96 protein-coding genes, 1 tRNA gene and 2 pseudogenes (1 of these 99 cut by a window edge) are annotated in these 115,343 nt (G+C 65.3%); 45 read left to right on the top strand and 54 right to left on the bottom strand.

Annotation, left to right across the window (positions count from 1 at the left end):
* From RDV55_RS02020 to RDV55_RS02010, 3 genes are all read right to left on the bottom strand, one after another.
* Window positions 1-262: the beginning of a glycosyltransferase family 2 protein gene (locus RDV55_RS02020; protein ID WP_111822778.1), read on the bottom strand. 785 nt of this gene lie to the left of the window's left edge; 262 of the gene's 1,047 nt are visible here — the first part of the coding sequence; its start codon is at window positions 260-262; its stop codon lies beyond the left edge, outside the window.
* Complete coding sequence (locus tag RDV55_RS02015; RefSeq protein ID WP_111822779.1) at window positions 259-1,809, bottom strand: DUF2142 domain-containing protein; 1,551 nt, start codon at window positions 1,807-1,809, stop codon at window positions 259-261. Before RDV55_RS02015 ends, RDV55_RS02020 begins: the two co-directional genes overlap by 4 nt.
* Window positions 1,810-1,895: 86 nt before the next feature.
* Entirely contained in the window at window positions 1,896-2,489 is a 594-nt protein-coding gene (locus RDV55_RS02010) for a hypothetical protein (RefSeq protein WP_111822780.1), read from the bottom strand.
* 207 nt (window positions 2,490-2,696) lie between these two features.
* Between RDV55_RS02010 and rfbB the strand changes: the two genes are divergently transcribed.
* Together rfbB and RDV55_RS02000 are read left to right on the top strand one after the other, a co-directional pair.
* Window positions 2,697-3,704 carry a dTDP-glucose 4,6-dehydratase gene (rfbB, locus tag RDV55_RS02005; RefSeq protein WP_111822781.1) on the top strand — a complete coding sequence of 336 codons (1,008 nt, stop codon included), beginning with the start codon at window positions 2,697-2,699 and terminating at the stop codon, window positions 3,702-3,704.
* Between the two features lie 4 nt (window positions 3,705-3,708).
* Window positions 3,709-4,683 carry a glycosyltransferase gene (locus RDV55_RS02000; protein WP_111822782.1) on the top strand — a complete coding sequence of 325 codons (975 nt, stop codon included), beginning with the start codon at window positions 3,709-3,711 and terminating at the stop codon, window positions 4,681-4,683.
* A 3-nt stretch (window positions 4,684-4,686) separates the two neighbouring features.
* Here the strand turns inward: RDV55_RS02000 and RDV55_RS01995 are convergent, their stop codons facing one another.
* On the bottom strand, window positions 4,687-5,298 hold the full coding sequence (locus tag RDV55_RS01995) for a hypothetical protein (RefSeq protein WP_111823113.1): 612 nt from the start codon (window positions 5,296-5,298) through the stop codon (window positions 4,687-4,689).
* Window positions 5,299-5,609: 311 nt separating this feature from the next.
* Between RDV55_RS01995 and RDV55_RS01990 the strand changes: the two genes are divergently transcribed.
* From RDV55_RS01990 to RDV55_RS01980, 3 genes are read left to right on the top strand one after another with little or no spacing between them, the layout of a single operon-like run.
* On the top strand, window positions 5,610-5,906 hold the full coding sequence (locus RDV55_RS01990) for a WhiB family transcriptional regulator (protein ID WP_009054857.1): 297 nt from the start codon (window positions 5,610-5,612) through the stop codon (window positions 5,904-5,906).
* Window positions 5,903-9,067 carry a glycosyltransferase family 2 protein gene (locus RDV55_RS01985; protein ID WP_111822783.1) on the top strand — a complete coding sequence of 1,055 codons (3,165 nt, stop codon included), beginning with the start codon at window positions 5,903-5,905 and terminating at the stop codon, window positions 9,065-9,067. The genes RDV55_RS01990 and RDV55_RS01985 overlap by 4 nt, the downstream gene beginning before the upstream one ends.
* Window positions 9,064-10,593, top strand: a complete 1,530-nt coding sequence (locus RDV55_RS01980; RefSeq protein WP_111822784.1) for a DUF5719 family protein — start codon at window positions 9,064-9,066, stop codon at window positions 10,591-10,593. The genes RDV55_RS01985 and RDV55_RS01980 overlap by 4 nt, the downstream gene beginning before the upstream one ends.
* Before the next feature lie 8 nt (window positions 10,594-10,601).
* On the opposite strand, the gene RDV55_RS01975 is transcribed toward RDV55_RS01980, so the two are convergent.
* A complete protein-coding gene (locus RDV55_RS01975) occupies window positions 10,602-10,907 on the bottom strand; it encodes a metallopeptidase family protein (RefSeq protein ID WP_111822785.1) in 306 nt (101 codons plus the stop codon).
* 186 nt (window positions 10,908-11,093) lie between these two features.
* Here RDV55_RS01975 and RDV55_RS01970 point away from each other — a divergent pair, with 186 nt between their 5' ends.
* Window positions 11,094-11,546 (top strand): DUF3499 domain-containing protein, encoded by a 453-nt coding sequence (locus tag RDV55_RS01970; RefSeq protein WP_111822786.1) that lies wholly within the window; start codon window positions 11,094-11,096, stop codon window positions 11,544-11,546.
* Window positions 11,547-11,549: 3 nt separating this feature from the next.
* Here RDV55_RS01970 and RDV55_RS01965 read toward each other — a convergent pair whose 3' ends face one another.
* A complete protein-coding gene (locus tag RDV55_RS01965) occupies window positions 11,550-12,383 on the bottom strand; it encodes an RDD family protein (protein WP_165835820.1) in 834 nt (277 codons plus the stop codon).
* An 18-nt stretch (window positions 12,384-12,401) separates the two neighbouring features.
* On the opposite strand from RDV55_RS01965, the gene RDV55_RS01960 reads away from it, so the two are divergent.
* Complete coding sequence (locus RDV55_RS01960; RefSeq protein WP_111822788.1) at window positions 12,402-13,394, top strand: stage II sporulation protein M; 993 nt, start codon at window positions 12,402-12,404, stop codon at window positions 13,392-13,394.
* A gap of 10 nt (window positions 13,395-13,404) precedes the next feature.
* Here RDV55_RS01960 and RDV55_RS01955 read toward each other — a convergent pair whose 3' ends face one another.
* From RDV55_RS01955 to RDV55_RS01935, 5 genes are read right to left on the bottom strand one after another with little or no spacing between them, the layout of a single operon-like run.
* Entirely contained in the window at window positions 13,405-14,736 is a 1,332-nt protein-coding gene (locus RDV55_RS01955; protein ID WP_111822789.1) for a DUF58 domain-containing protein, read from the bottom strand.
* Window positions 14,737-14,744: 8 nt separating this feature from the next.
* Window positions 14,745-15,980: an AAA family ATPase gene (locus RDV55_RS01950; protein ID WP_111822790.1), complete on the bottom strand. Its 1,236-nt coding sequence runs from the start codon at window positions 15,978-15,980 to the stop codon at window positions 14,745-14,747.
* A complete protein-coding gene (locus tag RDV55_RS01945; RefSeq protein ID WP_111822791.1) occupies window positions 15,977-17,122 on the bottom strand; it encodes a DUF4350 domain-containing protein in 1,146 nt (381 codons plus the stop codon). Before RDV55_RS01945 ends, RDV55_RS01950 begins: the two co-directional genes overlap by 4 nt.
* Window positions 17,119-17,742 carry a DUF4129 domain-containing protein gene (locus RDV55_RS01940; RefSeq protein ID WP_111822792.1) on the bottom strand — a complete coding sequence of 208 codons (624 nt, stop codon included), beginning with the start codon at window positions 17,740-17,742 and terminating at the stop codon, window positions 17,119-17,121. Before RDV55_RS01940 ends, RDV55_RS01945 begins: the two co-directional genes overlap by 4 nt.
* Before the next feature lie 5 nt (window positions 17,743-17,747).
* The gene (locus tag RDV55_RS01935; RefSeq protein ID WP_245907607.1) at window positions 17,748-19,040 is read right to left on the bottom strand and encodes a DUF7847 domain-containing protein; all 1,293 of its coding nucleotides are present in this window, start codon (window positions 19,038-19,040) and stop codon (window positions 17,748-17,750) included.
* A 108-nt stretch (window positions 19,041-19,148) separates the two neighbouring features.
* Here RDV55_RS01935 and mtrA point away from each other — a divergent pair, with 108 nt between their 5' ends.
* The 6 genes from mtrA to secA all read left to right on the top strand — a co-directional run bounded on the left by mtrA (window position 19,149) and on the right by secA (window position 27,693).
* Window positions 19,149-19,844, top strand: a complete 696-nt coding sequence (mtrA, locus tag RDV55_RS01930) for an MtrAB system response regulator MtrA (RefSeq protein ID WP_111822794.1) — start codon at window positions 19,149-19,151, stop codon at window positions 19,842-19,844.
* The gene (gene mtrB / locus RDV55_RS01925) at window positions 19,813-21,444 is read left to right on the top strand and encodes an MtrAB system histidine kinase MtrB (protein WP_111822795.1); all 1,632 of its coding nucleotides are present in this window, start codon (window positions 19,813-19,815) and stop codon (window positions 21,442-21,444) included. Before mtrA ends, mtrB begins: the two co-directional genes overlap by 32 nt.
* Window positions 21,441-23,087 carry an LpqB family beta-propeller domain-containing protein gene (locus tag RDV55_RS01920; RefSeq protein ID WP_111822796.1) on the top strand — a complete coding sequence of 549 codons (1,647 nt, stop codon included), beginning with the start codon at window positions 21,441-21,443 and terminating at the stop codon, window positions 23,085-23,087. Before mtrB ends, RDV55_RS01920 begins: the two co-directional genes overlap by 4 nt.
* Before the next feature lie 5 nt (window positions 23,088-23,092).
* Window positions 23,093-23,839, top strand: a complete 747-nt coding sequence (locus tag RDV55_RS01915) for a competence protein ComF (RefSeq protein ID WP_111823114.1) — start codon at window positions 23,093-23,095, stop codon at window positions 23,837-23,839.
* Window positions 23,840-24,013: 174 nt separating this feature from the next.
* The gene (gene hpf / locus RDV55_RS01910) at window positions 24,014-24,658 is read left to right on the top strand and encodes a ribosome hibernation-promoting factor, HPF/YfiA family (protein ID WP_111822797.1); all 645 of its coding nucleotides are present in this window, start codon (window positions 24,014-24,016) and stop codon (window positions 24,656-24,658) included.
* A gap of 179 nt (window positions 24,659-24,837) precedes the next feature.
* Window positions 24,838-27,693: a preprotein translocase subunit SecA gene (gene secA, locus RDV55_RS01905; RefSeq protein WP_111822798.1), complete on the top strand. Its 2,856-nt coding sequence runs from the start codon at window positions 24,838-24,840 to the stop codon at window positions 27,691-27,693.
* Between the two features lie 80 nt (window positions 27,694-27,773).
* Here the strand turns inward: secA and RDV55_RS01900 are convergent, their stop codons facing one another.
* Both RDV55_RS01900 and RDV55_RS01895 read right to left on the bottom strand, forming a co-directional pair.
* Window positions 27,774-28,211: an Rv3235 family protein gene (locus RDV55_RS01900; protein WP_245907608.1), complete on the bottom strand. Its 438-nt coding sequence runs from the start codon at window positions 28,209-28,211 to the stop codon at window positions 27,774-27,776.
* Window positions 28,212-28,264: 53 nt separating this feature from the next.
* Window positions 28,265-28,987, bottom strand: coding sequence for a LysM peptidoglycan-binding domain-containing protein (locus RDV55_RS01895; RefSeq protein ID WP_111822799.1), 723 nt, complete (start codon window positions 28,985-28,987; stop codon window positions 28,265-28,267).
* Between the two features lie 138 nt (window positions 28,988-29,125).
* On the opposite strand from RDV55_RS01895, the gene RDV55_RS01890 reads away from it, so the two are divergent.
* Window positions 29,126-29,692, top strand: coding sequence for a hypothetical protein (locus RDV55_RS01890; RefSeq protein WP_111822800.1), 567 nt, complete (start codon window positions 29,126-29,128; stop codon window positions 29,690-29,692).
* On the opposite strand, the gene RDV55_RS01885 is transcribed toward RDV55_RS01890, so the two are convergent.
* On the bottom strand, window positions 29,686-29,898 hold the full coding sequence (locus tag RDV55_RS01885) for a helix-turn-helix domain-containing protein (RefSeq protein ID WP_111822801.1): 213 nt from the start codon (window positions 29,896-29,898) through the stop codon (window positions 29,686-29,688). The genes RDV55_RS01890 and RDV55_RS01885 overlap by 7 nt on opposite strands.
* A gap of 145 nt (window positions 29,899-30,043) precedes the next feature.
* Here RDV55_RS01885 and RDV55_RS01880 point away from each other — a divergent pair, with 145 nt between their 5' ends.
* From RDV55_RS01880 to RDV55_RS01870, 3 genes are read left to right on the top strand one after another with little or no spacing between them, the layout of a single operon-like run.
* Window positions 30,044-30,682 (top strand): SAF domain-containing protein, encoded by a 639-nt coding sequence (locus RDV55_RS01880; protein ID WP_428985088.1) that lies wholly within the window; start codon window positions 30,044-30,046, stop codon window positions 30,680-30,682.
* Window positions 30,679-31,866, top strand: a complete 1,188-nt coding sequence (locus tag RDV55_RS01875; RefSeq protein ID WP_111822802.1) for a CpaE/TadZ family protein — start codon at window positions 30,679-30,681, stop codon at window positions 31,864-31,866. The genes RDV55_RS01880 and RDV55_RS01875 overlap by 4 nt, the downstream gene beginning before the upstream one ends.
* A 2-nt stretch (window positions 31,867-31,868) precedes the next feature.
* A complete protein-coding gene (locus RDV55_RS01870; protein ID WP_111823117.1) occupies window positions 31,869-32,339 on the top strand; it encodes a DUF6912 family protein in 471 nt (156 codons plus the stop codon).
* A gap of 112 nt (window positions 32,340-32,451) precedes the next feature.
* Here the strand turns inward: RDV55_RS01870 and RDV55_RS01865 are convergent, their stop codons facing one another.
* On the bottom strand, window positions 32,452-35,523 hold the full coding sequence (locus tag RDV55_RS01865; RefSeq protein ID WP_111822803.1) for an AAA family ATPase: 3,072 nt from the start codon (window positions 35,521-35,523) through the stop codon (window positions 32,452-32,454).
* Complete coding sequence (locus RDV55_RS01860) at window positions 35,520-36,725, bottom strand: exonuclease SbcCD subunit D (protein WP_165835822.1); 1,206 nt, start codon at window positions 36,723-36,725, stop codon at window positions 35,520-35,522. The genes RDV55_RS01865 and RDV55_RS01860 overlap by 4 nt, the downstream gene beginning before the upstream one ends.
* Window positions 36,726-36,826: 101 nt before the next feature.
* Between RDV55_RS01860 and RDV55_RS01855 the strand changes: the two genes are divergently transcribed.
* Window positions 36,827-37,555, top strand: coding sequence for a glutamine amidotransferase-related protein (locus tag RDV55_RS01855; RefSeq protein ID WP_111822804.1), 729 nt, complete (start codon window positions 36,827-36,829; stop codon window positions 37,553-37,555).
* Window positions 37,556-37,624: 69 nt separating this feature from the next.
* Here the strand turns inward: RDV55_RS01855 and RDV55_RS01850 are convergent, their stop codons facing one another.
* The 5 genes from RDV55_RS01850 to RDV55_RS01830 all read right to left on the bottom strand — a co-directional run bounded on the left by RDV55_RS01850 (window position 37,625) and on the right by RDV55_RS01830 (window position 41,641).
* Window positions 37,625-38,035 carry a hypothetical protein gene (locus tag RDV55_RS01850; RefSeq protein WP_245907609.1) on the bottom strand — a complete coding sequence of 137 codons (411 nt, stop codon included), beginning with the start codon at window positions 38,033-38,035 and terminating at the stop codon, window positions 37,625-37,627.
* Window positions 38,036-38,128: 93 nt separating this feature from the next.
* Window positions 38,129-38,581 (bottom strand): hypothetical protein, encoded by a 453-nt coding sequence (locus tag RDV55_RS01845; protein WP_111823120.1) that lies wholly within the window; start codon window positions 38,579-38,581, stop codon window positions 38,129-38,131.
* 98 nt (window positions 38,582-38,679) lie between these two features.
* Window positions 38,680-39,765, bottom strand: coding sequence for a ribosome small subunit-dependent GTPase A (gene rsgA / locus RDV55_RS01840; protein ID WP_111822805.1), 1,086 nt, complete (start codon window positions 39,763-39,765; stop codon window positions 38,680-38,682).
* Window positions 39,765-41,117, bottom strand: coding sequence for a 3-phosphoshikimate 1-carboxyvinyltransferase (gene aroA / locus RDV55_RS01835; protein WP_111822806.1), 1,353 nt, complete (start codon window positions 41,115-41,117; stop codon window positions 39,765-39,767). Before aroA ends, rsgA begins: the two co-directional genes overlap by 1 nt.
* Entirely contained in the window at window positions 41,114-41,641 is a 528-nt protein-coding gene (locus RDV55_RS01830; RefSeq protein ID WP_111822807.1) for a DoxX family membrane protein, read from the bottom strand. Before RDV55_RS01830 ends, aroA begins: the two co-directional genes overlap by 4 nt.
* A 197-nt stretch (window positions 41,642-41,838) precedes the next feature.
* Here RDV55_RS01830 and RDV55_RS01825 point away from each other — a divergent pair, with 197 nt between their 5' ends.
* From RDV55_RS01825 to RDV55_RS10505, 3 genes are all read left to right on the top strand, one after another.
* On the top strand, window positions 41,839-42,471 hold the full coding sequence (locus RDV55_RS01825) for a sigma-70 family RNA polymerase sigma factor (RefSeq protein WP_111822808.1): 633 nt from the start codon (window positions 41,839-41,841) through the stop codon (window positions 42,469-42,471).
* On the top strand, window positions 42,468-42,767 hold the full coding sequence (locus RDV55_RS01820) for an anti-sigma factor (protein WP_111822809.1): 300 nt from the start codon (window positions 42,468-42,470) through the stop codon (window positions 42,765-42,767). Before RDV55_RS01825 ends, RDV55_RS01820 begins: the two co-directional genes overlap by 4 nt.
* Before the next feature lie 168 nt (window positions 42,768-42,935).
* Window positions 42,936-43,010 (top strand): 50S ribosomal protein bL37, encoded by a 75-nt coding sequence (locus RDV55_RS10505; protein ID WP_370465157.1) that lies wholly within the window; start codon window positions 42,936-42,938, stop codon window positions 43,008-43,010.
* Window positions 43,011-43,341: 331 nt separating this feature from the next.
* On the opposite strand, the gene RDV55_RS01815 is transcribed toward RDV55_RS10505, so the two are convergent.
* Window positions 43,342-43,947, bottom strand: a complete 606-nt coding sequence (locus RDV55_RS01815; protein ID WP_245907610.1) for a putative endonuclease domain-containing protein — start codon at window positions 43,945-43,947, stop codon at window positions 43,342-43,344.
* A gap of 1,238 nt (window positions 43,948-45,185) precedes the next feature.
* Between RDV55_RS01815 and RDV55_RS01810 the strand changes: the two genes are divergently transcribed.
* Window positions 45,186-46,070 (top strand): alpha/beta hydrolase fold domain-containing protein, encoded by an 885-nt coding sequence (locus RDV55_RS01810; RefSeq protein ID WP_111822811.1) that lies wholly within the window; start codon window positions 45,186-45,188, stop codon window positions 46,068-46,070.
* Between the two features lie 569 nt (window positions 46,071-46,639).
* Here RDV55_RS01810 and RDV55_RS01805 read toward each other — a convergent pair.
* From RDV55_RS01805 to RDV55_RS01780, 6 genes are all read right to left on the bottom strand, one after another.
* The gene (locus RDV55_RS01805) at window positions 46,640-47,350 is read right to left on the bottom strand and encodes a hypothetical protein (protein ID WP_111822812.1); all 711 of its coding nucleotides are present in this window, start codon (window positions 47,348-47,350) and stop codon (window positions 46,640-46,642) included.
* A gap of 7 nt (window positions 47,351-47,357) precedes the next feature.
* Window positions 47,358-47,969 (bottom strand): hypothetical protein, encoded by a 612-nt coding sequence (locus RDV55_RS01800; RefSeq protein ID WP_111822813.1) that lies wholly within the window; start codon window positions 47,967-47,969, stop codon window positions 47,358-47,360.
* A 278-nt stretch (window positions 47,970-48,247) separates the two neighbouring features.
* Window positions 48,248-48,610, bottom strand: a complete 363-nt coding sequence (locus RDV55_RS01795) for a hypothetical protein (RefSeq protein ID WP_111822814.1) — start codon at window positions 48,608-48,610, stop codon at window positions 48,248-48,250.
* A 7-nt stretch (window positions 48,611-48,617) separates the two neighbouring features.
* On the bottom strand, window positions 48,618-49,331 hold the full coding sequence (locus RDV55_RS01790; protein WP_245907611.1) for a CD20-like domain-containing protein: 714 nt from the start codon (window positions 49,329-49,331) through the stop codon (window positions 48,618-48,620).
* Window positions 49,332-49,610: 279 nt separating this feature from the next.
* Window positions 49,611-50,213 carry a GDSL-type esterase/lipase family protein gene (locus RDV55_RS01785; RefSeq protein WP_111822816.1) on the bottom strand — a complete coding sequence of 201 codons (603 nt, stop codon included), beginning with the start codon at window positions 50,211-50,213 and terminating at the stop codon, window positions 49,611-49,613.
* Window positions 50,214-50,264: 51 nt separating this feature from the next.
* Complete coding sequence (locus tag RDV55_RS01780; RefSeq protein ID WP_111822817.1) at window positions 50,265-54,113, bottom strand: multifunctional oxoglutarate decarboxylase/oxoglutarate dehydrogenase thiamine pyrophosphate-binding subunit/dihydrolipoyllysine-residue succinyltransferase subunit; 3,849 nt, start codon at window positions 54,111-54,113, stop codon at window positions 50,265-50,267.
* 320 nt (window positions 54,114-54,433) lie between these two features.
* Between RDV55_RS01780 and RDV55_RS01775 the strand changes: the two genes are divergently transcribed.
* Window positions 54,434-55,759 (top strand): hemolysin family protein, encoded by a 1,326-nt coding sequence (locus RDV55_RS01775; RefSeq protein ID WP_111822818.1) that lies wholly within the window; start codon window positions 54,434-54,436, stop codon window positions 55,757-55,759.
* Here the strand turns inward: RDV55_RS01775 and RDV55_RS10500 are convergent.
* A pseudogene (locus RDV55_RS10500) lies at window positions 55,741-55,812 on the bottom strand (hypothetical protein); the annotation flags it as partial. The gene RDV55_RS01775 and the pseudogene RDV55_RS10500 sit on opposite strands and share 19 nt — an antisense overlap.
* On the opposite strand from RDV55_RS10500, the gene RDV55_RS01770 reads away from it, so the two are divergent.
* From RDV55_RS01770 to RDV55_RS01760, 3 genes are all read left to right on the top strand, one after another.
* Window positions 55,780-56,790: a hemolysin family protein gene (locus tag RDV55_RS01770; RefSeq protein ID WP_373462909.1), complete on the top strand. Its 1,011-nt coding sequence runs from the start codon at window positions 55,780-55,782 to the stop codon at window positions 56,788-56,790. The pseudogene RDV55_RS10500 and the gene RDV55_RS01770 overlap by 33 nt on opposite strands.
* A 72-nt stretch (window positions 56,791-56,862) precedes the next feature.
* Window positions 56,863-57,918 carry a M23 family metallopeptidase gene (locus RDV55_RS01765; RefSeq protein ID WP_111822820.1) on the top strand — a complete coding sequence of 352 codons (1,056 nt, stop codon included), beginning with the start codon at window positions 56,863-56,865 and terminating at the stop codon, window positions 57,916-57,918.
* Window positions 57,915-58,742: a glycerophosphodiester phosphodiesterase family protein gene (locus RDV55_RS01760; RefSeq protein ID WP_111822821.1), complete on the top strand. Its 828-nt coding sequence runs from the start codon at window positions 57,915-57,917 to the stop codon at window positions 58,740-58,742. Before RDV55_RS01765 ends, RDV55_RS01760 begins: the two co-directional genes overlap by 4 nt.
* A gap of 133 nt (window positions 58,743-58,875) precedes the next feature.
* On the opposite strand, the gene RDV55_RS01755 is transcribed toward RDV55_RS01760, so the two are convergent.
* From RDV55_RS01755 to RDV55_RS01725, 7 genes are all read right to left on the bottom strand, one after another.
* Window positions 58,876-59,640 (bottom strand): XRE family transcriptional regulator, encoded by a 765-nt coding sequence (locus RDV55_RS01755; RefSeq protein ID WP_111822822.1) that lies wholly within the window; start codon window positions 59,638-59,640, stop codon window positions 58,876-58,878.
* Complete coding sequence (locus RDV55_RS01750; protein ID WP_245907612.1) at window positions 59,637-60,128, bottom strand: hypothetical protein; 492 nt, start codon at window positions 60,126-60,128, stop codon at window positions 59,637-59,639. The genes RDV55_RS01755 and RDV55_RS01750 overlap by 4 nt, the downstream gene beginning before the upstream one ends.
* The gene (locus RDV55_RS01745) at window positions 60,125-60,550 is read right to left on the bottom strand and encodes a hypothetical protein (protein ID WP_245907613.1); all 426 of its coding nucleotides are present in this window, start codon (window positions 60,548-60,550) and stop codon (window positions 60,125-60,127) included. The genes RDV55_RS01750 and RDV55_RS01745 overlap by 4 nt, the downstream gene beginning before the upstream one ends.
* Before the next feature lie 144 nt (window positions 60,551-60,694).
* Entirely contained in the window at window positions 60,695-61,123 is a 429-nt protein-coding gene (locus RDV55_RS01740) for a hypothetical protein (RefSeq protein ID WP_111823123.1), read from the bottom strand.
* 296 nt (window positions 61,124-61,419) lie between these two features.
* On the bottom strand, window positions 61,420-62,262 hold the full coding sequence (locus RDV55_RS01735) for a hypothetical protein (protein WP_245907614.1): 843 nt from the start codon (window positions 62,260-62,262) through the stop codon (window positions 61,420-61,422).
* Window positions 62,263-62,739: 477 nt separating this feature from the next.
* Window positions 62,740-64,158: a sodium:proton antiporter gene (locus RDV55_RS01730; RefSeq protein ID WP_111822824.1), complete on the bottom strand. Its 1,419-nt coding sequence runs from the start codon at window positions 64,156-64,158 to the stop codon at window positions 62,740-62,742.
* Between the two features lie 168 nt (window positions 64,159-64,326).
* A tRNA-Arg gene (locus tag RDV55_RS01725) sits at window positions 64,327-64,402 on the bottom strand.
* Window positions 64,403-64,502: 100 nt separating this feature from the next.
* On the opposite strand from RDV55_RS01725, the gene RDV55_RS01720 reads away from it, so the two are divergent.
* On the top strand, window positions 64,503-64,958 hold the full coding sequence (locus RDV55_RS01720) for a ribose-5-phosphate isomerase (RefSeq protein WP_003794677.1): 456 nt from the start codon (window positions 64,503-64,505) through the stop codon (window positions 64,956-64,958).
* 1,825 nt (window positions 64,959-66,783) lie between these two features.
* Here RDV55_RS01720 and RDV55_RS01715 read toward each other — a convergent pair.
* Entirely contained in the window at window positions 66,784-68,043 is a 1,260-nt protein-coding gene (locus RDV55_RS01715; RefSeq protein ID WP_111822825.1) for an Nramp family divalent metal transporter, read from the bottom strand.
* 170 nt (window positions 68,044-68,213) lie between these two features.
* Between RDV55_RS01715 and argS the strand changes: the two genes are divergently transcribed.
* From argS to RDV55_RS10575, 7 genes and pseudogenes are all read left to right on the top strand, one after another.
* Entirely contained in the window at window positions 68,214-69,893 is a 1,680-nt protein-coding gene (argS, locus tag RDV55_RS01710) for an arginine--tRNA ligase (protein ID WP_111822826.1), read from the top strand.
* A 4-nt stretch (window positions 69,894-69,897) separates the two neighbouring features.
* Window positions 69,898-71,304, top strand: coding sequence for a diaminopimelate decarboxylase (gene lysA / locus RDV55_RS01705; RefSeq protein WP_111822827.1), 1,407 nt, complete (start codon window positions 69,898-69,900; stop codon window positions 71,302-71,304).
* 353 nt (window positions 71,305-71,657) lie between these two features.
* The gene (locus tag RDV55_RS01700) at window positions 71,658-73,685 is read left to right on the top strand and encodes a S8 family peptidase (protein ID WP_111822828.1); all 2,028 of its coding nucleotides are present in this window, start codon (window positions 71,658-71,660) and stop codon (window positions 73,683-73,685) included.
* A gap of 234 nt (window positions 73,686-73,919) precedes the next feature.
* Window positions 73,920-78,245, top strand: a complete 4,326-nt coding sequence (locus tag RDV55_RS01695; protein WP_111822829.1) for a S8 family serine peptidase — start codon at window positions 73,920-73,922, stop codon at window positions 78,243-78,245.
* Between the two features lie 160 nt (window positions 78,246-78,405).
* Complete coding sequence (locus RDV55_RS01690) at window positions 78,406-78,675, top strand: ribbon-helix-helix protein, CopG family (RefSeq protein ID WP_111822830.1); 270 nt, start codon at window positions 78,406-78,408, stop codon at window positions 78,673-78,675.
* A gap of 993 nt (window positions 78,676-79,668) precedes the next feature.
* Window positions 79,669-79,938 carry a ribbon-helix-helix domain-containing protein gene (locus RDV55_RS01680; RefSeq protein ID WP_111822832.1) on the top strand — a complete coding sequence of 90 codons (270 nt, stop codon included), beginning with the start codon at window positions 79,669-79,671 and terminating at the stop codon, window positions 79,936-79,938.
* Between the two features lie 119 nt (window positions 79,939-80,057).
* Window positions 80,058-80,725 (top strand): annotated as a pseudogene (locus RDV55_RS10575) (transposase); the annotation flags it as partial.
* A gap of 146 nt (window positions 80,726-80,871) precedes the next feature.
* Here RDV55_RS10575 and RDV55_RS01660 read toward each other — a convergent pair.
* Window positions 80,872-82,626, bottom strand: a complete 1,755-nt coding sequence (locus RDV55_RS01660; protein ID WP_111822833.1) for an ATP-dependent nuclease — start codon at window positions 82,624-82,626, stop codon at window positions 80,872-80,874.
* 594 nt (window positions 82,627-83,220) lie between these two features.
* On the opposite strand from RDV55_RS01660, the gene RDV55_RS01655 reads away from it, so the two are divergent.
* A complete protein-coding gene (locus tag RDV55_RS01655) occupies window positions 83,221-85,656 on the top strand; it encodes a S8 family serine peptidase (RefSeq protein WP_111822834.1) in 2,436 nt (811 codons plus the stop codon).
* A 191-nt stretch (window positions 85,657-85,847) separates the two neighbouring features.
* On the opposite strand, the gene RDV55_RS01650 is transcribed toward RDV55_RS01655, so the two are convergent.
* Window positions 85,848-87,245 carry a dihydrolipoyl dehydrogenase family protein gene (locus RDV55_RS01650; RefSeq protein WP_111822835.1) on the bottom strand — a complete coding sequence of 466 codons (1,398 nt, stop codon included), beginning with the start codon at window positions 87,243-87,245 and terminating at the stop codon, window positions 85,848-85,850.
* A 199-nt stretch (window positions 87,246-87,444) separates the two neighbouring features.
* Between RDV55_RS01650 and RDV55_RS01645 the strand changes: the two genes are divergently transcribed.
* On the top strand, window positions 87,445-87,699 hold the full coding sequence (locus RDV55_RS01645) for a type II toxin-antitoxin system Phd/YefM family antitoxin (protein WP_111822836.1): 255 nt from the start codon (window positions 87,445-87,447) through the stop codon (window positions 87,697-87,699).
* Window positions 87,700-87,724: 25 nt separating this feature from the next.
* Here the strand turns inward: RDV55_RS01645 and hrpB are convergent, their stop codons facing one another.
* Window positions 87,725-90,325, bottom strand: a complete 2,601-nt coding sequence (hrpB, locus tag RDV55_RS01640; protein ID WP_111822837.1) for an ATP-dependent helicase HrpB — start codon at window positions 90,323-90,325, stop codon at window positions 87,725-87,727.
* A 136-nt stretch (window positions 90,326-90,461) separates the two neighbouring features.
* Here hrpB and RDV55_RS01635 point away from each other — a divergent pair, with 136 nt between their 5' ends.
* The 5 genes from RDV55_RS01635 to RDV55_RS01615 are packed head-to-tail and all read left to right on the top strand — an operon-like array spanning window position 90,462 to window position 97,004.
* Window positions 90,462-91,514 (top strand): PhoH family protein, encoded by a 1,053-nt coding sequence (locus RDV55_RS01635; RefSeq protein WP_111822838.1) that lies wholly within the window; start codon window positions 90,462-90,464, stop codon window positions 91,512-91,514.
* Window positions 91,511-91,960 (top strand): rRNA maturation RNase YbeY, encoded by a 450-nt coding sequence (gene ybeY / locus RDV55_RS01630; protein ID WP_111822839.1) that lies wholly within the window; start codon window positions 91,511-91,513, stop codon window positions 91,958-91,960. Before RDV55_RS01635 ends, ybeY begins: the two co-directional genes overlap by 4 nt.
* The gene (locus RDV55_RS01625; RefSeq protein ID WP_111822840.1) at window positions 91,957-93,309 is read left to right on the top strand and encodes a hemolysin family protein; all 1,353 of its coding nucleotides are present in this window, start codon (window positions 91,957-91,959) and stop codon (window positions 93,307-93,309) included. The genes ybeY and RDV55_RS01625 overlap by 4 nt, the downstream gene beginning before the upstream one ends.
* A 1-nt stretch (window position 93,310) precedes the next feature.
* Window positions 93,311-94,537 carry a GTPase Era gene (era, locus tag RDV55_RS01620; RefSeq protein ID WP_111822841.1) on the top strand — a complete coding sequence of 409 codons (1,227 nt, stop codon included), beginning with the start codon at window positions 93,311-93,313 and terminating at the stop codon, window positions 94,535-94,537.
* Window position 94,538: 1 nt separating this feature from the next.
* Complete coding sequence (locus RDV55_RS01615) at window positions 94,539-97,004, top strand: excinuclease ABC subunit UvrA (RefSeq protein ID WP_111822842.1); 2,466 nt, start codon at window positions 94,539-94,541, stop codon at window positions 97,002-97,004.
* A 97-nt stretch (window positions 97,005-97,101) separates the two neighbouring features.
* Here RDV55_RS01615 and RDV55_RS01610 read toward each other — a convergent pair whose 3' ends face one another.
* From RDV55_RS01610 to RDV55_RS01585, 6 genes are all read right to left on the bottom strand, one after another.
* The gene (locus RDV55_RS01610; RefSeq protein WP_111822843.1) at window positions 97,102-97,776 is read right to left on the bottom strand and encodes a LutC/YkgG family protein; all 675 of its coding nucleotides are present in this window, start codon (window positions 97,774-97,776) and stop codon (window positions 97,102-97,104) included.
* A gap of 1 nt (window position 97,777) precedes the next feature.
* Window positions 97,778-99,382, bottom strand: coding sequence for a LutB/LldF family L-lactate oxidation iron-sulfur protein (locus RDV55_RS01605; RefSeq protein WP_111822844.1), 1,605 nt, complete (start codon window positions 99,380-99,382; stop codon window positions 97,778-97,780).
* Window position 99,383: 1 nt separating this feature from the next.
* Window positions 99,384-100,181 carry a (Fe-S)-binding protein gene (locus RDV55_RS01600; RefSeq protein ID WP_111822845.1) on the bottom strand — a complete coding sequence of 266 codons (798 nt, stop codon included), beginning with the start codon at window positions 100,179-100,181 and terminating at the stop codon, window positions 99,384-99,386.
* Between the two features lie 397 nt (window positions 100,182-100,578).
* Window positions 100,579-101,139, bottom strand: coding sequence for a hypothetical protein (locus tag RDV55_RS01595; RefSeq protein WP_111822846.1), 561 nt, complete (start codon window positions 101,137-101,139; stop codon window positions 100,579-100,581).
* A 74-nt stretch (window positions 101,140-101,213) separates the two neighbouring features.
* Window positions 101,214-101,774 (bottom strand): hypothetical protein, encoded by a 561-nt coding sequence (locus RDV55_RS01590; RefSeq protein ID WP_111822847.1) that lies wholly within the window; start codon window positions 101,772-101,774, stop codon window positions 101,214-101,216.
* A 310-nt stretch (window positions 101,775-102,084) separates the two neighbouring features.
* Complete coding sequence (locus RDV55_RS01585; protein ID WP_111822848.1) at window positions 102,085-103,746, bottom strand: L-lactate permease; 1,662 nt, start codon at window positions 103,744-103,746, stop codon at window positions 102,085-102,087.
* A gap of 182 nt (window positions 103,747-103,928) precedes the next feature.
* Here RDV55_RS01585 and leuA point away from each other — a divergent pair, with 182 nt between their 5' ends.
* A complete protein-coding gene (leuA, locus tag RDV55_RS01580; RefSeq protein WP_111822849.1) occupies window positions 103,929-105,683 on the top strand; it encodes a 2-isopropylmalate synthase in 1,755 nt (584 codons plus the stop codon).
* 73 nt (window positions 105,684-105,756) lie between these two features.
* Here the strand turns inward: leuA and RDV55_RS01575 are convergent, their stop codons facing one another.
* Window positions 105,757-106,338 carry a TetR-like C-terminal domain-containing protein gene (locus RDV55_RS01575; RefSeq protein WP_111822850.1) on the bottom strand — a complete coding sequence of 194 codons (582 nt, stop codon included), beginning with the start codon at window positions 106,336-106,338 and terminating at the stop codon, window positions 105,757-105,759.
* A 251-nt stretch (window positions 106,339-106,589) separates the two neighbouring features.
* Complete coding sequence (locus tag RDV55_RS01570; RefSeq protein WP_111822851.1) at window positions 106,590-107,129, bottom strand: TetR/AcrR family transcriptional regulator; 540 nt, start codon at window positions 107,127-107,129, stop codon at window positions 106,590-106,592.
* A 241-nt stretch (window positions 107,130-107,370) separates the two neighbouring features.
* Here RDV55_RS01570 and recO point away from each other — a divergent pair, with 241 nt between their 5' ends.
* On the top strand, window positions 107,371-108,108 hold the full coding sequence (gene recO / locus RDV55_RS01565; RefSeq protein WP_111822852.1) for a DNA repair protein RecO: 738 nt from the start codon (window positions 107,371-107,373) through the stop codon (window positions 108,106-108,108).
* A complete protein-coding gene (locus tag RDV55_RS01560) occupies window positions 108,105-108,929 on the top strand; it encodes an isoprenyl transferase (RefSeq protein WP_111822853.1) in 825 nt (274 codons plus the stop codon). The genes recO and RDV55_RS01560 overlap by 4 nt, the downstream gene beginning before the upstream one ends.
* Here the strand turns inward: RDV55_RS01560 and RDV55_RS01555 are convergent.
* The 6 genes from RDV55_RS01555 to RDV55_RS01530 all read right to left on the bottom strand — a co-directional run bounded on the left by RDV55_RS01555 (window position 108,926) and on the right by RDV55_RS01530 (window position 113,870).
* Window positions 108,926-109,468, bottom strand: a complete 543-nt coding sequence (locus RDV55_RS01555; RefSeq protein ID WP_111822854.1) for an SNARE-associated domain-containing protein — start codon at window positions 109,466-109,468, stop codon at window positions 108,926-108,928. The genes RDV55_RS01560 and RDV55_RS01555 overlap by 4 nt on opposite strands.
* 112 nt (window positions 109,469-109,580) lie before the next feature.
* Window positions 109,581-109,970 (bottom strand): Fur family transcriptional regulator, encoded by a 390-nt coding sequence (locus tag RDV55_RS01550; protein ID WP_111822855.1) that lies wholly within the window; start codon window positions 109,968-109,970, stop codon window positions 109,581-109,583.
* 16 nt (window positions 109,971-109,986) lie between these two features.
* Window positions 109,987-110,913, bottom strand: coding sequence for a metal ABC transporter permease (locus RDV55_RS01545; RefSeq protein ID WP_111822856.1), 927 nt, complete (start codon window positions 110,911-110,913; stop codon window positions 109,987-109,989).
* Window positions 110,906-111,751: a metal ABC transporter ATP-binding protein gene (locus RDV55_RS01540; RefSeq protein ID WP_111822857.1), complete on the bottom strand. Its 846-nt coding sequence runs from the start codon at window positions 111,749-111,751 to the stop codon at window positions 110,906-110,908. Before RDV55_RS01540 ends, RDV55_RS01545 begins: the two co-directional genes overlap by 8 nt.
* The gene (locus tag RDV55_RS01535; protein WP_111822858.1) at window positions 111,748-112,788 is read right to left on the bottom strand and encodes a metal ABC transporter substrate-binding protein; all 1,041 of its coding nucleotides are present in this window, start codon (window positions 112,786-112,788) and stop codon (window positions 111,748-111,750) included. The genes RDV55_RS01540 and RDV55_RS01535 overlap by 4 nt, the downstream gene beginning before the upstream one ends.
* 65 nt (window positions 112,789-112,853) lie before the next feature.
* On the bottom strand, window positions 112,854-113,870 hold the full coding sequence (locus RDV55_RS01530; RefSeq protein WP_111822859.1) for a LacI family DNA-binding transcriptional regulator: 1,017 nt from the start codon (window positions 113,868-113,870) through the stop codon (window positions 112,854-112,856).
* Window positions 113,871-114,034: 164 nt separating this feature from the next.
* Between RDV55_RS01530 and RDV55_RS01525 the strand changes: the two genes are divergently transcribed.
* Window positions 114,035-115,258, top strand: a complete 1,224-nt coding sequence (locus RDV55_RS01525; protein ID WP_111822860.1) for a sugar ABC transporter substrate-binding protein — start codon at window positions 114,035-114,037, stop codon at window positions 115,256-115,258.
* Window positions 115,259-115,343: the final 85 nt, after the last annotated feature.

Below are 115,343 nucleotides of genomic sequence, written 5' to 3'. Positions count from 1 at the left end.
AGGGATTGTGCGACGCCGCGAGACCCGACTCGAGCGCAGCCTCGCGGCCACTCGAGACCTCGTTTGTGACGACCGTGATCTTCGAGCGAACGGCGCTGTTCTGCTTGTCGACGACGGAACGGACCTGGTCCTCGTCCCCCGCATCGTTGACGATGACGACTTCGTAGTCGTCGAAGCTCTGAGACGCGATCGACGCCAGGGCGCGGGTGAGCATCGCCGGGCGGTTACGAGTGCGTACGACGACGGTGACTTGAGCGCTCATTCAGTACCTTCCTTAGTGGTCGAAATGGTCAGTTCGGATGCGTCCTGGAGGCGCGGGCGCAGCAGGTAGATCGCGCACGTCAGAGCACATGCGTACCCCAGTGACGCGATGATCCACAGGCCCATCGGGCTGAGCGGCATGTCAGCCCACCACCACTGGATGTCACCGTTCAGGTTACCCGGTGCGATCCATCCCAAGTGGCGGATCGGCAGTAGGCCGCGAACGTAGCGCGCGATCGTCGTGTGCATGGCGACCGCGTCGACGACGCTGAGGAAGAACACGACCATGACGACCTGGCCTCGGGCCAGCGAGGACTTCTTGATCGCGCAGGACAGCCAGATGAGCAGCCACGTGCCCAACAGCGGCAGGGCGTAGCGGGAGTGATAACCGCCGAGGTTTGGGAAAGTCGTCGGGGTCGCGATCAACAGGGGGATGCCTGCCATCGCGCCGAAGACCATGAAGGCGGCCAGGGCCTTGCGCAGGCTGATAGTGCGGGCACCGTAGAACAGGACGGCACCGAGGACGAGGAGCCCCAGGACCGTCGTGTAGCCCGGCAGGGGAGTATCACGCCAGCCCGGGCCGGAGTACAGGCCAACGAAGCCTGCGAAGTACTCGGGCAGGTAGCGGATGTTCATGATCGCGACCTCGATGCGCTCGTGCAGGGTCACCGAGGCATCGGACTGGGCGATTTGGCTGGACTGACCGGAGCCGAGCATGCACCACACGCCGATCGCGCTCAGGAGCGACGCGATGCCGATCTCGGGCAGGTGGCGGCGGCGCGCCGCCAGAATCAGGATGCCGAGCGACACCACGAACACGTAGAAGGCGGCGTCACCGCGCGACCCGAAGCACAGGAGGGACGCGAAGGCTGCGACGCCTAGGAGCGACCAGCGTCGCCACCCCTGGGCGTTCAGTGCACCGTAGAGTGCCGCGCCGTAGGAGAAGACGCCTGTGATCGCCCACGAGGAGGGGTTGTTCGAGGCGATGAAGTACAGGCCCATCGGCGTCCACGCGACGAGGGCTGCCAGCGCCGTTGAGCGGCGGACCTCTCGGCTGGACAGTGAGCAGACAGCTCCGATCAGGAGGGTCGCGATCGCAACGTTGATGGAACGCATGATCCATACGGAACGCTCAACGTTGTGCCGCGAGAACAGGTGATGGAATTGGTAGAAGCCGTAGGGGTACTGCCCGTCGTTGTACCGGTATGACGGGACTATCTTGTCGTCGGAATACTCTGTGATACACGCGTGCGATCGATTGGGGTTGAAGGCCTCGCACTGAGCGTGCGACGTGGATATGGGGACCATCACGTACAGGTCGCCGTCGATCGTGGTCGTCTCGCACGAGGACTCCACCGGCCTGGGACACCACGTCGACACGAGATGGTAGTCGTCGTCCGGGGAGGATCCGGGGGGAGAGGCGAAGACCCAGCCCGCGGCGACGGCGAGGACGCCCAGGACCAGGAGAATCAGCGCGAGAGGGCGCGCTGCGGAGGAAACGAAACGGGCGCGCAGGGGTGCCAGCTGATTCACAAGCGCACGTGCCATGGAGAAACCAATCTTTCCGGGACAAGTACGTCTAATCTACACGAGTCCCTCAGTGTCTTGATTCGGAGAGGAGAGGCCTTGATCGATCAGAAGACGATGGGCCAGTGAGGCATGCAGGTCGTCAGGGTGGAGTGGGCGTTGGTGGCCTCGGCCAGGGCCTGGGTGTAGGCGGGATTCACCTCGGGTTTCTCGCCGCGCTTGAGGGCGGCCTCGGCGGCCTCCTGATCGGCGAATTCGGGGATAGTGCCGGAGTCAAGGGCGGCGTTACGCTCAACGTAGACCGCGAGGGCGGCAAGGGCTTGCTTGGAGGTCTCGTCGGTTGCGGCCTGCAGGAGGCGTTCGGAGTAGTCGTTCTTGAAAGCGGCCGCGAAGGCCTCCCACGCGCGGTGGCGCTCCTCAGCAGTGGTCTCCTCGGAGCCCTTGGTAGCGACGTCCCTGTAGACCTGTCCCGTCTCGGAGCCGTTGAGGGCCTCGGTGAAAATCTCGTCCATTGCGGCGCATCCGGGAGAGGCTGCGTGCAGGGTCGGCATGGTCGAGCTCGATGGCTGGCCCGGGTCTCCTGGGGAAACGGAGACTGCGGGGGTTGACTGAGCGCTCTGCGTCTCATCGGTCGGGGAGCACGAGGCCGTGGCAAGCGCGCAGATAGCGACCAGGCCGAGGGCGGGGAGGAGACGAGTCACGAGGGGTCCGTTTCTGTTGGGGGATATCTCCAATCTATCAGCGAGATGCGGTGCCTCAGCGGACCTTCAGCCTGGTGAATAGTGACGTATCCGACGGGTAAGTGAAAGACACTGGCAGGGAATGCGTGAGAACTACGGCATAATAGGGGCAGGAATCGGGTGAGTAGCACCCTCGGACGCCCACGGGCGCGCAAAGGAGAAGACCTCATGAAGATCGTTGTGACCGGCGGAGCCGGCTTCATCGGCGCGAATTTCGTCCACACGCTGCTGGAGGACCACCCGGACGTCGACGTCGTCGTCCTGGACAAGTTTACCTACGCGGGCAACCGCGCTTCCCTGACCGACGTGCCCTCCGAGCTCGCCGCGCGCCTGACCGTCGTCGAGGGCGACATCGCCGACGCTGACCTCGTTGACGGCGTCGTTGCCGGCGCGGATGCGGTTGTGCACTTCGCTGCCGAGTCGCACAATGACAACTCCCTCCTCGACCCCTCGCCCTTCATCCAGACCAACCTGGTGGGCACCTTCACCCTTTTGGAGGCTGTGCGCCGCCACAAGGTCCGCTTCCACCACATCTCCACGGATGAGGTCTACGGCGACCTCGAGCTGGACGATCCCGCGAAGTTCACCCCTACTACGCCCTACAATCCCTCCTCGCCCTACTCCTCGTCCAAGGCGGGCTCGGACCTCCTGGTGCGCGCATGGGTGCGTTCCTTCGGCGTCGAGGCCACGATCTCGAACTGCTCGAACAATTACGGCCCCTACCAGCACATCGAGAAGTTCATCCCCCGCATGATCACGAACCGCCTGCGCGGCGTGCGCCCCCGCCTGTACGGCGATGGCTTGAACGTGCGCGACTGGATCCACGTGCGCGACCACAACACGGCCGTGTGGGACATCCTTATGAAGGGTCGCATCGGCGAGACCTACCTGATTGGCGCGGACGGCGAGACGAACAACCGCGACGTCGTCGCGATTCTCAACGAGCTGATGGGCTACGCGCCCGACGACTTCGATCACGTGACCGACCGTCCGGGCCACGACCTGCGATATGCGATCGACAACTCCAAGCTGGTCACCGAGCTCGGCTGGGAGCCCCAGTTCACGAACTTCCGTGACGGCCTGGCCGACACGATCGCCTGGTACACCGAGAACGAGGCGTGGTGGGCCCCCCTGAAGGAAGCCGTCGAGGCGAAGTACGCCGCCGAAGGGCACTGAATCCTTGGGCAACGTGACCCGAGACCAAGCACTCCCTCGTCCCCGCGTCACCGTTCTCATGGCCACCTATAACGGGATGGCCGAGGGCGGGGCGTGGCTCGACGCTCAGGTGGACTCCGTGCTCGCTCAGACGGGCGTGGAGGTCCACCTCGTCGTGTCCGACGACGCGTCGAGTGATGGCACGCGTGCGCACCTGGAGGCGCGCGCCGCTGGTGACCCTCGGATCACCGTTTTGCCCCAGCGTGACGGCACGCCCGGTGTGACGGGCAACTTCCTGCATCTGTTCACGACGCACACCCCCGACGGTTCCTTCGTTGCGTTCACCGACCAGGACGACGTGTGGCACGAGGATAAGCTGAGTTCTCAGCTGTCCCTCATGCAGGACGTGGGGGCCGATGTCGTGTCCTCGAACGTCACCTCCTTCCAGTCGCTACCCGGAGGGCGCGTGGGGGAGCGCCGGCTGATTCGCAAGTCGCAGCCGCAGCGGGCCTGGGACTTCCTCTTCGAGGCCGCGGGTCCCGGCTCCACCTATGTCTTTAGCCCGAAGGCCCACGAGGCGCTGGCGCGCGTGCTCCGTGACCTCGATTACAGCCACATCGGCGTACACGACTGGTACGTGTACGCGCTCGCTCGTTCGATCGGCCTGACGTGGGCGATCGGCGAAGAGCCGACCCTGGAGTACCGTCAGCACGGTGGCAACGTGCAGGGCGCGAACTCCGGTTCCGGCGCGCGCGATGCCCGCATGGCGAAGTTGCGCAATGGTTTCTACCGCAAGCAGTTCATTCTGATGTCCCGCACTGCTGCGCAGGTCGGAACTTTCGACGAGCGTCGTGCGCGCCAGCTGAAAGCCATTGTGCGCGAGCTTGAGGGACAGGGCCTCGCCTCGAGGCTTCGTTTCGCCCTGCGTTGGACGCAGATTCGCCGCGACCGTATGGAGGGTCTCAAACTCGCGGCTGCCCGCGTCCTGGGCGTGTGGTGAGCCCTACCGCCGATAGGTGAGAAGGCCCCCGTCTGCATCCTCCGTCGTGAGAATCTGCTCGAGCTCGTTTGGGGAGACGGCGTGTGGGTCGATGATGACCACCGAGCGTCCCTGCATCCACTGATCCAGTACCTGTCCCGCGCCCGTGCGGGGATCCCACACAAGCGCGACGCGCCGCCCCTGCGCCGGAGCGGAGGGGCGTGAGCCTGCCAGGGCCTCGTCGCGGGCTGCAGTCAGCAGCGGGGGCGTGTCGACGATGAGGGCATCCGGCTGCGTCGAGATTTCTGCGAGCCCGTCCATCGCTCCGTCCAGTGGCCCGTCCCACGCGAAGGATAGGTACTGCGCGGGCTGGGCGAGCACGTGCGCGCCTGACTCCAGTGCGTCGGATGCTTCGGCCCCGAGGTTGTTCGTCACGAAGAGGTCTCCGGGCAGGGGGCGTCGCGTGTCGAGTACTTCCCACCCCGTTGCCCGGGCTGCGATGTGCCAGAGGACGTCCTGCCAGGGCTGAAGAGTCGTGTAGATGCGAGTCGGTGTTGGTTCACCCGTGCCGAACAGATCGGTGGCGAGCTCGTTTGTCAGGTAGTTCGCGATCTTCGCTAGCCACCGGCTGACCACGGGTCCTCCCAGTTCAACTCGCTCCTGGCCGTACTGGGTGAGAGCTGGTCCTGACCAATCGTTAACCGCCGTGATAAAGTGGGTGAGCCTGGTCATATTTTCTGAGGACTTATTGTTCATGGTTTCAAGTATATCGAAGGTCACAGATCTTCCAAATACTTAGTAACTGTGAAGTCCTTGGAAGAGGGCACTGTTTTACCGCCGGGTCAAGTGCTACGGGAAAGGTCTCATTATCGCGAAACGGCTTGACTTTGGGCAATGACACGCGTGTAATTCTCGTATTGATCGATTCGTTATAAGGAGCTCCCGCAATGTGGAACATCTTCGGTGACGGACCCCTCGAGTGGTCCGAGGATGCCGACGCGGCGCAGTACGCCCGCATTGACGGCCCCCTTGCGTGGCAGCAGCACGCCCTGTGTGCGCAGACGGATCCCGAGGCGTTCTTCCCTGAAAAGGGTGGCTCCACACGCGAGGCCAAGGCTGTTTGTCAGGCCTGCCAGGTTCGCGAGGACTGCCTCGAATACGCGCTGGCTAACGACGAGCGCTTTGGTATCTGGGGCGGTATGTCCGAGCGCGAGAGGCGGCGCCTGCGCCGTATGGCCGGTTGAGCCCGACACAGCGCTCCGTCGGCGCGGTCCTCGTCACAAGGGGAGAAACGCCGCTCACCCAGTCCGTTTTGCGGGCCATCGAAGAACAATCGGTGGCCCCGCATTCGTTGACCATCATCGACGTCGCAGGACGTCACGTCACTCCCTTCCCGGCCGATCGAGTTCCCCGGGGCGCCGAACTCGTGCGCGTCGGTCGCGCTCGTAACCTGGGCGACGCCATCAAACGCGCACGTGCCCAGGAAGCCGCTTTCTCCTCGGAGCAGTGGTGGTGGATCCTGCACGATGACAGCGCCCCCGAGCCCGAGTGTCTCGGCGAACTGATCCGGGCCGCCACCGTCGGAAAGACCGTCGGTGCCGTCGGTGTCAAGCAGATCAGCTGGGATGGAACGCGCCTCCTCGAACTGGGTATCTTCGCAACGGCGAGCGCCCGACGCCTCGAGCGCGTCGGTGACGACGATATCGACCAGGGGCAGTACGACGGCACGAGTGACGTTCTCGGCGTCGGAACCGCGGGCCTGTTCATCAGCGCCGAGGCCTATGAGGCCGTCGGAGGATTCGACACCGCACTCGGCCCCTTCGGAGACGGACTTGATCTGGGGCGCAGGCTTCACTTGGCAGGGTACCGAGTCATCGTGGCGCCCAAGGCCCGCGTGCGTCATGCGCGCGTCTCCCTGTACTCCGGCCTTGCGGCTGCTGACGACACCGAGCACTATGAGCCGACGGGTGACGTCTCGGACGGCCTTGCCGACGGCGACGCTGCGACCGACGGATCTTTCCGTAAGCGGCGCTACGCCCAGATGTACAACTGGTGCAAGGCCGCTCCATCCGTCCTTCTTCCCCTCCTGGCCCTGTGGCTCCTCGTGTGGAGCCCCGCCCGCGCCCTGGGACGTGTCCTCACGGGACGGACATCGTTGGCGATTCCCGAGCTCGGCGCACTCCTCTCTCTCATCGGCGCAACCCCACGCCTCCTCGCCGGTCGTGCCCGAGCCGCGCGGTCCCGGACCGTTCCTCGCTCCGCTCTGCGTGCCCTCGAGACGGCTCCCGCCTCGCTGCGCAAGGAGCCGGCGAGGGTTGACGAAGACGAGCACGGGGAACGCATTGACCCCCTCATCGTTGCCTCGATGCGGCGCTACCGTCTCCGTTCCGCCTCGGTCGGCCTCGTCCTCGCCCTCGTGACGTCGCTGATCGCCGCGGCTCAGTGGTGGGGGACCTCCGCCGGCCTCGTTGGTGGAGCGTGGGTGTCGATGCCCGCTACCTGGACCGAGCTGTGGACTGCGGCGTGGTCCGCATGGGTGCCCGGCGGTGACGGATATGCGGGTGGTGCCGACCCCCTGGCGATTCTGCTGGCGCTCCTGAGTGCACCGTTCGCACCCTTGGGAATCACCCCCGGAGCGTGTGCCACCTTCCTGCTGGTGGCTTCCAGCCCGCTTGCAGCCATGGCCGCGTGGATCCCGAGCCGTGCCCTCAGCGCCTCGCTGCGCCTGCGTTTCCTCGTATCGCTCGCGTGGGCCTTCGCGCCCGCACTTGCGCTCAGTGGGACGCACGGTGTCCTCGCGGGGACCCTCGCCCATATCGCGTTGCCCGTCTTCGCCGCATTCTGCGCGGGAGCTCCCCGACCTCTGCTCGTCGCAGGCGCTTCCGGCATCGAGTCTGCGCCCCTGCAGCCCCGAGGCGTCAACGCGGGATGCGCCGCGCTCGCGCTCGTTGTCTTGTCGTGCTGCGCCCCGTGGACGATGCCCGTCGGTGGCATCGCTCTTGCGCGGCGCTCCCGCCGCCGGCTCATCGTCGCCCTGCCGGCGCTGACGCTCCTCCTGCCCACCTACGGCTCCATCGTTGCCCACCCCGCCGCATGGCCCGCGCTGGCTTCTACGAGCGGCGGCGTTCACGCCTACACCCGTGCGCCCTCGTGGATGGCGTTGCTCGGCATGCCTGCCGCCCCCTCGAGCACCCTCGAGGCCATCGCTCTCGGCGTCGTTGGTGGCGGTGCCCTCGTCCTGGCGACCGTTGCTCTCCTCCGCTCGCGTTCGCATCCCGTTATCGTTGCCTATGCCTGCGCCCTCATCGTCTCCGCGATTGCGTGGGGTGCTTCGCACATCGGTGTCGGCATCGCCGGTGCCCAGGTGGCCTCCGCGTGGGCGTCACCAGCCCTGTCCCTTGCCTTCGGGCTCCTGGTCATCCTCTCGACGCGCGTGAACGCCGTGGCAACTTCCAGGGCAGACGACGACCTCCTGGCATGGGACGCCTCCAGGTCCTTCGTGTTGCGAGCCTCGGGTGGCCTCGTCGCCGTTGCGCTCCTCGGGGCCGCGTCCACCGTCAGCGTCTCCGCCTTCGCCTCTCGCTCCGACGCCGACGAGGTCCCGACCTTCACGATGTCGCAGCGCGAGACGGTGTCTGCTCTCTCGTCGCCCATTGCTTCCGCCGTCGCCTCCCAAGCGCAGCGCTCGCCTCGCGCCGGTCGTATCCTCGTTCTCGAAGGAGATCCCGTCAACGACACCGTCAACGCGTTGCTGTGGCGAGGCAACGGCCCCTCGCTGACGACTTCGGCCCCCGCCATTCACGCCCTCAACCTCGCCCAGGCGCGCTCCGGTGCCGCCACGGGCACCCTGGAAGACCCGGCCACTGCCTCGCTCGCGCAGGCCGCCTATACCCTTGTCGTCTACCCCGACGACGGGACCGTACAGACGCTCGCCGCGCACGACGTCGACACGATCCTCGTACCCCTCGGTGCGAGCGGTTCCGCGGCCCTCACATCCGGACTCGACCGTGCCGACGGGCTCGAAAAGGTCGGCGACACGAACTCCGGTACCGTCTGGCGCGTGCGCCCCGGCGGCCTCCCGCCGGCACGCGTTCGCGTCGAATCCCCCAACGGCATCGCGACCCCGGTTGGATCGTCTCAGCTGCGCGTCGACGGGGACGTGCAGGCCTCCGGCACCCTCGTCCTTGCCGAGCGCGCAGACTCCGGATGGCATGCGTGGGTTGACGGGGTCGCACTGACTCCCGTTGCTTCCGGCGACGGCTGGTCCCAGGCCTTTGACATGCCCACCTCGGGGCACCTGACCGTCACCTACGACGCGTGGTGGGTCATTCCGTGGCGGATCGCCGCGGGCGCATGTCTGATCGTTGCCTGTGCCAGCGCACTATCCGCGTGGAGGAAGAGATGACAAAGCCTCGCATCAGTCCCCTGACGACGCTTGCGGGCGCGGGGATCGCCGTGGCTGTTATGGCTGGCGGATCCATGTGGCTTGGCGCGTCGCCAAGCACGGTTGACGGGACGGCGCAGAGTGCCCACCCGTCGCAGGTGCGCCTCGCATGCCCCGCGGGAATCATCGACCCCTTCGAGACGACCAACGTTGCGCCCGGAACTGCCTGGACCTCGCTGACATCGGCCCCGACCAGCCCGGCACCCGCATCCGTAACGGGCAACGGCGGCACCATCCCCACTGCCCTGACCCTCGTCGGCCAGGGGGGAGGCGAACTCGCCGGTCTCAGCGCCGTCGGATGCGCGGTGCCGCGCACCTCCCAGTGGATCGCGACCGGAGCGACGATCTCCGGTGCCGACATGGCCCTCATGCTGTCCAACCCCGGCCCCACGGCCTCGGTTGTGAGCATCGACGGCTACGGCGCTTCCGGGCCCCTCAACGCCGCATCGCGCCAGGTCACAGTCCCCGCGACCTCCTCCGTGTCGGTTCTTCTTGCGGGATGGTTCCCCGACGAGAACGCCCTCGCAGTGCATGTGCGCGCTGACGGGGGAGGGGTTGCCGCCTGGGTGCAAGCCTCGCTCATGAACGGCGAGGTGCCCCAGGGCGCTACGCTCGCCTCCGCGGTCGTGCCCGCCACCTCGCAGACGATCCTCGGTATCGACCCCAAGGGCACCTCTCTCCTGCGTATGGTCTCTCCCTCGGGCGAGGCACACGTGAGTGTATCTGTCGCCGACTCGACCGGCGTGCACCCGCTCCCCGGCGGCCAGGCGACCGTCGCCGAGGGAACCACCCTCGACATGCCTCTGGACGGCGCATCGAGCGACTCCTTGCCAATCGCGCTGATCGTCACCTCCGATCGGGAGGTCGTCGCCCAGACGACAACGATCACGCTGGGGGCTCCGTGGGTTCAGCGTGCCAGCGCGTGGATCATGCGGTCCAACGCAAGCCCGGCGACGGCCCTCACCGACGCCACGATCCCGGGGGCCAGCCAGCTGAGCGCGATGACCACCTCCGTGCTCTCGTCGACCCCCATTCGAGCGACATCGCTCGCCACCGACTCCGGGGTGAACGCCGCGTCGGCGAGCCTCCTGCTGTATGCGCCCGCTGATGCTGCCGCGGCCGCAGGTCAGGAGGACGCTGCTCAATCGGCTCAGCCTGGGCCAACCGCGACCCCCGACATCTGGGCCTCGCCCTCGCCCGGTACCTCCCAGTCCGGTACCTCCCAAGAAGGGCAGTCGAGCGGAACCTTAGCCTCGACCCCGGGCGCCGTCGCTGTGCGCGTGGGCGGGCGAACGATCTACGTCGCCCCGGGCGTCCCGACCCTGGTGAGCCTCCCCGATTCCGCGAGCCAGATCAGCGCAGACACTCCCATTCAGGCTGCCCTGGTCATCTCGGCCGACACGGCGGTGGGGCGCATGAGCACCACCTGGAACGTCGGCACCGAAGGCATCAGTGCCGTCACCGGCTCCATCCGCACGGTCAACTAACGGCTGATTCAGCGCATCGCGTCGTCGATCTCGTCCGGCGGGAGTGCCAGGACATGACTGATCCTCTCGACGAGGACCCTTCGCGTCATCAGCGCGACCTCCTCGGGTGCGCACCGCAGGGTGATCGGCAGTCGGTACACCACGATTCGATCCCGTAGCCCTCTGCGCCGATCGGCGGGGAAAATGCGTGCGACAACGACGCTGTGTGACTCCCACGGAGCCGGATCGGAGGGCGGAACGTCCTCGACGGCAAACTCGATCGTGGACACCTGAGACCACTGGCGAATGAGCTCGGAGACGAGCTCACTCACCATCAGATCGAAGTCCTCTCGTCGTGTCCTCCAAGCCGGCGTTCCCGGGAAAAAGAGGGGACCACGAGGACCGCGACCGTGGCGGTTGCGGCTCGAGATGTGGCGGCGCGTGGGAAACACCTCCTCAGGGTAGGCGCATGATGCGCTGGAGTGGGCCATACGGGCACAGAGTGTCGTACTCTTAGGGACGTGATTGCCCAACGCCACTGCTCGAAGCCCGGCTGTTCGACGGCCGCCGTCGCCACCCTGACCTACGACTACCGCGACTCGACGGTCGTCGTCGGCCCCCTTGCGACCGTTGCCGACCCTAATTCGTACGACCTGTGTGAGGAACACGCACAGAATCTGACTGCGCCGCTGGGATGGCAGGTCGTTCGTCTGGCGACAAATTTTGAGCCGGCACCACCCTCCGGTGACGACCTGGCGGCTCTCGTTGATGCCGTCCGCCGTGTCGCCCAGGAAGCGCAGGGCGAGCCAGCTCCGGCACCCGCATCGCGTCGGCCCCAGGTGGGGCCTTTCGGTGCCGCTCGCTCCGTTGGAACCCCCGATACCTCCAGCCCCTTGGACCCGTCGAGCCCGTACGCGCGCAGGCGCGCGCAATTCACGGTGGTTGACGGTTCTGAGAAGAGCGACGAGGACTAGAAACTACAGCCCGAAGCGCGCCTGAGTCGCCTCGTGGAACCTCGCCTTGCCGCGTTCTCGGCGCTCACGTTCACGCTCCCACTCGCGATCACGGCGAGCGACGAGAATGGCCGCAATCACGATCTCCGGGTGCAGTCCCGGCGGCAGGGGCGTCTGAACGCGCTTGATGAGTCGATCGGCGAGAGATAGGGCGACCTCCCCGCGTAGCTTTGGAGCAATGGAGCGGTTCGCTCCCAGGAAGGCTCGTGCCTCGGCGGCGAGGGAGTCGTCGAGGGGCAGAATCGTCGCCGTGCGTCCCCACTCTTCGAGCCCCGGGGGCATCACCAGGGGAGGATAGAAGACAGAAGCCCCCTGCGAACACACCATCGTGCCCGCCGCGAGATCGCCCAGGCGCTTGCCCTTCTTGTTGACGAGTTCGGTGATAAATGCGAGTCCGCCCGACACCATCCAGTTCTCCAGGATTCCCACGCCGACGCGTACAGCGCTGTGCCTGGCGGTGATTGCGCCTCCGTCGTCGCGCACGACTCGCAGGTTCATGGCCCATTTGCCCAGGGATCGACCTCCTGTGGACACCTCGACGATGAAGGGGATGAAGAACATGATTGATGAGATGAGGCCGACGGTGAATACGCGCATGAGCGACTCAGAAGTAACCGACAACGTGCGTGAGGCAGAGAGAATAATGAGGAAGCCTGCCCCGAGGTAGGTGATCCCATCCATGATTGCGGCGGCGAAACGTTCGGGAGGGGAGGCCGGAGACATGTCGAGGGAGACGGCCTCACCCGTACGGACGTAGTCGTCTTGAATGACGCGTGATTGACTGCGTTGCGCGCTCATGTATGACACGCTAGTCCAATGGACATCGATGTGCTGCGGGTGAGCGGAAAAACGGAGTGGAAACGCCTCGAGGAGTTGACGCGTGCCCGCTCTCTGACGGGTGAGCAGATCGACGAGCTCGATCGCCTCTACCGCTCAGCCGCAACGGACATGGCCCGTGTTCGGACGAATAGCCCCGACCCCGATGTCATCGCGGAGCTCTCGCGTATCCTGTCCGCGGCTCGTGGGCGTCTGGCGGGGACTGGAGGGATCAGCGGGGCCGTCATCGCGCGCTTCTTCAAGGTGTCACTGCCGTACTCTCTCTATCAGATCCGATGGGTGACGGTCGGCGTTATGCTCGTGTTCATCGTCATTGGTGTTCTTGAGGCCCACTACCTGATCACCACCCCGGATGCGATGAATCAGCTGGGGACCCCCGAGCAGCTGCGTCGATACGCCCAGAGCGACTTCGTCGAGTACTACCACCAAGACACCAACGCGGAGTTCGGCCTGTCCGTGTGGGCGAACAACGCGTGGATTGCTCTTCAGGGAGTCCTCACGGGCATCACCGGTGTGTATCCGCTGAGGATCCTGTGGGGTAACGCAACGAGCGTTGGCATGGCTGGCGCTATCGTCTTCGTCTATGCCGGTCCCTGGCACTTCTTCCGTTTCATCCTGCCGCACGGTCTGCCCGAACTGACAGCTATCTTCATCTCGGTCGCGGCAGGATTGAGGGTCTTCTGGGCGCTCCTCGTGCCCGGCCCATCGACGCGCTTCCAGGCGGTGGGTGTGGCTGCGCGCAGCTCCGTGACGGTGGCCGTGGGCTGCGCGATCCTGCTCGCGGGATCCGGTGTCCTGGAAGGTTTCGTGACTCCCTCCGAGCTGCCCGACGCCGTCAAGATCACGTTGGGGATCGTCATGACATCAGCCGTGTGGGCGTACACGCTCATCCTTGGCCGCAGGGCACACCTCGCGGGTAGCAACGCCGACGTCGGTATCGACGCGGGCTACTATCAGCCCGTCGCGGGCTAACTCCCCGGCGCTACAGGCGTCCGCTCTTCTTCAATTCGATGTAGCGATCGGCCGTACGTGCGGGCAGCAGCCCGGCCGAGGCTTGCAGGGTCAGGGCACCGGCGAGGCGCACGTCGGCAGCGCCGGCAGCGTCGGAACGTTCGGCGAGAGCGGCCGAGGCCGCGAGGAACACCGATTCCGCGTCCTCGCGTCCGTTGCGGGCGCGAATCTCGTCGGGGTCGGTCGCCGAGGCCACGAGCACCGTGTGACGATGAGTGAGTCGTGCCAGCGCATCGGTGAATTCAGTTTCCAGTCCGGCGGGCGGAATCTTCGTGGCGACGACGACGAATGCCGAGTGACGCACGGTCTCCTCGACCGCGTCCGCTGCCCGCGACCAGTCGGTGACATCCAGGCGCGGGTTCAAGTCCATGAAAGCCTGCGCGAGCGTCTCGATGATCTTGGCACCGCGTATACCGGAGACGCGAGCTCGCACGCGTGAATCGACGGCCACGACGTGAACCTTGTCGCCCGCACGGTCGGCCAGCGCCGCCAGGAGCAGGGTGGTTTCGATGGAGGAATCCAAGCGGGGGGCGCGGCCCAGTGCGATCGAGTCGACCTCCTCGTGTTCGGGGGCTCCGAGCAGCGCGGAGGAGGCGCGACCGCAGTCCACGACGATGACAACGTGACGGTCCCGTTCGGGGCGCCACTGGCGCACCATCAACTCGGTCGAACGAGCGGAGGCGCGCCAGTCGATATCGCGAGGGTCATCACCCACGACGTAGGTTCGCAGCGAGTCAAACTCGGTGCCAGCTCCGCGCAGCGTTGTCGGCGTCGTCCCTTCAAGCTCATGCAGGCGAGCCAGACGCGAGGGTAAGAGGACCCGCGCCTTAAACTCCGGCAGCACCGACAGGCTCAGCGGTGCGGAAAGCGACACCTGACGGGCCCCCAGGTGCAGGGGGCCCCAGGACCGGATCGTCACGACGTCCGCGTGGCGGGTCCCTCGCCGGTTGGGGGACAGGAGCGTCGTGATCTTCACGGCGGATCGTGGACGCACTCGCACGCGCTGGCGGGGCGGCGATGGGCTCAGTGAAGGCGGCCAGGCGTCGCGCACATCCAGGACCATCTGGCGCGCCGTCGTGTTCGTCAGGCGTAGGGACGCCTCGGCGGTTTGATCAGCGCGGATCGGGCCGCTCACCTCGCGGCTCATGCGCAGGGTGCGCGGCGAGGGTGCGGCCACAGTATCCAGCAGACACACGAGCACGATGATGCCGAACCACATCCATGCGAAACCGCGAGACGGGGCGAAGACGAGCGGGAAGAGGCCCACCAGGACGAGGAGCGCGCTGCGCGCGGAAAATGCCACGGGTAGCCTCAGCGGGGGACGGGAGTGGCAGCGAGGACCCCCGTGATGACATCGGTCGTACTGACGCCCTCCAGGTTGGCCTCGGCGCGCAGGCCCAGTCGGTGCGCGAGGGTCACGGGGGCCATCGTCTTGACGTCGTCGGGGGTGACGAAGCCGCGCCCCTGCAGGAACGCCCACACGCGCGAGGTGCGCAGCAGAGCGGTGGCGCCACGCGGTGACACCCCCAGGCGCACGGCTGCGGACGTACGCGTGGCACGGCACAGGTCCACGAGGTATGCCATGACGGCGGGGGCGACCTCGATGCGGGATGCTGCCTCGTGAGCGGCCTGGATGTCGGCGGCACCCGCCACGGGTTGGATGCCAGCCTCGGCCAGAGACATCGGGTTGAATCCTGCCTGGTGGCGGGCGATGATGTCGATCTCGGCCTCTCGCGACGGCAGGGGCAGCTCGAGCTTGAGGAGGAAACGATCCAGCTGCGCCTCGGGAAGGGGGTAGGTGCCCTCATACTCGACCGGGTTCTGGGTAGCGATCACCATGAAGGGATTCGGCAGTGCGCGCGTTGCTCCGTCGATTGAGACGGTGTGTTCCTCCATCGACTCCAGCAGTGCGGACTGGGTCTTGGGTGGCGTGCGGTTGATTTCGTCGGCGAGCAGCAGGTTCGTGAACACCGGGCCCTCACGGAACACGAACTCGGAGTGTCCAGCGTCCCAGACCATAGAGCCCGTGATGTCCGCGGGCATGAGGTCGGGCGTGAACTGGATACGTGCCATGTCGATGTCGAGCGCGCGCGCCAGGGTGCGCACGAGCAGCGTCTTGGCCACGCCCGGGACGCCCTCTAGCAGGGCGTGACCGCCGGCGACGAGGGCGACGATCAGGCCGGTAATCGCGCCTTCCTGGCCGACGACTGCTTTGCCGATCTCCGCCTTGAGTGCCAGGAGAGACTCCTGCGTGCGTCGTTCATCTTCGCTCAGCGAGCGGCCGGTCCATCCTTCGCCTGTGGGGGCCGAGTAGGAGGAGGACTGCTGCGGCACTGCCTGGGGTGCCCCTTCCTGAGGCGGCGCGGCCTGCAACGGGGGTGTGTTCGGTGCGTACGAGGCCGGGGCACCCTGCGTCGGCGCCTCTGGCTGAGGCGCGTAACCGCCCGGGGCGGCCGTGGGTGCCGGGACTGGCTGGGGCGCGCCCTGGGGCGAGGACCCGGGCTGTGGCACGCCGTCGGACGAGGGACCGGGAATCGGGCTAGTCATTGGCGGATCTCCTTTTCGAGAGCGTCGAGGTCATGGGCGAGGCGGACGAGTTCCTTCTCGGAGGCGGGGGGAGGCCCCCACAAGAGAGCGGACGAGCGCGAGGTGAACAGGCCTCGTTGCTCAATCGCGCGGGTGAGAGTCTCCCGGTCGGCGGTGTGAGCGATGCCGAGTGCGGTCGCGATGCGTGAGGCGCTCGCGCTGCGCAGCGCTGTGGCGGCGTGCTCGTACGCCCGCTGAGAACGCATGAGGCGTGCTTTACCGATGATCGTCTCGGAGGCGGGAACCTCAATCGGGAGGTTCTCCGGCGTCAGGGGACCCAGGCGTTTACCTCGAGCGAAGGCGGCGATGAGGCACGCGCCGATCGACAGGAGGAAAGCGGGTGCGAGGTAGGGGGCCTCAGTGTCGACTTCTTTCCCAGCGCCGAGGGAATCGCTCTTTGTTGGCGAATACCATGCGACCTTCGGGGTACGTCCGATGGCATTAATGGCGAGGGCGGCGTTTCCTTCCTCAGTGATCGCGCGGTTTCGCAGGCGAAGAGAATCGGGGATGATCGCACGGAAACGCCCCGCTTCGGACTTCTCCGCGTATCCGTAATAGGCACCACCTTCAGAGAAACACAACTCCCAGCCATCGCCGCTTCCGGTGATCACGTAGGCGGAGGAGGTGAGCGAGCGGGCGCGAGTCGCCGCTTCGGATTGACACCCCGCCGCGACGACGCGCGGATCACGCCAGTTGCGTTGCGCGCGCAGTCCACCCAAGTATGGGGCGGATGAGTCGTAATCCTCTTCGAGGCCGACGTAGACGACGTTTGTGCGGGTCTCGATCGCCTTGGCGACGGAGTCCTTCATCCGCGAGGGAAAGATGACGACAAGGGTCGTGTCGTCGCCTACCTCGGCTGCTTGTGTGGCCGTCACCTCGCGCACGGAGATACCGTGGTCGCCGAGGACTTGGGCGAGGGCGCGGGCGCCGTCGCCTTGCTTGTTACGAATGCCAACGGGCGCGTCGTTGTATCCCATCTGACTGAGGAATGCCGCGCCCAGCAGGGCGATCAGCGTGATGGCGACGAGAAGCAGCATCGGACGCGACGCCGAGAAACGCTCGCGAGCCGTGGGGGTGACGACTGCTACCTGCCGGGACTTCATGACGGATCCTCTGCGTGGCTACACACTTCGAGCAGGACCGGTGTGAAGGCGCGCAGTGCGTCCACATTTTCGCGCGTGACCGTGCTGTGGCCGTAGCGAACCCTATCGAAAGACTCCGCGTAAGCGGAGAGCTGTGGGGCGAGGTCGGGGGCGGCTCGGGTCGCAGCATCGGCAGCCTCGCGGGCGGTCAAACCCGGGGTCGAGGAGACGATGTCGTGGTCGTCGAGGCCAAGGACCATCAGGCGATAGGCCCACACGAACGCAAGATTCCAATCGTGGGAGGCCACGGCCTCGTCGAACGAGGCCTGAACCTGGGGAGCGGTGGTCTCTTCCTCGAACACGGATCCGGACCGGTGCTTGGCCAGGCGAATCGGGTGGAGGATGAGCACGATGACCAGGGCAGCGATAGTGATAATCGCCAGGATTGTCAGGATCAGGGAGATGGGTGGGGTGCCGTTGCCTCTCCACGACAAGAGGTTAAAGAAATCCTCGATCAGATCCGCGACGAAGCTGACGATAGGACCCGAAATCTCACCGTATTCCCCTTTGGAAAGCTCCTTCAGGAGCCAATCGCGAGCCTCGCCCTGGTCAGGCGTCAGCGGAACTTCGCATCCGAGCATGGGACTCACTGAGGCTGGGCGCTCGCCTGGAGGAGGACCGCCGCGAAGTTTTCCTTACGGATACGCAGGTCCGCGTACATGAGCGTCTCGTAAGTCGCGGTCAACGGCATGACGACGCCGCTGGCAAGGGTGGTCAGACCAGCCATGACCGCAGCGACGATCATCGAACCCGTGTCGTTGTCGGCCGTGGAGAACAGCGCGATCCCCCCGAAAACACCGATGAATCCGCCGATGAAACCGGCGATAAAACCGGCGACGAGTGAGACGAGGATGATGCGGCCGAGAGTCGACCAGAAGTAGTCCTTGATGAGACTCCACGAGCGCTTCAAGGCGGCGACAGGTCCGATCTCTTCCAGAACCGTCACGACCGAGGCAAATGTGAACTTGATGGAGAGGAAGTATGAGCCGACAAAACCAGGGATAAGGATGAGGAAACAGAGCAGGGCCAGCCACTGGGACGACTCAGAGGTGAGGGCAAAATAGAAGGCGACGAGGAAGAGAACGAGCGAGATGAGGAACGGGATCGACGAGACGATACCGAGGAGAAGGACCGTGCCGATGAGAGCGCCCAGTCGCGGCTGGGTCATGGCCCAAGCCTGCGAGAGCGTCACCTTGTTCCCGATCATCATCTGAGAGACGGCGCTCGCCAGGATGCCCATAATGATCGTGGTGCCTGCGACCGTCGTCAGCATCTGTACACCCTGCGATGCCAAATTGGTCAGCAGCAGGACTGCCAAGTCCTCCGTACCCGACAGTGAGGCCTGGGGGTCCCTCGAGCTGGTGACCGACCCGAGGGCGGTCGGGAGGAAAGCCGTCACCATGGTGATGAGCGCCATGACCGCCATGACCGCCATGGTGAAGCCGAAAAGAATCTTCGGGTTCTGGCGGATCGCGGCGAAGGAACCGCTCATCAGGTCACCGATCGTCAGCGGGCGCAGCGGAATGATGCCGGGCTTGGACTCCCAACCCCACTGGTTGGAGTTCACGCTGTAGCCGGAAGCGCCGGGTTGCGACGCATAACCCTGCTGGCCTGCGCCTCCGGGTTGTGCCCCGTAGCCGGGTTGCGCCCCGTAGCCGGGCTGGGCACCGTAGCCGGGCTGCGCCCCGTATCCGGGTTGCGCCCCGTAGCCGGGTTGCGCCCCGTAGCCGGGTTGCGCCCCGTAGCCGGGCTGGGCACCAAACGCCTGGTCACCTGACGTGCCTGGCTGTGACGGGGTGGCCTGATACGGGGTCGGCGAGTCGGGAGCGGTCCACGGGGAGCTCATGCGTGCCTCCATGTTGATAGTCTCTGCTGTCATCAATCCTGCCATACGCTACGGTCACGTGAAACCTTGTCCAGGCGATAAATTGGGTCATTGATGCGCGAGTCTTCTGCGTTCGTGACGATTTCGTGACACTATCGTGACATGAGTTCGCGCATCCTGGTCGTCGACGACGACGTCGCCCTGGCCGAGATGATCGGCATTGTCCTCCAGAACGAGGGCTTCGACGTCGTCTTTTGTGCCGATGGATCGCAAGCGTTGGCCCACTTCCAGGAACACCATCCGGACCTGGTTCTGCTCGACGTAATGCTGCCCGGAATGGATGGCTTCGACGTGTGCCGAGCGATTCGACGCGTGTCGGATGCCCCGATCGTTATGTTGACCGCCCGTTCTGACACATCTGACGTGGTGATGGGCCTGGAAGCCGGAGCGGACGACTACGTGCCCAAGCCTTTCAAGCCTAAAGAGCTGGTGGCCCGCGTGCGTGCCCGCCTGCGCGGGCGTGAGGATGCGCAGGCGGAAGAGGGCCTCGCCCTGCAGGACCTGTCCATCGACGTGGCCGGGCATATCGTCAAGCGTCAGGGGCGCGTCATCGCCCTGACACCTCTTGAATTCGATCTGTTGGTGACGCTGGCGCGTGCGCCGTGGAAGGTTTTCTCGCGCGAGGAACTCCTCGAACAGGTGTGGGGCTATCGTCACGCGGCCGACACGAGGCTCGTGAACGTCCACGTGCAGCGTCTGCGTTCGAAGATCGAACGTGACCCCGAGCGCCCCGAGCTCGTTGTCACCGTCCGCGGGGTTGGGTACCGTGCAGGCGCAGGCGCAGGCGCAGGGGCGTAGGGACGCGCTGAGGCACCTGCTGCGCGCCATCACAACCTCGAGGCCATGGGTCTTCCTCGCCTCGTCGCACCTCGCTAGCCGCATCCGCCACTCCCTGTCGGCCAGAATAGCCCTCGCGATCACGGTTGCCACTCTCGTCATCGTTGTCGTATTCGGCGTGATCATTGCCTCCCAGTTGCGCACATCCATGTTCGAGACGCGCAAGGACGCGATCCTGGCGGACGCTTCCTTGCGATTCTCTTCCGCTCAGTCCGTTTTCTCATCCTCGACAGCCTCGTCCCCGGCTCAGGTGCAGGAGTCTGCGCGCGGCGCGTTGGCCTCGCTCAAGGCATCGGCGGCCGGCGCGGGCGCGACGAACGTGGCGCTGCTGCGCTCGGAAGGTACCACGGCCTCGCTGCGTATCAACCAGATCGAGGATGAGCAGATGCACGCCCTCGTAACCGGCGAGATGCGCGCCGCGGTCGCCGGGGGAGGAGCGCAATGGCAGTCGGTCGCTATCCGTTCTGCTGACGGCAACAAGGAAGAACCGGGGATCCTGGTTGGTACTCAGGTTCAGCTGCCCCGCGCGGGCACACACGAGCTGTACATCCTCTATTCACTGTCGGCCGATCAGGCGCAGGTTGACGTTGTCCTACGGGTTCTCTTCCTGTCGGCCCTGCCCATCATCGTCGCGCTGCCGATCGGCGTGTTCGCCCTCCTGCACCGCCTGCTCCTGCCTGTGCGCGTCACTGCCCAAGCTGCCGCGAGGGCCTCGGAGGGCGACCTGGATGTGCGCGTCGACGTCCGCGGCGACGACGAGATGGCGGATCTGGGACGTGCCTTCAACGCGATGACGTCCTCGCTACAAGACACCATTTCGCGATACGACGAGCTTGCCAAACTGCAGCAACGCTTCGTATCCGACGTGTCCCACGAGCTGCGCACGCCGTTGACGACGATTCGCATGGCCGAGGATATTGTCTGGGATAACCGCGACGATCTACCCGCCCACGCACGCCGCTCCGCCGAGCTGCTGCACGATCAGACCGAGCGCATGGAACAGATGCTCGCAGACCTGCTCGAGATCTCTCGCTACGACGCTGCGAGCGCGCTGCTCGATGCAGAGGACCGCGACCTGAGACCCATCGTCAGCCGCGTCGTCGAGGGGTGTCGGGATCTCGCAGAGCGCCAGGGAGTCAGCGTCGAAATAATCGCCCCCGTACGCGTGGCCGCCGAGGTCGACGAACGCCGCATCGAGCGCGTCATCCGCAACCTTGTCGTCAATGCGATCGAACATGCTGACGGCACCACCGTCACGATTACACTCGCGACGACCGGGAGCGACGTTGCCTGCCGAGTACGCGATCGCGGAGTGGGAATGACCCAGGAGGTCGCAGACCACGTGTTCGACCGCTTCTTCCGGGCGGATACTGCGCGCGCACGCACGACCGGCGGCACCGGCCTCGGCCTCGCGATCGCGACCGAAGACGTGGCCATCCACGGCGGGTGCCTGCAGGCGTACGGCCAGCCCGGACGCGGAGCCTCCTTCCTGATGACCCTGCCGAAGAAGGCGGGCGAGGACATTAACAGCCGACCCCTGGCACTGTGGGAGGACGAATGAGACGCCGAGTGATGTTCCTTGCCCTCGCGACCTGCCTTGCCCTCGCCGGATGCACCTCGCTTCCGACCTCATCGTCCCCTGCACCCTTCGACGTGTCTGCCAGGGACGGTAGCGGCATCCAGTTTTCCGCGGAAGGACCCACCGACGGGGCCGACGCCGCGACCCTGGTTAATGACTTCCTGCTCGCCTGCGCCGCAGGCCCTCAGGATGACTACACGACCGCGCGCCTGTTCCTGACCGCAGCATCGGCGCGCTCCTGGCAGCCGGAGACGGAGATCCTTGTGTACGACACGGATACGGCGCCGTCGGTGAGTTCCGGATCGGAGAACGCTTCCGAGGTGGATGTGACGGTCTCTGTTCTCGGTGTCGCCAGCATCGACGCGAGCGGTGTGCTGACCCGAGTGGCTGCTTCGACCGTGTCGCGCACGTTCACCCTCCTACGCGAGGACGGCCAGTGGCGGATCAACAGCCCCGAGAACATGGTGTTGATGAGTCGCGCCGCCTTCACGGCCTCGTTTTCCCTCGCGAACCTCTATTTCCCGACGAACGAAGGGGGTGACCTGGTCGCTGATCCGCGCTGGTACCCCTCACGGCGACTCGCCTCGCACCTGCTTGCGGGACTCGTCGAAGGACCCCGCCAGTCCCTGGAGTCCGTGACGCTCAACGCGATTCCTGCGGGCACGACCGTGCCCTCCCAGGGCCTTGACGTCACCGATGGGGTGGCACGCGTCGAGCTCAACGCCGTGATGCCCGGCGGCGAGGGCGCGCGGACGAGCCTCGCGTGGGAACTCGTTCGCACCCTTACCCAGGTGGCGGACGTGTCGCAGGTACACGTGTCATTGTCCGGTGAAGTGCTGGATATGCAGGCAGTTCCGGCACCGCCGAACTACTCCCTGGATACCCTCGTGGGCGCCGGCTCAGGTGGGGTCGGGCTCGTCTCATCCTCGGCCGTGACGGAGCTGAACTCAGTCTCCGACGCTTCTAATCCGACCGTCTCCCCCGTGGATTCGTCTCTGGTTGCCTGGAGCGGGAGCGACGGGGTGTACGCGCAGCGCGGCGGGACGGCGGTTGCCTTCCTGCCCGGTCGGGTGCCTCTGGGTCCGTCGGTCGATCGTTTCGGTTGGGTGTGGGGTTCGGCCACGGCCTCGTCAGTCAGTGTCGGTGGGGGAGTGGACGGTGCGTTCAGCGTGAGCGTGGAGTCCGAGAGCGATGGGCAGATTCACGCGGTGCGCATTTCCCCCGACGGCACGCGCGCCCTCGTCCTGCGAGGCAGCGACGCGACCGCCTGGGTCGGCGTCGTCGAAAGAGAAGCGAGCGGTCGTCCGGTGGCCATTCGATCACTCGAACAGATTCCCGTCGAACACGGATCGGTTGTGGACGTCTCGTGGACGACATCGACTGGACTCGTCCTTGCCGTGCGCGAGTCGGGCGAGGAAGATCAGCTGGTCACGATGCCCCTCGGCGGCCTGCCCTCGAACGTCTCCCTCCCAATCCGCGTGGCGTCGATGAGTGCCGGAGGATCCTCATCCTTAGTCGTCATCACCGGCACCGATGCCGCAGGCAAAGAACAGGTTCTGATCCGCTCGGGTGCCCTGTGGCAAAACGTCCCCGACGGGCTGACCTCCGCGCGCTACGCGGGGTGAGAGACATGGCGGCAGCATGCGGTCTGAGTGCCCTCGCGAGGGGCCTCGTTGGCGCGCTCCTGCCCGCGCAATGCGCCGGCTGCCGCGCGTGGGACGAGGTCCTGTGTCAGTCCTGTCGATGTTTGGTGGGTGGCCCCGCTCGTCTCACATCCCTGGACGGTGCGCGAGGCCCGATTCCCCTCGCTGCCGTGGGGGACTACTCCGGGCCGCTGCGGCGTATCGTCTTGACCGCGAAACATTCCTCGCGCACCGACGTGACCGACGTTCTTCACGAGGCCGGGGCAGTCCTCGGCACCGCACTGGCGCAGGTGCTGGGCGTGGCGGCCTCGCCCGCCGCCGCGTTGGGTTCCCCTGGAGGGAGGGCGTCGTCGGAGGGGCGCGCGGTGGACGTGTGGGTTGTGCCCGCGCCCTCCTCGTGGAAGAGGCGCCTGCGCGGCCGACAGGTGGCTCTGCCGCTGGCGAGAGCCGCCGCCCGAGCGCTGGCGGCGAGCGCGCGGCCGGGCGTGCGCGTGCGCGTGGTGGATGCGGTGCGTCTGCGCGTGGGTGCGTCCTCGCAGTCGGGCAAGGTCGGGGCGCAGCGCACGGTGGGGCGCATAGGGTCGATGCGCGCGCTCGCGGTCCCGGGGCATGGAGCCCTCGTTGTTGCGGTGGATGACGTGGTGACGACGGGCGCGACGATCCGGGAGATGGAGCGTGTGTTGGGCAGGATCGACGCTGTCGCGGCGATCTGCCGACCCGGGCTTATCGCATGACGCAGGTCACCGCCTGGGGTATGATGTTGCCACAGACTTTCGATAGCGTGAGCAGTAGGGACGCTCCTCATGTCAGTGCGGGAGGTGATAGCTCAGACCACGGTTCGGGCAGTGAGCACCGAACAATCCCCACCTGCGGGCAACGATGCCCGCCGCACACCATGGAGGAAACACATGGACATCACCGTCGTCGCACGTAATGCCGAGATTCACCCGAATTTCAGGGACTACGTGGAGGAGAAGGTTTCGAAGATCACTCAGTTCTACCCGCGTGCTCAGCGCGTCGATGTGGAGCTGACTCATGAACGTAACCCCCGCCAGGCCGACACCGCCGAGCGTATCGAGCTGACCGTCTACGGTAAGGGCCCGATCATCCGTGCTGAGGCCAAGTCCGCCGATCGCTACGCGGCCGTCGATATTGCCGCCGGCAAGCTCTACGAGCGCCTGCGCCGCCTGCGCGATCGCGTCAAGGACCACCGCCGCCGGTACCCGCGCGACCTGGCCGAAGCCGAAATCCTCGAAGCTCCCGTCGTCGAAGAGGTGGCCGCAGCAGAACCCGAGGCCCCCAAGCCGCTGCGCAGCGCTGAGGACCTGAAGGTCGGAGAGGCCCGCGAGGAGCAGTGGGGTGACACCCCGATCATCGTCCGTCAGAAGGTGCACGAGGCCCCGCCCATGAGCGTGGATGAGGCCCTCGATCAGATGATGATGGTTGGACACCCCTTCTTCCTCTTCGTCGACAAGGACACGAACCAGCCGTGCGTCGTCTACCACCGCCACGGGTGGACGTACGGCGTGCTTCGCTTGAACACGACAGTCTGACGGTTGAAGAACCGCGGCGCCCCGGGCACCTAGTCCGGGGCGCCCCCTTGTGCTCTGAGCGTTAATTGCGTCCATGTTTGCGCGGGCGTTTCCACTTTGGGCAGTTAGTTCGTAAACTAATGGGTGGATTTGACTGTCTGCTCTACAAGGGAGCGGGCTATAGACATCAGGAGCTATTCGTGTCGATTATTGACAAGATCCTTCGCGCAGGCGAAGGGCGTATGCTGCGCAAGCTGGACCGGCTTGCGTCGCAGGTTGATGCCATGCAGGAGGACTTCGAGGCTCTGACTGACGAGGAGCTGCAGGCAAAGACTCAGGAGTTCAAGGACCGCCTCGAAGAGGGCGAGACACTGGACGACATCCTGGTCGAGGCGTTCGCGACGGTCCGCGAGGCCTCGTGGCGCATCCTGCGCATGCGTCCCTTCCACGTTCAGGTCATGGGCGGCATCGCGCTGCACCAGGGCAAGATTGCGGAAATGAAGACCGGTGAAGGTAAGACCCTGGTCGCCACGATGCCCTCCTACCTGCGAGCTCTCACCGGCAAGGGCGTTCACGTCGTGACGGTCAACGACTACCTGGCGCAGTACCAGTCGGACATCATGAGCCGCGTCTACAACTTCCTGGGCCTGACATGCGGCTGCATCCTCGTGGGCCAGACGCCAGCCGAGCGTCGCGAGATGTACGCTTGCGACATCACCTACGGCACGAACAACGAGTTCGGCTTCGACTACCTGCGCGACAACATGGCGCAGGTGCCCGAGGATATGGTCCAGCGCGGCCACGCCTTCGTCATCGTCGATGAGGTTGACTCGATTCTGATTGACGAGGCCCGTACCCCCCTCATCATTTCGGGCCCCGCGGACGGCGACCTGAACCGCTGGTACATGGAATTCGCTCGCATTTCTCGCCTTCTCACGCGCGACGAGGACTACGAGGTCGACGAGAAGAAGAAGACCGTCGGCATCCTGGAACCGGGCATCGACAAGGTCGAGGACCAGCTGGGTGTGGAGAACCTCTACGAGGCCGCGAACACGCCGCTGATCGGCTTCCTCAACAACGCGATCCGCGCCAAGGAGCTGTTCTTCAAGGACCGCGACTACATCGTGGATGACGGTGAGGTCCTCATCGTTGACGAGCACACGGGTCGCGTGCTGCCGGGGCGCCGTTACAACGACGGTATGCACCAGGCGATTGAGGCCAAGGAAAACGTGGAGATCAAGGCCGAGAACCAGACTCTCGCCACGATCACACTGCAGAATTACTTCCGTCTGTATCCCGAGGGCTCGCGCTCCGGTATGACCGGTACGGCTGAGACCGAGGCCGCGGAGTTCGCGTCGACCTACAAGATCGACGTCATCCCGATCCCCACGAACAAGCCGATGATCCGCAAGGACCAGTCCGACCTCGTTTACCCGACGGAGCAGGGCAAGCTGAATGCGATCATCGAGGACGTCATGGAGCGTCACGAGGCCGGTCAGCCGGTCCTCATCGGTACCGCCTCGGTCGAAAAGTCCGAGCTGCTGAGCCAGATGCTCAAGAAGAAGCGCATTCCGCACGAGGTGCTCAACGCCAAGCAGCATGCCCGCGAGGCCGCCATCGTCGCGATGGCCGGTCGCAAGGGGGCCGTCACGGTGGCGACGAATATGGCCGGTCGTGGCACGGACATCATGCTGGGCGGTAACTCGGAGGTTATCGCTCAGAAGAACCTGGCCGCCGAAGGGATCGACCCGAAGGAGAATCCGGAGGAGTACCGCGAGGCGTGGCCTAAGGCCCTTGCAGCCGCGGAGGAAGCCGTCGAGGCCGAGCGCGAGGAGGTGCGTGAGCTGGGCGGCCTGTACGTGCTCGGTTCGGAGCGCCACGAGTCGCGTCGTATCGACAATCAGCTGCGTGGTCGAAGCGGCCGTCAGGGTGACCCGGGCGAGTCACGCTTCTACCTGTCGATGGAAGACGACCTGATGCGCCTGTTTAACTCGGGGATGGCCCAGCGCATCATGGCCTCGGGTGCCTACCCGGAGGACATGCCCCTGGAGAACCGCATGGTGTCGCGGTCGATCGCGTCGGCCCAGCACCAGGTGGAGGCGCGCAACTTCGAGATCCGCAAGAACGTCCTGAAGTACGACGACGTCATGACGGGGCAGCGCGAGACCATCTACCGCGAGCGTCGCAAGGTGCTCGAGGGCGAGGACATGGGGCCGCAGATGCGCGCCTTCATGGAATCTCTCGTGACCGGCCTGGTTGATGAGGCTATCGCCGACAAGTCCGTGGACGAGTGGGATCTTCCTTCCCTGTGGGAGAACCTGCGAGGCTACTACCCGCCGTCGGTCACGATTGGCGAGGTCGAGGAGGAACACGGGGGTGCAGCGTCCCTCGTGCGCGATGACCTGGTGAATGAGCTGGTCGGTGACATTCACGCGGTCTACGCGGACACCGAGGATCGCCTCAATGCCAATCCGCTGGCCCAGGCGCAGCTGGGCGAGGAGCCTACGCGCACTCTCGAACGTCGCGTCGTCATCTCCGTGGTGGACCGCCTGTGGCGCGAGCACCTCTACGAGATGGACTACCTGAAGGAAGGCATCGGCCTGCGCGCGATGGGTCAGCGTGACCCGCTCGTCGAGTACAAGGACGAGGGTGCGCAGATGTTCCAGGCGATGGTTGAGCGCATCCGCGAGGAGTCCGTCCAGCAGGTGTTCTCTTACGCCAAGCAGTTCGAGCGCGCGCTTGCCGCGGCCGAGGAGGAAGCCGGTGGCTCGATCGCGTCCGCGACCGTTGCTCCCGAGCCGGCCCCCGCCTCGTCTCAGACCACCGAGACCACCGAGCCCTCCGTAGAAGAGGTTGCCGCCGCCGAGTCCGCCTCCTCCGAGGCTGCGCGCGAGGCCGTGGCTCACGCTCGCTCGGTCATGGGTAACGTGGGTCGCGCGAAGGCTCCGAGCCGCGTGAGCTACACCTCCGCCGAGGGCACCGAGGCGGCCGGGTCGTCGTCTGGCGGCAATCGTGCGGAGCGTCGAGCGGCCGCCAAGAAGCGCCGCCGTCGCTGAGCGGCACATCAAACGGGTGAGGGGTTCCTGCGGGAGCCCCTCACCCGTTTTGGGTTCGTGGGTGTGACCCATCGACAGGGTCAGGCGAGCTCGAGAGCCGTCATCATCCAGCGTCCGCGGTATGCCTCGAGGCGCAGGGCGAGCGCGTACGTGCGGGCAGCGGTCGAGACGATGACTGCGGCCTCGGTGGTCGCTGCATCGATCGAGCATGTGCGAACGTGGACTGGCCGTGTTCCGCGCGCGCAGGGTGAGAGGTGGACGGCGGTGAGAGCGCCGTAGAGCTCGGGAAGGAGCCAGCGTCGCAGCTGCGGGGCCTGTCGCGCCCCGGTGACCACCTCAACGATCGCGCGCGCGAGTGTGGCTGCCCACTGCTCGGCGTCGGGCAGCCCGAGCGAGACGCCAGCGCGTGTGGGCTGAGGAATGCGAGAGGGCGAGTCGACGTGGGGGAGCGTCTCGTTGCGGCTCCAGCGGAAGGGTGCGGGCTGGATTGGGTGAGCGGGTCGTGACCCTGTTGGCACCGCTCGCCTCATTCGTGGTTCGTCAATGCGAGATCTGGGTGCGATTCGGGTGCTCATGGCAGGTCCTGGGGGAGAGTGAGTCGCTGTCCGGGGTGGATGAGGTCCGGGTCGGAGATAGTGTCCGCGTTGGCCTCGTAAATTGCGCGCCACGTCGCGTCGATGTCCGCGTCGTCGGCTCCTGGGCGGAGGGATGCGGCGATCGACCACAGTGAATCGCCGACCGACACCGTGGCCGAATCGGGATCATCCGATGCAGGTGGTGGGGATGAGTCCTTTGGAGGACCGGCCTGAGTTGCCGGCGACGTCTGTGGTGGCTCTTGCGTGGCGTCCACGGCATGTGGGCTATCCGCCCACGTCAGCGACACGCCCGCCGATGGGTTCTCCTGGGGCGTCGCGATCGACGCGGCGACGGGAGCGACGGTCACCAGCGCGGAGCCGATGAGCGCGCTGGCGCCCGCCCGGGCGAGCAACGAGCGCGAGAGCTTCGTTCCGCAGCGCAGGACAAGTGCGTGTGCGACTCGGCGCAGCACGGGTGGGGCACCCCGCAGGAGGGCGAGGTGGGCGCATGCCGAGCTGAGGAGGCTCCAGGACAGCAGGAGGAAGGCGAGCACGCCAAGTATCCGCAGGATGAGAGTCTCCGGACGCTCAGGCTCAATGGGGGGTGCGAGTCTGGACAGGTACAGGCCATCAAGGATGGTCAGTGGGGCGCCGACCAGCCAGAGAAATGCGTCGGACAGGTGTGCCTGCCCCGGGGGAGTACGTGAATCATCAGTCATGGTGAACTCTTCGTTGAGTGAGACGGATTCGATGCAGCTAACTATGCGCTTCGTATCAGTATATGTCAATACGTTGGGAATATTGATATAAAAATGTGATGTGCGGCGCTTCTTCCTGGGGTGTGGCATCGTATGGATATGGATATGTCAGCATTCATTGCCGAGCTGGAATCGCGCTTTGAAGAGCAGCGCGTGCGCGACCTGGAGGAGCTCATCGATGAGCTCACGGATGCTGAGCGTGCGTCTGTCACTCTGTCGGCACGGCTCGCTGGCGTCGTGGGTGGTGTCAGCCTCGCGTTGCGCGGCGGGCAGGTCGTGTCGGGTCAGGTCCTTGATTCGACTCGAACCTGGGTGCTCATGCGCGGTGAGGGCGGCGACAGCCTCGTCATGCTGTCCGCCGTCGTTGGTGCCTGGCCTCTGGGGCGCAGCGTCGCCCGGGAGTCATCGATCAGGGGTGGTGTCGGTGTTGGGCACGTGCTGCGTGAGCTGAGTGCTCGCAGGGTCGGCGTCGCCATCGAATCTGACGGTGGTGACCACAGAGGCGTCATCGACGCGGTCTATGCGGACCACGTCGATGTCGCTCTCAGCGGTGCGGCCATCAGCTATGACGGGCGCGATGAACAGGAAGGGATGACCGTTTCGCTGGCGCTTGCGGGGCTTCGTCGTCTCCGCGTTGTCGGCCAGCGATGGTCAGCCGATTACTGATTGTTGTCCGCCTTCTGACGCTCGCGCGTCGCGACGTATTGGTCCTGAATGAACTGCTCCAGGACCGATTCTTCGATCCTCCACACGTGCTTGCCGCCGACCTGGATGGCCGGGAGTTCGCCGGAGGAAACGAGGGCGCGGGTGGCTGACATTGTGAGATTCAGGGTCTCGGCGACATCAGCGAGAGTGAGGAATCGTGTTGCCATGACAACATGCTATCAGTTGTGATTGCTTCGTTTGATTGGTTTGAGTCGGCAATTTTTTGTCTGTCATCTGGCCGATGGGGTCTGTTGATTCTGATGGATAGCCGACAACCTACCGTTTTTTCGGTTGACGGTGCATTATAGAGGAGTGAAACGCGTCTCAGCTTCAGTGTCGATTCCGACGCGCACCCCAGGCAAGGTGGACCGCCGATTCATCATCGGAGTGGTCCTCGTCATCGCGTCCGTCATCGCCTTCAGTGTCCTGAGCGGGCTCCTGAGGGGAGGAACCCGCGTCTACACCGTGACGAGCACTATCGCGCCCGGCGACGTCATCACCGCCGACAACGTGCGCGAAGTCGTCCTGCGTGTGGATGACTCCGTTTATGCCCCAACATCCGAGGCGCCGATGGGATCCGTCGCGACCCGTCAGCTCGCGCCCGGCCAGATTCTCATGCGTTCCGATATCGCGCAGGGGGCACCCGAAAACACGGGGGATACGGTGCGTCTCGCTGTGACCGTGACGACCGGCCTGCCGGATGGGGTAGCGGATGGGACCAAGATTCGACTGTGGACCGTTCCCACGCGCACGCAGGCACAAGGAACCGCACCGGCGCGTGAGATCGAGGGGTCTTTCACGTTCGTACGCACGATCGATGCCCCGTCATCGTCCCAGACGAGGAGGGGACAGCGCATCGAGATCCTCGCTAACTCCCAGTCGCTGCCCGTCCTCCTGGCCGCGCAAAGCTCGTCAGACGGCCTCGCTGCCGTCCCGGTCGGTGCGTCATGACATCCGTCCACGGGGTCGTCATCCTCGCCGATCAGCGATACGAGGCACCTCTCATTCAGGCGATACAAGAGCACTCCGAGACCCTGGCTATCGTCCGGCGTTGCGCCGACCTCGCCGAGGTTGTCGCTGCGGCCCGTGCGGGCGTCGCAGACCTGGCCGTTATCGACGGCAGTGACCCGGACATGACGGTCGAGACCGTCGAAGCGCTGCGCGCGTGCGGCATGTCGGTCGTGGCTCTCGCGCCGCACTCGGAGCGGGCCAGGCTCGCCTCCCTCGGTGTCGCCTCGGTCGCGGCCCCAGGCAGTCCCGAACAGGTCGTCAATTCACTGATCGCCGCTACGCGCAGCCTCCGAGTCCACGACGTCCAGGCCGACGAACGACCCGAGCCGCCGCCTCCGCCCTCGTCTCCGGGCGCCGTCATCGCCGTGTGGGGAACGAGCGGAGCCCCCGGACGCACTACCCTGGCAAGCGGCATCGCGACGATCCTCGCGCGCAGTGCGCCGACGCTTCTCGTCGATGCCGACACCGCTAACCCGACGGTTGCTCACCTTCTCGGATTGCCGGTCCAGGCCTCGGGCCTGTCGCTGTTGGCGCGCACAGCCTCTCGCGGTCCCCTCACGCCCCAGGACATCGATGCGGCCAGTGTTCAACGCTGCGAGGGACTGCGTGTCATCACTGGACTCGTCACTCCACACCGCTGGCGCGAAGTGAGCCGTCCGAGCATGGAATCGATCGTCGGAGCGCTGCGCCTGAGTGCTCGCCACTGCGTCGTCGATGTCGCCGCCACATCCCTCGAAAAAACTGCTCGAGGGGCCAGCCGCGACGATGCCGCCCTCGGAGTACTCGAACGTGCCGACCGGCTCGTGATCGTGGCACGTGGGGACATCGTAGGCATCAATAGACTCTCCTTCCTGGCGCGTTGGTGGGAGGAGCACGGGCGCGACATGCCCGTCGACATCATCGTTAACCGCGTGAGCACGCACGCCATTGGCCCGCACCCGGTTCCATCCCTACAGGGCGCGATCGGCGCGTTCATGCCCGACCACCATTTCCACGTCGTCTATGAGGACCCGGGCGTCGGGCGGGCCGCCCTACGAGGCAAAGCGCTCGGGGAGAAAGGCACTCGTTGCGACGCCTCAGACGCGTTGGAGGCGATTGTCGCGCAGTGGATGCCTACACTGTGACCATGCGCGTCTACGTTCCCGCCGTCCTGTCCGACCTGTCCGTCCCGCTGCCCCCCGTGCGCAGTGGCGTCCTGTGCATGCCCGAAGCAGGCATGAACGGTGAGGACATCGAGGTCCTCGAGGACGACGCCATCACCGAGGCGGCACTGTCCTCCCTCGAGCTGGCCCGGGAGACGGAGGGGGCGGGCACGGCCCGAGTGGTCCTGGCCGTCGACACCCCGACCTCGACGACTCTGACTCCCGGCGAGCAGATCGAGCCCCGCATCTTCGAGGCCGCCGCCTTCGAATACACCTGGTCGGACGTGGCTGCGATCCTGGCGGACCTGCCCGATGCCGGTCCCGCCGTGCAGGCCGTCCTGAGTGCCGACACCCAGGAGGACGCCGACGAGGCCGTGGCCGCCCTGTGGGAGTCCTCCCTGGCGTGGTTCGACCGCTCCGAGCGGCCCGCCGTCCTGGCCCTGCACAAGGGCTGACGCAGCCAGAGTGCAGCGCCGCCGCGTGCGGCCGGCAAACCCGTTCGGGCACGCCAAGCACCCGTGGGGGCGGACCGGGAAGCCGCACCCCGATGCCCGTCTCTGTCGATTCCTAGGCCCGCACGCGCAGGGTTGATCCGCCCTCCGGCAGCGGCCGTACCTGGATCTGATCCGCGATCTGTGTCGCCATCTCTTCGACGTGCGAAATCACGCCGACCGTGCGTCCCGCGCAGCGAAGGGCTTGGAGCTGCGCCATCACGAGGCCGAGGGTGTGCGAGTCGAGCGAGCCGAATCCCTCGTCGATAAACATCGTGCGCAGCTCGACGCCTCCCGCCTCGGCGGAAACGACGTCCGCGAGGCCGAGTGCCAGGGCGAGGGATGTGTAGAAGGTTTCCCCGCCCGACAGCGTGCGCGGGCTGCGAAGAGCGTCCGTGTCGTGATCGATGATTGCCAGGCCCAGGCCAGACTTGCGCGAGGCCGTGCCATCGTCGGGGACGGCCGTGAGCTCGTAACGCCCCGACGAGATTGCCGCGAGGCGCGGATTCGCGGCCGCCAGCACCTCCTCCAGGCGTGCGATGAGTACCCATGCCGATAGGGGAGTGGACGCGAGGTTCTCCGGGCCGGAGGCGGCGGCGATGTCCGCGAGGCGACGGATGGGGCCCGCCTGCTCCCGGGAGCGCGCGAGCGCATCCAACGCCCGCTCCAGCGAGATGCGGGCGGCGTCGAGCTGCGCGCAGTGCTGCTCGAGAATGCCCGATGCCCGGGCGGCCAGCGCGCTCTCCTCATCGCCCTGTCGGGAGGCCTCGGCGAGGGCCTTGAGGTCCGGCGCGGGTGCCGACGCCGCACGGGTGAGGCGCTCCGACGCGAGTGCTTCGCGTGCCGCGAAGAGCGCCTTCTCGTGAGCGGACACGCGCGCCTCGAGAGCCTCGACCTGGGGGAGCGGGAGCATGAGGGAGCGCCAGGAGTCGAGTTGAAGGTCCTGTTCCGTTAATGCCTCCGCGAGAGATCGCTGTGCCTGCTCGTGGGCGAGGCGAGCGCTGTCCCAATCCGCGCAGGCTGCGGCCAGCGAAGAGGCCCGGTGGGCGCACTCATCCAGGTGTGCCGCGCGCTCGTCCAGGGAATCGAAGCCTGCGCGCTCGGACTCGAGGCGAGCGAGGGCGCGGGTCAACGTGGATTCACGTTCCTGCAGGGTGGATGCGAGGGAGGCGGCGCTCTCACGGGCGCTGGCGAGAGCATCGGTGAGGCCGTCGAGGCGCGTGCGCTCCTGCGCGAGGGCAGCCTCAACCTGGGAGATCTGCGGGGTGAGGTCCTCCAGCGTCGCGACGAGCTCGGCTGCTCGATCCCGCTCAGTCTCGAGCGACGGTGTGGGAGCTCCAGCCACCTCGTTGAGCTGGGCGATGCGACGAACAAGATCCTGATGACGCCCCTGGGCCTCACGCAGCGCGCTCTCCGCGCGGTCGCGCGCCCGGTCCAGCTCGGCGACCTGTTCGCGAGTGATCTCCCCGTCCGACGCAGGAGCCGGGTCTGGGTGAACGGTGGAGCCGCACACGGGACAGGGCGCGTCCTCCTCGAGCTCGCGTGCGAGCGCCGAGGCGCTCTGGGCGATCCACAGGTCGTGGCCGTCGGCTGCCGCCGCGTTCGCGAGCTTGGCCGTGACCGTGGCCGCGCGCAGCTCCTCCGATGCGCCCACGAGGGCCGAGCGCAGCAGATCGGCCTGCATCGAGGCATCCAGGCGCTCGTTGATGGCGCGCAGCGCGGACGCGGCCTCGGGGAGGGTGTCCGCATCCGCCCGCATGAGGCGCAGGGCCGCGGTGGCCTGCTCGATCGCGAGGGGCAATTCCTCGCGCTCAGCCTCGATGGATCTCACCCGCGCCAGGGCCTGTTCGTGTCCGGAGCGAGTCGACTCGATCTGCGCGCGCAGGTCGGGCAGGGATCGCTCGACGCCCAGGGCTTCCTCAAGCGAGCCGCGCGTGCGCGTCGCCTCGTCCCGCCCGGCCTGAGCCCGATCGCCCAGATGGGCCACGGTCTCTGGCGTGAGCGATGCCGGATCGATGGCATCCTCGCCCCCGAGAGCCGGGGACAGGGCCACGACCTGGTCTCCTGCGGCCTCCAGACGAGCGCGCGCCGAGACCTCGGCTGCATCGACGGGTGCCACTGCCAGCGCCCGGCGTGCCCGACGGGCACGCTCGCGGTCGGACGCGATTGCGTCCTGCGAGGCGCTGAGCTCGACGAGCGTCGCGCTCACGCGTGCGTGCTCTGCCTGGGCCTCGGCCAGGGCGCGGCCCTCGGCCAGCGCGCGGGAAGCCTCCCGTGCAGTTGCGGCAGCCGCCTGGGCAACACGCAGGGTCTGCTCGTACGCCTCGTGTGCTCGCTCGCACGCGCCCTGCGCCCACTGAGTCACGGCGCTGGGATCCTCCGCTCCGGCGTCCAGCTGCTCCGCATCAGCGGCGGCGGCTGCCCGATTGCCGGTGAGAACGTCCGTGTGCGCGTCCTCGCTGAGGGCACCGTCCAGGGAACGCACGCGCTCGAAGGCCCCGATCGCGGCGACGCGTCGTTCTTCGATGTCGCGCTTGGAGGACTTGGCGGCCTCCTCCAGAGCCTTCGTGAAATCAACGTAAATCTGCGTGTCAAAGATGTCGCGCAGGATCTGCTCGCGAGCATCCGACGTAGCATTGAGGAACTGGGAGAACTTGCCCTGTGGAAGAACGATCGTCTGCAGGAACTGCTCCTTGTCCAGGCCCACGATGCGTGGAATCTCGTATCCCACGTCGCGCGGACCCGAGGCGACCGACTCAACCGTGCGCCACCCGTCCGGCGCGTCCGGATCCTCCACGACGCGGGTCAGCGTCGATTTCGAATTGCGCTGCGATCTCTTGCCTGCTGGCGTGTACGCGGGGGTACGACTCACCCGGTAGATGCCCGTCGCCACCTCGAAGACCAGCTCCGCCTCCGAGGGATCCGCGTCCGAAATGTGGTTGGAACGTAGGCGGTCCTTCGACGCGTCCTTCGTGCGCGCCACATCCCCGTACAGTGCGAAGGTGATCGCGTCGATGAGCGTCGACTTGCCCGCACCTGTGGGACCATCCAGCAGGAACAGGCCGGACTCCTCGAAGGAGGAAAAGTCGACCGTGTGCTCGCCCGCGAACGGGCCGATGCCGTGAATGCGCAGCCACCGAATCTTCACTGCACGTCCTTTCCTCGAAGGGCCGCCCACACGTCCAGTGCGAGCTCGCGCTCCCGCGGGTTCAGGGCGCGCCCGCCCACGGCCTCGTAGAACTCTTCCGTTACCTCGCGTGGGTCCAAGGAGGCGCGCACGCTCATCGTGGGAGCCAACGAGGGGGCTTGGGAGGGGCGGTGCATGACGACGAGGGCGTGCGGGTAGACCTCGCGGATGCGCGGCACCATGCGCTCGGGGCGCGCGTCATCCGTGACCGTGATCGAGACGTACGAGGCGGTGGTGGCCTCGTCGGGATCGGTGAGCAGTTCGTCCATGGTCCCCTCGAGCACCGCGATGGCGCGCAGCGTAGGGATGGGCACCACCTCGATGTCGGTCACCGAGGTGGCATCCGTGGTGACCAGCGTGACCGACTTCGCCGCCCCGGCCTCGGAGAAGGAATATGCGATGGGGGAGCCCGCGTAGCGGATCGGGACCGAGGCCCCCGAGATATTCTGCGGGCGGTGCAAGTGCCCGGCGGCAACGTAGTCCAGGCCGTGGGGCAGGGGCTCTGGGCCTCCGAGAGTGTCGAAAAGATCGGCGGACACGGAGGGGACGCCGCCCACCTGGATGTCGCGCTCGGAGTCCGAGGCCTGGGCGCCGGTCACGAAGGCGTGCGGCATCGCGATGGCCGGGCGCTCGTCGCCGCAGCCCCTGCGGGCCTCCAGGTCCGCGCGCACCCGTCGCAGCGCGGCCCCCAGGACCGCCTGATGGGAACGGGGAAGGGGAGCGGGCAAGGCGGCCTCAGCATGCACAGGCAGGTCCGACAGCAGCTGGCGCACGAGATCGGGCTCCAGGTAGGGCATCGGGTAGATCAGCGCGCCGGCGGCCTCGATGGGACTACCGATCGCCTCGGGGTCGGTCACCACGTGCAGCGAGGTGGTCAGCATGTCCGCGAAAAGCCCCAGGCGGGCGGCCCCGTCGTGGTTTCCGGATGTCAGGATGACCGTCGTTTGCGCCGTCAGCTCGCGCAGGGCGCGCCGCATCCGCGCGAGAGCGTCCACTGGCGGAACCGCCCGATCGAAGACGTCGCCCGAGATGAGCACGGCATCCACGCCCCGCTCGCGCACCAGGGCAACCAACCAGTCGATGAACGCGTCTGCGCTCTCGCCCAGGGACGCTCCGTGCAACGTGCGCCCCAGGTGCCAGTCAGAGGTGTGCAGAATCAACATGGCTCCAGTGTGGCAGAGCCCGCCCACATCTGCGTCCGTCACACACGCTTGGAGAGCGGACACGAGCTGCACGCGCGCGCCCAGCCGATAGCATTGTGGGCATGACCAAGCCCTTCCTCATGCTGACCTCGCGCGACGACGGCCCTGTCCTGGCCTCGGAGAGCGCCGACCTGCCGCGATTCTCGGGACTGACCCCCGACCAGGTGCGCCAGGTTCGCATCGAGAGGGAACTGCCCGACCTTGATCTCTCGGAGTACTCGGGTGCTTTCGTGTGCGGATCCCCCTGGGACGCCAACGCCGACGACCACCTGAAGGAAGACCGCCAGGTGCGCGCCGAGGCGTGGCTGCGCTCCTTCTACGACCGCGCGCTCGGAGAGTCCTTCCCGCTCCTGGGCCTGTGCTACGGGCTGGGAACCCTCACCCTGCACCTGGGCGGCGTCGTCGACACCCATCACGGAGAGGACATCAGCGGCATCGCGTTGACGAAGACCGACGCGGGCCGTGACGACCCGCTCCTGGAGGGCACGCCGGACCTCTTCCACTCCTACGTCGGCCACCACGAGGCCGTGCGTGAGCTCGCCCCCGGCATGCAGGTCCTCCTGGCAGGGGATGACACGCCGATCCAGATGGTGCGCGTCGGCGAGGCAGCGTGGGCGACCCAGTTCCATCCCGAGATGGACCTAGAAGGCGTGAACGTGCGCATCGACCAGTACGCTGGCCGCTACTACCCGGTGGAGAAAGCCGAGGCGATCCGCGCCCAGGTCGCGACCGTTGACACGGATCCCTCACGCCTGATCCTTCGCAACTTCGTCAGCCGCTTCCAGCGCTGAATCCGGCGTGACGGGCAGAGATAGATCCGGCGTAACAGGATAGGCAGTACGCGAACGCGCAACACCTGGTTAACGGGCACCGCGTTTCATCCGCAGCAGCAAGAAGCACGTCATGGTAACGAAGGTCAAGACGCAGGTCGTCAGCATCGAGTGGCGGTAGGCCGTCATCTCACCCGTGAGCGGCGCGAACGCGCTCACCATCGCGGTAACGACGCATAGGCCTGCGCAGACGAGGCCGATACGCTCGACGACGAAATAACCCGGAGTTGCCGCAAAGATGCGGCGTGCCGCTCCCGGCAGCTGCATGCCAAAGGTGGTTGAGCAGACGCCCAAGGTGAACGAAGAGGTCCTCAAACGGCCAAGTTCGGTCATTGAGTACACCATGAGGAACAGGACGGCGATGAAAGCAACAATGAAGACAACGCGGATCATTCGCTCGCTGTCGAGGCGCTCCGGGGAGGAGTTTTCGGGATTCGACATGCCAACCACTCTAGCGGGACGCGGCGCGACGCGGCCACGTCTCAAACAGGGGTGAGATGTGGTCGCTGTCGGCGACGATGTGAAGGTGTGAGGCTATCCGGATGGGTGGATCGGTCCGCGCCTGCGAGCGCGTTCCTTTGCGATGAAGAGCACCACGTAGAAACAGAGGGCAACGAACACGGCCCCTATCGCAACGTTCGATGGTGTGTTGTAGGGTTCGGGGTCGCCGCCCCCGTCCGTGACATCACCGATGATGACAGCGGCGGTGCATACGAGGGAACAGCCCATCACCGCCCACTCGCAGGCCCGAAGGACAGGATGAATGCCGGGAATCGCGCGCGAATATCCTGGCATCTGAGAAGCGAGGAGCGCCAAGGCAATGACGAGCCCGTAGTCATTCAGGCGGTTGGCCCTCCCAAAGAAGGTGCCGCCAATCGAATAGACGACCGTGCCGATCAACAGCGCGAAGAAGAAGTAGCGGAGGACCTTGTCGACCCGCGAAAGCCCTGCGGTGTTGCCGATAAGGTTTTGCTCGATAGTGGACATAGCGATCACGACCTTGTGAACCAGAGATAGCGACCATCGCTATATCCTCATTGTCCACACAGGGGGGGGCGCTGTCAAGCACTTTCGGCGCACACTTTTTAGCGGGCAGCCTTGCTGGTAGCCTCTGCCATCGCCACGGCCTCCAGGAGCCTGCGCACTGACGCCAGGCGGGAGGCGCGCTCGCGGCGCACCTGATCCGCGTCCTCATCCCCGGCCTCGTCGATCGCGAAAGGACCGGTGGCGCGCGCGTAACTGTCAAGCGCGCACGAGGGCTCCTCCTCGTTGTGCGAGCACATAGGCAGGCACCAGGACGCTGCGTCCGCGACCTCCGGGAAGACCCCCAGCACGTCGGCGACGCTCACGTGTCCCAGGCCGAAGGACCGCACGCCCGGCGTGTCGACGATCCAGCCGCCCTCCGCCAACTCGAAGGCCTCCGAGGACGTGGACGTGTGACGCCCGCGCCCCGTGACCTCGTTGACGTGGCCCGTCGCGCGACCCGCGCCCGGCACCAGGAGGTTGATGAGCGTGGACTTACCGACCCCCGAATGCCCGACCAGTACCGACCAATGGGAGGCCAGGAGGGCGCGCAGCTCGGCGACGCCCGGGTCGGCCTCCCCGACCTCTGCGCTCGTGAGAACGACCCGCAGGTTAAAGTCCTCGTAGGCGGCGAGCAGCTCGTCCGGGCTCGCCAGATCCGCCTTCGTCAGAACCAGGACGGGGTCGAGGCCCGCCTCGAAAGCGGCGACCAGGCAGCGGTCGATCATGCCCGTGCGCGGCGGCGGATCTGCCAGTGCCACGACGATGCACATCGTGTCCGCGTTCGCGACGATCGCTTTCTCTCCTCGCTGATCGGGTGCGTCCTCCAAGGAGCGGCGCAGCACGGAGGAACGCTCCTCGACGGCGACGATGCGCGCGAGCGTGTCGGGGCGGCCCGACAGGTCGCCAGTGAGGCGCACGCGGTCGCCCATGATGACGGAGCCACGCCCCAGCTCGCGGGCACGCACGGCCACCACGCGCGTGCTGTCCGCTTCCACGGACACGTGGTAGCGGCCGCGGTCGATTCCGATGACGCGGCCCAGGGGCTTGGAGGACCAGTCGGGTCGGTCCTTCGTGCGTGGGCGTGATCCCTTGCCGGCGCGCACGCGCACGCGCGGGTCGTCGGTTCCGGTGTCGCGGCGCGCCATCACTCCTCCTCCCGTGCGGACGAGACCGGGGCTTCCGGGGCGAACCCCTGGCCGTCAGCACTCACGAGGGAGGCCCACAAGGCCTCGAAGGTGGGAAGCGTCTTGGAGGTGCAGGCGATGTCGTCGACCGTGATACCGGGCGTTACGAGACCAAGAATCGCGCCGAACGTCGCCATCCGGTGGTCCGCGTAGGAACGAATCTGTGCCCCGTGCAGGGGCAGCGGCGTGATGACGAGGCCGTCCTCCGTCTCCTCGGCTTGCCCGCCCGCGCGGTTAATCTCTGCGGCCAGGGCCGCCAGGCGATCCGTCTCGTGTCCGCGCAGGTGCGCGATGCCACTCAGGTGCGAGGGCGTGGAGGCGTAGGCGCAGATCGCGGCCAGGGTGGGGGTGAGCTCTCCGACCTCGGCCATCGTGGCTTTGATGCCCGGATAGTTGCCGGCGCCCGGACCCCTCAGGGTCAGGCCCCCTTCATCCAGGGTGATGTCCGCGCCCATGTGACCCAGCAGCGCGCGCCAGGCGTCACCCGCCTGCGTCGTCGCCGCCGGCCACGCCGGGATCCGCACGCGCCCGCCCGTCACCATCGCGGCAGCCAGGAAGGGGCCGGCGTTGGACAGGTCCGGCTCGACCGTGATCTCGCCGCCGTGAGGACGCGATGGGAAGATGTGCCAGGTCGCGAGGTCGGCGCGGCCCTCGTCCACGACCTCTAGGTCGATGCCGACGCCTGCCAGGGACGCCAGCGTCATCTCCACGTGCGGCATCGAGGGGACGACTCCCGGAGCCGATACGAAGAGGGGATCGCCAACTAGGGGCGAGACGAGCAGCAACGCGGAGAGAAACTGCGAGGAGGAGGAGGAATCGACCCAGGCCTGCGCGCCCAGCGGCGTGTGGATCGGGCCCTGGATCGTAAACGGCAGGTGCCCGCGCTCACCGTGGTAGGTGACGGTGGCACCCATGCGCACCAGCGCGTCCAGGAGCGGACCGAGCGGGCGCGCGTAGACCTGCTCGTCCCCATCGAACAGTGTTTCCTCGGGGGAGAGGGCCGCCAGGGGAGGCAGGAAGCGCATGACGGTGCCCGCCAGGCCGCACTCGATGCGTCCGCCGCGGGGCGGGAGTGTCATCGGCGCGACGCGCAGGGTTCCCGCACCCGCGTCCTCGACGCGCGCGCCCATCACCTCCAGGGCGTCCGCGAATAGGCGCGTGTCGCGCGCGTCCAGCGCACCGTGGATGACGGAAGGGGAATCGGCGACGGCGGCCAGGTAGAGGGCGCGCGCCGTGATCGACTTTGAACCCGGCACCTCGACCGTGGCATCCACAGGGGAGGCGGCCAGGGGAGCGAGCCAGGGGGCGCTCACGAAGCGGTGCCGGTCAGGCGTTCCACGACGGCGGCCTCGGCCGCGGCGATCGCGCGGCGCTGATCGCGGCGCATCGCGTGTGCCACGAGCGCCGAGGGCTGGCCGACACGGTCCGTCGAAGCGATCAGGACGCCGCCAACCAGGCCCAGCTTGCCCAGTGCGCGTGAGCGCAGGTACTTGCCGTGGCCCGTGGGCATATCGCGCGTAGCCCCGGGCATCGGAGCATGCACGAGTGCCATGGGTGCGCCGATCGCGGCCAACGTCAGGGCTGCCACGCGGGGCTTGCGGCCCAGCGCGAAACGCAGACCCGCAACGACCGACAAAGCGCCCGTCACGCGGGTAGCCACGGCCAGCTGTTGATCAGTCAGCGGCTCCAGGCCGACCGCATCGGTCGCCTTATCGATGAGGGGGCGCACCCCCGAGGCCTGATCCACATGATCGTGCGGATGCATTAGGGCATCAACCCCATCGGCGATGAAGGGGGCAGCGAGCAGGGGACGGGCAACAATGCGCAGCAGATTCATAACCCTATTCTTCGACACCTTTGCTCCCGGGGGAAGCCGAATGGCCCAGCCTCTCCCAAACAACGGGATGAAAGTGGCGTAATGCACAATTGTTTGGGCTTGGGGAATATTGGCCGCAGAGAGGCGTTGCCCTCAGTATGCCCTTCCAGACGACGCCCACAGTCGCACCCCCGACTGCGCGACTAAACTGGGAGTCGATGGATACGACAACCCCCTCACCGACGCAGCTCATGCCCGATCCTGCCCCGGCCTCGTCCATGGAGGACGACGCGGTGCTCCAGGCGCGCTTCATGGACGAAGCGATGCCCCTCATGGATCAACTTTTCGGAGCGGCGCTGGGCATGACCCGCAACCGAGCCGACGCGGAGGACCTGGTCCAGGAGACCTATCTCAAGGCCTACCAGAAGTTTCACCAGTACAAGCCCGGCACCAACATCAAGGCCTGGCTGTACCGGATCCTCACCAACACCTATATCACCGGCTACCGCAAGGCCCAGCGCGCGCCCAAGCGGGCCTCCAGTGACACCGTCGAGGACTGGCAGCTGGCCGAGGCCGCCTCGCACTCTGAGGTCGGTCTCAAGTCCGCCGAGGTACAAGCCCTCGAAGCGCTGCCGTCGATCCAGCTGCGCGATGCCCTCGATTCGCTTTCGGAGGAACATCGGATGGTTGTCCTCATGGCTGACGTTGAGGGAATGAGCTACAAGGAAATCGCCGAAGAACTAGGAGTACCCATGGGGACAGTCATGAGCCGTCTGAACCGGGCGCGCAAGAACCTGCGCTCCTTGCTGGCCGACGTCGCCGCGGAATACGGGATCGGAGGAGCCAAGTGAACACCCACGTGACCTGCCAGGACGTTCTCGACGCCCTGTACGCCCTCGTTGACTGCGAGGAGTGCGACCGCCGATCCAACCTGATCGACGACGGCTCCGTGCCCGGACCCGACGCCCGCGCCCGTGCCCTCATGATCCAGCACGTTGCCTCCTGCCCGCACTGCGCCGACACCCTGGATGCCGAACGCCACGTGCGCGCCCTCATGCGCGGCTGCTACGAGTCCGAGCAGGCCCCTCCCGCGTTGCGAGCCCGCATCGTCGCCTCCATTTCGAGCGTGTCCGTTACCTGGCGCTGATCGCGGTGCGGCAACGCGCGACCGCGTGGCGTTGTGCCGGCTGACGAGGCCGGGGCTGCCGCCTATTTTTCGGTGACCTTCATCGCCGCGAACGGCCTGCGCCTTGGTGGTTTGGGTCAATGTGTGCAAAAATGCTTCAGTCTAGACAACAAACCCAAGGAGAATGACATGTCGAAGCGGGGTCGTAAGCGTCGCGATCGTCGTAAGAACGGCGCGAACCACGGCAAGCGTCCTAACGCCTGAGCCGAATACGTTGCGCGCCCGGACCTGTTGGTCCGGGCGCGTTTTTGTGTGCCCGCCCTCGTGTGCGTGCCTGTGCGCCCCTGGCGTGCTGCTGGCGGCAGAAACTCGCCGAGCTCGCTCTACGCCCGACTACTGGGAGCGTGTGTCACGGAGTTGCTGATGTGGTGACGGGGTGACGTGATGGTGGGCTGACGTGATGATAGGGGCGAGAAGTTGGCATAGGAACCCCCGGTCCGTAGTTAATTGCGGACAATTCCTTCTCACGCGGATAGGTTGGGCGTGTACGGATAGGTTATTCGCCTGCGGATAGGTTAATAAGCTATCCGCATCGTCATAACCTATCCGAGTGCTCATAACCTATCCGCGTCGTGCGACTGTAGAACCGTCGCGAGGGACCGTCACACCGCTTTGAGGGGAGCTTCCAGAGCGAACGATTTTCGGGGGCTGGCTTCATCGGCCCCAGGGTTCGTATGAGCCTAATTCGAAGTCCCTCCCAGTCGTTGTAGTCCGTCCAATTCACACGAACGACTTGCCATCCGGCATCACGAAGGTTCTGCTCACGCACCACCCAGTCCCGTTTAGCTCGTTCGAGTTCTCCTCGGGTCTCTCCGAGCTTTGCGATCCCGTCGAACTCGATAATGATGCGTAAATCCTCGATCAGGATGTCAACGTAGTAGTGATAGCCTCGCACGCCGATGTGGACCTGAGTCGCGGCATCGAACGGGCAGATACAACGGACAAGCCACAGAAGAGCGGCTTCCGCAGGATTTGCGCATCCAGGATCGATGGCCCGCAAGATTGAACGTGCGCGTCGGTACCCTTTCACGCGTCCTGCTTTGTCGAGTCGCCTCAGGAGATCGACGCGAACTTCCTCCGCGTGCTGGCGGCACGCATCCTGGTGAAACATCGAGAACTGGCTCCATGCGTTGAGTGCCATGCACCCCAATACGAACGCTTCCAGTGGATCCTCGTGAAGCGCGCATCTGACGAGTACGTCGTATGGGTGTTCCGTAGTCAGGCCATCGATAGTGGAACGCTCGCTCGACAGCGGCGGGAATGGGGAACATGAGACTGACGTCGCGGGGACAGTCATCGAAGCGACAACGCAGGATGGTAGCTTGGAAGTGCTCCGTCGGCTGCCCCGAAAAATCGTGATAGGTGGATTCTGGGACCAGCCGCGTATTCCCATGAGCCGCAGGCAGCTCTGCCCGACAAAGACCGGTGTTTGCTGATGAGAAACATTGACTGCGTGCATGCGTGCGCGTGCGATCGCCTCCCATGTATCCCAGGGGCCAGCGCTCGTGGGATCAATATCAAGCAGAGCACTCACCCCCCCGCATGATTCGTGTCGGCACGTGAGTATGTTGCTGATCGGGCGCATCCGAGTGAGGTGCGACAAGGATTGATGTCTGTTCCATACAGGCAGTGTCGTTGCTTGTGGTAGTAACACGAAAGTGCTGGGCGACATGCTGTGGAAACAGGCCGTTGGGCATGAGCCCCTGTGGATAACGTTACGGAGGGGATTGGAGCGGAAGTAGTCTAGGTTCTAGCGGTGGTTGCAACGGATCTTGGTGAAGGAGTTCGTTGTGGCCGGTATTGTCGTGTTTTTCAGGGGGTCGAGTACCCCTCCCGTTGGGAAGCGTGTCAGGCTCGGCATCGGGAGTATGTCCGGGCTCTTTCTGCCGATCGCGGCCCCTCGAGCAAATCGTTCTTGTCCTGACGAGAGGCTCAGGAGTGTACCTGCTGCCGATTGCGGTCGAGGATAACGGACACCGCGTTCTCACGCGGATAGGTTGGGCGTGTACGGATAGGCTATTCGCATGCGGATAGGTAAATAAGCTATCCGCATCGTCATAACCTATCCGCGTGCTCATAACCTATCCGCGTGGATTATGGCTCGTGTCCCCGACGCCCGGTCCGGCGAATGTGGGAACTACTGCGGGCATCAAGGAGGTTTCGACTGCGACGTGCGCACTGTCGACCGCGTGCCCAAAGGGTGTTGCGGAGCCACAGAGACAGGTGGGAATACTCCCTCGCAGGGTATCCTTGTACCCGTTGGTGCGCGGGTGCGTCGGGCGCGCTGATCGCCGGTATCTACGCAGGCAACTTGTACCCGTTGGCGCGCGGGTGCGTCCCGGTGCGGCCAGACTGATTTGCCGATACGAAAGAGGCTCCATGTCCCTCCAGATGCGTCTTGTTCACGCCCGAAAGGGCCTCACGCCTCCCGCGCTGCACACCGAGGAAGCCGCGCGTGAGATGGCGGCGGGTGCCCCGCAGCAGCATCCGATGCCTCAACGCATGCGAGCCCGCTTTACCGCGACGTGCGAAAAAGGCGTGACGCGCGTGTTCCCGAAGCAGGGACTGCGCTCGGGCGGAGCCCTCATGTTCCTGCACGGCGGCGCCTACCTGTTCCCGCTTGTCGACGGCCAGTGGGGCATCGTTGAGGGCCTCATTGACCGCACGGGCCTGCCCGTGATCATTCCGGACTACCCGCTTGCCCCCGAGCACACCGCGACCGACGCGTTCGACTTCGTCCAGCCCATCATCGACGAGGTCCAGGCTGAGTTTGGCCGCGTCGTCATCTTTGGCGACTCGGCGGGTGGCGGTCTGGCGCTGTCCCTCGCCATGCAGCGACGCGACGAGGGAAGGCGCCAGGTGGATGGCCTTGTCCTGTACGCGCCGTGGGTGGACGTGACCATGACGAACCCCGAGATCGACGATGTACAGCCCCGCGACAAGATTCTGCGCGCGCCCGGACTGGAGTGGGCGGGACGCGCGTGGGCGGGCGACCTGGACCCGGCCGACTGGCGCGTCAGCCCCCTGTACGGCGATCCGTCGGGCCTGCCGCCGATGCGCATCTTCCAGGGCGACGCGGACATCCTGGGGCCCGACGCGATCGAGTTCGCCTGCAAGGCGGCTCGCGTGGGCGTCGACGTGCGCCTGCGCGTGGAGCCGGACGGCTTCCACGTCTACGTGCTCTCAGTCCCCGTTATTCCCGAGGCTGAGGCCGCCCTCGACCACAGCGCGCGCTTCATCTCGGGGATCCTCACCCAGGCGTGAGGCGACCCGTTTCACGCCCCGTTTCACGGCCTCGCAGATGGGGAGAATCAGGTCGCGGGGGATGCGTGTGGCTGGGGAACGGGCAGGACTCGTTAATCCAGCCGCGCTGCGTCGATGGTCCAGGAACAGTGGTAGACATGGAGAGTCAGTGGGGTCGTCTCAGGATTCTCGATACAGGCCTCATCCAGGGGCGCTCGATCGTACCGGCATGCCCAAACGTGCGGATGCGAAGACTGTCTGGCAAGTCGTCCGTCGGGAAGGGGCATCGTCAAGTAGAGGAAGAACGTGGGGGCACCTCGATGATTTCCCACATGATCGACAGTGGGGTCGAGGTCTCGAGCGGAAGAACGTGGGGTTGCCTCGATAGTCTCCCACTGTCAACCTGCGCGTGCGCGCCTCGTGGCTGCAGGAGGACACAGTGAGGGTTCTCGGCCCGGTGGCGAGGTCCGTGGCCGCGGCTGTGCTGGGGCCTAGCGTGGCCTCGGGCGTAGGGGCTGATGGGTGGAGAAGGTGGCTTCGTTGGGCGCAGGAACCCTCGTCAGCCGGGGTGCATGGTGGGGAGGCTGGGGCTAGGCGGGTGCGCCTGCCGCGGCGGGCATGTCTGCGGTGAGCGTCCAGGTACTGATCTCCTCGTCGGTCTCTACGGTACCGTTCAGGGCGTCGACGAGGGCCCGGATCTCGCCCATGCGTCGCTCTGCCAGGACGTGGGATTTAGCCGTGAGCGCGCTGATGGTGAGCGTGAGAGCCCCGTCGATCGCGGATCCGGAGATGGTGATAGAAGCGTTCTTGTCGATCTCGGCGATGTGGGAGAGGACGAGGTAGATGATCTCCGCGCCCACGGCGTCGCGGTACTCGCTCAGCGGCGTGTGCTCGGTGAACAGGTTGATGATGGAGAAACCGGATTGCTGCGCGTAGCTAATGGCCCCGTCGATGCTGGCGAAGTCGGTTGGCGGCTTAGGAGCGGATGGGCGCTCGGGGACGCCGGCCTGCCCGTCCGCGTGCGTCGTGGAAGGGGTGGCGAGGCCCGCCTGTAAAACGACAGAGGAGTCGCCGACTCGGTGACGAGGAGGGGTCTTCCAGTCCCTGTAGAGGACTCGAATGCCGGCACCAGCCGCGACCACGCTGGAGACAACCAGATACGAGGCCGCTGCGGTGGCGATGGCCGGTGACCATGAGCCAGGCGAGAGGAAGTATCCCAAGACGATAGTGAGGGACATGAATGCGCCGGTTATCCCGAAGACGAGGAGCTTGTCGTGCGTGGTGGTTTCCTGCTGAGGCACGTGACCCTCATTCCACCCGTGCGTCGACGATGATCCAGCTGTGGGGATAGACCTCAAGTGTCAGAGACGAGGGCCCCTTCTTGTCAGCACATGCAGTGTAGAGGGTGTTGTAGACGCCGGCCGTGTCGTAGGCGCTGCTCAAGCGAGTTGTGTGCTTCGAGCCGTCGGTGAGGGTGAGATCGAACCTGTAGGACGTAGAGCTGCCTCCCCGTCGCGAGCGCATTCTGAGCTCACTGTAGGAGCACGACTTGACGGTGACGGTCTTTGTTCCTTCGATCGTGTCCGCAACCGACTGCACGGAACCAATGACCGCCATCGTTCCGACGACGAGGACGGGGATGGAGAGAACCACGAGCCAGACGATGGGCTTACGCATGTTCGTCCTGTCGCCAGCGCGCTTCGCTCGGTTCATGCGGAGAGCCGTCACGACAATGATGACCGCACAGATGAGCATACTGATGGTGCCCACGGCGCTCGCGATGCTTTGCCACGTGAGTTTGATGTCGCCCACGTCGTAGAAATTGCTCAGCACAAAATAGGCAACGACACCGCTGAACGTGAGGAACTTCAGAACGTTAAGCACCATCGCGTAGTTCGTGTTCATGACCGAACGACCCATGTTAGTGCCTCCATGCGGCGCAGCGGGCCCCTGACCCGGGAAGGGCTGCTGGGGGTACATGCCGCCCATGTATTGACCGGGTGCCGGCTGGGTCGGGGTTTGACCGATGTATTGGCCGGGTGCGGGTTGCGTTGGGGCTTGGCCCATGTATTGACCGGGTGCCGGCTGGGTCGGGGCGTGGCCCGGGAAGGGGTGCTGCGGAGGATAACCGTGGGGGTACTGGTTGCTCATGGTGTCTCGCTGGTCAGTGGGGTTGTGTCCTCGTGCAGAGGCTAGATCTATGTTAGGAGTGTACCGACAATACTATGGGTGCGCGGATACCCGTCGAGGCCGGGGTTCAGGTGCATCCGCAGTGCCGCGTGCGTCGTGGAAGGGACGGCAAGGCCCGCCTGTAAAACGACAGCGGAGTCGCCGACTCGGTGACGAGGAGGGGTCTTCCAGTCCCTGTAGAGGACTCGAATGCCGGCACCAGCCGCGACCACGATGGAGACAACCAGATACGAGGCCGCTGCGGTGGTGATGGCCGGTGACCATGAGCCCGGTGAGAGGAAGTATCCCAAGACGATAGTGAGGGACATGAATGCGCCGGTTATCCCGAAGACGAGGAGCTTGTCGTGCGTGGTGGTTTCCTGCTGAGCCACGTGACCCTCATTCCACCCGTGCGTCGACGATGATCCAGCTGTGACTATAGACGTCGACGGTTAGGGACGTCGCGCCTGAACGCGCCCGGCACGTCTCGTAGATGGTTGATGAGACGCTGCCGCGTTCGGCGAGGTCGTCGGAGTCGCTGGTCCGGAGCGTTATCGTTCGCGTCGTCCCGTCCTCCAGGGTCATGGTGACGTGGTTGTCGTAGTAATCGATGGTGGTGCCGTAATCGTCCGACGGCTTGTAGTGTGCCGTCTGGGCGAGCTGACACGAGGTGACTGTCATCGTGTGCGGCCCCTCCACGAAGTCCCGGGCTACTGCAATCCCGTAAACGCCCGACATGGCGGCGATCACAGTTCCAGCAACGCCCGCCGCAATCGAGGCAATGGCGAAGAGCGTACCCGACGACGTTCTCCCCTCGGCCTCGGCCCTGCTCTTGCGCCCGCGCAGCACAACAACAAGGACAGCGCACGCGATCGCTGCTACGAGGCCGATGACGCAATAGGCGCCAATCCATACGAGTCGCCAGTATCCGAAGTGCACGTACCGGCCGAGCGACGCGAAAGCGTAGGCGATGGTGCCGAAGACGGCGATAACGACAAGCGCGAGCAGATTTGCGCGCGTTGAGAGTCCCTGTAGTGCGCGCCCGACAAGTGACGATTCCTGGCTGCCGCCCGGGGAACCGCTCGGGGGAAAGGTGGGGTGCTGGTTACTCATGGTCTCACTGATGTGCTCGGAATTCATGATGCCGGGGTGCGTTCCCGTCACGTCTCGCGGCTGGCCGTCATGATCTGGCTGTGCGGCTTCCAATCGACGCCGATAGACGATGTGACAGGGGGACGACCCTGGTTTGGTAGAGGGCCTAGGAGGGGCTTGTTGGCATCGCGAACGTGTTGTGCGCGCGTCGCGATGTCGAAGTGATGCGACCTTCCGACGTCGCAATCAACAGAGAGTACGCTGCGGTAACATCTGCTGGCGCGTTGCTCTCGCTCGGTCTCAGGCGTCCGCCGGTGTCGCTCCCGTCCACTCGTACCAGCCCTGGTGCTGGACGATCCACGCCATGAGGGCGTAGCCGGCCTGGCCGGGCAGGGTTTGGCCGTCCCCGCCGCGGGCGAGGGAGGCCGCCATGTCCTCGAACCACTGGTCGTGCGCGACGAGCGGCGTGTAGCAGTCGGCGAAGGGAATGCCTCGGCGCGCGCACACCTCGGAGCACGAGGCGGACAACGCTTTGAGGGACCCGGAGTCCACGCCTGCGAGCGGCGGGGGGCCCACGACGAAGCTGGGGATGCCCAGAGCGGTCGCCCGGTCGGTGATATTGGCCAGGTTCAGGCGCGAGCGTGCCGTCGAGATGCCCGCCGCGACGTCGCCCGGGCCCACCCCGATGACGAGGCCGTGGGGCTCCCCCTCGGCCAGGCGCGGCAGGACCTCGGCCTCCCAGCGTGCGGCCATCTGCTTTGTCGTCTCGGAGGGAACGGCGAGGGTCAGGAACGTGGCGGGCAGATCGAATGTCGAGTGCGCGTTGACGCGACCGACCCAGCCCAGGCCTCGTGGGTCGCCGACGCCCGCGACGAGCTCGTCTCCGATGAAGCAGATCCGCATGGTGTTCCTTTCCGGTGCCTCCCGCGCCCCCGGTGGGAGCGCGGGCCCTCGTTAGCCTTCGAAGGCCTGCGCAATAAGGGTAGCTGCTTGCTCCTTGTGAAGCGAGGCACGTCCCGCGGCGGTCGTCGCGGACTCGGGGCGCGAGACCACGCGGACCGGTCGTCCCAAGGATGGGAAGAGGTTGAGCGCCAGGTGGGGCCACGCACCCTGGTTGCGCGGCTCGTCCTGCGCCCACGTCACCGAGGCGTTCGGGTACTGGTCCAGGGCCTCGGCCACCTCGGCCTCGGGCAGCGGGTAGAGCTGCTCCAGGCGAATGATTGCCGTCGAAAAGTCGCCGCGGTGCTCGCGCTCCTTGACGAGGTCGTAGAACAGGCGGCCCGAGCACAGGATCACGCGCGTCACCGATGCCGGATTGGTGACGGAGGCATCGCCGATGACGGGCTGGAAGGCACCCAAGGTGAACTCGTCGATGTGCGAGGATGCGGCCGACAGGCGCAGCAGCTGCTTGGGCGTGAAGGCGATGAGCGGCTTACGCGGGCGCTTGTAGGCCTGCGTGCGCAGCATGTGGAAGTAGTTCGCCGGCGTGGAGGGCTGGACGATCCACATGTTGTCCTGGGCGGCCAGCTGCAGGTAACGCTCGATGCGCGCGCTCGAGTGGTCGGGTCCCTGACCCTCGTAGCCGTGGGGGAGGAGCATGACGAGAGAGCAGCGCTGGCCCCACTTCTGCTCGGCCGAGCAGACGAACTCGTCGATGACCGTCTGTGCGCCGTTGGCGAAGTCTCCGAACTGGGCCTCCCAGATCGTGAGTGTCTCGGGGCTCTCCAGCGAGTAGCCGTAGTCGAAGGCCAGGACGCCGTACTCGCTCAGCGGGGAGTTCCACACGTCGAAGCGCGCCTGACTCTCGGTGAGGAAACGCAGCGGCGTGAACTCGCGCCCGTCGTTCGCGTCGTGCAGGATCGCGTGACGCTGGACGAAGGTCGCGCGACCCACGTCCTCGCCGGACAGGCGCACGCCGGTGCCCTCCATGAGGAGCGTGCCGAAGGCGAGGAGCTCCGCGAAGCCCCAGTCGATTGGCTTGTTTCCGAGCGCCATCTCCAGGCGGCGCTCGCACAGCTGGCGCAGCTTGGGGTGAGGCTCGAAGCCCTCCGGGAAGCGCGTGTGAGCGCGGCCGATGCGGCGCAGCGCCTTGGCGGGGGCCGCGGACGTCCAGCCGATCATCATGCCGATGCCGGGCATCTGGGACTCCGGCATGGTCCATTCCTCATCGCGGGACTCCCCGGCCTCGCCCACTCCGGCGGTGAGGGCAGGGTCGTGCGTGCGGCTGCCCGGGTTGATTTCGGACACCGACGAAGCGCCGCCCGCGCGGGTCTCCTCGAGGATGCGTCCGAGTTCCGCCTCGTACTGGGCGATCGACTGGCGGGCCTCGTCCTCGGTGAGCTGGCCGCGACCCACGAGGCCGCGGATGTACACGGCTCGAGTAGAGGGGATGCGGTCGATGAGGGAGTACATGACGGGCTGGGTCATCGACGGGTCGTCGCCCTCGTTGTGACCGCGACGGCGGTAACACACCATGTCGATGATGACGTCCTTGTGGAAGGCGTTGCGGTACTCAAACGCCAGGTGTGCGCAGCGGATGACGGCCTCGGGATCGTCGGCGTTCACGTGCAGGATCGGGACCTGCATGCCCTTGGCGAGGTCGGTCGCGTAGCCGGTGGAACGGCCCTGCGTCGGGCCCGTCGTGAAGCCGATCTGGTTGTTGACGATGATGTGGATCGTGCCGCCGGTCTTGTATCCCTCGAGCTGGGAGAGGTTGAAGGTCTCCTGGACGACTCCCTGGCCGATAAAGGCCGCGTCGCCGTGGATGAGGATCGGGATGATCGGCAGGTCCGGGTCGCCCAGGTGCTCCTGCTTGGCGCGCACGATGCCCTCCAGGACGCCGTCGGCGGCCTCCAGGTGCGAGGGGTTGGCGGCCATGTAGACCTTGGTGGCCAGGCCGTCGTCGAGGGAGTACACGCCCCAGGTGCCCAGGTGGTACTTGACGTCGCCGGATCCCTGGACCGAGTTGGGGATGTAGTTGCCCTCGAACTCGTCGAAGATCTGCGCGTAGGACTTGCCCGCGATGTTGGCCAGCACGTTGAGGCGGCCGCGGTGCGCCATGCCGATGGCGACCTCGTGGATGCCGGTGCGCGCTGAGTCGGCCAGGATGTGGTCGAGCAGCGGGATCAGGGATTCGCCGCCCTCGAGCGAGAAGCGCTTCTGGCCCATGAACTTCGTCTGCAGGAACTCTTCGAAGGCCTCGGCGCGGATGAGGGTGCCCAGGATGTGGCGCTGGGCCTCGGGGGAGGGGGCCTCGTAGGGGCGCTCGATGCGCTGTTGAACCCACGCGCGCTGCTCGGGGTCTTGGATGTGCATGTATTCGATGCCGACCGTGCGCGTGTACGTGTCGTGCAGGCGTGTGAGGATGTCGCGCAGCAGCATCTGGTCCGAGCCGCCGAAACCGCCTGTGGGGAAGGGACGGTCGAGGTCCCACACGCTCAGGCCGTAGGAGGAGATGTCCAGGTCGGGGTGGCGACGCACGCGGTAGGCCAGCGGGTCCGTGTCGGCGGCGAGGTGGCCGCGCGAACGGTAGGCGTGGATGATCTCGGCGATGCGGGCGGGCTTGCCCTTTTCGCGGTTCGGGTCGTACTCGTAGTCGGCTTCCCACGAGTAGGGGCGCGCGGGAACGTGCATCGATGTGAAGACGCGCTCGTAGAAGCCGTCGCGACCCGAGAGCTTCGCGTCGACGAGGCCGAGGAGGCGCCCCGACGCCGCACCCTGGATGATGCGGTGGTCGTAGGTGGAGGAGAAGTACATCGTCTTGCCGATGCCCAGGGAAGCCAGGCGTTTGGGGGAGACGCCGCGGAACTCCGCCGGGTAGTCGGTGGCGCCCACGCCGATGATGAGGCCCTGGCCGACCATGAGGCGCGGCACGGAGGTGGTGGTGCCCAGCGTGCCCGGGTTCGTCAGGGTCACGGAGGCACCCTGGAAGTCGGCGGTCGTCAGCGTCGCCGTGCGGGCGCGCGCCACCAGGTCCTGGTAGGCGTTGACGAACTCGGCGAAGGTCAGAGTGTCGGCGTCGTGGATGACGGGGACCTTCAGGGAGTGGTTGCCCTGCGCGTCGGCCACGTCAATGGCCAGGCCGAAGCCGATGTGGGCGAGCTGTTCGACGGCGGGCTTGCCTCCCTCAAGCGTGTAGCGCACGTTGAGGTTGGGCATCTCGCACAGCGCCTCCACCAGGGCGTAGCCGATGAGATGCGTGAAGGAGACCTTGCCGCCGACGGTGCGCGCCAGGTGCGCGTTGATGAGGGCTCGGTTTTCGATGAGGAGCTTGGCGGGGATCTGGCGCTGGGAGGTCGCGGTGGGGATGGAGAGCGAGGCCTCCATGTGCTTGGCCGTGGCGCGCGCGGCGGACTTGAGGATGTGGAGCTCGTCGTGTGCGGGAGCGCCGTGGAAGAGCGTGAAGGCCGCGCGGCCGTGCTGCTGACGCGTGTAGGGGCTGGTGGCCTCGGCGACCGCGGCGGGAGGCGCGGGCGGCAGGTCGGAACGCGTCACGGAGATGACGTGGGGCTGCTGCGGTGCGGCCACGGGTGCGTCGTCTTCAATGTCGAGGGTGGGCGGGGTGACCGACACGGGGGCGACGGGGTCGACGGGGGCCGGCGTGCCGATCGGCGAGGCCGGGGATGCTTCGGGCGCAGCATCGGGGATGTCGGGGCGCTTGGTGCGCAGTTGCGGGGGAGCGGACTCGGTGGAGAAATAGGCGCGCCAGGAGGGGTCCAGGAGCTGGGGATCGCGCTCGTAGAGGTCTCGCATCTTCGCGATGTACCACTGAGGATCGGGCTGGGAAGCGGTGGGAGTGGGCACGTATTCCTCCGTAAGTGTCGTGCCGCGCGATCAGGCCATTTCCCGCGCGGCCATACTCGAGTAATCCTACCGCCGCGTGATGGTCTTCACGAAACCTGGTACACCTTTGGCGTGTACTTCAAGGGCCTTTGGTCCGTTGAAGAATGATTGTTGGCACATGCCTTGCGGTGTGTGGAAATGCGCGACGGGGGAGAGGGCGTGGGCCGCTAGACTGTAACCATCATGGACTGCGACACTGCCGGCTTTTTCGCCGCTCTTTCTCACCACCTGCCCGCGCCTACGACAAAGGCCCGCCCCGGCCTCGTCGAAGGGGGCGCGCGATGACGACTGCCCTCATGCTTGTGCTCGGTATCGTCCTCACAGCCGGCACCTTCGTCTTCGTGTCCGCGGAGTTCTCCCTCGTCGCCGTCGACCAGGCCGTCCTCGACAAGAAGGCCGAGGAGGGGGACCGTGGCGCCGCCTCCGTCCTGCGCGCCACCCGCACCCTGTCCACCCAGCTGTCGGGCGCCCAGGTGGGCATAACGCTGACCACGATCCTGCTCGGCTACACGACGCAGAGCGCGCTGGCTGACCTCCTTGAGGATCTGCTCGGATCGGTAGGCCTCGCGTGGGGCCTGGCAACCGGTATCGCGGCCTTTGCCGCCGCGACCTGTATCAATGTCTTTTCGATGCTCTTCGGCGAACTCGTTCCCAAGAATCTCGCCCTTGCCCACCCCCTGGCCATGGCCGTGCGCGTCGTCCCCTTCCAGATGGCCTTCACAGCCGTCGCCCGCCCCGTGATCTGGGTGCTGGGCGGAACCGCGAACTGGGTGCTTGCCCGCATGGGCATCGAGCCGCAGGAGGAGATCTCCTCGGCGCGCTCCGCCTCCGAGCTGACCGCCCTCGTGGAGCATTCCGTCGAAGAAGGCACCTTCGACACGTCCACCGCCGACCTCTTCGTCAACACGATCCGCATGTCCACCCTGAGCGCCGCCGACGTCATGACCGACCGCGGCCGCCTCCACACCCTCAGCGAGGGCGACAGCGCCCAGGACGTGCTCGACCTGGCGCGCGAAACCGGACACTCGCGATTCCCGGTCATCGGCGACGACTCCGACGACATACTCGGCCTGGTCTCCCTGCGCCGAGCGGTCGCCGTGCCCGCCGAGCGCCGAGCCGAGGTCCCCGTCATTTCTTCCTCTCTCATGACCGATGCGCCCTCGGTTCCCGAGACCGTCCCGATCGGCCCCCTCATGGTTCAGCTGCGCGACGAGGGCCTGCAGATGGCCGTCGTCGTCGACGAATACGGCGGAGTCTCCGGCATCGTGACCCTCGAGGACGTCGTCGAAGAGATCGTTGGCGAAGTCTCCGACGAGCACGACCAGCGGCGCCTGGGCATTCGGCCGCGCCCCGACGGCACCCTCCTCGTGCCCGGCACGCTGCGCCCCGACGAACTCGCGCGCCGAACGGACATCAACCTGCCCGAGGACGGCCCCTACGACACCATCGGCGGCCTCGTCATGAACGAGCTCGGTGAGATCCCCGTCGTCGGATCGCGCGTGATCGTCGACGGCGTCGGCATCGAGGTCGCTCAGATGCAGGGACGACGCGTCGCCCAGGTGGCCATCACGCCCGCGTCCGGCGACGATCAGGAGGAGGAGCAGTGAGCGTCGGAGTGGGTCTGGCCATCACCGTGGCGCTGCTGGCCGTCAACGCATTCTTCGTCGCCGGCGAGTTCGCCGTCACCTCGACGCGCCGCTCGCAGGTCGAGCCGCTCGCCGACGAGGGGGCGCGCGGCGCTGCCGACGCCCTATACGCCCTGAGGCACGTGTCGCTGATGCTGGCGATCTGCCAGCTCGGCGTGACGGTCGCGTCCACGACGCTGGGCGTCGTCGCCGAGCCAGCTATCGCGCACCTCGTCGAGTCGCCGCTTGAGCGCCTTGGTGCTCTCGAGGCGACCAGCCACGTCGTCGGATTCGCTGCCGCCCTCGTCATCGTGCTCTTCTGCCACGTCGTCTTTGGCGAAATGGTCCCGAAGAACATCTCGATCGCCGCGCCCGTGCGCATGCTCCTGATCCTGGCCCCCGTCCTCGTGCGCCTGGGTCGGGTCCTGCGCCCCATCATCGAGGCCATGGATCGTTTCGCGAACTGGTTCGTGCGCCTGGCCGGCTACGAGCCGCGCTCGGAAATCTCGTCGACCTACACCGTCGAGGAGGTCGCATCCATCGTCGTGGCCTCCCAGGCCGAGGGCGTTCTCACCGACGAACTGGGTCTGCTCAGCGGTACCCTGGAATTCTCCGAGGAGACGGCCGGAACCGCCATGGTTCCCCTCGACACGCTCGTGGTCTTGCCCGAGGGTGCCACCCCCGCCGACGTGGAGGAACAGGTTGCCCACACGGGCTACTCGCGCTTCCCGATCGTCCGAGAGGACGGCGACATCATCGGCTACGTGCACCTCAAGGACGTCCTGTACGCCACCGGCGAGGAGCGCGAACAACCGATCACCCCGTGGCGCATCCGCCGCCTCGAGGCTGTGTCTTCCGACGACCAGGTTGAGGACGCCTTGCGTCACATGCAGCGAACCGGCGTTCACTGTGCGCTCGTCCGCGACGCGGGAAGCGTCGTCGGCATCCTCTTCCTGGAAGACATCCTCGAGTTGCTGGTCGGCGAAGTGCGCGACGTTCTCCAGCGCCCGTGACGAGGCGCGATCAGCAAGGTACATTAGGTTGAGGTCAACAAGCCGTGACGAGAACAGACGAGGGGGGAGAGCGTGAGCGACACTGAATGCCCGCTGCCGAAGCGGTCGCAGCTGCGCGCAGCGCGCTCCGAGAACCGGGACGAGTCCCGGGACAACCCGATTACCGCCGAGATTCCGCTCGGTGACGAACCCGTCGCCCCTCCACCGCCCCCGGCCGCGAAGAAAGCAGTGGAGGAACCCCCGTCCCTGCCCGCCTCGTCGCCCGACGACGAGCCCGACCCCGACGAGGAGGCCACTGCCTCGTCCGCCCCGTCTGGAGAGACTGAGGGCGAACCCGAGGAAGAGTCCTCGCCCGGGGGTTCGCGACGCGCAAATGTCCACCCCGTCGGATACGCGTTGCGCGCCCTCCTCGTGATGGGCCTGGCGGGTACGACGATCGCCGTTCCCATGACGGGACGCGTCGGCTCCGACTCCTCTCTGACCGTGCCCGCGCGCGCCTTCGGCATCTCGGTGGGCGGCCCGAGCTGGGCCGTCTCGACGACCCTGCCCCAGGCCACCGCCCTGGACGGCACCCTCACCGCGAACTCGCGCGCCAAGGCCAATGCCCCCGTCTCCATCACCGGATGCGCCTCGGGCGCCGGCGCGGATGGAAACCGCAACGTGCGCGTCGTCGCCGACACGATCTACTGGCCGCTCGCCCAGGGCACATACACCGTGACCTCGCCCTTCACGATGCGTATTTCGCCCGTGTCAGGTCAGCTCCTCGCCCATGAGGGGATTGACATGGCAGCCCCGCTCGACACGCCCATCACCTCCGTGTACGGCGGCGTCGTCGAGGAGGTTTCGGAGAACTCTCGCTCGGGTGCTTACGTGCAGATCAAGCACACGAAGTCCGACGGCACCGTCTTCTACTCAGCCTACCTTCACCAGTACATGAACAAGATTACGGTGAAGGTCGGCGACACCGTCACCGCCGGGCAGGTCATCGGCGCGGTCGGAAATAACGGCTGGTCGACGGGCCCGCACCTGCACTTCGAGATTCACGACTCCTCGAACACCCCGGTGGACCCCGAGGCGTGGATGCAGACAAACAAAGCTCTTTATCTCGGACAGGAGTCTTGCTCATGATGCCCGTCACCATGCGTCAGGGACCCATCGTCTTCGCCCACCGCGGCGGCAGCGAGGAGGCCCCCGAGAACACGATGAGCGCTTTCACTCACGTGTACGAGGCTGGGATCCGTCACGTGGAGACCGACGCCCACGTGACCGCCGACGGCAAGGTTGTCGTCTGCCACGACGAGACCGTGGACCGCTGCTACGACGGAAGCGGTGCGATCGCGCAGCTGACGTGGCGCGAGCTGTCCAAGCTGCGCCATCGTGAATCCGGGGAGCAGATGCCGCTGCTCGCCCAGGTGCTCGAGGCCTTCCCGGACATGTACTTCAACATCGACGCGAAGGAGGCGGGCGTGGAAGGCCCGCTTCTGGACGTCATCGCCGACCACGGCGCGGCCGATCGCGTGCTCGTGGCCTCCTTCTCCGAGCCGCGCCTGCGCGCCGTGCGTGACATCGCGGCTTCGGATCCGGCCCGTGCGGTTTCGACGTCGCTGGGCACCGAGGCCGTCGTACGCCTCGTGGGTGCTGCAAAGAGCGCCACGAACCCCGCCTGGTGGCATGTGCCCGGCCCGTGCCGGGGAGCAATGGCCGCTCAGGTCCCCATGCACCAGGGCCCCATCCGCGTCGTCGATGAGCGCTTCGTAGCCACCGCCCACACCCTCGGCCTGGCTGTACACGTGTGGACCATCAACACGGTGGCCGACGTGCTGCGCCTCCTCGAGGTCGGCGTCGACGGCATCATCACCGACCGACCCGTCTTCCTGCGCGACTTCCTGGACCAGCGGGGCCTGTGGACGCAGCCCCCGGCTCCCGGTTCTGTTTCGGGCCCCAGGGACTGAGGTCAGGACGCCTCGAGAGGCGAGGAGCCGCATGGCTCTGCCCTCTCGGCGCTTGTGTCAGGACGGCTGGCTCACTCGTTGTCGCTGATGTCGGCCACGGCCTCGTCCAGGCCCGCGCCCGCTCGGGGGAAAACTAGGGGGCGAGCATTCCCATCATCATCGCCCATATCGCTGCGCGTGGCGGTGCGTCCAGTGTTGGATCGGCTGACAGGCGGGCGAGAGCTTCCTCGTCAAGTGGCGCGTGGATTTGTGCGTGCAGATGGTCTGTCACGAAACAGTCATAGTGTAAGCCGGTTTGCCACTTGCGACGGTATGTCTCCTCGCGCACGCATGTTACGACGCTCCAGTGTCCCGAGACGCAGTCCTGGGCGAAGTGTGACTCAGCGGGACCATATGTCACGAGATCGTTCAGTACATCCTGAGCGCGCTGTACATCCAGGGCACGAATCGCAGCGACGAAATCCGCGGGAATGTAAGGAGGCCCATCGTGGATGGTGGGGCCTGCGTGCAGCAGGGAGGCGAAGGCCAAGATATGGGGGACCTCGCAGTAATCGACCTGGCTGAAGTGCACGCCGTCCACGTCGGAACGCATGACGACGGAGCGAGGCATTGTTGGCCAGATCCTCCAGTCGCGTATGACCCCGCGCATGCTAGGGGATACGACGCGGATCGCAATTTGGGTGTGAGCTGCTCGCACTGGCTCGAGGATGCGTGCGGAATCGCCGGACAACCCGTTGGCGCCGGCCAGTCCGAGCGACACCAGTCCGCTGGAGAGAGCGGCGCTTGAAATACGCCCGGCATTCTCGTCACTGGCAATCATCTCGAGTAGGGCATCTGCCTGCTCGACGGTGACGATGATCTGATCCGAGGAGTCGCTTTCGATTGGATGGTCGCTCATGGTGTCACCTCCAGGGTTTGAGCCATCGTGATGAAATCATCGATGATCATTGGGAATAGGACGCTGGGGCGCGTACACGTCGCGGTCCACAGGAAACGCTGCGGTGGTTGCTGCGTCGTGGGCGCAGTGCGTGTGATCCACGTGAGCTGGCTGAGTGTCAGAGAGACATTTTCAAGAATGTACACGCCAGTGCGCCAGCGGGCGCCCTCGGGGAGCATCGGCCACGCGAAGTCATCAATAAGGTGGAACCCAGGCAACGCTTCCTCCACCTGCCTGACGCTGTCCGCGTAGACGTCGTCGTCGCTCACGTCGGTGCTGAGCGCCCCGCCGGTCACCACGAAGGTTGGAACGTTTCCCTCATCTTTCGTCTTAGCGATGGCGACGAGACGGACGCTGGGATCATCTGCCAGGGGGCCGAGCTGTGCGTATTCCTCAGGGGTCAGGAATCTCCATCCCGAGGAAAGGGTCATTGTTACCTGTTCGTTCACCAGAATCCCTTCCCTCTCGCGTGCTTCTTGTACGCCTCCTGATCAATGTTTCCGTTCTCATCCAGGAGCCCGTGCCGCTTGGCGTACTGCCAATCGGCGTACAGCCAGCGAGGAAACCTAATTGGAAGAAGAGCAATGAGTGTGCAAGCAGCAGCGAATAACGCTACTGCTGCGATGCTTGTAAGCCAAAGTCTAGGAAGGCTGTAATATCTGACAATTCCAGATATACCGGCAACAAAGAAAATGATAACCAACGCAGGTGCGCCAATAGCAGCGTAGTTTCTGCTAATCTGCCCTTTTCCATTCATTCGGCGCCACAGGTTCGCAGCCTTTGAGTCTGTGAACATCTCGGCGTACCACACCGCTGCTCCAAACAGCCCTAATCCGATACCAATAATAGCGATGTTCAAATTATCTTTCATGTGCTCAAGCTCCATTTAAGGGGTCAACGATGCCCTCATTGGCTGCATCTCCAACAGTTTCTCCTAAGTAGTGGCCAGCCACTCCTCCGATGACGCCGCCGACAAGGCCAATAACACCTGCCTGAGGGTTATCGTGGCCGTTCATCACCATAGATCCCTTTTGTTGGCGTGGTGACGGGCCCACGCTTCCCGATCGATGTTGCCATCGTCGTCTAAGAGCCCATGGCGCTTGGCGTACTGCCAATCGGCGTAGACCCACCGGGGAAACTTGATGGGCAGAAGGCCAATGAGGAAGAAAGATAGAAATACTAGGATTGAAATGGCGGCAATGCGCGACAAAATCCCCGGTAGTTGAAAATAATTGATCAATCCTAGGATGCCGCCGAGAAGAAAAATGCATGCAAATGCGGGTGCTCCGATAGCAGCATAATTTCTACTGATTCTTCCTTTGCCGTTCATTCGGCGCCACAGGTTCGCAGCCTTTGAGTCTGTGAACATCTCGGCGTACCACACCGCTGCTCCAAACAGCCCTAATCCGATACCAATAATAGCGATGTTCAAATTATCTTTCATGTGCTCAAGCTCCATTTAAGGGGTCAACGATGCCCTCATTGGCTGCATCTCCAACCGTTTCTCCTAAGTAGTGGCCAGCCACTCCTCCGATGACGCCGCCGACAACGCCGCCAACAACGGCACCAATGGGGGCGAAAGGCCCCGAGACTGCAGCGCCGATGGCGGCACCGCCTTTGGCTCCTAACCAGGCACCTCCCCATGTGCCAAGACCTGTGAAGGTCCCCTTCACGCCTGCCCGCGCAACCTTGTGGCCCTCGCTCCATTCGGGGTGCTGCTCGGTATCGGTTTGGTAGGTGTCATAGGCGGTGATACCTCCGTCGACGACCGCCCCCGCTACGCCGGCAACCTTTCCAGCTTTCGAGGCTATCGGAGCTATCGTTCGTGTGCCAGCCGGTTCTATGACTTGTGTCCCCGTGGGACGGAATGTCCAAGCTTGCAGGTCGCCGTTGGCGAAGTATCCCGCGGGGGGGCGTATAACCTCCCCTGTAGCGCATCATCGTGGTTGCGGCTACAGAATTACCACCAAGGTCAATTAAACCCATCGTGTAGGGGAGAGCGTTAGCGTCAGGGTGCTCATCGTCCAAAACGAACTGGCTTTTGAGTCCGTTGAAAACGGGCTCAATCCATTGCTCATAGGCGTCCACTTTGAGACTGTCTAACGCAAGTGAAAACACGTGCTCGGCGCGTTCATAATTCAACCGCTGGACCTCAGCTTGCGCTTGCAGCTCATTAAAACTATGGACAAGGTCATCGTCCGACTCATCGAATAGGGTCACTGTGTCGCCTTCGACGATCAGACCACAGTCTTGGGCTTTCTGCGCGATTCCCTTGTACTCCTCACGTACTGACTTCATCGACCAGGCGAGTTCGGATACAGCGTTCGTGAGTGCTTTCAGATCGTTGGAGATTTCTTCACACACGTCCGATACGATTTGTAAATCGTGCTGACATGGGTCGACAAGAAGTGCCTCCTGCTGGCCGACAATGGAGGAAGCGCGCACTGTATCTCCGTCTGCGGTATGCAATGCGCCGGAAGCTTGTTCGCATTGATCCTTGAACGTGAAGAGATTGTCGACGTTAATCGGGAAAGGCATGGAAAACCATGCTCCGTGTTGGCGTGTATCTTCATCGGTACTCATCGTGGCCCCCTGGCGCGCAGATACTCTCCTGTTGACTGAAGACTGGCAGCTTCCTGATTATCGGTGGTTGCAAAATTCTCGGATGCTGCGGTCAGTCCGCGAGCGATAGAAAAAGAACAAAAAGATGCCTTCTGTATGACACGATTGATCCTCTCGATCTTCGCTGTCAGATCCGCCTCATTACTCCCAGCGCCACTAGGTGCTTCGAGAGTCTCAGAGGCGACTCTCTCGCTCGAGTACTCCAGGATGTTGATGGCACGTGACACTGCGGTCGCGTCCCATACGATTCCACCGGACAACTGTCTCCCCTTACGACTCGGTCAGCAGTAACAGATCAGGATAGCCCTCCGTCAAAGTGATCGTCAAGTCCTCATTAAAGAGATTAGGTTCCTCTAGAACCTTAAAATTTCAGCAAAAAACGGGGGGGCGGAGCCGCTTGGCTCCGCCCCCCCCGATACCGTTGTCAGGACCGCTGGCTCACTCGTCGCCGCTGAAGTCGGCCACAGCCTCGTCCAGGCCCGCGCGACGGATACGCACGAGCGAGAGGAACGCCAGGCCGGCGGCCAGAGCGATGCCCAGGCCTCGAACCAGCCAGGACTCGCCCACGAAGATCATCGCCATGGCGGCCAGGGTCGGCACCAGGAGCGTGAACGCGTAGCCGATGTATCGGCCGAAGGACGGCATGGGCACACCGTCGGACTCGGCGACCGACTTGACCATGAAGTTCGGGCCATTGCCGATGTAGGTGATCGCGCCACAGAACACGGCACCCAACGAAATCGGGATCAGGTAGTACTCGGGCACGCCCGCGACCAGGGTGCCCTCGCCGCCGGACGCCTTCGCCATCTCGAAGAACGTCATGTACGTCGGGGCGTTATCCAGGATCGAGGACAGGCCACCCGTGAACACGAAGTACGTCATGCGCGTCAGCGGCAGCGACGGCGCGATCTGCTCCAGGTAGCGCAGCGCCGGCGCCATCGTCGCAAAGATGCCGATGAAGAGGGTCGCGACCTCCATGATCGGGGCCCACGTGAAGGCGTTCTCCTCGAAGCGCACCTTCTTATCCGAAAGCTTGTAGGACAGGCCCGCGACCGTGAGCATGATGATCTCGCGCCACGGAACCAGCTCGGTCCAGGAATGCACGTGCCCCTCGGCCAGGGCCTCGCCGTCCCACGAGGGAGCGAAAGCGACCGAGAGGATGATGACCGCGAAGAACAGGAGGTTGATTGTGCCGTGCAGCCTCAAGGGCTTGATCTCGCGGTCGTCGGCCTCGATCGAGGACGTGTCCTCGGACGCGTAACGCACGCGGTCGATCGAGTAGTACGACAGGAGCAGCAGCGCCAGAACGAACAGCCACTCCTTCCACAGCGCGAAGGTCCACGCGAAGGGGACGCCGTGCAGATAGCCGAGGAACAGCGGCGGATCGCCGAGCGGAGTCAGTATGCCACCACAGTTCGCCACAATGAAGATCGTGAACAGGACCGTGTGCACGCGGTGCTTACGTTCCTTGTTGGTTTCCAGGAGCGGGCGGATCAGCAGCATGGCCGCGCCCGTCGTCCCGATGAACGAGGCCAGCAGGCCGCCGATCGCCAGGAAGATCGTGTTGTTGCGCGGGGTCGCCTTGATGTCGCCGGCCAGGTGAATGCCGCCGGACACCACGAACAGCGCGAAGAGCAGCGAAATGAACTGCACGTACTCCACGCCCGTGGCGATCAGCGGTCCGGTGCCCGCCTTCATGAACATCCAGATCGTCGTCGGCACGCCCAGCAGGAGCGCGACGGACAGCTGGGAGGATTCCTTTTCCCACCAGTGCGCGGTCTTGGGGATGATTGGCAAGACGGCGATGCATCCGAGCATCGCGACGAAGGGGAGCAGGCTCCACCAGGGATAGGTCATCGGCCAGTCCTTGATTGACGATAGATACGCCCCCTATTTTATGTGGTGGGGGAGCGGGGTGCGGAGCGTTCCAGGGGGTGGGAGTGGCCTCATCGACGAGGCGGGGGCGCGTTTGCGCGCGGGTTTCCCTCCGCCGTTGGCGGGCACTGCGAGCGTTGCGGATATGAGTGGCACCCCGAACAGGACTCGAACCTGCGACCTCTTGCACCGGAGGCAAGCGCTCTATCCGCTGAGCTATCGGGGCAGCTCGGCCAGTTTAGCAGGGTTTCATACGACCATGCGTGACGGTGATGTGTGCCATACTAGGGGGCGTTGCTTGTTAGAGAACTCTTCAGGAGGACACCATGCGCGTTCACATCGGCACCGATCACGCCGGTTTCGAACTCAAGGAAAAGGTCGTCGCCCACCTGCGCGAGGCCGGTCACGACGTCGTCGACCACGGAGCTCATACCTACGATGCGCTCGACGACTACCCGCCGTTCTGCATCGAGGCCGCACAGGCCGTCGTCGATGAGCCGGGTAGCCTCGGCATCGTCATCGGCGGCTCCGGTAACGGCGAGCAGATGGCCGCCAACTGTGTGGAAGGCGTGCGCGCCGCCCTCGTGTGGTCGGATGCGACCGCGCGTTTGGCCCGCGAGCACAACGACGCGAACGTCGTGGCCGTCGGTGCCCGCCAGCACAGCGAGGAAGAAGCTCTCGCCCTCATCGACGCGTTCCTGGAGACGCCCTTCAGTGGCGACGAGCGTCACCAGCGCCGCATCGACCTGATGAAGGACTACGAGCGCTCCGTGCGCGCCTGAGCGACCTGATGGCTGTGGGCTTCCTGAGCGTGCAGCTCTGCGCGTCCATGCGTTCGCTGTTGCTTGGAACTCACAGTTGAGCGCATGAGGTGCGCGCTCCTGGCGTGATGTACACGGGGCGGGGCCGGTGGATCACCACCGGCCCCGTTTCGTGTGCCCGGGCTTGTTCGCGGCGACCGTTGAAATCCCCTCGGCGGGCTTTCATGGGCGTCGGCGGACTTATATGGCTAGTGGCGGGCTTTCATGGTTGTTAGCGGGATTACGTTGCTGTTGGAGGACTTTCGCTGCGGGTGGAGGGCATTCATGGTCTTGGTTGAGCTTTCATCGTCGTTGTTGGCCGAGCGAGTGACCGTTCTCGGGCGGTGCATCGACCACTTGTCGTGCAGGTGCAGACGAGGCTTCTAAGTACGGGTGAGCTCCCGGTCTGTCTGCTTCGTGGATAGGTTCTGAGCTAGCGGATAGCTGACGAACATGCGGATAGGTCATTTGCCTATCCGCAAAGGGCTAACCTATTCGTCTGGCCCTAACCTATCCGTCTGGCCCTAACCTATCCGTCTGGCCCTAACCTATCCGCGAGGGGCTAACCTATTCGTCTGGCCGTAACTTATCCGCGAGTGCGCGGGTATTCATGTCGACTGCGAGTCCGGTGTCATTGTTCTGCCGTTCATGGCCTCGGCGGTATCGCCCGACCAGTCCCTGAGCCCGTTATCCTGAAACCGGTGGCACCACTGTCGGTGATTGAGTGGGCCCGAGTGAAACCGGTGGCACCACTGTCGGTGATTGAGTGGGCCCGAGTGAAACCGGTGGCACCTTTGTTGGCCGATAGTGCCCGCTTTTTGGCTGTTTTCGTGTGTCAGTGGTGGCGGCGGTTTCATGCGCCCGTACAGAACCCGCGTCAGTGGTGTTGATGGTTTCGCGCGGGGGTGTGGGGCGTGCGTCAGTGGTGGTGGTGGTTTCAGTGTGCGGGGAATTTGGTTGTGTGGTTGAAACTGGTGGCACCACTGTCGGTGTTAACCTCAGCTTGTGTGAAACCGGTGGCTCCACTGTTGGTGATTGAGTGGGCACGTGTGTAACTGGTGGCACCTTTGTTGGCCGATAGTGCCCGCTTTTTGGCTGTTTTCGTGCGTCAGTGGTGTTGGTGGTTTCGCGCGCCAGCATAGAAGTCGCGTCAGTGGTGTCCGTGGTTTCGTGCACCCGTACAGAAGTCACGGCAGTGGTGCCGGTGGTTTCACGCGGGGGCGTGGGGCGTGCGTCAGTGGTGTTGGTGGTTTCATGCGCCCGAATAGAAGTCACGGCAGTGGTGTCGGTGGTTTCAGTGTGTGGGGTATTTGGTTGTGTGGTTGAAACTGGTGGCACCAGTGTCGGTGATTGAGGGGGCACGGGTGTAACTGGTGGCTCCACTGTTGGTGATTGAGTGGGCACGTGTGTAACCGGTGGCGCCTTTGTTGGCCCATGATGCCTGGTTTTTGGCTGTTTTCGTGCGTCAGTGGTGTTGGTGGTTTCGTGCGCCCGCACAGAAGTCATGGCAGTGGTGTCGGTGGTTTCAGTGTGTGGGGTGTTTGGTTGTGTGGTTGAAACTGGTCGCACCACTGTCGGTGATTGAGTGGGCACGTGTGAAACTGGTGGCACCGTTGTTGACCCATGATGCCCGGTTTTTGGCTGTTTTCGTACGTCAGTGGTGCCGGTGGTTTCATGCGGCACCTCGCGCGACGGTGCGGGTGCGCCCGCCCGCCCCGGCCGCGCTTTGTGCCCCCGCCCGCCCGCCCGCCCCGGCCCCCCGCCCGGCCCCGCCCGCCCCCGGCCGCGCTTTGCATGCCCCGGGCATCTAGCCCTGGCCGGTGAGCGTCAGGTAAACGAGGAACAGGTTGAGCGCGACGATGACAGCCGCAATGAGGAAACCCACCAAACGCAGGGGGCGAGTGTTCGCGTAGTTGCCCATGACCTCGGGCGAGGCGGTCAGGCGCATGAGCGGAATGATCGCGAAGGGGATGCCGAAGGACAGGGCGACCTGCGAGACGACGAGCGCCCACGTGGGTTCGGCACCCGCCCCCAGGATGATGAGCGCCGGGATCAGCGAGACGAGGCGGCGCACCATGATGGGCACGCGGATGTGGAGCAGACCGTTCATGATCTCGCTGCCCGCGTAGGCGCCCACCGACGTGGAGGCCAGGCCGGAGGCGAGTAGGCCTACCGCGAAGACCGTGCCGACGATGGGGCCGAGCGTTGAGGAGATCGCGGCGTGCGCGCCTTCGATCGTGTCGGTGCCGCTCTGACCGGACAGTGCCGCGGCCGCCAGGAGCAGCAGGCCGATGTTGACCAGGCCCGCGATGCTCAGCGCCCAGTAGATGTCGATGCGGGTGGCGCGCAGGAGGCGCGAGAGGTGCCCCGAGGAATGCCGGGAGTCGCTGGTGGATGGGCCGAGTTCGTCGGCCTCGTGGTCGTTGACCAACGACGAGTGCAGGTAGACCGCGTGCGGCATGACCGTCGCTCCCAGCATGGACGCGGCGACGAGGACCGAGTCGGTGCCCTGGAAGCGGGGGAGGAGGCCGCCGAGCACGCCCGAGGGGCTGGGAGGCGCGACGAAGAGTCCAGCGAGGAAACCCAACGTGATGACGATCAGTAGTCCGACGATGATCGTTTCGAACTGGCGCTGACGCCCGCCGCCTTGAACGAGCAGCAAAGCCATCGAGACGACGCCGACGATGATGCCTCCCCACAGGAGGGGGACGCCAAACAGGAGATGGAGGGCGAGCGCGCCGCCGATGACCTCAGCGAGGTCGGTCGCCGCGGCCACGATCTCCGCTTGCAGCCAGAATGCGATGCGTCCAGGCTTGTGCATCCGTGCCCCCAGGAGGGTGGGCAGGGACTGGCCGGTGACCAGCCCGAGCTTGGCGGAGAGGTACTGGATGACCATCGCGAAGACGTTCGAGGCCACGAGAACCCACACGAGCAGGTACCCGTAGCGCGCACCCGCCGTGATGTTGGCGGCGACGTTTCCGGGGTCGACGTAGGCCACGGCCGCGACGAATGCGGGGCCGAGGAGTGGGATGAGCTTGTGGCGCCGCTCGGCGTCCGTGGTGGTCATGGGTGTTCCTCACTGCTGGCAGAAAATGTTCGGTTACCCGAAACTGTACCCGTCTTGCGGTCGATCGGGGTGGGGAGAGGACGGTCATGGGACGCGTATGTGGCCAGGTTTTCATCCACGAGGCCGGGGAGAGTTCGCGGATGGGAGCACAAACCCCGTAGTCTAAAGGGGTGACTCCTGAAGAACTTGCTACTCTCATCCGCGCGACCCTGCTGGACGCTGCCGCCGCCGGTCGCATTTCGATCGACCCCTCGCTGGTCCCCGACCCCGTGACCGTGGAGCGCCCCCGCGTGCGCGAGCACGGCGACTGGGCGACCAACGTCGCGATGCAGCTCGGCAAGAAGGCCGGCATGGCCCCGCGCGACTTTGCGCAGATCCTCGCCGATGACCTGGCCGCCGCCGACGGCATCGACTCCGTCGAGGTCGCGGGCCCCGGCTTCATTAACATCCGACTGGGCGCGGGTGCCGCTGGCGAGCTTGCCCGCACCATCGTCGAGGCCGGTGCCGCCTACGGCCGCAATGAGACCCTCGCGGGCCGCTCGATTAACCTCGAGTACGTCTCCGCCAACCCGACCGGCCCCGTGCACCTGGGCGGTGCCCGCTGGGCGGCCGTCGGCGACTCCCTGGCCCGCCTCATGGCGGCCTCCGGCGCTGCAGTGACCCGAGAGTACTACTTCAACGACCACGGCTCGCAGATCGACCGCTTCTCCCATTCTCTCTACGCCCGCGCGATGGGTCGCGAGGTCCCCGAGGACGGCTACGGCGGCCAGTACATCGCCGACATCGCCGACCAGGTCCGCGCCGACGCGGCTTCAGCCGGCGAGCCTGACCCGATCACCCTGCCCGAGGAAGAGGCCATCGAGGTCTTCCGCGCTCGCGGCGTCGAGCTGATGTTCGCGGAGATTAAGGAGCGCCTGCATTCCTTCCGCGCCGACTTCGATGTCTTCTTCCACGAGGACTCGCTGCACAACTCCGGTGCGGTGGCCGAGGCGATCGAGCGCCTGCGCGAGCGCGGCGAGATCTTCGACGAGGGCGGCGCGGTGTGGCTGCGCACGACCACCTACGGCGACGACAAGGACCGTGTGCTCATCAAGTCGGATGGCCAGGCCGCGTACTTCGCGGGAGACGTCGCCTACTACCTGAACAAGCGTGAGCGGGGCGCGGACGCCGCCATCTACCTGCTGGGTGCCGACCACCACGGCTACATCGGGCGCATGATGGCCATGTGTGCGGCCTTCGGGGATAAGCCGGGTGAGAATCTGCAGATCCTCATCGGCCAGCTTGTCAACCTGGTGAAGGATGGCGAGCCGGTGCGTATGTCCAAGCGCGCTGGCACGATCGTCACGCTCGACGACCTCGTCGACGCCGTCGGCGTGGACGCCGCTCGTTACGCCCTCGTGCGCGTGTCGATGGACACCCAGGTCGACATCGACCTGGACCTGCTCTCGCAGCACTCCAACGATAACCCGGTGTACTACGTGCAGTACGCGCATGTGCGCACCTGCAACGTCGCCCGCAACGCGGCCGAGCACGGCGTGTCCCGCGATGCCGGTTTCGACCCTGCCGCCCTCGACTCCGAGGCCGACGAGGCCCTGCTGGCTGCCCTCGCTCAGTTCCCCGCGCAGGTTGCGCAGGCCACCGAGCTGCGCGAGCCGCACCGCATCGCCCGCTACCTGGAGTCCCTGGCCGCCACCTATCACGCCTGGTATGGACAGTGTCGCGTGACGCCTCGCGGCGACGATCCGGTCGAGCCCGGTCACATCGCCCGCCTGTGGCTTAACGACGCGGTCACCCAGGTGCTGCGCACCGGCCTCGGCCTCCTCGGCGTGAGTGCCCCCGAGAGGATGTGAGCCGGTGAGCGAGGCGGATTCCGTGCCCGTCGGAACACTGACATGCCCGACCCCCGACGAGCGCCCCGACCTGTGGCCGTGGAGCGCGGCGCGGGAGGGCGGCGTGCTGCGCCTGGGTGGCGGCGACCTGACGGCGGTGGCCGCCGACTTCGGCACGCCGACCTTCGTGCTCGACGTTGAGGCCATGCGTGGCCGCGCCCGCGTGTGGGCCAGCGCGATGGCCGAAGAGTTCTGGGATGGTTACGGCATGAACGGCGGCGACGCCTTCTACGCCGGCAAGGCCTTCCTGAGCGCCGACGTCGCGCGCCTGGTCGTGGCCGAGGGGCTGGGCGTCGACACTGCCTCCCTGGGGGAGCTGACCCTCGCGCTGCGCGCCGGGGTGGACCCTGAGCGTATCGGCCTGCACGGCAATAACAAGTCGGACGAGGAGATCCGCCTGGCCCTCGAGTTGGGCATTCACCGGATCTTCATCGATTCGATGGACGAGGTCCGCCAGATCGAGCGCATCGCCGCGTCGCTCGGCGTGAGTGCGCCCGTCATGGTGCGCCTGAAGTCCGGCATCCACGCGGGTGGTAACGAGTACATCGCGACCGCTCACGAGGACCAGAAGTTTGGTCTGTCACTGGCCACCGGCCAGGCGTACGAGGCCGTGGCCGCCATCAAGGACGCCGCCCACCTGGACTTCCGAGGCCTGCACAGCCACATTGGCTCTCAGATCTTTGGGACCGAGGCCTTCACCGAGGCCGCCCGCATCGTCGTCGACTTCGCGGCGCGCCTGAAGGCCGAGCTCGACCTGGAAGTTCCTGCGATCGACCTGGGCGGGGGAGTGGGCATCGCCTACACTGCCCAGGATCCGGAGCCGACCTCGCCGGTCGAGCTCGCCCGCGCCCTGGCGGGTGTCGTGCGTGAGCGCTGCGCCCACCACGGCCTGCCCATCCCGCACGTGTCCGTCGAACCGGGCCGATCGATTGTGGGACCAGCGATGGTGATGCTCTACCGCGTGGGCGTCGTCAAGGACATTTCCCTGGAAGGCGGGGGAGTGCGCCGCTACGTGGCGATCGATGGGGGCATGTCGGATAACATTCGCCCCGTCCTCTACGGCGCGGCCTACACGGCGACGCTCGCGAACCGCGACCCCGAGCAGGCCCTGGAGTTGGCGCGCTGCCGCATCGTCGGCAAGCACTGCGAGAGCGGCGACATCATCATCCGCGATATCGACCTGCCGGCCGACATCGCGGCCGGCGACCTGCTGGTCGTGCCCGCCGTCGGCGCGTACGGCTACTCGATGGCGTCGAACTACAACATGGCGACGAAGCCCGGCGTGCTCGCGGTCGAGGACGGCGCGGCCCGCTGGTTCATCCGTCCGCAGACGGTCGATCACCTGCTGGCCCTCGACGCCGGCCTGGAGTAACGACGCCGGCCTGGAGTAGACGAAGCAGCAAAGCGGGGAGTGCGTGCGCTCCCCGCTTTGTCGTCCCCGCGGCCTGCTCCCGTCGCGTCGTTCCCGCCTCGCCGTCCTCTTCCGGGGCGCACGTCATCCCCGGTGAACTGGTGTGAGTTGTGACAGCGCTTCGGCGGAAATGCGCGGTCTTAGAAAGTACGGAGAAGGAGCGGGTGAGGGAGTGGCGCGCGCGAGTGATGGGCGGGCCACACTGTGGGCTTAGGTAAGCCTTGGTTTTGTTGTTACTGGCAAACTCTAGGAAGATTGGAGTAGCTGTAAATGCAGTCGAAATCCTGACAGTGACAACCGAAAGTCGAGGAATCATGCGCCGCACTGCCGCACGCATCGGTGTCGTCGCCGCTCTGGCCCTCTCCGTCGGCCTGGCTACCGCGACGGCCCCCGCCGCTCGAGCCGAAGAACCCGGCGGCCTCATCTCCGCACCCCGCGCCGACAACGACGAGATGAACTACGCCATCAATCTTGCGGGCACCAGCCCCGAGGACCTCCAGCGGGCACTCGCCCTCGTCCCGGGAGCCGGCGGCGCCGCCCTGGCCTCTTACCCGCAGATTGGCACCTTCTTCGCCCAGAGCGCCACGCCCTCGTTTGCGCCCGACCTGGCTGCCGCCCTACGACAGGCCGGCATCTCGGTTCACTCGATCGGCCCGACGCGCGTCGCGCCCGTCCTCTACTACGAGCGCGTCGCGCTGCCCACGGATAAGAAGGACGAGGCCCCCTCCCCGCACCCCGGCGCTGCAGGCGGCCTGAACTCGATGCGCGACGAGGCCGCGAGCGCCGCACCCGATCAAGCCTCCGAGGAGATCTTCAACTGGGGTGCCCGCGCCATGCACGCGCGCGATGCTGGGGCGGTGAACGTCAAGCGCGCCCCCGTGACGGTTGCCGTCGTCGACTCCGGCGTCGAGGACACGCATCCGGACCTGGAGGGTCGCGTCGATCCCGAGCGCTCCGTGAAGTGTTCGGTCAACGGCGTGGCCACGCAGGACTTTTTTGGCTGGCGTGATGAGTTCTACCACGGCACGCACGTCGCGGGCATTATCGCCGCGAATCACAACGATATTGGCATCGACGGCATCGCCCCGGAGTCGACCATCGTCGCCATCCAGGCCACCAACGACAACCGCCTTATCTACCCCGAGTACGTGACCTGCGCGTTCATGTGGGCGGCGAGCCACGGGGTGGACGTGGTCAACAATTCCTATTCGATGGACCCCTGGGTTTACTGGAGCCCGACCGATCCCGAGCAGGCGGCCGGCCTGGAGGCTGCGACCCGATCCATCAAGTACGCGCAGGGTGAGGGGCTGGCCGTTATTGCGGCGGCAGGCAATGAAGGCGTCGACATCGACAATCCGACGATCGACAACGGATCCCCGACCGATGTTCCCACGCCGACGAAGAATCGCGAGGTGCGTGGGGGTGTCCGCGTTCCTTCGATGCTTGACGGTGTTGCCCAGGTGAGTGCGGTCGGTCAGGCCTACAACGTGAAGCCTGGGCTTTCCCTGGGTCGCGCCGAGTTCTCCAACTATGGCAACACGATCGACTTTGCAGCCCCGGGCGACCAGATCTACTCCACTGCTCCGCTGCTGTTCTACCGCAGCGGCTACGCCGTCGCGGACGGCACGTCCATGGCGACCCCGCACGTGTCGGGCATCGCGGCACTCATTAAGTCCGTTCATCCCGAGCTCACTGGCGCGCAGGTCATTGACCTCATGAAGAAGCAGGCCGCTGCCAACTACGGACGTCTCAACGCTCCCATCGACGGCAAGGAATACCGCGGTTACGGCTTCCTCGACGCCCTCGACGCGGTGTCGGGCGGTCAGGATCAGGCCGACGAGGCCAAGGCTGGCACGTGGATGAAAGATGCGATCGGCTGGTGGTACCGCTACGAGGACGGCTCCTACCCGGCCTCTACGGCGATTGCGATCGGCGGAGCAACCTATCGCTTCGACGCGCGCGGATACATGGTGACCGGGTGGGTCCGTGAGGCAGGCCAGTGGTTCTTCCACCGGGCCTCGGGTGCGCAGGCCTCGGGGTGGACGCAGGTCGAGGGCACCTGGTACTACCTGGATCCGGCCACGGGCGCGATGGCGACGGGCTGGGTGTTCCTCAATGGCACCTGGTACTACCTCAGCGCTTCGGGTGCAATGGCTACCGGCTGGGTTCGCGATGGATCCACCTGGTACTACCTCACGCCCTCCGGTGGCATGGCGATCGGGTGGCTGCATGAGGGTGATTCCTGGTACTACCTGGGTTCCTCGGGGGCGATGGTCACCGGTACCCAGCAGGTAGATGGGACGACCTACACCTTCGGTCCGGACGGGCACCTGCGGCACTAGGCTGTGCGACGTCGTCACGGCGGGGCCATGCACCTGACGGTGTGTGGCCCCGCCGCGCTGTCAGGAGGCCTCGCGTGCGAGAGCGGGGGAGTGGTTACCCGACAGCGTCGCCTTTGTTGAGGTGATGGCGAATTTAAGTTGGTCTATATTGTGGCGAGTGACAAACTAAAGCATGATACTTCTGATGAGTACATTGTCGTACTCGCCAGACTCACAACTGAAAGTCGAGGAACCATGCGCCGCAATGTCGCACGCATCGGGCTCGTCGCGGCCCTCGCCCTGTCCATGGGCGTGGCCACAGCGACCGCCCCACCCACCCGGGCCGACGATCACACCGGCCTCATCGCGCCCGCCCGCGCCAGCGCGGGCCTGATGAACTACGCAATCAACCTCAGTGGACACTCCAGCTCCGAGGACCTGGCGCGCGCGACCTCCCTGGTCGCTTCCGCCGGGGGCGTCGCCTTGGCTTCCTACCCGGAGCTGGGGACGTTCTTCGCGCAGAGCGAGTCGGCCTCGTTCGCCCCGGACCTGGCGGTAGCGATGGCGAAGGCCGGGATCTCGGTCCATTCGGTGGGTCCGACCCGCGTGGCCGCAGTGCCCGAGGGGGAGCGCGTCCCCGTCACCGGGGATGCGCCTGCCGCGCAGCTCGCGCCGCGGTCCGGCGATCGGAGCCCCGCTCAGTCCGGAGCGCAGTCGGGTGGCCCGTCTTCCCTGCGGGGCGTCAGCGTGAATGAGGCCGATAAGCCCGAAGAGGTCGTCAACTGGGGTGCCCAGGCGATGAGCGCCGCGGATGCAGCCGCCGTGCCGATCGCGCACGCCCCCGTGACGGTCGGCGTCATCGACACCGGTATCGACGACACCCACCCCGATCTCGTGGGGCGCGTGGACACCTCACGGTCCGTATCCTGCGGGCGCAATGGCATCGCCTCCCAGGCTTACGGGGCATGGCGTGACGACTACTTCCACGGCACCCATGTCGCCGGCATCATCGCCGCCAACCACAACGACATCGGCATCGACGGTATCGCGCCGGACACGACCCTCGTGTCCATCAAGGCCTCGAACGAGGACCAGCTCATGTACCCCGAGTACGTCACCTGCGGCTTCATGTGGGCGGCCAGCCACGGCGTTGATATCGTCAACAACTCCTACTCGATGGACCCGTGGGTCTACTGGAGCTCGAGCGACCCCGAGCAGGCCGCCGGCCTGGAGGCCGCGACGCGGGCGATCGCCTACGCGCAGGGTCGTGGGCTCGCCGTCATGGCCTCGGCGGGCAACGACGGCATGGACAACGACAACGTCACGACCGACAGCGGGTCGCCGACCGACCTTGATACTCCGGTCAAGGACCGTCCCGCCTCCGGCGGCGTGAAGGTCCCGGCGATGGTTGAGGGCGTCAGCCAGGTCAGCGCCGCCACGCGTACCAACCCGGAGACGAAGCCCGAATGGGCGAACCTCAAGCGGGCCGACTTCTCCAACTACGGAACCAGCATCGACTTCACCGCGCCGGGCCAGGACATCTACTCGACAGTTCCCACGTCGCTGTATGCCTCCGGGTATGCCAAGACCAGCGGCACCTCGATGGCGACGCCCCACATCACGGGCATAGCAGCCCTCATCAAGGCGACGCACCCGGGCTTCCGGGGCAAGCAGATCACGGACCTCATGCGCAAGCAAGCCGCGATGGAATACACGCGCCTGGAAGCTCCCGACGACGGCAAGGAATACCGTGGTTACGGTTTCATCAACGCGCTGACCACCATGCGCCGCGACCAGATGCAGCCCACCGTTCAGACCTTGCAGTACCGGGTCGGTAAGGGCGAATGGAAGGACGTGGACGGCGCGACCCTGCCGGCCGGTCCCGTCACCTTCTACGCCGAGGCCATCGCCCCGATCAGCCACCTGCACATGGACGTCGCCGGCCTGGCCTCCGTCGACCGCGACGGGTCGGGCAAGTACGGAGACGACCCCCTGGGCGTGTCGATTGAGAACCTGGATCTGGGTACCCTCCTGCCCGAGGGCGCGGACTCCGTGACCGCGCGCGTCCAGGTCAGCGCCACCGGCATCAACCTCGACCGACAGGCCGACGACGACACGGGCCGCGAGGCCGTCTTCACCGTCTCGCGTGACCCGAATGCGGCGGTGCCCCCGGCACCCGCACCCGACGCCGATGCGACGCCCGCGCCTTCCGGCCCGGCCAAGGCCGGCATCACCGCCCCCGCGCGCAGCAACGACCAACTGCCCGCCAACTACGCGGTCAACCTCCCCAGGGGAACAGATCACGCAACTTTCCAGCGCGCCCTCGCCCAGGCCTCGAACCTGCACGGCCTGGTCCTGGCCCAGTACCCGGCCTTCGGGACGTTCTTCGTGCAGGCCGCCTCGCCTACCTTCTCACCCGACCTGGGTGCTGCCCTCGTGAAGGAAGGCATCAGCTATGACTCCATCGGCCCGACCCGGCAGGCGCCCGTCGGCGGTAACGAGGTCATGGTTCCGGTCGACTACGAGACCCGCCTCGCTGCTGACGCCGCGATCGCCGCCGCGCCGAGATCCGACGGCGCGCAGGGAGAGCGGGATGCGGATCTGACGCCGGATCCCCAGACGAACAACGGGTGGCACCTGCAGGCCCTGCACGCCCTCGAGGCGCAGGACGTTGACGTCATGCGAGCACCCGTCACGGTCGGCGTCATGGACCAGTCCATCGACGACACGGTGCCGGACCTGGCCGGACAGGTCGATCACTCCAAGTCGGTGTCCTGCTCGGTCAACGGGGTCCCTAACCGCGACCCCGCGGCCTGGCGCTGGGATGACGCCACCCACGGAACGCACGTCGCCGGATCGATCGCCGCGAAGCACGATGGCGTGGGCGTGGACGGGGTAAACCCGACGCTGCGCATCGCCGCCATCAACGTGGCCTCGCGCAACGGGGGATACTTCTACCCCGAGTACATCGCCTGTGGCTTCGTGTGGGCGGCCGATCACGGGATCTCGGTGACCAACGGCTCCTACTTCGTCAACCCGTGGAAGTACTGGATGCCGAACGACCCCGAGCAGGCGGCTGGCCTGGAGGCCGTGCAGCGCGCCGCCGACTACGCCGCCTCCAAGGACGTCATCAACGTGGTTGCGGCCGGAAACTGGACGACCGACCTGGACAACCCGCCCGCCACCGATGACTCCTCGCCTGGAGACACGTGGGGCGCGTACCAGCGTGATGTGACGGGCGGGGTGTACATGCCCTCGATGCTGCGCTCCACCCTGGCGGTGTCCGCGCTGGCGCTGCCCGAGGGGGAGGACCCGGCCACCGGCATGCTCGAGCCGACGTCCTGGTCGAATTGGGGTGCCACCAGCATTGACTTTGCGGCTCCCGGCGCGAAGATCTATGCGCCCCTGACGAGCTGGTACGGCAAGGCTTACGGCAACCTGTACGGCACCTCGCAGGCCTCGCCCCTGGCGGCCGCCGTCATCGCGACGCTTCGCCAGGTCCACCCTGAGATGAACGCCGAGCAGATCATCGCCCTGGCGAAGCAGCAGGCGAGCGACCTGTCGAACTGGGGGCGCCTGAAGCCCGTGGAGGGCCGCGAGTACCGGGGTGCGGGCCTGCCTAACGCCCTGGACGCGGTCCTCAAGGACCAGGCGAAGCCTGAGATCGGCGCCGTGGAGTACTCGACCGACGGCACCACGTGGCGGCCGTTGGCCGGGGAGACCCTGGCCGGGCGCGTCTTCATCCGGGTGACCGTCACCGGGCCTGTGACCTCCGCGCGCCTCCTCGTCGGTGACCGCGAGGTCGCGACCGGCACCGGTAGCGGTGCCTTCGAGGGCAACTTGGTGACGCTGCAGGCCGACGGCGTGGACGTGTCCCACCTCAAGGGCGCGGGGCGCTACGCGGGCGCCGCGACGCTCACTGTTGAAGCCATGGGGCGTAACAACGATGCCCGCGCGGACGATGATGCGACGCTCCAGGTTCCCTTTACGGTGAGCTCCGACCAGGTCGGCCCCGAGGACGCTCGCTCGGGCCGGTGGGTGTCCGGCGCGTTCGGCTGGTGGTGGCGCTACGAGAACGGCACCTACCCGACCTCGACGCAGCTGCGCATCGATGGGGCGATCTACCGCTTCGACGTGCGCGGCTACATGGTGACCGGCTGGGTCAGTGAGGGCGGACGCTGGTACTACTACGGCCCCTCCGGCGGCCAGGCTTCGGGCTGGGTCAGCGTGCGCGGCTCCTGGTACTACCTGGATCCCATCAGCGGCGAGATGGCCAGCGGCTGGACGAAGGTGCGCGACACCTGGTACTACCTGGGGTCCTCCGGCGCCATGCGCACCGGCTGGTTGCGTGAGGGTTCCACCTGGTACCACCTGTCCGACTCGGGTTCGATGGACACCGGCTGGGTGCGCCTGGGCTCGTCCTGGTACCACTTCGCCCCCTCCGGCGCGATGAACAGCGGGTGGCTCAAGGACGGGGACTCCTGGTTCTACCTGTCGACTTCCGGGGAGATGACGACCGGTGAGCGCTGGATCGACGGCACTCGCTACGTGTTTGATGAGCAGGGCCGTCTGCTGCAGTAGTCGCGACGAGGCCGGGGATCCTTCCCGGTCGAGCGTCAGAGAGGGGCCGCGCATGCTTTCTCGTGCGCGGCCCCTCGTGCGTGGAGAGGGTGGTTTCCTCGTTGGACTGCCATTATGTATTCGATAGTGCAAGGCGAGAATTTCGTATACGATATTCACTATGAGTGAGCGTCTTCTTCATGGAAACCCCGTCAGCGATGAGCAGATTCAGGCGTGGGCCGATGAGGCTGAGCGCGGCTATAACCTGACCAAGCTGGCGCCCCCGCGTCCGGGCCGCCCTTCGGTCGGGAAGGGGCCGGGAGTGGCTGTCACGGTGCGTTTGGACGAGCAGACGCTCAGTGCGCTGATGGTACGTGCTACCTCTGAGGGGATCGATAGCCGTTCCGACGCGATACGTGCAGCGGTGCGCGAGTGGACCCATATCGCCTAAACTGCACGCCAGTGCACGCAAGCATTTTGGGCGCGACCGGCTCACAGATGAGTCCGTCCTGTATGCCTATGAGCATGCCCTGAACTCTCGCCCTCTCGATGATGGGGATGACCCCAGGCGGTGGCTCGTGGTGGGCATTGGCCAATCTGGACGCGTTTTGGAAATGGTCGTCTTGATCTTTGACAGTGGCGGTGAACTCCTCATCCATGCGATGAAGGCACGCCCGCAATTTCTGGAGGAACTTCGATAGCCCTGTTCTCGGAGCCTCTTGGTGCGAGAATCTTACTCCGTTACCCTGCTCGGTTGGATGTGAAGCCCGCCTTCTCGGTCGTCGTGCCCAGCGTATTGGGTGGGTTAGTGGCCTTGTTTTTCTTCCCAGGTGTCGGTGTTGCTAATCAGTAGGTGGTTGAGGCGGAATGGGCCTGTGCGCAAGTTGTTGACGGTTTGTTTATGCGGCTGTGGTCCGGGCCGCTTGGTGTAGTTCGTATTCGATGGGGGATCTGCCTCCGAGGCTAGTGTGGATGCGGTGGCGGTTGTAGAAGTCTTCGATCCAGGTGGCGACCCCGGTGTAGACCTGAACTCCCTCCCGGCTGAACGCTCAGGGGTCGCGCACCGTGACGTGCGCGGCCCCTCGTGCGTGTCGCGCCTGCGCCGGAGAGATGTCGTGGGAGTCCCGTTCCCTCGGGACCTATTTCGTACTACCCTGATGTCTATACGAAACCATGGAGGTGAACGCGTGCGAGTCCGGGTTCATCCTCGCGTCCATCGACCTCATAGTGACGTTGAGGACGACGATGTCACAGTGGCCTTCGAGGGTACGTTGCGTTCGCGTGCGCGCGATACGCATCCGATCCAGTGGGTCGGAGTTGGCCTCGACCGCAAGGGTCGGCTTCTGGAATATATTGCGGTTGAGGACGAACCTGATGGATGGCTTGTTTTCCATGCGATGCTGGTAACGCGAGCGGTGCTCGCAGAGGTTGGTTTAAGGAGGTAATGATGGCGACGCATACGTCAGCTGATGGTGCGACCTTCACTGATGAGGATCTGGAGCGTTGGGGGAACGAGGCCGAGAACGGTGTGCCCTACGGCGGGAAGCATCTCGGTTCGTCTGTGGCCGGACGCCCGATTAGCGTTGGTGTTGGTGCTAAGCCGTTCACCCTCCGTCTTGACCGTTCTCGTCGTGCCAAGCTCGCTGAGGTGGCTCAAGAGCGCGGTACGACGCCGTCGCAGCTTGTGCGCGACCTGATTGATTCGCTCGAGTAGCCCTACGCTCCGCGATGACTTCTGAGTCGCGCAGGATGCTTGCGAGAGTGAGAACTGTCGTGCTTCGTGCTGATGCGTGGTTGTTTCACGGGTGTCTCCTGTGAAACAACCACGCTGTTTTAGTGGCCCAGCCCAACACGTGGCGCGAGCGCATTGAGATCGTCGCGATGGATGGATTCACCGGCTTTAAGAGCGCCGCTGCCGAAGATCTCCCCGGCGCGAGGGCGGTCATGGATCTCTTCCACGTCGTGCACCTCACCGGGGATACTCTCGATGAGTGCCGCAGACGCACCGGGTAAGAACTTCGCCACCGGCGCGGGTGTGCCACGGATCCCCTGTACAAGGACCGCAGAATGTTACACACCAGATCCTGCCTGCTCATGCCGCACCAGCAACACCAGATACTCTACCTGTTCGCCTCCGATTGCCGCGTCGCACTCGAGGTCACCTGGAGTGCCTACCAGAACATCATCGATGCCTAGCGCGATCCCAACACAATCCGCGGTAAGGTCCTGAAGCAAGCCGAAACAGACTGTCTCAGCGACGCGGGCACCCCTAGCTCCCTCACGGAGATCGTCACACTGGGAAGAACGTTCAAACGCCGAGCCGGGGACATCCTGGCCTACTTCGACCACCCCCACACCAGCAATGGGCCCACCGAAGCCATCAACGGTCGCCTCGAACACCTACGAGGCTCTGCCCTCGGATTCTGAAACCTCATCCACTACATCACCCAAGCACTCCTCAAACAAGAGGAATCAGACCCCAACTACACCCCCAATTATGAGGATTTCCAAAACCCACCCCAACTGATGAAGAGGATGAAATCGGAGGTCTAGGTGCGCTGTGGGTGCCCTTGGGAATCCGGGAGCTTTGCTAGTTGTTGGCAGGAGGTTACTAGTGCTGGTAGATAGGTATGTTAGTTGCGGCGTCCTACCTAGAGGAAGTGATCTCATTGGTTTCGTCTAGCATGCCTTCAAGTGTTTGGTTAATACGGTCAATATACTCATAATATTCCTTGCGAAGTGCGCTCAGTCCCTCTTGTTCAACAGCGCGACAAATTGCTGTCTTCGCTGAATCAAGGCTGTCTTCATTCAGGCCTGCAACTTTGGCAACTCGCTTGAACTTGCTTGACCATTTCGTGTCAACTGGTTTGAAGTCATCCAACTTGAATGAGTTTCCAAATTGATTATTTAGTGCCTTGATGATGAAGTCCGATGTGAGCATATCTTCCAGCTCTACTTCCGCGTCAGGGGAACGGTTGAGAGCGGGAATTGTTCTAATTTCAGAATCGTCGACGACATTCTCCTTCTTGAGAGAGGCTACCTCTTTTTCTCCGGCTTGATCTTTGTCGAGTAAGATGAGTATCCGATTGAGAAACTGTCGTTGAATTTCGATGTGGCGTGTCAATTTTGTTGTGCCATGCGTAGGTAAAATCGTAATTTGGTTATTATTGAACCCTTGTTTTACCTTTGCTGATCGTTCGCAAAGTAGTGTTCTGTAGATCGTTTGGTCAGTAAGTCCTTCAACGAGAATGCAAATGGGTGCACTAAACAGCGAATCAGATAGTTGAATTCCTAAGCACTGTCTGATTCGCGTGAGACTGGGGTGCATCTGTGCCGTACTGTCTTCCACGAGAATGTTGGTATGTAAGCGTGTTTGTCCAACTAGAATTGGGCTGTGTGTTGCAACAATTACTTGTTGGGTTGTTGCCAATTCGCGCAGCGTGTTGGAAATTGCTCTGACCGCGTCTGGGTGGAGATGTGCTTCAGGTTCGTCGATCGCTAGGATATATGCCTTGTGATTGCCTAAGTGTTTTGTTGCTTCCTGGATGAGGCCGATGGCGATGAGGCTCTGTAGTCCCTCGCCTTTCTCTGTGGAGCTTGTCCTGACATTGTCTGTAATCTCAAGCCGTTCGATTAGCGGCATTGTGCTGCGCCTGTTTGTGCGTATTAGTTCTACTTCGGAAATGTTTTGTGCATACCCTTGGATCTGCTTTGTTATGTTATCTGATAGTGCATTTAGGTAATCGTCTTCTATCTGTTTGATCTTCTGCATGAGGTCTTGGTAGTGCTCGTTTGCAAAAAGAGATGCTTGTAGGTGTCGTTGTGCAAAGTCTTGAGCAACTTCTAGCATCTGAGTCGAATCGCGAATTGCTGGAACCGAAAGAATGCCTATTCGAGTGTCGATGTAGTTGGCTATTTTTCGAATATTTCGATTGTATGTTATATTTCCGCGCCCTCGTTTGTTAATTACAAGGGATAGTGTATTAGGTTCGATTTTGATTGTGAGTGGCAGTTCGCCATTATTGTTCATTCTAGTTTCATTTTTGAATTCTTCTATTTCTGTCTCGGTTAGTTGAAAGATAAGCTCAATTTCGATAGAAGTGACTTTCTTGATGTGTTTTGGATAGTCCCTTTCAAAGTCAAAATCTGAGATCAGATTCGTTCCTGAGTTCAGTCTGAGTTGTCCATAAAAGCGTCTCGCATACATTCCCTCTAGTTGTTTTCTTGGAATTGGTCGATGTTTCCATTGGTGAATGATTGCGAAAGCGAGTGTTAGTGCGCGAAGGATGTTTGTCTTACCTTCATTGTTCGGTCCGATTAGTGAAGTGAAGTCGCTGAGTTCGAATGTTGTTTTTTTACTGATTGATCGATAGTTCTTAATCGAAATGCGATGTAATTTCATTTTTCTATGGCGTTTGCTTGTTGTGTGGCTGCTAATTTCTCATTAGAGTTGGAGGGAATTGGGTATATTACTTTTTATGCGATTGCCGGTACTCCCTCGGGTGCGTCAAAGCTGATGTAGACGGACGCTGGCATCGTTGCCTCCCAACACGGGCGTGTGACTGACGCTACTGACCGTAGCACACATGATTCGATGTTTCATGCGCAAATGTCAAGCTATCTGGCCACTCTGGCAGATTGGCAAAGGCCCGCCATTGCAAGGTTTAGTCGCCGGAACAACTTCAGTTACTTTTCGATTTTGAAGCAGTGTCTAATGGTCTGGTCGGTAGATTATGCTCCTCGCTCACGAAGCTCACGAGGCCTCGTCGCGGCAGGGGTTCGACCGGCGTCATCGACGCGTCTCGCGATGTTACGTCGCTGTGCTGCTCCTCGGTCGCTACCGCTGGTCAAGCATTTCCGACCCAAGGGTCAAGAATTCTTAAAATGTGAAACCCTCTGGAAGGTTAGTGGCAAACCTTGACACGATGGTCCAATGGCGCACCATCCGATGTGCTCGGGAGGCGCGCCCCTATCAGTACAGAAACGAGGATTGATAATGCATCAACGCTCATGGAAGACCCTCATCGCGGGAGGAGCCGCCCTCGCGGCCGGCCTGACGATGACTGCGCTCGGCGCTCCCGCCCACGCGGCCGGCGTCCCGGGGATCACCTCCGATGCTCGCGCCCGCGACGAGGTCATGAACTACGCGGTCAACCTGCCCGCCGACGCAACGCGCTACGACTTCAACGCGGCCGTGTCCAAGGCCTCGGAGAACGGCGTGGTCCTGGCCCAGTACCCCGAACTCAACTTCTTCTTCGTCCAGTCGGTGAAGGCCGCCTTCGCCCCGACGCTCGGCAAGAGCCTCGTCGACGCCGGCATCTCCTACCACTCGATTGGCCCCACCCGCTACAAGACGGTCACCGGCGCCGAGGTGCGTTCCGACCAGCCGCAGACCACCGCCGCTGAAGCCAACGCCGTCGCCGACGCCGCCGGCACGCACCCGACCGGCCTGGCCGCCGACTCCCAGCTCAACGACTTCGTCCCCGACGAGGGCGACGCCAACGCCTGGGGCCTGGCCGCCATCGGCGCGATCGACGCGCAGCAGGTCGACGTCCCCCGCGAGAAGGTCACCGTCGGCGTCATGGACACCGGTATTGACCCCGATCACAAGGACCTCAAGGAGCACCTGGACGCCGATCGTTCCGTGGGCTGCCAGGTCAACGGCATCCCCAACACGGACCCCTCCGCCTGGAAGGATGACCACTACCACGGCACGCACGTCGCGGGCACCATCGCAGCCGCGCACAACGCCTACGGCGTGGACGGCGTCGCCCCCGACGCGACGATCGTCGCCATCAAGGTGTCGAACGAGGCCGGCTCCTTCTACCCCGAGTACGTGGCCTGCGGCTTCGACTGGGCTGCCGAGCACGACATTGACGTAACGAACTCCAGCTACTACATGGACCCCTACGCCTTCTGGATGCCCAACGAGGGCTCGCAGGCCGCGGGTCTTGAGGCTGCCTCGCGCGCGATCCGTTACGCGAAGGACCTCGGTGTCGTCAGCATCGCCGCCGAAGGCAACGACAACGACGACCACGACAACCCGACGATCGACAAGGCATCGCCCAACGACGTCGAGGGTGCTGCTGCCGAGCGCAACGTCGAGGGCGGCATCGACGTCCCCGCGATGCTCAACGACTCCGTCGTGTCCGTGTCCGCCCTGGCCCTGCCCACCGGCACGGATCCCGCGACGGCTAAGCTCGAACGCTCCGGCTTCTCCAACTACGGTAAGAACTCCGTCGACGTGGCAGCCCCCGGCTCGCGCATCTGGTCGACGGTACCCACCTGGAAGAAGAACCCGCCCTTCGGCTATCTGTCCGGCACCTCGATGGCCTCCCCGCACGCAGCCGGCGTGGCCGCGCTGATCAAGCAGATCCACCCGGACTACACCGCCGATCAGACGATCGACCTGCTCAAGAAGCAGGCCGGCTACACCTACGACCGCCTCGCCGATCCGACGGACGGCAAGGAATACCGCGGCGCTGGCCTCGTCAACGCCCTGGCTGCCGTCCTCAAGGACCAGCCGCAGCCGGTCCTCGGCCCCGTTGAGTACTCCCGCGACGGCGCCACCGACTGGCGTCCGCTGGCCGACGCCAACCTGTCGGGTACCTTCTACGTGCGCGCCACGGTCGCCGGCCCCGTCACCAACGCCTCCCTGAAGGTCGCTGACAAGGAAGCGGTGAGCGCCACCGGAACCGGTGCCTTCGAGAATAACGAGGTCACCCTCGTCGCCGGCCCCTACGCGGCCACGGACCTGATGACCGACGCCCCCCACGTCGACGTGACCGTCAGCGCTGAGGGCCGCAACAAGGACGCGCGCGCCGACGACGACGTGAAGGACACCATCTACTTCCACGTGGATGAGTCCGTGCACGACGGCGGTGCCTGGGTTAACAGCGATGCCGGCTGGAAGTACTGCTACGGCAACAGCTCCTGTGCCCGCAACAAGTCGATCGTGATCGACGGGGAAACCTACTACTTCAACGGCGACTCCGTGATGGCGACCGGCTGGGTTAGCTTCGACTCGGCGTGGCACTGGATGAACCCGTCCGGCCGCATGGCCAAGGGCTGGACCAAGGTCGGCGGCGCCTGGTACTACCTCGACCCCGAGACCGGTGCGATGGCCACCGGCTGGACCAACGTTGGCGGCACCTGGTACTACCTGACCAGCAACGGTGCGATGGCCACCGGCTGGACCAACGTGGGCGGCGCCTGGTACTACCTGACCAGCAACGGTGCGATGGCCACCGGCTGGACCAACGTGGGCGGCGCCTGGTACTACCTGACCAGCAGCGGCGCGATGGCCACCGGTTGGGTCAACGACGGTGGCACCTGGTACTACCTGAACGCCTCCGGCAAGATGGTGACCGGCTGGACCGTTATCGACGGAACCTGGCAGCACTTCGACCGCTCGGGAGCCTGGCTCGGCTGAGCCAGGGGTGACGAGGTCGAGGAGCGTTCCCCGTCCTCGTCCCCCGGCTACCCGATAGGTTTACTAGAAGGCGGGTGGGTCCGAACATGTCGTTCGGACCCACCCGCCTTATGTTTATCGATCCCGCTCGGACGATCCCGCTCGGGGGGCGCCCTGCGCGGCCCGACGCCGGATGGCTACGCAGGCCAGGCTCAGCCCAGAGAATCGAAGAGAACCTGCAGACCTTCGCCCATGGTCGGGTGAGCGATCGGCAGGAAGCGCAGCTGCTCGTAAGTCAGGCCGCCCGCCATCGCGACGTGCACGACGCTGATGACCTCGGAGACGTTCGGGCCGATGAGGGTCGCGCCCAGGATCTGGTGCGTGTTCGCGTCGACGACGGCCTTCCAGAAGCCCTCGCCCGCGTAACGCATCGTCTTAGCGCGCGGAATCGCGGCCGTGGGCACCTTCGCGATATGCACGTCGAGGCCGGCCTCGCGCGCCTCGGACTCGGACAGGCCGATGCGGGCCAGCTCGGGGGTGGCGAACACGGCGTAGGGAATCGTGCGGCCCTTCGTGGTGGTCGTCGCCTCGTCCAGGGAGGTGCCGGTCAGCTGGGCGCGGATAATGCGGAAATCAGACCAGGAGGCGTGCGTAAACATGGGGGTGCCCGCGCAGTCGCCGGCCGCCCACACGCCCTGCGCGGAGGTGCGCAGGTGCTCATCCACCGCGACGAAACCGCGATCGGTGAGGGCAACCCCGGCCTCGTCCAGTCCGATGCCATCCGTGTTGGGCACGCGGCCGACAGCCACCAGGACCGCCTCGGCGGACACGGTCGACCCATCGGAGAGGGTCAGGGTCGTCGTGTTGCCCTCGCGCGAGGCCGACTCGGCGCGGCCAGGCACGATGCGCACGCCGGAAGCCTCCAGCCCAGCCTCGACGACGCGGGCCGCATCCTCGTCCTCGCGAGGCAGCACATGATCGCCCGAGGAGATGAGCGTGACCTCCACGCCGAAGGTCGCCATCATCGACGCGAACTCCACGCCGATGTAGCTGGCGCCGATGATCGCCAGGGAGGAAGGAAGCTCCTCAAGGCGCAGGATCTCCTCGTTGGTCCACGCGCCCGACTCCCACAGGCCGGGGATCGCGGGACGCGCCGGGCGCGAACCCAGGTTGATGAGGACACGCTCGCCGCGGATCGTGCGCTCGCCACCGTCCTCGAGGGCGATGGTCACTGTGCGCTCTGCCGTGAAACGGGCCTCGCCGCGAATGAAATCCAGGCCGGGGGCCGCGAACATCTTCTCGTGCGCGCCGACCATCGCACCGACGATGCCTTCCTTGTGGGCGCGGAGCTTACCCAGGTCCACGCGCGCACCCTCGGTGCCGACCACGCCGAAGGCCTCGTCCGTGCGGGCGTCGCTCAGGCGGCGAGCCGAGTTGACCAGGGACTTCGTGGGGATGCAGGCGACGTTGATGCAGGTGCCGCCGACGAACTGGCGTTCCACCATGGCGACCTTCCAGCCCGCCTTCGCGCGCTCCATCGCGAGGGACTTTCCGGCCTTGCCGCCGCCGATCACCAGCAGGTCGACGGTTTCGATAGCGTTCGTGGACATGTTTCTCCTTGGGTAGAAAAGGCTCTCCTATCCCAACGCAGCGCGGCCGGAACTATTCCAACAGCTGGGCACATTCCAGGTGTGCATTATCACGGCGAAACGGTGGTATGTCGCTCATTTTGAGGGTGTAAAGGAACGAAGGCTCACATAGTGATCGTGCCACTCGTTCAAACCCTCATCGGCATGCTTAGATGTACCTATGAGGGCTCTAGATATTGGTGATTTCAAAGAGGATGTGGGGGCCGCTCTCGCGCGCGCCTCATCCGGTGAAGTCGTCACGCTCACCGAGGAAGGCCAGCCGGTCGCCGAGCTGGGTCCCGTGCGCATGTCGACCTACGCGCAGCTGCGCGAACTGGGCCTCGAGCGTCCCGCCATGGCGGACCTCGACGCCTACCAGATGCCGTCGAAGAACCTGCCCGACGGGCGGGGGATAGTCGGCAAACTCGACGCCTGAACGCCCGGCGCGGGGCAGCGGTGTGCTAGCCCCGGCGCTTGGCGCGGTTCGTGGGCTGTGCGTGCAGCGGATCCTCGGGCCACGGATGCTTCGGGTAGCGCCCGCGAAGCTGCGCGCGCACGTCCCGGTACGGCCCCGCCCAAAACGACGTCAGATCAGAGGTGACCGCCGCGGGGCGTCCCGCCGGATCCGTCAGGTGCAGCACCAGAGGAACGCGCCCGTCCACCAGCCTGGGCGTGTCCGTCCACCCGAAGGCCTGCTGGACGCGCAGCGTGAGCACCGGGTGCGCGCCGCTCCAATCGACGGGCCGGGTACCGCCCGAAGGGATCGGCATCTTCTCCGGCACCAGCTCATCCAGGCGCGCCGCCTGAGGCCACGGCAGCATCGAGCGCAGCGCGTCGAGCATCGACACGCAGTTCAGGGACGCTCCCGACGCGAGATGCTTCGCCCAGGGGGCAAGCCACCGACGGGCGCTGCCCGCGAGGGCCTCATCCGACACGTCGGGCCACGGCTCACCCAACACGTCGTGAAGCACCCGCATGCGCTCGCGCAGGGACGAGGCCTCCTTCCCCCAGCACAGATCACCCAGTCCGCGCGAGGCCAGGTGCTCGGCCACCAGCGCGGTCGCCTCCTCTTCGCTCAGGGACGAGGCCGGGGCGCTCGACAGGGGAATCGCGCCGAGAGCGCGCGTGCGGGTCGCTCGCAGCGCCCCCTTGCGAATCGACGCCTGCGTGCGGGTCGCTACCAGCGCCGCGCCCGCAGCCAAGGCGTCCTCCTCCGACAGGGGCACCGCCGCGAGGATGCGCGCGTGGCGCGAGGCCGGTGCCCGGTCAATTGAGGCCACGGCCAGCCACTCCTGACCCTCCAAAGGGCACCCCTGGGGTAGCTCGGCACCCACGCCGCCAGCCAGGATGTAGGCCGTCGAATTCGTGCGGCGACGCGCAATCCACTCCGGGTACGCGAGCGCGCACGTCAGGGCCAGCTCGTCCTCACGGGTACGCCCCTTCGCCGCGCAATCCCAGGTCGACGCCCCGCGATCGTCGCCCGCGCCGGTTTCCGCCAGACGCCGCGCCAAACGCTCCAGGCGTGCCTGCGTCTCCTTCACCCGCGCAGCCTGCGCCTTCCCGATCCCCGCGTCACTGGCGCCTGCGCGACCCAGCCGACGCTCCAACGCACCCAGGTCAGCCCCCGGCGCACGCAGGTCCTCCGACAGGAGGGCCACGAAGCGCGCCGCCTTCGACGCCCCCAGGATCGCGCTCGACGCCAGGAGGGCTCTGCCCAGGGGCGGATCCAACGGCAGCGACGCCAGAGTGCGGCCGAGAGCGGTGGCGGTCCCGGCCTCGTCGATGGCTCCCAGGGAGGATAGGCGCTGCCCCGCGGCCTCCCACGTGCCAGCAGGTGGAGGGTCGAGTAGGGCGAGCTCCTCCACCGGGGTGCCCCACGAGGCGACCTGGAGGCGCGCGTCCGTCAGGTCCTGGGTCGCGATGCCTGGCGCGGACTGAGCGGGCCTACGGGCAACGTCCATGGAATCCATGACGCGAACGGCGAGGCCGGGGCCGTTTCGCGCTGCTCGTCCTGCCCGCTGCTCCAGGCGCGCCAGCGCCGCCGGCACGGTCACGAGGGAAGACAGCCCGCGGCCCGCGTCGAAGCGCGGCTCGCGCGCGAGACCCGCGTCCACGACGACTGACACGCCCGGAACCGTCAGCGACGACTCCGCGATCGACGTGGAGAGGATGACGCGGCGCCCGCTACAGGGGGACAGCGCCCGGTCCTGCTCGGCGGCGCTCAACTGTCCATGCAGCGCGAGCACCGGGATGCCGCCCAGGCGCAGGTTTCCTCGGACGGCCTCGATCTCGCCCACGCCCGGCAAGAACACGAGGACCGACCCTTCGGTGGCCCTCACCGTCTCCTCGACCGTGCGGGCCACGTGTGCCAGGTACTCGCGGCGCACACCCACCCGGTCGGCACCGATCGCGCCCACGGCCTCGACGCCGCGCGGCGGGGGATCGTAGCGCACCTCCAGTGGATAGATGTCTCCCGGCACGTCAACCAGGGCGGGATCATCGCCCGTCGCGGAACGCAGGAAATCGACGGTGCGCGATGCCTCCAGCGTCGCCGACGTCAGCGCCACGAATAGGTCATCGCGCAGAGCCGAGCGCGCGTCCAGCGCAAACGCCAACGCCAGGTCCGTGTCCAGGTCACGCTCGTGGAACTCATCCACGATCAGAGCCGATACCCCGGGAAGCTCCGGGTCGCGCTGCAGGCGGCGCAACGCCACTCCCGGCGTCACCATCTCCACGCGCGTGCGCTCACTGATGCGAGAATCCCCGCGCACCGAATAACCGACCTGACCGCCGACGTCCTCGCCCAGCAGGCGCGCGATCCTGCGGGCAGCTGCCCGCGCGGCCACCCTGCGCGGCTGGGTGACAAGCACCCGCCCCGCCGACGCGTCGTGCCCGGCCAACGCCACCGCCACGGCGGGCGGCAGCAGCGTCGTCTTGCCCGTGCCCGGAGGCGCGGTGATGACCGCGCAGGCCCCCGGCCGCGCCGCCGCCGCAATATCGCCCAGGGCGCGCGTGACCGGCAGCTCCGGCGGATGCGATACGAGTTCTTCGAGGGTGGGCATAGTGCCATTGTGCTTGCTTCCCGGCTTCCCACGCATCCGGGATACGCGGTAGCGCGCCCCGATGCGTCCGGGGTCACTGAGCTGTCGGCCCGCGCATCGCCTGCGTCGGGGCGGCGCACAGTAGAATGGCTACAGTATGACTACGCAGAACACAGCGCCGGCGCTCGCGGCGGCCACCCTCGCACACACCACGGGGCGCGTCACCATCCCCGCGGGCATGGAACCGATCGCGGTCCTCGGCGTCTCAGACCAGGTTCTGCGCGCCCTCGAACGCGGCTTCCCACACGTCCGGTTCCTCGTGACCGGGCGCGAGATCTCCCTGGCCGGCACCCAGGCAGACATCGACGTGGCCGCTGGCCTCCTCGAAGAACTCATCGGCATGGCCCGGCGCGGCACCGCCCTGGACGCAACCGCCGTCGAACAGGCCATCGGCCTGCTCGGGCGCCTCACCTCGGGCGAGGCGCCCACGGAAGAAATCCTCTCCGCGCGCGGGCGCTCGATCCGCCCTAAGACCCCCGGCCAGAAGGCATACACGGACGCGATCGACCGAGCGACCGTCGTCTTCGGCATCGGACCGGCGGGCACGGGCAAGACCTACCTGGCGATGGCCCAGGCCGTGCGCCGCCTCCTGTCCGGCGAGGTGCGCCGCATCGTCCTGACCCGCCCGGCAGTCGAGGCGGGGGAGAACCTGGGTTTCCTGCCCGGATCCCTCACTGACAAGATCGACCCCTATCTGCGCCCCCTCTACGACGCGCTGGGGGACATGCTCGACCCCGAGGCACTGCCCAAGCTCATGGCCGCAGGAACGATCGAGGTCGCGCCCCTGGCGTACATGCGTGGACGCACCCTCAACGACTCCTTCATCATCCTCGACGAGGCCCAGAACACGACGGTGGGCCAGATGAAGATGTTCCTTACCCGCCTGGGCTTCGGCTCCAAGGTCGTCGTCACCGGCGACGCCTCGCAGGTCGACCTGCCCGGCAGCCAGACGTCCGGCCTGTCCGTCGTCGAAAGCATCCTCGGCGACATCGACGACATCGAGTTTTGCCACCTGACCAGCGCCGACGTCGTGCGCCACGAGCTGGTCGGCGCGATCATCGACGCCTACCAGCGATTCGACGACAAGAACGCCGCCCGCCGCGCGCGCACACGCAGCCACAACACCGCACGCAGGGAGTACACGTCATGACCGAGGTCATCAACGAGACCGACTACGAGATCAACGAAGCCGAGTTTTCCGCCCTGGCCGACTACGTGCTCGACCAGATGCACGTTAGCTCCGACGCGGAAGTCAACATCATTTTCATCGAGCCCGAGCCGATGGAAGACCTGCACGTGCGCTGGCTGGACCTGCCCGGTCCCACCGACGTCATGAGCTTCCCCATGGACGAGCTGCGCCCCGGCACAGCGGAGCACCCCACGCCCCCCGGCATGCTCGGAGACATCTGCATCTGCCCGCAGGTCGCCGCCCGCCAGGCCGCAGAATCCGGCCACAGCGCCGCCGAGGAGATGCTGCTCCTGGCCACGCACGGCATGCTCCACCTCCTGGGTTACGACCACGCCCAGGACGCCGAGCGCGAGGTCATGTTCGCGCTCCAACGCAAGCTCCTGCTGACCTTCCTGGCCACTCGATGATCCTTCCCCTCCAGGCATCCCCGGCCTCGCCGATCGTGGACGTGCCCTCCGTGGCCCTCCTGATCCTCGCGGTCGTTGCCCTGGCCTTCGCGTCCTTCGCACAGAGCGTCGAGCAGGCTGTGCAGCGCCTGACCCTGGCCGGCGTCGAGGACCTCATCGAGGAAGAGCGCCGCAACGCGCGGGTCCTCTACGGCCTCGTCGACCGCCGTCGGCGCACCCTGCTGTCGCTGCGCGCCTTCCGTACCTTCTGGCAGGTCATCTACGCGGTCATGGGCACGATTGTCCTGGTTGACACGCGCCTGCCGTGGTGGGCCGTCGCCCTCATCGCCGTCAGCGTGATCGGGGCATTCCAGCTGCTGTTCGTGTCCTTCCTGCCCGCCCAGTGGGGCGCGCGTAACCCCGAGGGCGTCGCCCTGGCGGGAACAGGCTTCTCAGCCCGCCTCGCCAGCCTCAGTCACCTCGCGGACCCGCTGCTCACCCGCGTGCGCTCCTCGCGCCCCACGCCCGCCCCCACCGAGGCGCAGGTGCGCGCCGAGCTGATCTCTGACCTGCGTGAAATCGTCGACGAGGTCGGCGAGCCCGAAAGCTTCGAGGAAGAGGACCGCGACATGGTCCGGTCCGTCCTGGACCTTGGGCACACGCTCGTGCGAGAAGTGATGGTGCCGCGCACCGACATGGTGACCATCGACGCCGACACCTCCGCCCCCTCCGCGCTGCACCTCTTCGTGCGCTCCGGTTTTTCGCGCGTGCCCGTCGTCGGCGACGACGTGGACGACATTCGCGGCATCCTGTACTTCAAGGACCTCGTCTCGCGCTGGGAAGCCACGGGTGGAGCGCTCGACATGCGTGCCGAGCAGATGATGCGCCCCGCCGAGTACGCGGTCGAAATGAAGCCCGCCGACGACATGCTCCGCCAGATGCAGGCCGAGCGTTTCCACATGGCCATCGTCATCGACGAGTACGGCGGCGTCGCGGGCCTGGTGACCCTCGAGGACATTCTCGAGGAGGTCGTCGGCGAGCTGACCGACGAGCACGACCGCCACTCCATCGAGCCCGAGGAGATCGAACCCGGCACCTGGCGCGTTCCCGCGCGCTACCCGATCTCCGAGCTGGGCGAGCTCCTGGACCGCGAGATCGAGGACGAGGACGTCGACTCGGTCGGCGGCCTGCTCGCCAAGGCCATCGGGCGGGTCCCGCTGCCCGGCGCGACCGGCACCCTCGCCGGCGTGTCGATGACCGCGGAAGAGGCGCGCGGGCGCCGCCGCCAAGTCTCCACCATCCTGTGCCGCCTCGACCCTGATTCTCCGCTCATCACCAACACCATCCCCGCCGACGATAAGGACAACTGACATGCGATTCCCCTCCGACGACGAACTCATGGCCGGCCCCAACGCCTTCGGGGACGCGCGCATCGAGGTGGCGAGCGACGCCGCGGACCCGGAAGCCGACGCTCGAGCGCAGATCGACGCCGGCCTCGGTGAGGATTCCGAGGACGAGGCCGGGGCTGAGCTCGGCGACGACGAAGACCTCGAGGATGACGAAGACTTCGACGGTGAGGCCTTTGAAGGCCTGGAGGACGAGGAGGACGCCGACCTGGATGCGTTCGAGGCGCTCACCTCGGTTGCTGCCCTGCGCCAGGATGCGGCGGCGACCATCGAGATCCCGGACTTTCCCGAGGACTTCCGCGCCGGCTTCATCTCCATCGTGGGCCGCCCCAACGTCGGCAAGTCGACGCTGACGAACGCCCTGGTGGGACGCAAGATAGCGATCACGTCGGGTCGCCCCGAGACGACGCGCCACAATATCCGCGGCATCGTGCACGGCGAGGGATACCAGCTGGTCCTTGTCGACACCCCCGGATACCACCGCCCCCGCACACTGCTGGGCAAGCGGCTTAACGACATGGTGCGCGAGGCTCTCTCGGAGGTCGACGTCGTGCTCTTCTGCCTGCCCGCCGACCAGCGCATCGGCCCCGGCGACCAGTTCATCGCCCGCGAGCTGCGCGGCATCAAGCGCCCGATCATCGCGGTTGCGACCAAGTGCGACGCCGTGCCGCGTGAGCGCGTTATGAAGCATCTGCTCTCGATCGAGAAGCTGGGGGAGTGGGCCGCCATCGTGCCGGTGTCCTCCGTGGAGGGCAAGGGCATTGACCACCTGCGCGAGGTGCTTGCCGACACGGTGCCGCTCTCGCCCCCGCTGTACCCCGAGGGTGACGTCACCGACGAGTCCCGCGACACCCTCATCGCCGAGTTTATCCGTGAGGCCGCGCTGGAGGGTGTGCGCGACGAGCTGCCCCACTCCCTGGCCGTCCAGGTCGAGGAGATCATCGAGAGGCCTCGCCGCGAAGGCGACGACCGCCCGCCCATGCTTGACATCCACGTGAACGTGTACGTCGAGCGCGACTCGCAGAAGGCCATCATCATCGGCCGCAAGGGTTCGCGCCTCAAGCAGATCGGCACCCAGGCCCGCGCCCACATCGAGGAGCTGCTGGGCCGCCGCGTCTACCTCGACCTGCACGTGCGCACCGCCAAGGACTGGCAGTCCGACCCCAAGATGCTGGGGCGATTGGGCTTCTGACATGCCCAGCGTCATCCGTGTACGTGGCGCCCGCGTCCACAACCTGAAAAACGTGGACGTCGACGTTCCTCTGAACGCGTTCGTCGCAGTCGCGGGCGTGTCTGGGTCGGGCAAATCTTCCCTGGCCCTGGGCACGCTCTACGCGGAGGGATCGCGGCGTTACCTGGAGTCCCTGGCGACCTACACGCGTCGGCGCATCTCCCAGGCTGCCAAGGCCTCGGTCGACGAGGTTGCGCACGTGCCCGCCGCGCTCGCGCTGCGCCAGCGCCCAGGTGTACCTGACGTGCGCTCCACCTTCGGTACGGCGACGGAGCTTCTCAACCACCTGCGCCTGCTGTTCTCACGCGTTGGCTCCTACGTGTGCCCCAACGGGCACCGCGTCCCGCCCTCGCGCAACGTGGCCCTAGAAGTGCCTCTCACGTGCCCGCAGTGTGCTGACTCCTTCTACGGTCTCGGTGCGGAGGAGATGGCATTTAACTCGGGCGGTGCGTGCCCGGTGTGTGAGGGGACGGGCGTCCAGCGCGTCGTCAACCGAGCATCCCTCGTGCCCGATGAATCCCTCACTATTGACGAGGGCGCGGTTTCCCCGTGGGGGTCCCTCATGTGGAAGCTCATGAAGGACGTCGCCCGCGAAATGGGCGTGCGCACGAACGTGCCCTTCCGGGACCTGAGCGATGCGGAGAAGGCGATCGTCTACGAGGGGCCCGCTGAGAAACGCCATATCATCGTCGCCACCAAGACCGGTGGCGCGGAGCTGGACTTCACCTACTTCAACGCGGTCGCCACGGTCGAAAACGCCTTGTCGAAGGCGAAAGACGAGAAGGCCCTCGCCCGCGTGGAAAAATACCTCATCACCCGCACATGCCCCGCCTGCGACGGCACGCGCCTGGGGGAACGTGTACGCTCCACGCTGATCGAGGGCATCGACCTGGGCGAGGCCTCGCGCCTCACGCTCACGGAGCTGCGCGAGTGGGTCCAGCGCGTCCCCGGCCTCGTTCCGGATGAGGTAGCTCCCATGGCCCGCGTCATTGTCGAGGAGATGACCGAGCCGATGGATCGCCTCGTGCAGCTCGGCCTGTCCTACCTGTCTCTCGACCGCGCGTCGTCGACGTTGTCCAACGGCGAGCGCCAGCGCGTGCAGCTCGCCCGTGCCGTACGCAACCGGACGACCGGGGTCCTCTACGTGCTGGATGAGCCGACCATCGGCCTGCACCCCTCCAACGTCGACGGCGTCCTGGCGATTATCCGGGAACTCGTCGCCGACGGGAATTCCGCTGTCGTTGTCGACCACGACACACGTGTCCTTGCAGCCGCGGATCACCTGATCGAGATCGGACCCGGAGCGGGAGCGGACGGTGGTCGCGTCATCTTCCAGGGGCCCATCGTCGAGGCCTCCCATGCCCCAGCTTCCCGCATCGGCCCGTACATGGCTGGGTTGCGTCGGGTTGAGCGTGCAGCGGGGGAGTCGGATCGGGGCGCGGATATCGATGGGCGCGGTGCGCTTTACCTGGAGACTAACCAGATCCACACGGTGCGGCCCCTGAGTGTTGATATTCCGCTGGGTTCGTTGACGGCCGTGACGGGCGTCAGTGGGTCGGGTAAGACGACACTCGTCCTTGAGTCGCTGGTTCCCGCGCTGCGTGCGCGCCTTGCTGGTGAGCCTTTGCCCGCGCACGTGCGCGACGTGGATGCCGCTGGTATCTCACGGGTGAACCTGATCGATGCGACGCCGATCGGAGTGAATGTACGCTCGACCGTGGCCACGTACTCCGGTGTCCTGGATGAGCTGCGCCGGGCGTTTGCGCGCACCGAGGAGGCGCAGGCGGCCGGGTTGAAGCCCGGTGCCTTCTCGTACAACACGGGTTTGCTTCGATGCCCCACTTGCGACGGTACTGGGCAGATCACCCTGGATGTGCAATTTTTGCCCGACGTGGACATTGAGTGCACAGATTGTCGAGGGAGCCGCTACGGCGCGCAGGCGTTGCGGATCCGCCGCGATGGGCTGAGCCTGCCCGACATCATGGCGATGAGCGTGGACGAGGCAAGAGCGGCCGTGCGTGGGCTGAAGAAAGCGGGTGCCCTCCTCGAGACCCTGGTCGGTCTCGGCCTGGGCTACCTGACGCTGGGGGAGGCCACTCCCGCCCTCTCCGGTGGCGAGGCCCAGCGCCTCAAGCTTGCCTCGGAAATGGGTAGGCACCAGGAGGGCACTCTCTTCGTCTTCGACGAGCCGACGATCGGCCTGCACCCGGATGATGTGCAGGTCCTCCTGAACGTGCTTCAGCACCTCATTGAGCGTGGAGCGACGGTCCTCGTCATCGAGCACGACCTGGACCTGATCCGTTGCGCTGACTGGGTCATTGACATGGGCCCGGGCGGCGGCATCGAAGGTGGTCGTATTGTCGCGCAGGGCACTCCGAGCGATATCGTGGACAGCGAGGCCTCGGTGACGGGACGCTACCTGCGCTGAGACTCTGTCGCAGGGAAACATCAGGTGGGCCGCGGCCCAGATAAGCATGGTGCCCGGCTGCCGTGAGGCAACCGGGCACTACTGCGTCGTGATCAGGTCACTTGACGATGACGACTCGCAGGAAGCGGGGGCCGTGCACGCCGTTGACGCGGACCAGCTCAATGTCGGAGGTCGCCGAACCGCCGGCGATCCAGGTCATCGGGCGGGTTGGGTTCTTGCCGAGAATCTCGACGGCCTGGGGCACCGTGGGGACGATGTCGGAGGCCCTCAGGACCACGACGTGGGTGTCGGGCACGAGCGAGATCGCGCGGCGCCCTTGGTCGGGCTCACCGTCGAGGACGATGGTGCCAGACAGGGAGATCGCGACGCGGCTACGCGTGACGACCGCGTCGATCTCGTCCAGCTCGAGCGTGGGGATCGCCTCTTCGCGGCTGTCCTCGCGCACGGTGCGCCCGTCGCGGGCGGCAGCCTCCTTGAAGACATCGTCCAGGCCGGTCGGAACCACGACGGACGTGGCCTTCTGGTCGGCCAAGAACGTCGAGATCGCGTCGGCGACCTCTGATTCCTTGGAAACCACGACGACCTTGGCGGAGTAGTCCTCGAGCGTTTCGATCATTTCCTCGATGACTGCGTCGGAACCGGGCGCGTGCTCGGTGGAGCGGATGTAGTCGCGGGGGATCGGGCGCACCGGACGGCCCTGCTGAGAACGAGAGATGGCGTCGCGTGCGCGCGCCAGGATCGCGGTCTTCGCGTCCATGGTGGTGATGCTCATGTCACGCCTCCTTCGGGGTCGTGTTGGTGGTCATGCCGTGCTCGGAAGCGAGTGGGAGGCCCTTCGCGGGTGCGTCGGTACGCGGTGCCTTGGCATCGGAGTCCTTGTGGGTGCGCTTCCACCACTCGCGGAAGGTTTCCTTCGGCGCGACCGGCAGGTCGCGTGCGCGCGTCCATAGCGAGGCCGGGAACGGCAGCGCGCCGATGGAACCCTTCTTAGCGAACAGGCGGGTGGCCTTCGCGCCCTTTCCGGCGGCCTTCCACAGCTTCGCGTTCGTCATCATCGGGGTGGTCGCGCCCATCGCGAGGTCCCACACGTCCGGCACGAGGTTGCGCTTGACATCAACGGTGCGCGCACGCATGTGGATGAGGATGGTCGGGATGTCGATCTTGACGGGGCAGACCTCGCCACAAGCGCCACACAGGGAGGATGCGAAGGGCAGGGTGTGCACCGGATCGTCCTCGGCGAGGCCCTGGGTCAGCTGCGGGGTCAGGATCGCGCCGATGGGGCCCGGGTAGACGGAGCCGTAGGCGTGACCGGAGGTGTGCTGGTACACCGGGCAGATGTTCATGCACGAGCCGCAGCGGATGCAGGCGAGGGCCTGGCGGCCGATCGGGTCGGTGAGGACCTTGGTGCGGCCGTTGTCCATGAGGATCAGGTGGAATTCCTGGGGGCCGTCGCCGGGGGTGACGCCCGTCCACATGGAGGTGTAGGGGTTCATGCGCTCGCCGGTGGCGGAGCGGGGCAGGAGCTGGGAGAAGATCTCCACGTCCTGGAACCGAGGCACCAGCTTCTCAATGCCCATCAGGGTGATGAGCGTGTCGGGCAGTGTCAGGCACATGCGGCCATTGCCCTCGGACTCGAAGATGGATACGGTGCCTGTCTCGGCGATGCCCATGTTGGTACCCGAGACGGCGACCTTGGCGTGCAGGAACTTCTTGCGCAGGTGGGCGCGGGCGGCACCGGTCAGCTCGGTCGGGTCGTCGGAGAGGTCGCGAGGCGCGTCCTCCATGCGGTCCAGGAAGATGCCGCGGACCTCGGAACGGTTGCGGTGGATCGCGGGGACGACGATGTGGCTGGGCATGTCGTCGGCCAGCTGGACGATCATCTCGGCGAGGTCGGTCTCGCGAGCGTTGATGCCCTGTTCCTTCAGGTACTCGTTGAGGTTGGTCTCCTGGGTGGCCATGGACTTGACCTTGACGACCTCGTCAACGCCCTTGGACTTGATGATCTGGGCGACGATTCGGTTGGCCTCGTGCTTGTCGCGCGCCCAGTGGACGATGCCGCCGCGCGCGGTCACGTTGCGCTCGAACTCCTCGAGGAGCTCGGGCATGCGGGAGGCGACCTCGAACTTGACGGCCTCGCCTGCGTTGCGCAGCTCCTCCCAGTCCGGCATTTCGGCGACGCGCTGGGCGCGCTTGGTGCGGATCGTGCGGGTGGCGTGGCCCAGGTTGCGGCGCATCTGGGTGTTGGCCAGCGTCTTATGGGCACCCTCCGGGAAGGAATGACCCCAGCGGAGGGTGTCCTCGGGGATGGTGACGGTGGTGCGCCAACCGCCGGTGTGTGACTCGGGGGCAGAGGGCATTCCGATGAACGTTGCGGTCATGTCAGATCACCTGTGCGCTTTCGGGTGCGAAGGAGATGTTGCCCTCGAAGGGCTGGTCCTTGGTAGACGCCAGAATCTCGGCGAGGTGCATGGGGCGGATGCCCGAGTTAAGGCGGGAGAGACCGCCGCCGACGTGCATGAGGCAGGAGTAGTCGCCCATGGCGAGGACCTCGGCGCGCGTAGACATGACGTTAGTGACCTTGTCCGCGAGCATCGAGGTGGAGGTCTCGGAGTTCTTCATGGAGAAAGTGCCGCCGAAACCGCAGCAGACCTCGGCGTCGGGCAGGTCGATGAGGGTCAGGCCTTCGACGTTGCGCAGCAGGCGGTAGGGGCGGTCGCCGACCTTGGCGATGCGCAGCGAGTGGCAGGTCGGATGGTAGGTGACCGTGTGGGGGAAGTAGGCGCCCACGTCTTCGAGGCCGAGAACGTCGGTGATGAGCTCGGTGAGGTCGTAGGTGTGCTGGGCGATGAGCTGGGACTTCTTTGCCAGCTCGGTGTCGCCCACGTGCTCGGCGACGACCTTCTGCTCGTGGCGCGCTGCACCGGTGCAGGAGCCCGAGGGGACGACGATGGCGTCCCACTGGCCGTCGAGCACGGGCTCGAAGGTTTTGACGTGGTTGCGGGTAATCTTCGCGGCGTCTTCGAAGTAGCCGGTGTTGGCGTGCATCTGACCGCAGCAAACCTGGTCTTCAGGGAAGACGACCTCGTGGCCGAGGCGTTCAAGCAGGGTTACTGTCGCCTGGGCAGCCTGGGGGAACATGACGTCTGCCAGGCAGGTGGAAAAGAGAGCGATGCGCACAGGGGATCCTTCCTCGTGGGTGCTGTCCAACTCAGAATATGGCTGGGCCGGAGGTCCCAGCGACCATTTTTGTCAGGACAACTTAGAAGGAGGAGGGTTTCGCTTGATTTTGTGCGGAAAACTGGGGAGCGTTTTTCGTCGAAAATACCCCCGCTGTCAGGGGATTTAGGACCTTTGGGACGCGACTTAGCTCAGGATGAGTTTTCGTTTTTCGTTTTTCTGATGTTTTGGGGTGCTCATACGCCCTTCGGGCCTCGACAATGGACGAGGCTAGGGCTGGGGATTGCGGGTGAGTTGCTATCCCATGACTCCCTCTCTCGTGACGAGGACGAGGTGGCAGTCCGCGCAAAGGGCAAGCTCTTGGACCTAGCCGCAGGTTCGACTGGCGGCTGTCTGATCAGCCGTTAACACCTTCGCCGGTCATGACGATGAGATGACAGCCGGTAGAAATCGCTAGATCGGTGACGCTGAACGAGTCGGTTGAATTCGGGTAGCTGTGTGCCGCAGTGTCTAGGATCGTGTTGGCGCGGTCGGGTGGAACAGTCTCGAACTCGCATTCCTGGGGCACGTATTGGTAAAGATCGGGGTGGATGCCGGGTAGGAGCTGCGCGCCGCCCTCACTCTCTCGTTGCAGTTGTGCGATCGTCTCGTCCGACGCTGCTGTGACCCCGGAGAACCAGAACTTCGTCTCCGGTACGGGGATCCATCCTGAGTCTGCAACCAGGATCTGCGCGTAGTGGCCTTCCGTTGCCTTCAGGTTGGGCATTCGGTGATCGAGGTAGTCGGTATCGTTGCCGAAGACGGGTTTGTTCTCAGCAGTGACAGTGAAAGGGGCGAAGCGCGGGTCCTGCGGGTATTGAGGCGCGGAAGTCTTGGGCGCAAAGGGGTTGCAGGCGGCGGTGAGCGCCGTGACTGCGAGTAGCGACGCGACGGTCTTAAGTGGGAACTCGATGTTCATTCTTGCGGTGATTCTTTGGGCAGTCATCAACGAGGCCGGGGTGCGGTCGAGAGCGGAGGGGAGGTCCGTGGGGCTCAGGAGTGGCCGAGAGCGGTCAGTACGAGAAGGTGGCAATCCTCGGACATAGCTAGTGCCTCGATGTTCATGGGACCGAAGTCGCGTGGGATCTTCTCCTTATCCGGTGCGAGGGCATTGTCCGCAAACTTCGGGTCGATGGTGGTGAACTGGCAGTCCTGGGGGACGTACTCGTAGAGATCGGGATAGATGCCGGGCAGGAGTGTGTCGGTGGTTGTCCCCTCCGCTAGGAGCTGCACCGTCTCGTCGGGAACGGTGGCAACAGCGGTGAGCCAGAATTCGGGGTCCTGTGCGGGGATAAAGGCAAGTGCCGGGGAATACTCGAGGACGACGTGCGCTTCGCTCGCCTCCATGTTCGGCCAACGCACGTTCACGGAGTCTGTTCGGGCCTTGACGGTCGGCTCTTCGTCGCTCTCGAAGACAAACTCGGAGAAGCGGGGATCCTGCGGGTATTGAGTCGGTGTGGCCCTCGGTGTGTCCTTGGGGGTGAACGGGTTGCAGGCAGCGGTGAGCGCCGCGACCGCGAGCAGCGACGCGACGGTCTTGAGTGGGAGCCTCATGTCTTTCCTTGGTTGGAGTTTTCGAGCTGTCGTCTACGAGGCCGCGGGAGTGGTTGGGGCAGTTACCACTGCGGTCCTGGAGAGCATGTCATGGAGGTGATGGTCGGGAGAATCGTTACTGGGATTGGCCAGGATACGAAGGGGGAGTGAAACTATGCCCGAGCGCTGTCATGACGATGAGATGGCAGTCTTCTGACACTGCGAGTCCGCCACCGGCGTCTCCTTCGTTGACTTTGCTGATTCGAGCCTACAAGGGGGAGGTCCCGGGAGGCAAGTTGCCTCCCGGGACCTCGAGCGAGTGCGGCGATGCTCAGTGCGGCATGTAGGCACCGAGCCAGCCTTGGGATGCGACGAACACCAGGAGACACAGGAGGAGGAGCAGGCCGATCGAGTAGGGGGCGGCCTTCTTGAGGATCTCGGCGTCCGAACCCTTCGAATCTACCGAGGTGGCGGCGATCGCAAGGTTCTGCGGGGACACGATCTTGCCCAGGCCACCACCGATGGTGTTGGCGGCCAGCAGGATATTCGGCTCGAGGCCGGCGCCCGCGGCTGCCGTCGACTGCAGGTTCGCGAAGAGCGCGCCCGCCGAAGTCGCGGAGCCCGCAACGGCCGTGCCGATCCAGCCCAGAATGGGGGAGAGGAACGCGAACGCAGCGCCGGTGGTCGCCAGTGCTGCGCCGATCGAGGTGGTCTGGCCGGAGAGGTTCATGACGAAAGCCAGGGCCATGACGGAGGCGATCGTCAGGATCGCCATGCGAAGCGAGTAGATCGTCTGGGGCAGCACCGCGAACATCTTACCTACAGAGGTCTGGAAGCGCCCGCCGGAGGAGTTCGAGCCGTAGACGATGGCGACGATGATGCCGGTGACGAAGATCCAGGTGCCGGGGTTCGACAGGATCTGCAGGTCATAGTAGGGGCCGTCGACAACTGTGCCGTCCTTGGACAGGAAATGACCGAAGAGGCCGGGCCAGGGAATCCTGACGTCCGTCGAGGACAGGACAGCTTTGATCGGCTTCGCAAGCTTCGTGATCGCGATGATGACGACGACGAGCACGTAGGGCAGCAGGGCCAGACCGATGCGCGAGCCGGTGGGCTTGTCGGCCTCGTTGGTCGTGGTCGCGCACTCCTCGGGGGTCTTGGGGCCCCACAGCAGCAGGAAGGCGTAGCAGGCGGCGAAGCCGAGCAGGGAAGCGACGACCGCGGTCAGCTCGTAGGAGACCGAGGGGGTGAAGAAGTGACCCGCGCCGGCCGCGGCACCCGTGACGAGGGCGAGGGGCCACAGCTGACGTACGCCGCGCGCGCCGTCCAGGATGAAGAGCATCAGCAGCGGGATGAACAGACAGAAGATCCAGGTCAGGTGGCCCATGTCGCCGGCGACGACGACCGGGTCGGCGCCGCCAAGCTTGCCGGCGGTAGTCGTGGGAATAGCCATCGCACCGAAGCCGACGTTGATGGCGTTGCCGACGACCGTGACGACGGCTGCCTTGATCTTTGGAACGCCCAGGGTCACGAGCATCGCGCAGGTGATGGCAACGGGTGCACCGAAGCCAGCCAAGCCCTCAAGCAGGCCGCAGAAGCACCACGCAACAATGAGGGCCTGGGCGCGCTGGTCACCGCGACCGATCGTATTAAAAACGGCCTTGAGGTCGGCGCTGCGCCCCGACTTCTCGGTGAGGTTGTAGAGCCACACGGCCGCGATGATGATGTAGATGATCGGCATGAAGCCCATCGCTGCGCCCTGCGTGCCCGCCAGGAGCGCCATGCCGGCGGGCATCTGGAACGCGAAGACCGCGATCAGCAGGGACAGAACCAGGGAGATAATTGAGCACCAGTGGGTAGCGACTTTGAAGACACCCATGAGGACGAAGAAGACGACGAGCGGGAGGAGCCCGACGATCGCTGTCAGGAAAACGTTGCCCGCGACGGCCGTTGTCGACGGGGTAAAAGACTGGGCGAGTAGAAGAGATGACATTGATGCTCCGCGCGTCAGTGTGTGGGACATTGGACCCATTTATCATGACATATGAGCGGGAACCGTACATGCTTTCGCGTTATGTATTGTGACAGGTGCGCTGGCGAGCTCCGCGCCGCATCTCACGTCCAGTATGCGCAGCGTCTGCCCGCGGCGTTGGCCCCGTCGATAGACTACGAACTGTGAAGACTACATCTGCCGTTCCCGTCCCCTCCGGCTCGCGCATGCCGATTCGTAAATATCGGGCATTCCTCGACACGAATCCCGTCGACCTGCCGGATCGCCAGTGGCCCTCCAAGCGCATCACGAAGGCCCCGCGCTGGATGTCGACCGACCTGCGCGACGGCAACCAGGCCCTCATTGAGCCGATGGACCCTGCCCGCAAGCGTCGCATGTTCGACATGCTCGTGAAGCTGGGGTACAAGGAGATTGAGATCGGTTTCCCGTCGGCCTCGCAGACCGACTTTGACTTCGTGCGCTCGCTCATCGAAGACGATGCGGTCCCCGAAGATGTGACGATCTCGGTGCTCACCCAGTCGCGCCCCGAGCTGATCGAGCGCACGGTCGAGGCCATGGTCGGCTTCCCGCGCGCGACGGTGCACCTGTACAACGCGACGGCCCCCGTCTTCCGCGAGGTCGTGTTCCATGCGGATAAGGCTCAGACGATCGAGCTGGCGCAGTTCGGTGCCCGCGAGGTGCTCGCTCAGGCGGAGAAGCGCCTGGGGGATGAGACGATCTTCGGTTTCGAGTATTCCCCGGAAATCTTTGTGGACACGGAGCTGGACTTCGCCCTCGAGGTGTGCGAGTCGGTCATGGACGTGTGGGAGCCGGGCGAGGGACGCGAGATCGTCTTGAACTTGCCGTCAACGGTTGAGCGCTCAACACCGAACGTGTTCGCCGACCAGATCGAGTGGATGAGCCGCAATCTGAGTCGACGCGAGTACGTGGCCCTGAGCGTCCATCCGCACAACGACCGAGGCACCGGCGTGGCCACGGCGGAGCTGGCGCTCCTGGCCGGGGCGGATCGTATCGAGGGTTGCCTGCTGGGGCAGGGTGAGCGTACCGGCAACGTCGACTTGGTGACCCTGGGTCTGAACCTGTTCAGCCAGGGCATTGATCCGGGCATTGATTTCTCCGACGTTGACGCGATTCGTCGCACGGTCGAGTACTGCACGCAGATGGAGACTTCCCCGCGCGCCCCCTACGTCGGCGACCTCGTGTACACGAGCTTCTCCGGTTCTCACCAGGACGCGATCAAGAAGGGCTTCACCGCGCGTAAGGCGAAGGTCGATGCCTCCGGCGGCGACGAGGACGCGGTCGTGTGGGAGCTTCCATACCTGCCGATCGACCCGCACGACGTTGGCCGCTCCTACGAGGCCGTGGTACGCGTGAACTCGCAGTCCGGCAAGGGCGGCGTCGCCTACCTCATGTCGACGGCGCATTCCCTGGAGCTGCCGCGCCGCCTGCAGGTGGAGTTCTCCCGCATTGTTCAGCGCCACACGGACACCTACGGTGGCGAGATCAATGCGACAACGCTGTGGCAGATCTTCGCCGACGAGTACCTGCCCACGAGCGCCGCTCCCGGTCTCGAGCCTTGGGGTCGCTTCGAAATGCGTTCCTCTCAGGTCTCTTCCGTCGACGACGAGAACGTCGAGCTTAACGCGAGGCTCGTTGACAATGGCGAGGTTATCAAGGTGCAGGCGACGGGCACCGGCCCGATCGACGCGTTCGTCTCGGCGCTGCATGACTTTGAACTGGACGTGCGCATCCTGGACTACTCAGAGCATGCGATGAGTCAGGGCCGCGACGCGCGCGCCGCCGCATACGTGGAGGCAGCCGTAGACGGGCAGATCGTGTGGGGCGTCGGCATCGACTCCTCGATCACGCGCGCCTCCTATAAGGCTGTCATCTCGGCGGTGAACCGCGCCCTGCGCTAACAACTGATCCCAGACAAGCGACACGAACCCCGGCCTCGTTGATGGAGAAACGAGGCCGGGGTTCGACGTATCTTCAGGCCTGCGCAGATGTCTGGGAGGGGGACGCGAAGAGCTCGAGGCTGCGACGCACCTGTCCGTCAAGGATGCGCGTGATCCTGCCCGTGAGGATGGTGGGGTCGGCGCTCATGCCGGTGGCGATCCACTGGGACACGTGTCCGAGCACGCTGAGCGTGAAGTGCTCGGTGACGAATTCACGGTCGTCAATGTGGACGGTCAGGCCAACGCTGCACCGGTCGACGATGGGTTCCATGACGGCGCGCAGCTGCTTGTAGAGGAAGATCTGCAGATCCTCCGAGGATAGGGAGGAGACGACGGAGCGGGTCTCTTCCGTGTGCTTCTGCATCCACGTGAGCATGGCGAGGAGTCCGTCGGACCAGTCCTCATTGGTGGAGTGGGCGATGATCTGTTCGGCGACCTCGCGCTTGAAAACCCAGACGGTCAGGTCTTTGATGTCGGCGAAGTGATAGTAGAACGCTTGGCGTGTCACGCCGGCGGTGCGCGTGAGTCCGGAGACCGTCACCTTCGATAGTGGCACGGTTTGGAGTGCGTCGCGCAGGGCTTGCGCGAGCATTGTTTTCGCATCTGTCTGGGGCATCGGTGGTCCTCATCGACATGACAAGAGGGGGTTACTAGTGAGCTGTGCGGGCTGAATCGCGGATCCGCGAAAATTCAGCGCAATGTTCGACTGACCAATTGTATAGCTCAGAATGGCTTGTACGCATCCGGAATGCGTGGTTTCGGCTGGGGGAGTGTGTGGTTCAGCCCCGGCCTCGTTGGGTGGGCGAGGTCGGGGCTGAGAAGACTGTCTGTCTGTCTGTCCTCGGGTGGTCGGTGGGAATGACAGTTTTACTTGGACAGGCGGGCCAGTGTGGGGGTGGTCTGGCCGGTCATCAGTACTCGCATGCGAGCGATCGCGACCGAGGGGTTGACCTCAAGTCCGGAGAGCATCCACTGAGCCATGTGTGCGGTGGTAGCCAGGGCGAAGTGCTGGGCGACGACGTCGCGCGCGGTGGCAGTGGCGGAGCTGGACAGCTGGGATTCGATGAGTTCCTGGATGTGGGAGGCAAGGAATGCCCACAGGTCGTTGGCTTCGATGGCTTTCATGGCCGAGGCGGTCTCGTCGCGATGGTCGTGCATCCAGGTCATCGTCGCCTCAATGGCATCGAGCCATTCTCCCGAACTGGTGGTCAGGCGAGATGTGACTTCCTCGCGGAAAACCCAGGCGTTCAGGTCGCTGAGGGAGTTGAAGTGGTAGTAGAACGCTTGACGGGTGACCCCGGCGGAGCGTGTCAGTGCGCTGACAGAGATCTTTGACAGCGGGGTCTGCGTCAGGGCCTGGCGCAGTGCGGTGCCAAGCTTTTCGCGGGCATCAATCGGCGGAGCCATGTTTTCCTTCCTTCTACGGTTATGGATAAACCATATCGAGTTACGAAGAAACTATCTACTTGAAAATTATATTTTGACTGTGTGACCGACCACGCTGTCAGTTTCTTATGCACTGTTGACAGCATACGCGCCGCCATGTGTCGATCGATGCGACAGCGCACTTCACACATGTTTTCGCGCGGCGCGATGAGCACAGACTGGAAACGCCGCGACTGTGTGGGCGTGACACAATGGCCGTGTGATGAAGTCCTATCGAGACGAGGCAATCGTCCTGCGCACCCACAAGCTGGGCGAAGCGGATCGCATCATCACGCTCCTCACCGCCGAGCATGGGCAGGTGCGCGCCGTCGCAAAGGGGGTGCGCAAGACGACCTCCAAGTTCGGGGCGCGCGTCGAACCCTTCTCCGTTATCGACGCTCAGCTTCACCACGGCCGTACCCTCGACACGCTGACGCAGGTCGCATCGATCGCCCAATACGGCGACGCAATCGCCGCGAACTATGATCTCTACCTCGCGGCCACCGTCGTTGTCGAGACGGCCGAGCGCCTCACCGCAGATGCGCACGACGGAACGCACTCCCAATACCTGCTTCTCCTCGGTGCCCTCAACGCCCTCGCTAGGCACCGTCACGATCCCACGCTCATTCGTACCTCGTATACGCTGCGAGCACTCGCGTTGGCTGGATGGGCACCCTCCTGCTTTGACTGCGCGGTGTGTGGTGCCCAGGGGCCTCACTTCTCGTTTTCCATTCCTGACGGCGGCACAGTCTGCGATACTTGCCGCCCGCCCGGCGCTTCCTCCCCCGCGCCTGACACGGTCGCCCTGCTCGGACAATTGCTCAGTGGCACCTGGGAGCGCGCAGATCGCTGCGAACCATACGCGCGCGCCGAGGCCTCGGGCATCATCTCCTCGTACACTCAATGGCATCTGGAACGCCGTCTGCGCTCACTGAGCGTCATCGATAGGAGCCACCCATGACCGACCTGCGGCCCACCCCCATGGATCGCGCCCCGCAAGACCCCGCCGCTCCGCTGTTGGGACCCGGGCAGTGGCACTGCGAGGCACCAGTGTTTCGCAGGGGCGAGGCCCCCGCGCACGTCGCCCTCATCATGGATGGCAACGGTCGCTGGGCGAACAGTCGCGGCCTTGCCCGGACCGAGGGGCACCGGGCGGGGGAGTATGCGCTCATGGACACGATCGCCGGCGCGATCGACGCTGGCGTGCGATACCTGAGCGTCTACACGTTCTCCACTGAGAACTGGAAGCGCTCGCCCGCCGAGGTCTCCTTCATCATGAACTACGCATCCGACGTGCTTGCGCGGCGCACCGACCAGCTTGCGCAGTGGGGCGTTCATGTGCGCTGGAGCGGGCGTCGGCCCAAGCTGTGGAAGAGCGTCATCAATGCGCTCGAAAAGGCTGATCGGGCGACCTCGCATTGCAAGACCCTCGACCTGATCATGTGTGTCAACTACGGCGGGCGCGCCGAGCTCGCCGACGCCGCCCGATCCATCGCCGAGGATGTCGCCGCCGGGCGCCTCAGCCCGCGAGGCGTCACCGAAAAGACACTGACGCGCCACCTGTATCTCCCCGATGTTCCCGACGTCGACCTCATGATCCGAACGTCGGGGGAGCAGCGGCTCTCCAACTATCTGCTGTGGCAGATGGCCTACGCGGAGATGATGTTCGTCGACACTCCGTGGCCGGCATTTGACCGCGAGGAGTTGTGGGGATGCCTTGAGGAGTTCGCGGGGCGCGATCGTCGCTTCGGCGGTGCGATCGACCGTGTCTCGCAGCATTAGGCGTTGTTTTTGGCCAGCGCGGCGTCGACCGCGCGGCGCTTACGGCGGCCCCACAAGATCTTCGCGGCGATGAGCGCGATGATGAGGGCGAGGCCCGCCCACCCCCACGGGGAACCTGCGACTGCGCGGATCGCGGCGGTGAAGACTGCGAGCATGCCGAGGCCGTACAGGAGTGCCCACAGGACGCACCCCGGGATCATGGCGATCGTATAGGTGCTCCAGCGCATGCGCACCAGGCCAGCGCCCGCGTTGACTGCGGTCTGGATGCCCACCGTCAGGAAACACAGCGGGATGACGATGATTCCCCATTTGTCGAGCATGGCCGCTCCCTTGCGGGGAATAGGGCCATCAAACCAATGTGCGATGGCGCCGAGGAAACCCTGGCGTCCGTTGGCGAGGAGCGCGCCGGAGGCGGCACCGCGCGCCAGCCAATAGGTCGCCTGCGCCCGGAAGAGGACGACGAAGAAGAGGAAGACGAAGAGCCAGATGCCCTCTCGTGCAAAGGCGGGGACCATGGAATCGATTCCGGCGCTGAACATGATGCTCCCAAAGTGAGGATTGCCAAACGAAGCCTATCCTAACCTACGGGAAAGGCCTGGGAAAGCGTCGTGCGCTTCCCAGGCCTTTCCCGGCTAACCCGGCCTTGCCACGTCATTTCTTCGAAGCGCACGAGGCGCACGCACCGAAGAGCTCGAGCGAATGCTCGACGTCGCTAAAACCGTGCGCGGACGCCACAGAATCCACCCACGACTCGATCTGCGACTGCTCGATTTCCTTGGTGAAACCGCATTTGCGACACACCAGGTGGTGGTGATGGTGGTTCGTCGTACACGAACGGTACAGGGCCTCCCCCTCGGAAGAGCGCAGCGTGTCAACGCGACCGTCATCCGCAAGGCTCTGGAGTGAGCGGTAGACGGTCGCCAGTCCCACGCGCTGCCCCTGCAGGTGCAGGTCTTCGAAGATCTGCTGGGCGCTACGAAAGTCGCTGACCCGTGTCAGCTCATCGAGGACGGCCTGACGTTGCTTCGTCATGCGCTGCATGGAGTTCCCTTCGTCGTCATGCGTCTGCGTGAGCGAGATGTTCGCGCTCGGGGTGCTGGTTGTGCTGGCGGGCCGTGCGAAGTCGCCGTGCCCTGCGGACACGGTCCACAATAGCCCTAGCCGCGAATCCGATCGCGTACAGGCCAATCGCGCCGACTACGATGGTCGCACCGGGCGACAGGTCCACGAAGTAGGTCAGGGACAGGCCCGACGCGCAAATGATGACGCCAAGGCCCATTGCGAGGCCCATCGTGGAGCGGAACGAACGCGCGCCCAGCTGGGCGATCGCCACGGGAATCACCATGAGCGCGCTGACGAGCAGCGAGCCAACGACGCGCATCGCGACGGCCACAGTCAGGGCCGACAGGATCGCGATGAGGAGGGAGAGCGTGCGCACTGGCAGTCCCGTTGAGCGAGCAAAGTCCTCGTCGTTGGTCACCGAAAACAGGGCGGGCGCCAGCCCGATGCCGAGCGCCACGATCGCCACCCCCAGGATCGTGATGAGGGTAATGTCGCTCCAGCGCACGGTCGAGATCGACCCGAAGAGGTAGGAGTTTAGCTGTGCGGAGGTTCCCCCCGCCAGGCCGATGAGGAGCACGCCGCCGGCGATGCCACCGTAGAACAGCATGGCGAGGGCGGTGTCGCCGGACGTGCGTCCGCTCTGACGCACGAGCTCGATCGAGATCGCGCCGAGGAGGGAAACGATCACCGCACCCGGGATCGCCCACGAGTCCACGGGGCTCACGTTCGCGAACGCGCCGACGAGCCAACCTAGCGCGACGCCGGTCAGTGAGATGTGACCGATGCCGTCGCCGAGCATCGCCAGCCTGCGGTGCACCAGGTACGTGCCGATGATCGGGGCTGTCAGTCCAACGATGAGCGCCGCCAGGAGGGAGCGCTGCATCATCGGGGACGACAGGAGAGTAGTTAGTGCGTCAATCATGCGTCTCTCCCGTCCACATCCCACTCACGAGGCCTCGGTCGCCGGAGGCGGAGGCAGACTCGGTCGTGGGATGGCAGTGGTCGCCGCCGCCGTGGTGCTGTTCGTGGTCGTCCTCGATGTGGGGAGCTCCGTCGTAGGAGACGTGACCCGCACTGATGTGCAGCTCGCGGTCCAGGAGGGGGCCGAGCTCGCCGAGCTCGTGCAGGACGATCAGGATCGTGGTGCCCTCAGCCTTCGCGTCGGCGACGATCTCAGCCAGGCGCGCGCGCGACGCGGCGTCGATTCCGGCCATCGGCTCGTCCATGATGAGCAGCTCTGGCCGGCGCACGAGGGCGCGCGCGATGAGGACACGCTGCGCCTGCCCGCCCGAGAGGATGTTCATAGGCGCGTTGGCTCGGTGAGCCATGCCGACGCGTTCGAGTGCGGACATGGCCTTCGCCGTGTCGCCCGGAAGTGCCCACAGGCGACGAGGCCCGAGCAGGCCGGAACGCACGACCTCGATCGCGCTGGCGCTGACTGCCCCGCCCGAGGAGACTCGCTGGGGGACGTAGCCGATCTTGTTCCACGGCACGCGGCGGCGCGTGGTGACCGAGTGTCCGAACAGCTGGGCGTCGCCGCTCGTGATGGGAGCGGTGCCAAGGAGAGCCTTGAGGGTCGTGGACTTGCCCGATCCGTTCGAGCCCGTGATCGCTACGGCCTGGCCGGCGGGGATATCGAGTGAGATCCCGTGGAGGATCAGGTCCGTATCCCAGGCCACGTGCAGATTATCGAGACGCACGACGGCGGGAGCCCCCGCGTGGGAGGCTCCCGCCGTCGTGTGGGTGTCAGTCGTTGTCACTGGCAGTTGTTTGCTTTCGTCAGGGCGTCGATGTTGTCCTTCATGACCGCAGCGTAGTCCTTGGACGAATCGGTCTGAGACTCGATCGGATCGAGGACGGCGGTCGTGAGGCCGAGGTCGTCGGCGAGGGTCTGGGCAACCTTGGGGTCGATGAGAGCCTCGGTGAAGATCGTGGTCACGCCCTGCTCCTTGGCAACCTGGCCGATGTGCGCAAGGCGAGCCGGGGAGGGGGAAGATTCGGGATCGAGGCCGGAGATGCCGACCTGGGTGAGGCCCGTGCGGTCGGCGAGGTAGCCGAAGGCGGTGTGCGCGGTGACGAAGGTCTTGATCGTGCAGGTAGAGGTCTTGGTCACGAGAGTGTCACCCAGAGTGGTGAGCTCCTCGGCTAGGGCCTTCGCGTTCGCCTTGTAGGTGTCCGCGTGGGCGGAGTCTGCCTCGGCGAGCTTGTCGCCCACCAGGGTCGCGGCCTTGGCCATGCGCACCGGGTCTAGCCAGAAGTGCGGATCCGCGGTCATGTCGTGGTGGTGGTCGTGGCCCTCGTGGTCGTGGGTGCCGTGGTCGTGATCGTGGCCTTCGTGATCGTGATCGTGGTCCGCGGCCTCGCCGGACTGGGCATCCTCGCTGGTCTCTTCCTCAGCGGGGTGGTTCGCGTCGGTGCCAGCCTCGACCAGCTCGGCGGTGGAGGAGACGTCGATGACGGTCTTGGGGGAGTGCTGCTCGATGGCCTCGTCAACGGCGCTCTGGAAGCCCGCGAGGTAGACGATCGCGTCAGCGGAGGACAGGGAGTCAACCATCTTGGGGGACAGTTCCAGGTCGTGCGGCTCGGCCCCATCCGGGGTCAGCGAGGTGACGGTGACGTTCTCTCCGCCGACCTTCTCGGCCAGGTACTTCAGGGGGTAGAAGGAGGCCATGACGGCCAGTTTTCCGTTGTTGGAGGAGTCGTCTCCGGACGGGGATGGGGAGGTGCAGGCGGACAGGGCGAGCGCTGTGGCAGCCGCGCATGCGGCCGCGAGGATTCTCTTCGACATGAGAATCATTCTCTTTGTCATTGAGAATCTTTGTCAAGTCATTCCCGACGCGCGGACGTCTGTGAGCGGGGACGTTATCGGACGCGCGCCGTCGAGCCGCGCACGATCAAATCAGGGGAAAAGACGTAGTCCGCATGCGTCGGGGAATAGTCGTGTGTGGCCAACGCCTCGAAGAGGCTGCGCACCGCCGACGAGACGATCGACTGCACGGGCTGGTGAATCGTCGTCAGCGGTGGATCGAGGTGGCTCATCAGGAATGTGTCGTCGAAGCCGATGACCGAGATGTCATCCGGGACCGACAATCCGAGCGAGGAGATCGTGCGGATCGCGCCGAGGGCCTGCATGTCTGAGCCCGTGACGATCGCCGTGACGCCCCGCTCAAGGAGTGCGTGCGTATAGGCGGCCGCGGCCTCGTACGTATAGAAGGTCTCTTCGATAATGGGGGAGCGGTCGCCCAGCAGTTCGCCCATGACCTGCGTGAAAGCCTCCGCCTTGCGCAGGGCGGGGACGACGTGCGTGCGTCCCGTCAGTAGGGCGATGCGCGAGTGGCCCAGCTCGTGCAGGTGCGTGACTGCCGAGCGAATGCCCAGCGCATCACCCGTGGAAAAATCGGGTGCGGGCACCTCGGGGCGAGCCCCGTTGATCGTCACGAAGGGGATCGCGCGCTCGGCGACGTCGCGGTAGGGGCTGAGGTCTGCGAGCAGGTCGGCGTGCCTGCCCGAGACGAAGATAAGGCCATCGACCCTGTGCTCGAGCAGAGAGGAGAGGTGATCGAACTCCGATGTCGCGCCCGGCGTCTGTGAGCGGATGACGCAAATGCCGCCGGCGCGGGAAATCTCCTCCTGGAGATGGTGGGCGAAGGAGGCGAAGACCGGATTCGTCAGCTCCGGTACGATGACGCCGATCGTCGGTGTGGCAGGCGTGCGTTCGGTGGCTGGGCGATCGTAGCCCAGCTCGTCGATCGCGGTCAGGACACGGCGGCGCGTCTCCGCAGAGACCTGCCCGACGCCGTTGAAAACGCGTGAAACAGTTGCAGTGGAGACGCCCGCATGCACGGCGATATCGGCCATGCTCGTGCGATTCTTCGTCATCGACTTGACTCTCCTTTGGGCGTTCGCGCGCGGTATTTCGCTACAAATGTAACAGCTTGCATACATTTTCGGAAATTGTTGCAGAAACAAAATCGGGCGTATTACAGTAGAGGCGTAGCAGGTCGCTGATGGAGGCGACCCGCCTGATCAACACAGGAGAAATAATGCGACGTGGCATCGCAGCACTCGGCGTCTTTGCGGCGGCTACCGCCCTGGCCGCCTGCAACAACGGCACGACGACCTCTACCCCGTCCTCTGACAACACCGCCGATGCGGCGGCAACGCTGACAATCTGGGCGGACGACACCCGCTTCTCCCAGGTTGAGGACCTCGCAGAAGACTTCACCACCAACACCGGCGTGAAGGTCAACGTCGTGCAGAAGTCCGAATCTGACATGGATACCGAGTTCACCACTCAGGTTCCCACCGGCAACGGCCCCGACCTCATTGTCATGGCCCACGACAAGCTCGGTGCCCTCGTCGCCAACGGCGTTGTCGCCCCCGTCGACCTGGGCGAGGCTAAGTCCAACTTCGCCGACGTCGCCGTCAAGGCTGTTACCTACAACGGCCAGACCTACGGCGTTCCCTACGCCGTTGAGTCCGTCGCCCTGGTGCGCAACAACGCGCTCACCCAGGACAGCCCCACCACCTACGAGGACATGCTCGCCTCCGGCAAGACCGCCGCCGTCCAGTACCCCTTCATCATCCAGATGGGCGACAAGGGCGACCCGTACCACTTCTACGGCTTCCAGACCTCCTTCGGTGCCCCCGTCTTCAAGACCAACGCTGACGGCGAGTACACCTCCGAGCTGGCCATGGGCGCCTCCGGCGGCACTGACTTCGCCAACTGGCTCAAGGCCCAGGGCGACGCGGGCGTGATCTCTCCGTCCATCACCGGTGACATCGCCAAGCAGGCATTCCTCGACGGCAAGGCCGCCTACACGGTGACCGGCCCCTGGAACGTAGCCGCCTTCCGTGAGGCAGGCATGGACGTCTCCGTCCTGCCGATCCCCTCCGCAGGCTCCCACGCCGCCCAGCCCTTCGTTGGCGTACAGATGTTCTACCAGAGCGCCAAGTCCGCCAACCCGGTCGCCGCCAAGCAGTTCTTCAACTACCTGGCCACCCCCGAGGCTCAGGAAAAGATGCAGGACCTCGGTGGCCGCGCCTCCGCGATGCCTTCCGTCTCTGCCAAGTCGGACGACCAGGACATCAAGGACTTCGCGAAGGTCGCCGAGTCCGGCGCTCTCGCTCCCGCGGTCCCCGCGATGGGTTCCGTGTGGAACTTCTGGGGACAGACCGAGGCCAACATCGTGACCGGCACGGAGACCCCCGCCGATGGCTGGGCGACCATGGTCACCAACATCAACAACGCGATCGCCTCCAAGTGATCGCGCCCGCCGGACGCTAGTCGACCGGGGGCCCGCTCGCCGCTGGTGAGCACCCAGCCTCGCACCCGCCCGCTTCCCACGCGGC

It is taken from the genome of Schaalia odontolytica, from assembly GCF_031191545.1.
Lineage (GTDB): Bacteria > Actinomycetota > Actinomycetes > Actinomycetales > Actinomycetaceae > Pauljensenia > Pauljensenia odontolytica.
The sequence above is the reverse complement of the archived record's forward strand: the minus strand, read 5'-3'. Positions and strand labels throughout refer to the sequence as shown.

What these genes read in the sequence shown, in the direction of transcription:
- RDV55_RS01850 (WP_245907609.1), bottom strand. Translation starts at nt 38,035, where the DNA reads ATGTCGAATCCCGAAAACTCCTCCCCGGAGCGCCTCGACAGCGAGCGA.
- ybeY (WP_111822839.1), top strand. Translation starts at nt 91,511, where the DNA reads ATGACCGAGGTCATCAACGAGACCGACTACGAGATCAACGAAGCCGAG.
- RDV55_RS01870 (WP_111823117.1), top strand. Translation starts at nt 31,869, where the DNA reads ATGCGCGTCTACGTTCCCGCCGTCCTGTCCGACCTGTCCGTCCCGCTG.
- RDV55_RS01590 (WP_111822847.1), bottom strand. Translation starts at nt 101,774, where the DNA reads ATGAGGCTCCCACTCAAGACCGTCGCGTCGCTGCTCGCGGTCGCGGCG.
- RDV55_RS01940 (WP_111822792.1), bottom strand. Translation starts at nt 17,742, where the DNA reads ATGCTCGGATGCGAAGTTCCGCTGACGCCTGACCAGGGCGAGGCTCGC.
- RDV55_RS01895 (WP_111822799.1), bottom strand. Translation starts at nt 28,987, where the DNA reads ATGACTGATGATTCACGTACTCCCCCGGGGCAGGCACACCTGTCCGAC.
- RDV55_RS01830 (WP_111822807.1), bottom strand. Translation starts at nt 41,641, where the DNA reads ATGAATCTGCTGCGCATTGTTGCCCGTCCCCTGCTCGCTGCCCCCTTC.
- RDV55_RS01545 (WP_111822856.1), bottom strand. Translation starts at nt 110,913, where the DNA reads ATGATTGACGCACTAACTACTCTCCTGTCGTCCCCGATGATGCAGCGC.
- RDV55_RS01860 (WP_165835822.1), bottom strand. Translation starts at nt 36,725, where the DNA reads ATGTTGATTCTGCACACCTCTGACTGGCACCTGGGGCGCACGTTGCAC.
- RDV55_RS01595 (WP_111822846.1), bottom strand. Translation starts at nt 101,139, where the DNA reads ATGAACATCGAGTTCCCACTTAAGACCGTCGCGTCGCTACTCGCAGTC.
- RDV55_RS01735 (WP_245907614.1), bottom strand. Translation starts at nt 62,262, where the DNA reads ATGAGTACCGATGAAGATACACGCCAACACGGAGCATGGTTTTCCATG.
- RDV55_RS01615 (WP_111822842.1), top strand. Translation starts at nt 94,539, where the DNA reads ATGCCCAGCGTCATCCGTGTACGTGGCGCCCGCGTCCACAACCTGAAA.
- RDV55_RS01585 (WP_111822848.1), bottom strand. Translation starts at nt 103,746, where the DNA reads ATGTCATCTCTTCTACTCGCCCAGTCTTTTACCCCGTCGACAACGGCC.
- RDV55_RS01875 (WP_111822802.1), top strand. Translation starts at nt 30,679, where the DNA reads ATGACATCCGTCCACGGGGTCGTCATCCTCGCCGATCAGCGATACGAG.
- RDV55_RS01890 (WP_111822800.1), top strand. Translation starts at nt 29,126, where the DNA reads ATGGATATGTCAGCATTCATTGCCGAGCTGGAATCGCGCTTTGAAGAG.
- mtrA (WP_111822794.1), top strand. Translation starts at nt 19,149, where the DNA reads ATGAGTTCGCGCATCCTGGTCGTCGACGACGACGTCGCCCTGGCCGAG.
- RDV55_RS01800 (WP_111822813.1), bottom strand. Translation starts at nt 47,969, where the DNA reads ATGGGTCGTTCGGTCATGAACACGAACTACGCGATGGTGCTTAACGTT.
- rfbB (WP_111822781.1), top strand. Translation starts at nt 2,697, where the DNA reads ATGAAGATCGTTGTGACCGGCGGAGCCGGCTTCATCGGCGCGAATTTC.
- RDV55_RS01660 (WP_111822833.1), bottom strand. Translation starts at nt 82,626, where the DNA reads ATGAAATTACATCGCATTTCGATTAAGAACTATCGATCAATCAGTAAA.
- RDV55_RS01645 (WP_111822836.1), top strand. Translation starts at nt 87,445, where the DNA reads ATGAGGGCTCTAGATATTGGTGATTTCAAAGAGGATGTGGGGGCCGCT.
- RDV55_RS01975 (WP_111822785.1), bottom strand. Translation starts at nt 10,907, where the DNA reads ATGGTGAGTGAGCTCGTCTCCGAGCTCATTCGCCAGTGGTCTCAGGTG.
- RDV55_RS02015 (WP_111822779.1), bottom strand. Translation starts at nt 1,809, where the DNA reads ATGGCACGTGCGCTTGTGAATCAGCTGGCACCCCTGCGCGCCCGTTTC.
- RDV55_RS01745 (WP_245907613.1), bottom strand. Translation starts at nt 60,550, where the DNA reads ATGAAAGATAATTTGAACATCGCTATTATTGGTATCGGATTAGGGCTG.
- RDV55_RS01655 (WP_111822834.1), top strand. Translation starts at nt 83,221, where the DNA reads ATGCATCAACGCTCATGGAAGACCCTCATCGCGGGAGGAGCCGCCCTC.
- hrpB (WP_111822837.1), bottom strand. Translation starts at nt 90,325, where the DNA reads ATGCCCACCCTCGAAGAACTCGTATCGCATCCGCCGGAGCTGCCGGTC.
- RDV55_RS01785 (WP_111822816.1), bottom strand. Translation starts at nt 50,213, where the DNA reads ATGCGGATCTGCTTCATCGGAGACGAGCTCGTCGCGGGCGTCGGCGAC.
- RDV55_RS01610 (WP_111822843.1), bottom strand. Translation starts at nt 97,776, where the DNA reads ATGAGCATCACCACCATGGACGCGAAGACCGCGATCCTGGCGCGCGCA.
- RDV55_RS01650 (WP_111822835.1), bottom strand. Translation starts at nt 87,245, where the DNA reads ATGTCCACGAACGCTATCGAAACCGTCGACCTGCTGGTGATCGGCGGC.
- RDV55_RS01965 (WP_165835820.1), bottom strand. Translation starts at nt 12,383, where the DNA reads ATGAGCGCGCAACGCAGTCAATCACGCGTCATTCAAGACGACTACGTC.
- RDV55_RS01915 (WP_111823114.1), top strand. Translation starts at nt 23,093, where the DNA reads ATGGCGGCAGCATGCGGTCTGAGTGCCCTCGCGAGGGGCCTCGTTGGC.
- RDV55_RS01570 (WP_111822851.1), bottom strand. Translation starts at nt 107,129, where the DNA reads ATGGCTCCGCCGATTGATGCCCGCGAAAAGCTTGGCACCGCACTGCGC.
- RDV55_RS01720 (WP_003794677.1), top strand. Translation starts at nt 64,503, where the DNA reads ATGCGCGTTCACATCGGCACCGATCACGCCGGTTTCGAACTCAAGGAA.
- RDV55_RS01980 (WP_111822784.1), top strand. Translation starts at nt 9,064, where the DNA reads ATGACAAAGCCTCGCATCAGTCCCCTGACGACGCTTGCGGGCGCGGGG.
- RDV55_RS01535 (WP_111822858.1), bottom strand. Translation starts at nt 112,788, where the DNA reads ATGATTCTCATGTCGAAGAGAATCCTCGCGGCCGCATGCGCGGCTGCC.
- RDV55_RS01960 (WP_111822788.1), top strand. Translation starts at nt 12,402, where the DNA reads ATGGACATCGATGTGCTGCGGGTGAGCGGAAAAACGGAGTGGAAACGC.
- hpf (WP_111822797.1), top strand. Translation starts at nt 24,014, where the DNA reads ATGGACATCACCGTCGTCGCACGTAATGCCGAGATTCACCCGAATTTC.
- RDV55_RS01695 (WP_111822829.1), top strand. Translation starts at nt 73,920, where the DNA reads ATGCGCCGCAATGTCGCACGCATCGGGCTCGTCGCGGCCCTCGCCCTG.
- RDV55_RS01755 (WP_111822822.1), bottom strand. Translation starts at nt 59,640, where the DNA reads ATGAGCGACCATCCAATCGAAAGCGACTCCTCGGATCAGATCATCGTC.
- RDV55_RS01825 (WP_111822808.1), top strand. Translation starts at nt 41,839, where the DNA reads ATGGATACGACAACCCCCTCACCGACGCAGCTCATGCCCGATCCTGCC.
- RDV55_RS01560 (WP_111822853.1), top strand. Translation starts at nt 108,105, where the DNA reads ATGACCGACCTGCGGCCCACCCCCATGGATCGCGCCCCGCAAGACCCC.
- RDV55_RS01625 (WP_111822840.1), top strand. Translation starts at nt 91,957, where the DNA reads ATGATCCTTCCCCTCCAGGCATCCCCGGCCTCGCCGATCGTGGACGTG.
- recO (WP_111822852.1), top strand. Translation starts at nt 107,371, where the DNA reads ATGAAGTCCTATCGAGACGAGGCAATCGTCCTGCGCACCCACAAGCTG.
- RDV55_RS01810 (WP_111822811.1), top strand. Translation starts at nt 45,186, where the DNA reads ATGTCCCTCCAGATGCGTCTTGTTCACGCCCGAAAGGGCCTCACGCCT.
- RDV55_RS01575 (WP_111822850.1), bottom strand. Translation starts at nt 106,338, where the DNA reads ATGCCCCAGACAGATGCGAAAACAATGCTCGCGCAAGCCCTGCGCGAC.
- RDV55_RS01525 (WP_111822860.1), top strand. Translation starts at nt 114,035, where the DNA reads ATGCGACGTGGCATCGCAGCACTCGGCGTCTTTGCGGCGGCTACCGCC.
- era (WP_111822841.1), top strand. Translation starts at nt 93,311, where the DNA reads ATGCGATTCCCCTCCGACGACGAACTCATGGCCGGCCCCAACGCCTTC.
- RDV55_RS01990 (WP_009054857.1), top strand. Translation starts at nt 5,610, where the DNA reads ATGTGGAACATCTTCGGTGACGGACCCCTCGAGTGGTCCGAGGATGCC.
- RDV55_RS01920 (WP_111822796.1), top strand. Translation starts at nt 21,441, where the DNA reads ATGAGACGCCGAGTGATGTTCCTTGCCCTCGCGACCTGCCTTGCCCTC.
- rsgA (WP_111822805.1), bottom strand. Translation starts at nt 39,765, where the DNA reads ATGGCGCGCCGCGACACCGGAACCGACGACCCGCGCGTGCGCGTGCGC.
- RDV55_RS01530 (WP_111822859.1), bottom strand. Translation starts at nt 113,870, where the DNA reads ATGACGAAGAATCGCACGAGCATGGCCGATATCGCCGTGCATGCGGGC.
- RDV55_RS01760 (WP_111822821.1), top strand. Translation starts at nt 57,915, where the DNA reads ATGATGCCCGTCACCATGCGTCAGGGACCCATCGTCTTCGCCCACCGC.
- RDV55_RS01855 (WP_111822804.1), top strand. Translation starts at nt 36,827, where the DNA reads ATGACCAAGCCCTTCCTCATGCTGACCTCGCGCGACGACGGCCCTGTC.
- RDV55_RS01740 (WP_111823123.1), bottom strand. Translation starts at nt 61,123, where the DNA reads ATGAAAGATAATTTGAACATCGCTATTATTGGTATCGGATTAGGGCTG.
- RDV55_RS01885 (WP_111822801.1), bottom strand. Translation starts at nt 29,898, where the DNA reads ATGGCAACACGATTCCTCACTCTCGCTGATGTCGCCGAGACCCTGAAT.
- RDV55_RS01605 (WP_111822844.1), bottom strand. Translation starts at nt 99,382, where the DNA reads ATGACCGCAACGTTCATCGGAATGCCCTCTGCCCCCGAGTCACACACC.
- RDV55_RS01730 (WP_111822824.1), bottom strand. Translation starts at nt 64,158, where the DNA reads ATGACCTATCCCTGGTGGAGCCTGCTCCCCTTCGTCGCGATGCTCGGA.
- RDV55_RS01945 (WP_111822791.1), bottom strand. Translation starts at nt 17,122, where the DNA reads ATGAAGTCCCGGCAGGTAGCAGTCGTCACCCCCACGGCTCGCGAGCGT.
- RDV55_RS01690 (WP_111822830.1), top strand. Translation starts at nt 78,406, where the DNA reads ATGAGTGAGCGTCTTCTTCATGGAAACCCCGTCAGCGATGAGCAGATT.
- RDV55_RS01700 (WP_111822828.1), top strand. Translation starts at nt 71,658, where the DNA reads ATGCGCCGCACTGCCGCACGCATCGGTGTCGTCGCCGCTCTGGCCCTC.
- RDV55_RS01680 (WP_111822832.1), top strand. Translation starts at nt 79,669, where the DNA reads ATGATGGCGACGCATACGTCAGCTGATGGTGCGACCTTCACTGATGAG.
- RDV55_RS01775 (WP_111822818.1), top strand. Translation starts at nt 54,434, where the DNA reads ATGACGACTGCCCTCATGCTTGTGCTCGGTATCGTCCTCACAGCCGGC.
- RDV55_RS01635 (WP_111822838.1), top strand. Translation starts at nt 90,462, where the DNA reads ATGACTACGCAGAACACAGCGCCGGCGCTCGCGGCGGCCACCCTCGCA.
- RDV55_RS01550 (WP_111822855.1), bottom strand. Translation starts at nt 109,970, where the DNA reads ATGCAGCGCATGACGAAGCAACGTCAGGCCGTCCTCGATGAGCTGACA.
- RDV55_RS01845 (WP_111823120.1), bottom strand. Translation starts at nt 38,581, where the DNA reads ATGTCCACTATCGAGCAAAACCTTATCGGCAACACCGCAGGGCTTTCG.
- RDV55_RS01950 (WP_111822790.1), bottom strand. Translation starts at nt 15,980, where the DNA reads ATGACTAGCCCGATTCCCGGTCCCTCGTCCGACGGCGTGCCACAGCCC.
- RDV55_RS01555 (WP_111822854.1), bottom strand. Translation starts at nt 109,468, where the DNA reads ATGTTCAGCGCCGGAATCGATTCCATGGTCCCCGCCTTTGCACGAGAG.
- RDV55_RS01935 (WP_245907607.1), bottom strand. Translation starts at nt 19,040, where the DNA reads ATGACAGCAGAGACTATCAACATGGAGGCACGCATGAGCTCCCCGTGG.
- RDV55_RS01790 (WP_245907611.1), bottom strand. Translation starts at nt 49,331, where the DNA reads ATGAGTAACCAGCACCCCACCTTTCCCCCGAGCGGTTCCCCGGGCGGC.
- RDV55_RS01815 (WP_245907610.1), bottom strand. Translation starts at nt 43,947, where the DNA reads ATGGCACTCAACGCATGGAGCCAGTTCTCGATGTTTCACCAGGATGCG.
- RDV55_RS01715 (WP_111822825.1), bottom strand. Translation starts at nt 68,043, where the DNA reads ATGACCACCACGGACGCCGAGCGGCGCCACAAGCTCATCCCACTCCTC.